101 protein-coding genes (2 of these 101 only partly in view) are annotated in these 115,343 nt (G+C 71.5%); 50 read left to right on the top strand and 51 right to left on the bottom strand.

Translation table 11 applies throughout. The features are described from left to right. A protein-coding gene (locus H4696_RS14730) for an RICIN domain-containing protein (protein ID WP_086857973.1) crosses the window boundary here: on the bottom strand, window positions 1-1,642 show its 5' portion. It extends 188 nt beyond the left edge of the window; 1,642 of the gene's 1,830 nt are visible here — the first part of the coding sequence; it begins with the start codon at window positions 1,640-1,642; its stop codon lies beyond the left edge, outside the window. Window positions 1,643-1,755: 113 nt separating this feature from the next. Further along, window positions 1,756-2,793: a LacI family DNA-binding transcriptional regulator gene (locus H4696_RS14735; protein WP_276328918.1), complete on the bottom strand. Its 1,038-nt coding sequence runs from the start codon at window positions 2,791-2,793 to the stop codon at window positions 1,756-1,758. A 144-nt stretch (window positions 2,794-2,937) separates the two neighbouring features. Between H4696_RS14735 and H4696_RS14740 the strand changes: the two genes are divergently transcribed. From H4696_RS14740 to H4696_RS14760, 5 genes are all read left to right on the top strand, one after another. After that, on the top strand, window positions 2,938-4,167 hold the full coding sequence (locus H4696_RS14740; protein WP_086857971.1) for a sugar ABC transporter substrate-binding protein: 1,230 nt from the start codon (window positions 2,938-2,940) through the stop codon (window positions 4,165-4,167). Window positions 4,168-4,174: 7 nt separating this feature from the next. Beyond that, window positions 4,175-5,062 carry a carbohydrate ABC transporter permease gene (locus H4696_RS14745; protein ID WP_086857970.1) on the top strand — a complete coding sequence of 296 codons (888 nt, stop codon included), beginning with the start codon at window positions 4,175-4,177 and terminating at the stop codon, window positions 5,060-5,062. A 47-nt stretch (window positions 5,063-5,109) separates the two neighbouring features. Then, a complete protein-coding gene (locus H4696_RS14750; protein ID WP_086857983.1) occupies window positions 5,110-5,871 on the top strand; it encodes a carbohydrate ABC transporter permease in 762 nt (253 codons plus the stop codon). Window positions 5,872-5,883: 12 nt separating this feature from the next. Beyond that, entirely contained in the window at window positions 5,884-7,611 is a 1,728-nt protein-coding gene (locus H4696_RS14755; protein WP_086857969.1) for an amylo-alpha-1,6-glucosidase, read from the top strand. Between the two features lie 98 nt (window positions 7,612-7,709). After that, window positions 7,710-9,341 carry a glycoside hydrolase family 44 protein gene (locus tag H4696_RS14760; RefSeq protein ID WP_192782315.1) on the top strand — a complete coding sequence of 544 codons (1,632 nt, stop codon included), beginning with the start codon at window positions 7,710-7,712 and terminating at the stop codon, window positions 9,339-9,341. A gap of 19 nt (window positions 9,342-9,360) precedes the next feature. On the opposite strand, the gene H4696_RS14765 is transcribed toward H4696_RS14760, so the two are convergent. Next, complete coding sequence (locus H4696_RS14765; protein ID WP_086864151.1) at window positions 9,361-10,518, bottom strand: mandelate racemase/muconate lactonizing enzyme family protein; 1,158 nt, start codon at window positions 10,516-10,518, stop codon at window positions 9,361-9,363. Window positions 10,519-10,591: 73 nt separating this feature from the next. On the opposite strand from H4696_RS14765, the gene H4696_RS14770 reads away from it, so the two are divergent. From H4696_RS14770 to H4696_RS14795, 6 genes are all read left to right on the top strand, one after another. Then, a complete protein-coding gene (locus H4696_RS14770) occupies window positions 10,592-11,338 on the top strand; it encodes a FadR/GntR family transcriptional regulator (protein WP_225955688.1) in 747 nt (248 codons plus the stop codon). A 48-nt stretch (window positions 11,339-11,386) separates the two neighbouring features. Then, window positions 11,387-12,535 (top strand): Gfo/Idh/MocA family protein, encoded by a 1,149-nt coding sequence (locus H4696_RS14775; RefSeq protein ID WP_086864153.1) that lies wholly within the window; start codon window positions 11,387-11,389, stop codon window positions 12,533-12,535. Between the two features lie 74 nt (window positions 12,536-12,609). Next, entirely contained in the window at window positions 12,610-14,046 is a 1,437-nt protein-coding gene (locus H4696_RS14780; RefSeq protein ID WP_086864154.1) for a twin-arginine translocation signal domain-containing protein, read from the top strand. Further along, window positions 14,043-16,061 (top strand): ABC transporter permease, encoded by a 2,019-nt coding sequence (locus H4696_RS14785; protein ID WP_192782316.1) that lies wholly within the window; start codon window positions 14,043-14,045, stop codon window positions 16,059-16,061. Before H4696_RS14780 ends, H4696_RS14785 begins: the two co-directional genes overlap by 4 nt. Beyond that, window positions 16,058-17,317, top strand: a complete 1,260-nt coding sequence (locus tag H4696_RS14790; RefSeq protein ID WP_086862009.1) for a mandelate racemase/muconate lactonizing enzyme family protein — start codon at window positions 16,058-16,060, stop codon at window positions 17,315-17,317. Before H4696_RS14785 ends, H4696_RS14790 begins: the two co-directional genes overlap by 4 nt. A gap of 61 nt (window positions 17,318-17,378) precedes the next feature. Beyond that, window positions 17,379-18,122 (top strand): SDR family oxidoreductase, encoded by a 744-nt coding sequence (locus H4696_RS14795; RefSeq protein ID WP_086862008.1) that lies wholly within the window; start codon window positions 17,379-17,381, stop codon window positions 18,120-18,122. 145 nt (window positions 18,123-18,267) lie between these two features. On the opposite strand, the gene H4696_RS14800 is transcribed toward H4696_RS14795, so the two are convergent. The 8 genes from H4696_RS14800 to H4696_RS14835 form a co-directional block, all read right to left on the bottom strand. Beyond that, window positions 18,268-19,008, bottom strand: coding sequence for a ribonuclease activity regulator RraA (locus H4696_RS14800; protein WP_086862007.1), 741 nt, complete (start codon window positions 19,006-19,008; stop codon window positions 18,268-18,270). Between the two features lie 70 nt (window positions 19,009-19,078). Then, window positions 19,079-20,596, bottom strand: coding sequence for a hydrogenase large subunit (locus tag H4696_RS14805; protein WP_086862006.1), 1,518 nt, complete (start codon window positions 20,594-20,596; stop codon window positions 19,079-19,081). Further along, a complete protein-coding gene (locus H4696_RS14810; protein WP_086862005.1) occupies window positions 20,593-22,074 on the bottom strand; it encodes a proton-conducting transporter transmembrane domain-containing protein in 1,482 nt (493 codons plus the stop codon). Before H4696_RS14810 ends, H4696_RS14805 begins: the two co-directional genes overlap by 4 nt. Further along, on the bottom strand, window positions 22,071-22,736 hold the full coding sequence (locus H4696_RS14815; RefSeq protein WP_086862004.1) for a hypothetical protein: 666 nt from the start codon (window positions 22,734-22,736) through the stop codon (window positions 22,071-22,073). Before H4696_RS14815 ends, H4696_RS14810 begins: the two co-directional genes overlap by 4 nt. Window positions 22,737-22,746: 10 nt before the next feature. Beyond that, window positions 22,747-23,694, bottom strand: coding sequence for an NADH-quinone oxidoreductase subunit H (locus H4696_RS14820; RefSeq protein WP_192782317.1), 948 nt, complete (start codon window positions 23,692-23,694; stop codon window positions 22,747-22,749). Further along, window positions 23,691-25,703: a proton-conducting transporter transmembrane domain-containing protein gene (locus tag H4696_RS14825; protein WP_192782318.1), complete on the bottom strand. Its 2,013-nt coding sequence runs from the start codon at window positions 25,701-25,703 to the stop codon at window positions 23,691-23,693. Before H4696_RS14825 ends, H4696_RS14820 begins: the two co-directional genes overlap by 4 nt. Next, window positions 25,700-26,191 (bottom strand): NADH-quinone oxidoreductase subunit B family protein, encoded by a 492-nt coding sequence (locus H4696_RS14830; protein WP_211299634.1) that lies wholly within the window; start codon window positions 26,189-26,191, stop codon window positions 25,700-25,702. The genes H4696_RS14825 and H4696_RS14830 overlap by 4 nt, the downstream gene beginning before the upstream one ends. 104 nt (window positions 26,192-26,295) lie before the next feature. Then, window positions 26,296-26,658 carry an ArsR/SmtB family transcription factor gene (locus tag H4696_RS14835; protein ID WP_086857695.1) on the bottom strand — a complete coding sequence of 121 codons (363 nt, stop codon included), beginning with the start codon at window positions 26,656-26,658 and terminating at the stop codon, window positions 26,296-26,298. Window positions 26,659-26,761: 103 nt separating this feature from the next. Here H4696_RS14835 and H4696_RS14840 point away from each other — a divergent pair, with 103 nt between their 5' ends. From H4696_RS14840 to H4696_RS14855, 4 genes are all read left to right on the top strand, one after another. Further along, complete coding sequence (locus H4696_RS14840; RefSeq protein WP_086857711.1) at window positions 26,762-27,145, top strand: DUF6153 family protein; 384 nt, start codon at window positions 26,762-26,764, stop codon at window positions 27,143-27,145. A 62-nt stretch (window positions 27,146-27,207) separates the two neighbouring features. Beyond that, window positions 27,208-27,810 carry a DUF305 domain-containing protein gene (locus H4696_RS14845; protein ID WP_086857696.1) on the top strand — a complete coding sequence of 201 codons (603 nt, stop codon included), beginning with the start codon at window positions 27,208-27,210 and terminating at the stop codon, window positions 27,808-27,810. A 72-nt stretch (window positions 27,811-27,882) separates the two neighbouring features. Continuing rightward, a complete protein-coding gene (locus H4696_RS14850; RefSeq protein WP_086857697.1) occupies window positions 27,883-28,245 on the top strand; it encodes a BlaI/MecI/CopY family transcriptional regulator in 363 nt (120 codons plus the stop codon). Further along, window positions 28,242-29,171 carry a M56 family metallopeptidase gene (locus tag H4696_RS14855; protein ID WP_086857698.1) on the top strand — a complete coding sequence of 310 codons (930 nt, stop codon included), beginning with the start codon at window positions 28,242-28,244 and terminating at the stop codon, window positions 29,169-29,171. The genes H4696_RS14850 and H4696_RS14855 overlap by 4 nt, the downstream gene beginning before the upstream one ends. Before the next feature lie 5 nt (window positions 29,172-29,176). Here H4696_RS14855 and H4696_RS14860 read toward each other — a convergent pair whose 3' ends face one another. The 4 genes from H4696_RS14860 to H4696_RS14875 are packed head-to-tail and all read right to left on the bottom strand — an operon-like array spanning window position 29,177 to window position 32,887. Then, window positions 29,177-31,429 (bottom strand): heavy metal translocating P-type ATPase, encoded by a 2,253-nt coding sequence (locus H4696_RS14860; RefSeq protein WP_086857699.1) that lies wholly within the window; start codon window positions 31,427-31,429, stop codon window positions 29,177-29,179. Window positions 31,430-31,448: 19 nt separating this feature from the next. After that, entirely contained in the window at window positions 31,449-32,336 is an 888-nt protein-coding gene (locus H4696_RS14865) for a hypothetical protein (RefSeq protein ID WP_086857700.1), read from the bottom strand. Between the two features lie 30 nt (window positions 32,337-32,366). Beyond that, a complete protein-coding gene (locus tag H4696_RS14870) occupies window positions 32,367-32,573 on the bottom strand; it encodes a heavy-metal-associated domain-containing protein (protein WP_086857701.1) in 207 nt (68 codons plus the stop codon). A gap of 32 nt (window positions 32,574-32,605) precedes the next feature. Next, entirely contained in the window at window positions 32,606-32,887 is a 282-nt protein-coding gene (locus H4696_RS14875; protein WP_086857702.1) for a metal-sensitive transcriptional regulator, read from the bottom strand. Window positions 32,888-33,265: 378 nt separating this feature from the next. Here H4696_RS14875 and H4696_RS14880 point away from each other — a divergent pair, with 378 nt between their 5' ends. After that, on the top strand, window positions 33,266-34,318 hold the full coding sequence (locus H4696_RS14880) for a C40 family peptidase (RefSeq protein WP_211299635.1): 1,053 nt from the start codon (window positions 33,266-33,268) through the stop codon (window positions 34,316-34,318). Between the two features lie 38 nt (window positions 34,319-34,356). Here the strand turns inward: H4696_RS14880 and H4696_RS14885 are convergent, their stop codons facing one another. The 3 genes from H4696_RS14885 to H4696_RS14895 all read right to left on the bottom strand — a co-directional run bounded on the left by H4696_RS14885 (window position 34,357) and on the right by H4696_RS14895 (window position 37,370). Next, window positions 34,357-34,743, bottom strand: a complete 387-nt coding sequence (locus H4696_RS14885; RefSeq protein ID WP_086857703.1) for a nitroreductase family deazaflavin-dependent oxidoreductase — start codon at window positions 34,741-34,743, stop codon at window positions 34,357-34,359. A gap of 76 nt (window positions 34,744-34,819) precedes the next feature. Then, a complete protein-coding gene (locus H4696_RS14890) occupies window positions 34,820-36,280 on the bottom strand; it encodes a multicopper oxidase family protein (RefSeq protein ID WP_086857704.1) in 1,461 nt (486 codons plus the stop codon). 193 nt (window positions 36,281-36,473) lie between these two features. After that, window positions 36,474-37,370 (bottom strand): alpha/beta fold hydrolase, encoded by an 897-nt coding sequence (locus H4696_RS14895; protein ID WP_086857705.1) that lies wholly within the window; start codon window positions 37,368-37,370, stop codon window positions 36,474-36,476. Window positions 37,371-37,458: 88 nt separating this feature from the next. On the opposite strand from H4696_RS14895, the gene H4696_RS14900 reads away from it, so the two are divergent. The 4 genes from H4696_RS14900 to H4696_RS14915 all read left to right on the top strand — a co-directional run bounded on the left by H4696_RS14900 (window position 37,459) and on the right by H4696_RS14915 (window position 41,622). Beyond that, window positions 37,459-38,049, top strand: a complete 591-nt coding sequence (locus H4696_RS14900; protein WP_086857706.1) for a TetR/AcrR family transcriptional regulator — start codon at window positions 37,459-37,461, stop codon at window positions 38,047-38,049. Between the two features lie 19 nt (window positions 38,050-38,068). Beyond that, window positions 38,069-38,581: a DinB family protein gene (locus tag H4696_RS14905; protein WP_086857707.1), complete on the top strand. Its 513-nt coding sequence runs from the start codon at window positions 38,069-38,071 to the stop codon at window positions 38,579-38,581. 220 nt (window positions 38,582-38,801) lie between these two features. Next, complete coding sequence (locus tag H4696_RS14910) at window positions 38,802-40,523, top strand: hydrogenase maturation protein (protein WP_225955689.1); 1,722 nt, start codon at window positions 38,802-38,804, stop codon at window positions 40,521-40,523. Between the two features lie 280 nt (window positions 40,524-40,803). Then, window positions 40,804-41,622: an IclR family transcriptional regulator gene (locus tag H4696_RS14915; RefSeq protein ID WP_086857708.1), complete on the top strand. Its 819-nt coding sequence runs from the start codon at window positions 40,804-40,806 to the stop codon at window positions 41,620-41,622. A 227-nt stretch (window positions 41,623-41,849) separates the two neighbouring features. On the opposite strand, the gene H4696_RS14920 is transcribed toward H4696_RS14915, so the two are convergent. From H4696_RS14920 to H4696_RS14960, 9 genes are read right to left on the bottom strand one after another with little or no spacing between them, the layout of a single operon-like run. Beyond that, window positions 41,850-43,319 (bottom strand): dihydroorotase, encoded by a 1,470-nt coding sequence (locus H4696_RS14920; protein ID WP_086857709.1) that lies wholly within the window; start codon window positions 43,317-43,319, stop codon window positions 41,850-41,852. 8 nt (window positions 43,320-43,327) lie between these two features. Then, window positions 43,328-44,707, bottom strand: coding sequence for an FAD-binding protein (locus H4696_RS14925; protein WP_192782319.1), 1,380 nt, complete (start codon window positions 44,705-44,707; stop codon window positions 43,328-43,330). Beyond that, entirely contained in the window at window positions 44,704-45,339 is a 636-nt protein-coding gene (locus H4696_RS14930; protein WP_192782320.1) for an aspartate/glutamate racemase family protein, read from the bottom strand. Before H4696_RS14930 ends, H4696_RS14925 begins: the two co-directional genes overlap by 4 nt. Next, entirely contained in the window at window positions 45,339-46,688 is a 1,350-nt protein-coding gene (locus H4696_RS51245) for an MmgE/PrpD family protein (protein ID WP_086864965.1), read from the bottom strand. The genes H4696_RS14930 and H4696_RS51245 overlap by 1 nt, the downstream gene beginning before the upstream one ends. Then, the gene (locus H4696_RS14940; RefSeq protein WP_086864966.1) at window positions 46,685-47,386 is read right to left on the bottom strand and encodes an ABC transporter ATP-binding protein; all 702 of its coding nucleotides are present in this window, start codon (window positions 47,384-47,386) and stop codon (window positions 46,685-46,687) included. Before H4696_RS14940 ends, H4696_RS51245 begins: the two co-directional genes overlap by 4 nt. After that, window positions 47,373-48,107: an ABC transporter ATP-binding protein gene (locus tag H4696_RS14945; RefSeq protein WP_225955690.1), complete on the bottom strand. Its 735-nt coding sequence runs from the start codon at window positions 48,105-48,107 to the stop codon at window positions 47,373-47,375. The genes H4696_RS14940 and H4696_RS14945 overlap by 14 nt, the downstream gene beginning before the upstream one ends. After that, complete coding sequence (locus H4696_RS14950; protein WP_086864968.1) at window positions 48,104-49,150, bottom strand: branched-chain amino acid ABC transporter permease; 1,047 nt, start codon at window positions 49,148-49,150, stop codon at window positions 48,104-48,106. The genes H4696_RS14945 and H4696_RS14950 overlap by 4 nt, the downstream gene beginning before the upstream one ends. After that, on the bottom strand, window positions 49,147-50,160 hold the full coding sequence (locus tag H4696_RS14955; RefSeq protein WP_211299829.1) for a branched-chain amino acid ABC transporter permease: 1,014 nt from the start codon (window positions 50,158-50,160) through the stop codon (window positions 49,147-49,149). Before H4696_RS14955 ends, H4696_RS14950 begins: the two co-directional genes overlap by 4 nt. Beyond that, window positions 50,157-51,401, bottom strand: a complete 1,245-nt coding sequence (locus H4696_RS14960) for an ABC transporter substrate-binding protein (RefSeq protein WP_192782321.1) — start codon at window positions 51,399-51,401, stop codon at window positions 50,157-50,159. The genes H4696_RS14955 and H4696_RS14960 overlap by 4 nt, the downstream gene beginning before the upstream one ends. A gap of 246 nt (window positions 51,402-51,647) precedes the next feature. Between H4696_RS14960 and H4696_RS14965 the strand changes: the two genes are divergently transcribed. The 4 genes from H4696_RS14965 to H4696_RS14980 are packed head-to-tail and all read left to right on the top strand — an operon-like array spanning window position 51,648 to window position 55,865. Further along, window positions 51,648-52,835, top strand: coding sequence for a CaiB/BaiF CoA transferase family protein (locus H4696_RS14965; protein ID WP_192782322.1), 1,188 nt, complete (start codon window positions 51,648-51,650; stop codon window positions 52,833-52,835). Then, the gene (locus tag H4696_RS14970) at window positions 52,832-53,647 is read left to right on the top strand and encodes an HpcH/HpaI aldolase/citrate lyase family protein (RefSeq protein ID WP_086863715.1); all 816 of its coding nucleotides are present in this window, start codon (window positions 52,832-52,834) and stop codon (window positions 53,645-53,647) included. Before H4696_RS14965 ends, H4696_RS14970 begins: the two co-directional genes overlap by 4 nt. Then, complete coding sequence (locus H4696_RS14975; protein WP_086863716.1) at window positions 53,644-54,465, top strand: cyclase family protein; 822 nt, start codon at window positions 53,644-53,646, stop codon at window positions 54,463-54,465. The genes H4696_RS14970 and H4696_RS14975 overlap by 4 nt, the downstream gene beginning before the upstream one ends. Beyond that, a complete protein-coding gene (locus H4696_RS14980) occupies window positions 54,462-55,865 on the top strand; it encodes an MmgE/PrpD family protein (protein WP_086863717.1) in 1,404 nt (467 codons plus the stop codon). Before H4696_RS14975 ends, H4696_RS14980 begins: the two co-directional genes overlap by 4 nt. A 63-nt stretch (window positions 55,866-55,928) precedes the next feature. Here H4696_RS14980 and H4696_RS14985 read toward each other — a convergent pair whose 3' ends face one another. Next, on the bottom strand, window positions 55,929-59,336 hold the full coding sequence (locus tag H4696_RS14985; protein WP_086863718.1) for a S8 family serine peptidase: 3,408 nt from the start codon (window positions 59,334-59,336) through the stop codon (window positions 55,929-55,931). 173 nt (window positions 59,337-59,509) lie between these two features. Between H4696_RS14985 and H4696_RS14990 the strand changes: the two genes are divergently transcribed. The 4 genes from H4696_RS14990 (at window position 59,510) to H4696_RS15005 (ending at window position 64,376) form a co-directional block, all read left to right on the top strand. Then, window positions 59,510-60,478, top strand: coding sequence for a helix-turn-helix transcriptional regulator (locus H4696_RS14990; RefSeq protein WP_086863719.1), 969 nt, complete (start codon window positions 59,510-59,512; stop codon window positions 60,476-60,478). 147 nt (window positions 60,479-60,625) lie between these two features. Next, window positions 60,626-62,254, top strand: coding sequence for a PQQ-dependent sugar dehydrogenase (locus H4696_RS14995; RefSeq protein WP_086863720.1), 1,629 nt, complete (start codon window positions 60,626-60,628; stop codon window positions 62,252-62,254). A gap of 26 nt (window positions 62,255-62,280) precedes the next feature. Continuing rightward, window positions 62,281-63,276: an SMP-30/gluconolactonase/LRE family protein gene (locus H4696_RS15000; RefSeq protein WP_086863721.1), complete on the top strand. Its 996-nt coding sequence runs from the start codon at window positions 62,281-62,283 to the stop codon at window positions 63,274-63,276. Window positions 63,277-63,416: 140 nt separating this feature from the next. After that, a complete protein-coding gene (locus H4696_RS15005) occupies window positions 63,417-64,376 on the top strand; it encodes an NADP-dependent oxidoreductase (protein WP_086863722.1) in 960 nt (319 codons plus the stop codon). A gap of 57 nt (window positions 64,377-64,433) precedes the next feature. Here H4696_RS15005 and H4696_RS15010 read toward each other — a convergent pair whose 3' ends face one another. Beyond that, a complete protein-coding gene (locus H4696_RS15010; protein WP_086863723.1) occupies window positions 64,434-65,303 on the bottom strand; it encodes a helix-turn-helix transcriptional regulator in 870 nt (289 codons plus the stop codon). A gap of 117 nt (window positions 65,304-65,420) precedes the next feature. Here H4696_RS15010 and H4696_RS15015 point away from each other — a divergent pair, with 117 nt between their 5' ends. Beyond that, window positions 65,421-66,326 (top strand): oxidoreductase, encoded by a 906-nt coding sequence (locus tag H4696_RS15015; RefSeq protein WP_086863724.1) that lies wholly within the window; start codon window positions 65,421-65,423, stop codon window positions 66,324-66,326. 9 nt (window positions 66,327-66,335) lie between these two features. Here H4696_RS15015 and H4696_RS15020 read toward each other — a convergent pair whose 3' ends face one another. Then, entirely contained in the window at window positions 66,336-67,280 is a 945-nt protein-coding gene (locus H4696_RS15020) for an NADP-dependent oxidoreductase (RefSeq protein WP_192783029.1), read from the bottom strand. Window positions 67,281-67,434: 154 nt separating this feature from the next. Between H4696_RS15020 and H4696_RS15025 the strand changes: the two genes are divergently transcribed. The 3 genes from H4696_RS15025 to H4696_RS15035 all read left to right on the top strand — a co-directional run bounded on the left by H4696_RS15025 (window position 67,435) and on the right by H4696_RS15035 (window position 70,096). After that, window positions 67,435-67,848: a winged helix-turn-helix transcriptional regulator gene (locus tag H4696_RS15025; RefSeq protein ID WP_086857162.1), complete on the top strand. Its 414-nt coding sequence runs from the start codon at window positions 67,435-67,437 to the stop codon at window positions 67,846-67,848. Between the two features lie 318 nt (window positions 67,849-68,166). Further along, on the top strand, window positions 68,167-69,042 hold the full coding sequence (locus H4696_RS15030) for an NmrA family NAD(P)-binding protein (protein WP_086857163.1): 876 nt from the start codon (window positions 68,167-68,169) through the stop codon (window positions 69,040-69,042). Between the two features lie 22 nt (window positions 69,043-69,064). Continuing rightward, complete coding sequence (locus H4696_RS15035; RefSeq protein WP_086857164.1) at window positions 69,065-70,096, top strand: amidohydrolase family protein; 1,032 nt, start codon at window positions 69,065-69,067, stop codon at window positions 70,094-70,096. A gap of 7 nt (window positions 70,097-70,103) precedes the next feature. Here H4696_RS15035 and H4696_RS15040 read toward each other — a convergent pair whose 3' ends face one another. Beyond that, window positions 70,104-70,991 carry a LysR family transcriptional regulator gene (locus H4696_RS15040; protein WP_338078675.1) on the bottom strand — a complete coding sequence of 296 codons (888 nt, stop codon included), beginning with the start codon at window positions 70,989-70,991 and terminating at the stop codon, window positions 70,104-70,106. Window positions 70,992-71,022: 31 nt separating this feature from the next. On the opposite strand from H4696_RS15040, the gene H4696_RS15045 reads away from it, so the two are divergent. Next, entirely contained in the window at window positions 71,023-71,910 is an 888-nt protein-coding gene (locus H4696_RS15045; protein WP_249026878.1) for an LLM class flavin-dependent oxidoreductase, read from the top strand. Between the two features lie 51 nt (window positions 71,911-71,961). Here the strand turns inward: H4696_RS15045 and H4696_RS15050 are convergent, their stop codons facing one another. From H4696_RS15050 to H4696_RS15060, 3 genes are all read right to left on the bottom strand, one after another. Beyond that, complete coding sequence (locus H4696_RS15050) at window positions 71,962-82,887, bottom strand: calcium-binding protein (RefSeq protein WP_086857167.1); 10,926 nt, start codon at window positions 82,885-82,887, stop codon at window positions 71,962-71,964. Between the two features lie 95 nt (window positions 82,888-82,982). Continuing rightward, complete coding sequence (locus H4696_RS15055; protein ID WP_086857168.1) at window positions 82,983-83,696, bottom strand: helix-turn-helix domain-containing protein; 714 nt, start codon at window positions 83,694-83,696, stop codon at window positions 82,983-82,985. 94 nt (window positions 83,697-83,790) lie between these two features. Then, window positions 83,791-84,843, bottom strand: a complete 1,053-nt coding sequence (locus H4696_RS15060) for an aldo/keto reductase (protein ID WP_086857169.1) — start codon at window positions 84,841-84,843, stop codon at window positions 83,791-83,793. Window positions 84,844-84,916: 73 nt separating this feature from the next. Here H4696_RS15060 and H4696_RS15065 point away from each other — a divergent pair, with 73 nt between their 5' ends. Further along, a complete protein-coding gene (locus H4696_RS15065; RefSeq protein ID WP_086857170.1) occupies window positions 84,917-85,453 on the top strand; it encodes a TetR/AcrR family transcriptional regulator in 537 nt (178 codons plus the stop codon). A 4-nt stretch (window positions 85,454-85,457) separates the two neighbouring features. On the opposite strand, the gene H4696_RS15070 is transcribed toward H4696_RS15065, so the two are convergent. Continuing rightward, window positions 85,458-86,063, bottom strand: coding sequence for a TetR/AcrR family transcriptional regulator (locus tag H4696_RS15070; RefSeq protein ID WP_086857171.1), 606 nt, complete (start codon window positions 86,061-86,063; stop codon window positions 85,458-85,460). A 140-nt stretch (window positions 86,064-86,203) separates the two neighbouring features. Here H4696_RS15070 and H4696_RS15075 point away from each other — a divergent pair, with 140 nt between their 5' ends. Then, entirely contained in the window at window positions 86,204-87,001 is a 798-nt protein-coding gene (locus H4696_RS15075) for an SDR family NAD(P)-dependent oxidoreductase (RefSeq protein WP_086857172.1), read from the top strand. 175 nt (window positions 87,002-87,176) lie between these two features. After that, window positions 87,177-87,983, top strand: a complete 807-nt coding sequence (locus tag H4696_RS15080) for an MBL fold metallo-hydrolase (protein WP_211299622.1) — start codon at window positions 87,177-87,179, stop codon at window positions 87,981-87,983. A gap of 7 nt (window positions 87,984-87,990) precedes the next feature. Here H4696_RS15080 and H4696_RS15085 read toward each other — a convergent pair whose 3' ends face one another. From H4696_RS15085 to H4696_RS15095, 3 genes are read right to left on the bottom strand one after another with little or no spacing between them, the layout of a single operon-like run. Next, entirely contained in the window at window positions 87,991-88,602 is a 612-nt protein-coding gene (locus H4696_RS15085) for a TetR/AcrR family transcriptional regulator (protein WP_086857173.1), read from the bottom strand. Beyond that, entirely contained in the window at window positions 88,595-89,458 is an 864-nt protein-coding gene (locus H4696_RS15090; protein WP_086857174.1) for an oxidoreductase, read from the bottom strand. Before H4696_RS15090 ends, H4696_RS15085 begins: the two co-directional genes overlap by 8 nt. A 10-nt stretch (window positions 89,459-89,468) precedes the next feature. Next, entirely contained in the window at window positions 89,469-90,560 is a 1,092-nt protein-coding gene (locus H4696_RS15095; protein ID WP_086857175.1) for an acyl-CoA dehydrogenase family protein, read from the bottom strand. Between the two features lie 89 nt (window positions 90,561-90,649). Between H4696_RS15095 and H4696_RS15100 the strand changes: the two genes are divergently transcribed. The 4 genes from H4696_RS15100 to trpA all read left to right on the top strand — a co-directional run bounded on the left by H4696_RS15100 (window position 90,650) and on the right by trpA (window position 93,881). Next, window positions 90,650-91,555, top strand: a complete 906-nt coding sequence (locus H4696_RS15100) for an AraC family transcriptional regulator (protein ID WP_086857176.1) — start codon at window positions 90,650-90,652, stop codon at window positions 91,553-91,555. A 51-nt stretch (window positions 91,556-91,606) separates the two neighbouring features. Further along, a complete protein-coding gene (trpM, locus tag H4696_RS15105; RefSeq protein WP_192782323.1) occupies window positions 91,607-91,783 on the top strand; it encodes a tryptophan biosynthesis modulator TrpM in 177 nt (58 codons plus the stop codon). Between the two features lie 80 nt (window positions 91,784-91,863). Next, a complete protein-coding gene (trpB, locus tag H4696_RS15110) occupies window positions 91,864-93,090 on the top strand; it encodes a tryptophan synthase subunit beta (protein ID WP_086857177.1) in 1,227 nt (408 codons plus the stop codon). 2 nt (window positions 93,091-93,092) lie between these two features. Then, a complete protein-coding gene (trpA, locus tag H4696_RS15115; RefSeq protein WP_211299623.1) occupies window positions 93,093-93,881 on the top strand; it encodes a tryptophan synthase subunit alpha in 789 nt (262 codons plus the stop codon). A 33-nt stretch (window positions 93,882-93,914) separates the two neighbouring features. On the opposite strand, the gene H4696_RS15120 is transcribed toward trpA, so the two are convergent. Further along, complete coding sequence (locus H4696_RS15120; RefSeq protein WP_086857179.1) at window positions 93,915-94,760, bottom strand: helix-turn-helix transcriptional regulator; 846 nt, start codon at window positions 94,758-94,760, stop codon at window positions 93,915-93,917. A 101-nt stretch (window positions 94,761-94,861) separates the two neighbouring features. Between H4696_RS15120 and H4696_RS15125 the strand changes: the two genes are divergently transcribed. Next, window positions 94,862-95,812, top strand: coding sequence for an alpha/beta hydrolase family protein (locus tag H4696_RS15125; protein ID WP_086857180.1), 951 nt, complete (start codon window positions 94,862-94,864; stop codon window positions 95,810-95,812). 113 nt (window positions 95,813-95,925) lie between these two features. Here H4696_RS15125 and H4696_RS15130 read toward each other — a convergent pair whose 3' ends face one another. Continuing rightward, window positions 95,926-96,318 (bottom strand): MarR family winged helix-turn-helix transcriptional regulator, encoded by a 393-nt coding sequence (locus tag H4696_RS15130; protein ID WP_086857182.1) that lies wholly within the window; start codon window positions 96,316-96,318, stop codon window positions 95,926-95,928. A gap of 107 nt (window positions 96,319-96,425) precedes the next feature. Here H4696_RS15130 and H4696_RS15135 point away from each other — a divergent pair, with 107 nt between their 5' ends. Beyond that, window positions 96,426-97,214 carry an alpha/beta fold hydrolase gene (locus tag H4696_RS15135; protein ID WP_192782324.1) on the top strand — a complete coding sequence of 263 codons (789 nt, stop codon included), beginning with the start codon at window positions 96,426-96,428 and terminating at the stop codon, window positions 97,212-97,214. Between the two features lie 11 nt (window positions 97,215-97,225). Continuing rightward, complete coding sequence (locus H4696_RS15140; protein ID WP_086862179.1) at window positions 97,226-97,981, top strand: MBL fold metallo-hydrolase; 756 nt, start codon at window positions 97,226-97,228, stop codon at window positions 97,979-97,981. 3 nt (window positions 97,982-97,984) lie between these two features. On the opposite strand, the gene H4696_RS15145 is transcribed toward H4696_RS15140, so the two are convergent. Beyond that, window positions 97,985-98,845: a helix-turn-helix transcriptional regulator gene (locus tag H4696_RS15145; RefSeq protein ID WP_086862180.1), complete on the bottom strand. Its 861-nt coding sequence runs from the start codon at window positions 98,843-98,845 to the stop codon at window positions 97,985-97,987. 107 nt (window positions 98,846-98,952) lie between these two features. Here H4696_RS15145 and H4696_RS15150 point away from each other — a divergent pair, with 107 nt between their 5' ends. Further along, window positions 98,953-99,159 carry a tautomerase family protein gene (locus tag H4696_RS15150; protein WP_086862181.1) on the top strand — a complete coding sequence of 69 codons (207 nt, stop codon included), beginning with the start codon at window positions 98,953-98,955 and terminating at the stop codon, window positions 99,157-99,159. Window position 99,160: 1 nt separating this feature from the next. Here the strand turns inward: H4696_RS15150 and H4696_RS15155 are convergent, their stop codons facing one another. Next, a complete protein-coding gene (locus H4696_RS15155; protein ID WP_086862182.1) occupies window positions 99,161-100,102 on the bottom strand; it encodes an SDR family NAD(P)-dependent oxidoreductase in 942 nt (313 codons plus the stop codon). A 64-nt stretch (window positions 100,103-100,166) separates the two neighbouring features. Between H4696_RS15155 and H4696_RS15160 the strand changes: the two genes are divergently transcribed. Then, on the top strand, window positions 100,167-100,709 hold the full coding sequence (locus H4696_RS15160; RefSeq protein ID WP_086862183.1) for a TetR/AcrR family transcriptional regulator: 543 nt from the start codon (window positions 100,167-100,169) through the stop codon (window positions 100,707-100,709). Between the two features lie 104 nt (window positions 100,710-100,813). Then, window positions 100,814-102,097: a cellulose binding domain-containing protein gene (locus H4696_RS15165; protein ID WP_086862184.1), complete on the top strand. Its 1,284-nt coding sequence runs from the start codon at window positions 100,814-100,816 to the stop codon at window positions 102,095-102,097. Window positions 102,098-102,100: 3 nt separating this feature from the next. On the opposite strand, the gene H4696_RS15170 is transcribed toward H4696_RS15165, so the two are convergent. Together H4696_RS15170 and H4696_RS15175 are read right to left on the bottom strand one after the other, a co-directional pair. Next, window positions 102,101-102,844, bottom strand: coding sequence for an alpha/beta fold hydrolase (locus H4696_RS15170; RefSeq protein WP_086862185.1), 744 nt, complete (start codon window positions 102,842-102,844; stop codon window positions 102,101-102,103). Then, window positions 102,844-103,212: a DUF1330 domain-containing protein gene (locus tag H4696_RS15175; RefSeq protein WP_086862196.1), complete on the bottom strand. Its 369-nt coding sequence runs from the start codon at window positions 103,210-103,212 to the stop codon at window positions 102,844-102,846. The genes H4696_RS15170 and H4696_RS15175 overlap by 1 nt, the downstream gene beginning before the upstream one ends. Window positions 103,213-103,284: 72 nt before the next feature. Here H4696_RS15175 and H4696_RS15180 point away from each other — a divergent pair, with 72 nt between their 5' ends. Both H4696_RS15180 and H4696_RS15185 read left to right on the top strand, forming a co-directional pair. After that, window positions 103,285-103,896: a TetR/AcrR family transcriptional regulator gene (locus tag H4696_RS15180; protein WP_086862186.1), complete on the top strand. Its 612-nt coding sequence runs from the start codon at window positions 103,285-103,287 to the stop codon at window positions 103,894-103,896. 120 nt (window positions 103,897-104,016) lie between these two features. Further along, window positions 104,017-107,151, top strand: coding sequence for a LamG-like jellyroll fold domain-containing protein (locus H4696_RS15185; RefSeq protein WP_086862187.1), 3,135 nt, complete (start codon window positions 104,017-104,019; stop codon window positions 107,149-107,151). A 64-nt stretch (window positions 107,152-107,215) separates the two neighbouring features. Here H4696_RS15185 and H4696_RS15190 read toward each other — a convergent pair whose 3' ends face one another. The 3 genes from H4696_RS15190 to H4696_RS15200 are packed head-to-tail and all read right to left on the bottom strand — an operon-like array spanning window position 107,216 to window position 109,712. After that, a complete protein-coding gene (locus H4696_RS15190) occupies window positions 107,216-107,962 on the bottom strand; it encodes an ABC transporter permease (RefSeq protein ID WP_086862188.1) in 747 nt (248 codons plus the stop codon). Then, complete coding sequence (locus H4696_RS15195; protein ID WP_086862189.1) at window positions 107,959-108,717, bottom strand: ABC transporter ATP-binding protein; 759 nt, start codon at window positions 108,715-108,717, stop codon at window positions 107,959-107,961. The genes H4696_RS15190 and H4696_RS15195 overlap by 4 nt, the downstream gene beginning before the upstream one ends. Further along, window positions 108,714-109,712, bottom strand: a complete 999-nt coding sequence (locus H4696_RS15200) for an ABC transporter substrate-binding protein (RefSeq protein WP_225955692.1) — start codon at window positions 109,710-109,712, stop codon at window positions 108,714-108,716. Before H4696_RS15200 ends, H4696_RS15195 begins: the two co-directional genes overlap by 4 nt. Window positions 109,713-109,791: 79 nt before the next feature. On the opposite strand from H4696_RS15200, the gene H4696_RS15205 reads away from it, so the two are divergent. Then, window positions 109,792-110,328, top strand: a complete 537-nt coding sequence (locus H4696_RS15205; RefSeq protein ID WP_158104354.1) for an ATP-binding protein — start codon at window positions 109,792-109,794, stop codon at window positions 110,326-110,328. Between the two features lie 59 nt (window positions 110,329-110,387). Here H4696_RS15205 and H4696_RS15210 read toward each other — a convergent pair whose 3' ends face one another. Continuing rightward, window positions 110,388-111,707 carry a hypothetical protein gene (locus tag H4696_RS15210; protein WP_143265197.1) on the bottom strand — a complete coding sequence of 440 codons (1,320 nt, stop codon included), beginning with the start codon at window positions 111,705-111,707 and terminating at the stop codon, window positions 110,388-110,390. A 217-nt stretch (window positions 111,708-111,924) separates the two neighbouring features. Between H4696_RS15210 and H4696_RS15215 the strand changes: the two genes are divergently transcribed. Continuing rightward, window positions 111,925-112,488, top strand: coding sequence for a hypothetical protein (locus tag H4696_RS15215; RefSeq protein ID WP_086862193.1), 564 nt, complete (start codon window positions 111,925-111,927; stop codon window positions 112,486-112,488). Between the two features lie 65 nt (window positions 112,489-112,553). Here H4696_RS15215 and H4696_RS15220 read toward each other — a convergent pair whose 3' ends face one another. From H4696_RS15220 to H4696_RS15230, 3 genes are all read right to left on the bottom strand, one after another. Continuing rightward, a complete protein-coding gene (locus tag H4696_RS15220) occupies window positions 112,554-113,699 on the bottom strand; it encodes a hypothetical protein (RefSeq protein ID WP_086862194.1) in 1,146 nt (381 codons plus the stop codon). A 177-nt stretch (window positions 113,700-113,876) separates the two neighbouring features. Beyond that, a complete protein-coding gene (locus tag H4696_RS15225; protein WP_192782325.1) occupies window positions 113,877-114,650 on the bottom strand; it encodes a class I SAM-dependent methyltransferase in 774 nt (257 codons plus the stop codon). An 18-nt stretch (window positions 114,651-114,668) separates the two neighbouring features. Next, window positions 114,669-115,343 carry the 3' portion of an ArsB/NhaD family transporter gene (locus tag H4696_RS15230; RefSeq protein ID WP_086856759.1) on the bottom strand. The gene runs 618 nt beyond the window's last position, so the window shows 675 of its 1,293 coding nt (coding positions 619-1,293); its start codon lies beyond the right edge, outside the window; its stop codon occupies window positions 114,669-114,671.

Below are 115,343 nucleotides of genomic sequence, written 5' to 3' on the forward strand. Positions count from 1 at the left end.
TCCGCAAGGTGAACTGCTGGTTCGCCGCACCGGAACCGCAGCTTCCCTGCTGGACGGCCGCACCATCGGCGGTCGACGCGCCGGCCACCTCGAGGCACTTGCCCGACTGCTGGTTGACGACGGTGAACGCGCCGGCGACCGGGCGGAAGTTCCACAGCTGCTGGTCGCCGCCCTCGCAGGGGAACTGCTGCTGGCGGTTGCCGTCGGCGGTGCTCAGGTCGGTGTTGTCCAGGCACTGCTGGGAATGCTGCGCGACAGCGACGGACTGGAACCCGGTCTCCGACGGCGGGAGCAGCGTGATGGTGAAGGTGTCGTCGGCGTTGGTGTGCGGGACGTTCACGGTCACGGCGTTGCCGGACAGCGTCAGCACCGAGTTCTGGACGGTGACCGGGCCGGCGACCGCGGCGCCGCCGTTGTACGGGATCCGCTGGACGAGCACCCGGACCTGGTTGCCCTGGACGATTCCGGTGGTGGCGTCCAGGCGCCGCAGGGCGACGGCGACGTTGCCGGTCGTGCCACCGCCACCGACCAGCACCTTCGCCGTCCCGATCGTCGCCGTGGCGAACGCGTCGTACGAACCACTGGGCGTGGTGGCCGCGATCCGGCCGGTCTGCGAGCCGTAGAACCGGTAGACCCACCACTCCCCCTTGGGCTGGTGCTGCCCCGCGGAATCATGGACGAGCAGGTTGCCGAGGTCGTTGTGGAGGTTTCCCCCGCTGGCCCAGTTGGCGCGCAGCCCGTCGGCGCCGGCCCGTTCGAGCCGGGTGATATACCACGAGCCGTCGCCGGGGTTCTGCTCGTTCGACGCGCCGTACTCGTTGATCTGGTAGGGCCGCGGGTGCGGGATGCCGCGCGCGTCGAGGGAAGCGTTGGCGGCGGCGACGTTCGCCACCGGATCGCCCGGCAGCGAGTGCCAGCTGACGATGTCCGGGACGACGTTCGCGGACCGGACGAAGTCGAGGTACTGCGTCCACCAGCCCGCCGAGGTCGACGGGACACCGGCGAGGCTCGGGCCGACGATCGGCTGGTCCGGGAACGCCGCCCGGATGCGTTGGTAGGCGCGTTGCCACATGGCGAAGTACTGGCTCTGCGGGCGGTTCCAGAAGAGCGAGATGTTCGGCTCGTTCCAGAGGTCCCACTCCACCGGGGCGCCGGTGGCGCGCACGTCGTTGATCAGGCGGGTGAGGAAGTTGTCGTAGTCGGTCCAGTCGCCGTTGTCGCCTGGGAAGCGGGAGATCGGGTAACCGTCCGCGCCCCACAGGTCGTGCACCAGCAGGACGAACTTGCCGCCGAGCGCGCGGGTGCGCAGCAGCTGGGCGCGGGTGGCGTTCCAGCGGCGGTCGTACCGGCCCGAGACCCAGCCGCCCGGGCTGTCCAGCTGCGCGCCGCCCGCGCGCATGGCCTGGAACTTCACGTCCCGGTAGAAGTGGTCGGCCGGCGCCGAGGCGGTTTCGGTCATGCCGTAGATCCAGCCGGATGCCCGGTAGGACGGCGTGCCGCCCCCGGCGGAGAAGTCGACGGCGATCGACTCGTCGGCGGCTCGGGCGGGCTCCGCGAGAGCCACGGCGGACGCGCCGGTGAGGGTGGCGGTGAGGAGGAAGGCGGCAAGGCCACGGCGGGCGCGCTCGCGCGAGATGTCCACGTGCGACTCCTTCGGGGCACGGACGACGAGGGTTGGTCGAACCGGTTCGACCAAGCAGTGAAGCTACGCCGTCGGGGAATCGCCAACAAGCGGCCAAATGGCGTCGAACCGGTTCACTTCTGCAGGCGGCGAGCCCCGGTACTGGACCGCAACGTCACTCCCGGCTGAAGCAAAGCGTGCCGCGGCTCGGCCGACCGGTCACCGATCTGCTCCAGCAGCAGCTCCACAGCCAGCCGCGCCATCTCCCCCGCCGGCACGTCCGCCGCGGTCAGCGGCGGATGGAAGTCCTCGGCCAGCCGATCGGCCAGCACCCCGGTGAGCGAGAAGTCCCGCGGAACGTCCAAGCCAGCCCGGTCGAGGGCCCGCTGCACCCCGGGCAGAGCGGCTTCGTTGATCGTCACCGCGGCGGTCACCTCAGGCCACCGCGCCCGGATCCGCTCGAAGCACTCCAGCCCGGCGGCCGGTTCGTCGGCGCAGCACAAGGTGTGCCCGGTGATCCCGCACTCCCCCGCCGCGCCGAGGAAGCCGGCCGTGGCGCGGACCGCCGGGCCGTAGCCCGCGGCGACCAGGTACTCGGAGCGGTTGATCAGCACCACGTGTTCGTGGCCGAGATCCGCGAGGTGGCGCACGCACCGCCCGATCAACGTCGCGTAGTCGACGTCGACCCACCACGACGCGCCGGGGTGCTCGACGTGCCCGATCGCGACGAACGGCAGCCCGGCGCCGGTCAGCCGGTCGACGCGGGCGTCCTCGAGCAGGATCTCCATGAGGATCACGCCGTCGACCCGGCGCCCGGTCACGATGCGCTCGAACGAGCGGTCGTGGTCGCCGCCGCTGGGCGAGAGCAGCACGTCGTGGTCGTGCGCCGCCGCGGCCTCCACGACGCTCGCCACGAACCCCAGCTGCGCGTCGGTGAGGCGCGCGCTCGCCGGCGGGATCACCAGGCCGATGGTCCGGGTCTTCCCCTCGGCCAGCGCCCGCGCGCTGGCGTTCGGCCGGTAGCCCAGCTCGGCGATGACGTCGTTGATCCGCCGCACCGTCCGCGCCGACACCGGCCGCTTGCCGCTCAGCGCGTAGGACACCGTGCTGCGGGACACCCCGGCCCGCTTGGCGATCTCGCCGATGTTCATGTCCGCCTCCCGTCCCCGGATCCGTCGGCGGCAACCGGTTCGACCATCTTGCCATCCCGGAACGCCGCCTCTTGCGGACGGGCCGAGCCTCGGTCTACGTTGTCCCCGCTCCCCTCATCGAACCGGTTCGATAACTGTCGTCGCCGTAGCCGCCAGGAGGACCCCATGCCGTACCCCCCGCGCTCCCGCCCGATCCCGGCCGCGCTGGCGGCGGTCGCCCTCGCCGCGACGCTGGCGGCCTGCTCGTCGTCCCCGGACACCGGCAGCACCGGCACGCTCTCGATCTGGGACCCGTACCCGCAGTTCACGGCCGGCTCCGCGTGGGCGAAGGTGATCGACGAGTGCGCGGCCGGAGCCGGGGTGAAGATCCAGCGCCAGGCCTACGACACGACCGACCTCACCGGCAAGGTGCTGCTCGCCGCCCAGCAGCACACCGCGCCCAGCGTGCTCGTGCTGGACAACCCGGTCGTTTCCACCATGGTCGAAGCGGGCGTGCTCAAGGCGAACGACGAGGTCGGGCTGGACGCTTCGCCTGCCTCGCCGAACCTGGTGGCCGCCGGCACCGTGCAGGGCCGGACGTACGGCGTACCGCTGGGTGCCAACACCCTCGCGCTGTACTACAACAAGGACGTCCTGGCCGCCGCGGGCGTCGACCCCGCCTCCGTCAAGGACTGGGCGTCGCTCGAAACGGCCCTGGGCAAGGTGAAGGCCGCCGGGAAGAAGGGCATCACGTTCTCCGCGATCGGCACCGAGGAAGGCAGCTTCCAGTTCCTGCCGTGGTTCTGGGGGTCGGGCGCGACGCTGACCGACCTGTCCGCTCCCCCGGCCGTCGCGGCGCTGACCCAGTGGAAGTCCTGGCTCGACCGCGGCTACGCCCCCAACTCGGTCATCAACAACACCCAGACGACCAGCTGGCAGGAGTTCGCCACCGGCCAGTACGCCTTCGCCGAGAACGGCACCTGGCAGCTGGAGAACGCGAAGAAGGCCGGTTTCCCGTACGGCGTGATCCCGATCCCGGGCCGCACCGGCGGCACCGCGCCCGCGCCGACCGGCGGCGAGTTCGTCACCGTCCCCGCACAGGACAACCCGGACACCGAGCGCACGGCAGGCAAGATCGCGGCCTGCCTCACCGCCCCGGACAAGGTGCTGACCTCGGACACGGCGCTGACCTACGTCTCGGCGGTGCCGTCGGTCCAGCAGCAGCAGGTGACGCAGAAGCCCGAACTCGCGGTGTGGGTCGACGCGGTGAAGAACGCCAAGGGCCGGACCGGGGACAACCTCGGCACGCGGTACCCCCGGATCTCGCAGCCGCTGTGGAACGCCGTCCAGGGCGCCCTCACCGGCTCGAAGACGCCGGACGCCGCGCTCAAGGACGCCCAGACGGCGGCGAAGTAGCCGCCCGGTGCGACTCGACAAGAAGCGGCTCGCCGGCTGGGCGTTCCTCGTTCCGCTGGTGGCCTACCTGCTCGCCTGCTACGGCTACCCGCTCTACACCACCGTCGACCTGAGCCTGCGCGACTACACCGTCCGGACCTTCGTCCGCGGCGGGGCGCCCTTCACCGGGTTCGCCAACTACGCCACCGTGTTCGCCGACCCGCGGTTCACGACCGCCTTGGTGAACACGCTCGTCTTCACGGCCGCGTCCCTGGTCTTCCAGTACGCGATCGGCCTGGCGATGGCGGTGTTCTTCACCCGCCGCTTCCGGTTGTCGGCGACGCTGCGGGCACTGTTCCTGGTGCCGTGGCTGCTGCCGCTGATCGTGTCGGGGTCGACCTGGGCCTGGCTGCTCAACAGCGAGTCCGGGCTGGTCAACGCCTTTCTCCACGGGCTCGGGCTGGCCCCGGTCGACTGGCTGACCTCGCCGTCCTGGTCGCTGGTGTCGGTCACGATCGCCAACATCTGGATCGGCATCCCGTTCAACCTCGTCGTGCTCCACAGTGGACTGCGGAACATCCCCGCCGAGGTGTACGAAGCGTCCGCTTTGGACGGTGCGACCGGCTGGCAGACGTTCCGCCACGTCACGTTCCCCGTCCTGCGGCCGGTTTCGGCGATCACCCTGCTGCTCGGCCTGGTCTACACGCTGAAGGTGTTCGACATCATCTGGATCATGACCAGGGGCGGGCCCAGCGGCTCGTCGAGCACGCTCGCCACCTGGTCCTACGAACTGGGGTTCGGCTCCATGCTGCCGAAGTTCGGGCCCGGCGCGGCCGTCGGCAACGTGCTCATCCTGCTCGCGTTCGCGGCCGGGCTGGTCTACATCCGCCTGCAGCGCCACCAGGAACAAGCGTGAAGCGCCCGGCGTGGCTGACCGCGATCGGCGTCCTGCTCACCGCGGCGATGCTCTTCCCGGTCTACTGGATGATCGCCGTCTCGCTCACCCCGGCCGGCGATCTCCGGAAGTCACCGCCGGACTTGTTCCCGGCCTCGCCCACCTTCGCGGGCTATGAGCAGGTCCTGCGCGAACAGCTGCCGTACTTCGGGACCAGCCTGCTCGTCGCGCTGGGCACCGTCGCGCTCACCCTGGTCATCGCCGCCCCGGCGGCGTACGCGCTGGCGAAGCTCCGCCCGCCGGGCCGGCGCGTGCTCGGGTTCGTGCTGCTGGTGGCGCAGATGATCCCGGGCATCATCATGGCGCTGGGCTTCTACGGGATCTACGTCAAGCTCGGCCTCACCAACTCGGTGGGCGGCCTGGTCGTCGCCGACTCCACCATCGCGGTGCCGTTCGCCGTGCTGATCCTCACCTCCTTCATGGCGACCGTGCCCGACGAACTGCTGCAGGCGGCCCGCATCGACGGCGCGGGGCCGTGGCGGACGTTCGCGTCGGTCGTACTCCCCGCCAGCCGCAACGGCGTCGTCACCGCGGCGCTGTTCTCGTTCCTGTGGGCGTGGTCGGACTTCGTGTTCGCCACCACCCTCGACGCCGGGGGCCGGCTGCGCCCGCTCACCCTGGGCATCTACCACTACATCGGCAACAACAACCAGGAGTGGAACGCGATCATGGCCACCGCCGTGGTCGCGTCCGTTCCCGCCACCGTGCTGCTCGTGCTCGCCCAGCGCTACGTCGCGGCCGGTGTCACCGCCGGCGCCGTCAAGGACTGAAGGGATCACCCTGTGACCGCCGAGTTCTCCGTCGGGGACATCCCGTTCAGCCGCGCCGGATCCTGGCTCGGCCTGTCCCCCGTGCTCAGCGCGACGCGGCGTGCCGACGACGTGCACGTGGTGTCCCACCGGCACGGCCTGCACCCGGTGCTGACGCTCGTGCCCGAGCGGGACGGCCACCGCGCCGCCACCGACGTCTCGGCCGATCCCGCCGTGCTCACCTGGAGCTCGCCCGACGGCCGGATCACCGCGGCCTTCCCGGACGCCGGAACGCTCCGGATCACCGGCACCGGCCTGGGCATGAGCATCGTCGCCACGGAGCCGGTCCTCACGCCGTTCACCGGACCGTACTTCTTCGCCGATCCGGCCGGGGCGGCCGTGTTCACCTTCTACGAGACGGGAAACCGCCTCCGGCTGACGCTGTTGTCCGGCCAGTGGACGTATCTCGGCGAGCAGGAACTCGGCTCGGCACGGCGCGGCGTCACTGTGGGTGCCGACGGCGGCCCGTGGGAGGTCGCGCTGGAGGAGATCACCACCGGCGCGCCGGCGTACGCGTCCACTGTGGACTTCCCGGGAGCCGCCGCCTCGGCGCGCGACGACTTCACCGCCTTCGCCGACGCGGTCGCCCCGTGGCGGGACAGCTCGACCCCCGCCGCCGAACTCGCCTGCTACGTGCTCTGGTCCGCCACGGTCGCACCCGCCGGGTTCCTCGCCCGCCCGGCCGTGCTGATGTCCAAGCACTGGATGAACAAGGTGTGGAGCTGGGACCACTGCTTCACCGCGCTGGCACTGGCCCCGGGTGCGCCGGAGCTGGCGTGGAACCAGTACCAGCTGCCCTTCGACCACCAGGACGGCCAGGGCGCGCTGCCGGACTCGGTCACCCACGCCGAGGTGCTCCGCAACTTCGTCAAGCCCCCGATCCACGGCTGGGCGCTCGCGCACCTGCGCGGCCGGCTCCCGGATGGGCTGCCCGATCCCGCACTGGCCTACCGGCAGCTCGCGGCCTGGACGTCGTTCTGGCTCGACCACCGCCGCGCCCCCGGGCAACGGCTCCCCTACTACGAACACGGCAACGACAGCGGCTGGGACAACGCCACGGTGTTCGCCGGCGAGCGGCTGGTCGTCACCGCGGACCTCGCGGCCTTTCTCGTCCTGCAGCTGAAGGAACTCGCCGCGCTGGCCCCCGCCGTCGGCGACACCCCCACCGACTGGGAGCGGCGCGCCGACACCCTGCTGGCCGCGCTGCTCGCCGAACTCTGGGACGGCTCGGCCTTCCGCAGCCGCACCGTGCGCACCGGAACGTCCCAAGGCGGCTCGAGCCTGCTCGACCTCATGCCGATCGTGCTCGGCGAGCACCTGCCCCGCGCCGTCTTCGAGCGGCTGTGCGCCCGCGTGGCCGAGCACCTCACGCCGATCGGGCTCGCCACGGAACTGCCGTCCTCGCCGTACTACGAACCCGACGGGTACTGGCGCGGCCCGGTCTGGGCCCCGGTCACGGTCCTCGTCGAGGACGGCCTCCGCCGCGGGGGCGCCACCGACCTCGCCGACGAGGTGAGCAGCCGGTTCCGCAGGACCTGCGAAGAACACGGCTTCGCCGAGAACTTCGACGCGTTCACCGGAGCGGGCCTGCGCGACCACGCCTACACCTGGACCGCCGGCGCCTACCTCCTGCTGAGCGAGGCGGCGCAGCAGCGGGAGGGCACGCGGAAAGCCGCCTGCGGGCCTGCCGCGCCCCGGTGAGCCGGAGCAGGGCGGCACCGCCGATCGTCCGATTGACGACCGGCAGCCGTTCGCTACCGTATGGGAGCGCTCCCAGGAATCGACGGCAGGAGTTTCCGATGGTTGCTCAGCGACGAGTTCGCCTACGCCCGGGCCCGGCGAGCGGTTGTGTCCTGGCCGCACTGCTGGCCGCGCAAGCCGTCGCGGCACCGCCGGCTTCCGCCGCCGAACTGACCCTGGCCGTGGACCTGTCCGCGGCCCGGCACCCGATCAGTCCCGACATCTACGGGATGAACGGCGGTGACCCGGCGCTCCTCGCGGAGCTCGGCACCCCGGTGTCGCGCTGGGGCGGCAACGCGAGCAGCCGCTACAACTTCGAGAACCACACCTACAACACCGGCAGCGACTGGTACTTCGAGAACATCGTGGCGGGGCCGGACGACACCCTCGAGGCGTACGTCCAGCGGAACCGGGACCGCGGGATCAAGCAGGTGGTCACCCTGCCGATGTCCGGCTGGGTCGCGAAAGACTCGCCCAGCTCGCCGCACGCCTGCGGTTTCCCGGCCACCCGCTTCCCCGCCCAGGATTCGTTCGACCAGTGGGACGCCAACTGCGGCAACGGCCGGCTGAACAACGCGGAGCTCACCGGAGCCGTCCCCACCGACACCTCCGTTCCGGCGGACGCCTCCTTCGCGGGCAAGACGGTCTCACACCTGGTGAGCCAGTTCGGCCCGGCAGCCCGCGGTGGCGTGCCGATCTACGAACTCGACAACGAACCGGTGCTGTGGAGCTCCACGCACCGCGACGTGCACCCCCAGCCCGTGACCGACGACGAGCTGGGCACCAAGAGCACGGCGACCGCCGCGGCCGTCAAGACCGCCGATCCGCGGGCGGCGGTCCTCGGCCCGTCCGGCTGGGGCTACTGCGAATGGATCGCCTCCGGGCTGGACGGGTGCGCGCCGGGCGCGGACGCCGCCGCGCACGGCGGGCTCAACCTGTCCCAGTGGTTCCTGAAGAACATGAAAGACGCGAGCACCACCGCCGGCAAGCGGCTCCTCGACTACTTCGACCAGCACTACTACCCCCAGATCAGCGGCGACAAGACCCCCGAAGCCAACGCGCTGCGGCTGCGGTCGACCCGCTCGCTGTGGGATCCCGCCTACGTCGAGGAATCCTGGATCGGGCCGAGCGGGGTCAACGCACCGCCGCTGCAGTTCATCCGCACGATGAAGCAGTGGGTCTCCCAGTACAACCCGGGCACCAGGACCGCCATCACCGAATACAACTGGGGCGCCTTGGACGACATCAACGGCGCCCTCGCCGAAGCCGACGTCCTCGGCATCTTCGGCCGTGAAGGACTCGACCTGGCCACCATCTGGGGCGAGCCGAAACCGGCGGACCCGGCCGCGTACGCGTTCCGGATGTACCGCAACTACGACGGCGCCGGAAGCCGGTTCGGCGAAGTGAGCGTGTCGGCGGCCAGCAGCGACCAGGGGCAGCTCGCGATCTATGGCGCGCAACGCCGCTGCGACGGCGCCGTGACCCTCATGGTGGTCAACAAGACCGGCACGGACCTCACTTCCCCGCTGTCGATCGCGGGCGCTCCCGGCACCGGCAAGGCACAGCGTTTCACCTACGGGCCGGCCGATCTCTCGTCGATCGTGCGGGGTCCGGACCTCGCCGTGGACCACGGCCACGTCACCACGACGTACCCGGCGAACTCCATCACCCTGCTGGTCCTGCCGCGTTAGCCCTGAATACCGGCCACCGCTACTCGAACACCCCGTAACCCTCGACGGCGTGGGCCCGGACGCCGTCCATGTCGAGCTCCACGCCGATGCCGGGCGTGTCGGGCAGCGTGATGTAGCCGTCCTTCACGATCGAGCCGCTCCCGTCGGGGGCGTGGACGTAGCTGTCCCACACCGCGCGCTCTTCGAGGGCGTGCCATTCCTGGACGAGGAAGTTGGGGATCGCGCCACACTGGTGCGACGTGGCCATCGTGCCCAGCGGCGTCGACACCAGGTGCGGGGCGAACGGGATGTAGTGCAGCTCCGCGAGGTTGGCGATCTTCTTGGCCTCCGCGAGGCCCCCGCACTTCGGTACGTCCGGTTCGATGACGTCGACGGCGCCGCGTTCGAGCAGCTCGCGGAAACCCCAGCGCAGGTAAAGGTTTTCTCCGGCGCAGATCGGGGTGCGGGTCTGTTCGCGCACCCGCACCAGCGCGTCGACGTTCTCCGCCGGCAGCGGCTCCTCCAGCCACATCAGGTGGAACGGCTCCAGCTCCCACGCGATCCGGCACGCGCTCGGCACGTCGTAGCGGGCGTGCAGGTCGATGGCCAGGTCGACGTCCGGTCCGATCGCTTCGCGGACGGCGGCCACGCGCTCGACCATCGAGCGCAGCTCGGCGGCGTTGATCGTGTGGTTGAAGGCGTCGAACTTGGCCGGGTGGTGCAGGTCGTCGATGTCGAACTTGATGGCGGTGAAGCCTTCCGCGACCATCCGCTGGGCCCGGTCGACGCACCCGGCGACCGAACCGGCGGGGTCGTCGCCGTCGCCGCAGTCGGCGTAGAGGCGGATCCGGTCGCGGAACTTCCCGCCGAGCAGGCGGTACACCGGCTGGCCCGCCGCCTTGCCCGCGAGGTCCCACAGCGCGATCTCGATACCGGACAGGGCGATCACGAACACCCCGCTCTGCGCGCCCGCGAAAACCTTGCTGCGGCGCAGTTTTTCCCAGCACCGCTCGACGTTGCGCGGGTCCTCGCCGATCAGCAGTGGCTTCAAGGAGTCGATCATCCCCACGACGGCACCCGCGCCGGCGTCGGGATTGGCCTCGCCGAACCCGCTGAGGCCTTCGTCGGTGTCGATCCGCACCAGCGTGGCTTGACCGTGGTAGGCCACCACCGCCGTCGTCACGTTCACGATCCGCATTGGTCTCCTGCCGCAGGGTAGTGCCGAAGAACGGGACTGTCGCGATGTCTAACTTGTCCTATAAGCTGATGACATGCCAAGGAGACAAGAGTCTCCGGACGCTGTCAAGGTCCGGACTCTTCCGGTGCAGGTGGCGGCCCACCTGACCCGGCGCATCGTCAGCGGCGAAATCGAGGACGGCCGGGCGCCGTCGGAACTCGAGATCTCGAACGAGTTCGGCGTTTCCCGTGTCGTGGCGCGGGAAACGCTCAAGATCCTCGCCTCGCTCGACATCGTCGACGTCGCCCAGGGCCGCCGGGTCGTCGTGCGCCCCCGCGCGGAATGGGACTACCTCAACCCGTTGCTGATCGAGTGGCTGCCCACGGAGATCGTCGACGAGCTCTTGCAGGAACTGCACCAGATGCGCACACTGCTCGAACCCGAACTGGCCGCGATGGCCGCGGCCAGCATCACCAACGAGACGCTGGCCCGGCTCGGCGACGAGATCGGCCGCATGGCGGCGCTCGAAGCGGATCCCGAGGCTTACCTCGAGGTCGACCACGAATTCCACATGGAGATCTGCCGGGCGGCCGACAACCGCATCCTCGACCGGATCATGTACTCCGCCCGCTGGCTCGGCACGGCCAGCCGGCGCGTCACCAACGAGGCGCCGGCCGGGCTGCACCGCGCCACCGCCCAGCACACGGAGATCTACGAAGCGCTCGTGGCGCGTGACCCGGCCGGGGCCCGCGAGGCGATGCGCAAGCACCTGAGCAACAACTTTTCCACGCTCCTCGCGGAGAAGGGGCAGCGAAGCAAGCGGGCCGCCAAGCGGCGTTGACACCCTGCAGGACCTGGTTCCGGAACCGATGACGAGGACGGACGAGGCATGGCGGCACCGGCGATCCCACCGATCCGGCTGGGGCTGATCGGCACCGGTCTCGCGGTCGAGAAGCTGCACTGGCCGGCGTTGCGCGCGCTCGCCGACCGCTTCACGGTCACCGCGTACACCGACGCCTCTGCGGAGCAGCGCAGGCGGTTCGCCGCCTACAGCGGGATCGACCCGGCCCGGGCCGTCGCCGGCCGGGCCGCGTTGCTGGCCCGCGACGACGTGGACGCCGTGCTGATCGCGGTGCCGATCCCGCACTTGTACGAGGTGGCGCGGGAAGCGCTCGCGGCGGGCAAGGACGTGCTCTGCGAGAAGCCGGCCGGTGCCGACGCGGAGCAGGCCGCGGCCTTCCTGGCCCTGGCGGCCGGGTACCCGGATCGCACCTTCGTGGTGGGCGAGAACTACTTCTACCGCGACGACCTGCGCTACGCCCGCACCCTGCTCGACAGCGGCGTGATCGGCCGCCCGCACCTGATGGCGTGGCGGCACGCCGGCCAGTCGGTGCCCCGGCCGGGCGGGTTCACCAGCACGCCGTGGCGGCACCGGCCGCAGTACCGCGGCGGCGTGCACCTCGACTTCGGTGTGCACCACATCGCCCAGATCCGGTTGCTCTGCGGCGACATCGCGTGGGTGCACGGTGCCGTGCAGGCGGCCAACAGCACCATCGACGCACCGTCGGACCTCACGCTCAACCTCGTCTTCACCGGAGGCGCCATCGGCAACTACACCGCGTCCTTCCCCGAAATCCCGGTGCCGCCCGAACCCAACGAAATGCGGCTGTACGGCACCGAGGGCGTGCTCGTGCTCGCCGGATCCGATGTGGAGCGCCGCGTGACCCGCAGCAGCGCCGACGCCACCACCCGCACGACCGTCTTCCGCGGTATCGACAACGGCTACCGGGCGGAGCTCGTCGACTTCGCCGACGCCGTGCAGTTCGGGGTGCGGCCGGTCGGCAGCGTCGCGCAGAGCGTGGCCAACGCGATGGTCGTCCAGCGGGCGTTCGACTCCGCGGAACGGGCGGCCGCTCTGGCGCTCGACCCCGTGCCCGGCGCGGGCCCGGTACCGCTGTGGCGGCCCCGTGGTTCGACGGGGCTGTTCGACGGGCTGCCCGGACAACGCATCAGCAGTACGGCGTCCTTCGCCGCGTGAACGACCCGCAGCGCGGCACTCGCCCCGCTGTCCCCGCCGGTTGCACCGTCGCCCCGTCGGTATGAGGAGTTGTCATGGAAGAGAAAACGGACCTGTCGAGGCGCACCTTCCTCGGGATGAGCGCGGGGATGAGCGCGCTGGGCGTGCTCGGCCTCGCCGGGTGCGGGAGCGGCCCCGCCCCCGCGCCGCAGGTCGACGTCCAGGTGCCCCAGGCGCTGCTCGACCAGGCAGCCGCGCTCCGCGGCGGGTCGGTGGGGATGCTCTCGCAGAAGCTGTATTCGGAAGCCGCCAACAAAGCGCTGGACAAGTCGCTGCAGGTCTTCGCGCAGGCCACCGGCACCACCATCCACAACGACCTCGTCTCCGGCGACGCCGGCGACATGGTCGCGAAGATGGACGCCGAGGTGAAGGCGGGCACCAACCGCGACCTGGCCTTCATGAGCGACCGCCGGTTCGTCGGCCAGCTCCACAACCTCGGCGCCCTCACCGACGTCACCGACGTGGTCACGGAAATGAAAGCTCTTTACGGGGAGCCCGCGACCGAGGCGAACGACTACTGCGTGTTCGGCGGGCGCTGGTTCGCGATCCCCTACCACTTCATCGCGACCGGGATGTACCTGCGCAAGGACTGGTACCAGGAGAAAGGCCTCCCGCTCAAGCCCTACTACTCGTGGGAAGAGCTGCGCGACAACGCGTTGGCGGTCTCCGACCCGGCGAAGCGGCGCTACGGCTGGGGCCTCACGGTGAACCGCTCCGGCGACGCCAACGGCTTCATCGCGAACGTCATCAACACCTACGGCGGGGCGATCGCGGACAACACCGGCACGAAGGTGGTGTTCAACTCGCCGGAGACCGTCGCCGCCGTTTCGTTCATCGGCGACATCTACACGAACCCGAAGTACAAGCCGATGCTGCCGCCCGGGATCGGCAGCTGGACCGACTCGAGCAACAACGAGAACTGGCTGGCCCAGATCCTGGGCCTGACGCTCAACCAATTCAGCGTCTACGCCGACTCGAAGAGCAAGAAGAACCCGGTCTACGGCAACACGCACGTGTTCAACGGCGCCACCGGGCCGGCGCTCGACCGGCCGCTCGCGTTCGGCGAGTCCAACTCGTTCGTCGTGTTCAAGGGCGCGAAGAACCCCGCGCTGGCCAAGCTGGTGGCGAAGTTCATGGTCGGCGGGACCGCGCTGCTCGGCGTCGCGAAGGAAGCGCCCTGCCTGGTCAACCCGTCGTGGAGCAAGGTGTGGGACTCCGACCCGTACTACACGAACGGTGACCCGGCCTTCGCCGCGTTGCGGGAGCAGACCCGCGCGAAGCTCCCGGTGACCACCAAGACCGGCTACGCGTTCCCCCAGGCCCCGAGCCCCGGCGAGCAGGCCGCCACCGCCGCGTACCTGCTGACCGACATGATGCAGTCGGTCATCCAGGGCACCCGGCCGGCCGACGCCGTCGCCACGACCCACGGCCGGATCGTCCAGATCTTCGAGCAGCAGGGCTACCGCCAATGACCGTCGTTCGTCCGAAGAGGACACTGCCGGCGCCGGCCCGCCCGGCGCCGGCCACGTCGTCCTCGCTCTCCCGGTCGCAGCGGCTGCTCGGACGTGACTGGCGCCTCGCCGCCGTGTTCGTCGGGCCGACGCTGGTGCTGGTCGCCGGGCTGATCCTGGTCCCGATCGTCAGCTCGGTCTTCACCAGCGTCACCGAACGCCACGGCGCGGAAACGGTTTTCGTCGGCCTGGACAACTACACCGCCCTCGCCGGCGACGGCTTGTTCCACCAGGGCGTGCTCAACTCGTTCGTCTTCACCGCCTACGCCGAGATCTTCAAGGTGACCTTCGGTCTCATCGCGGCGCTGATGCTGCACCACATGCGCCGCGGCAAGGCGATCATCGCCGGGGTGATCCTGCTGCCGTGGGTGATCCCGACGGTCGTCACGGCCTTCACCTGGCGGTCCCTGCTCGACCCGATCTTCGGCAGCGTCAACGTCCTGCTCACCGAATCCGGGATCGGGCCCGGCCTCGCCGCGATCGGGCTCGTCGACAAGTGGCCAGCGGAGTGGCTGTCCGATCCCGCGCTCGCGATGCCGGCGGTCATCCTGGTCAACGTCTGGAAGGGCATCCCGTTCTTCACGGTGACGTTCCTCGCCGGGCTCAAGGCCATCGACAGCGGTCTCCACGAGGCGGCGATGGTGGACGGCGCCTCGCCGTGGCAGCGCTTCGTACACATCACGCTGCCGGGGCTGCGTCCCGTCATGATCGTGACGGTGCTGCTGTCGTCGATCTGGACGTTCAACAACTTCGACCTGATCTGGCTGATGACCCAGGGCGGGCCGGGGGACGCCACCGCCCCGTACGTGATGGTGGCCTACTCGAAGGCGATCCAGCAGCTGCAGCTCGGCGCGGGCGCCGCGGTGACGCTGGTGATGCTGCCGGTCATCGCGATCCTCGTGGTGATCCTCGTGCGGATGATGCGCCGCAGCGACCTGCCCGGCGCCGCCGACCTCGGGCACCGGCGGCTCAGTCCCGCTCAGCGCCGGGCGCTGCCCTGGGTGATCGTCGTGGCCTCGGTGCTGGTGCTGGTCTGGGCGTCGCCGCACATAGTCTGGAAAGCCGCGCTCGTGCTGGGCGTCTTCGTGCTGCTCGCGGCCGTCGTCGGCCGGATCGTCTCCGCGCTCGCCGCGCGGAGCAAACGGCTGGCCGCCCGCCTGGTCGGCGGCACCAGCTCGGGGGTGGCGCTCGTCGCCCTGCTGGGCTTCGTGCTCGCCCCGCTCTACTGGATGACGGTCACGGCCTTCAAGTCCGACGACCAGATCGTCGCGCGCACCGACGACCTCTGGCCGACCCCGTGGACCACCCAGCAGTTCACCAACCTGTTCTCCGGCCGGGCGTTCGGCACCTGGTACGTCAACACGATCCTGGTGTCGGTGGCGTCCACGGTGATCGCCCTGATCTGCGCGGCGCTGGCCGGCTACGCGCTGGCGCGGCTGAAGTTCCGGGGTTCGGAGAGCTTCACGGTGACGATCCTGCTCACCTACGTGATGCCGGGCGCGCTGCTGTTCATCCCGCTGTACCAGCTGATGAGCGGGATCGGGCTCAACGACTCGTTGTGGTCGCTCGTGCTCGCCTACCCGACGTTCACCCTGCCGTTCGCGACGTGGCTGCTCGTCGGCTACTTCAAGTCGATCCCGGCCGACCTCGAGGAGGCCGCGCTGGTCGACGGCTGCACGCGGTTCGGGGCGTTCCGGCGGATCGTGCTGCCACTGGCCAAGCCGGGCCTGCTCGCGGTCGCGCTGTTCACGCTCACCAACGCGTGGAACGAGTTCCTGTTCGCCTTCGTGTTCATCACCAAGGACGACTACAAGACGCTGCCGGTCGGCATGCAGTCGATGATCTTCGGCGACGTCGTCCCGCAGGGCCAGCTGGCCGCGGCGTCGCTGCTGATCAGCATCCCGGTCGTGCTGATGTACGGCTTCGGGCAGCGGTTCCTGACCGAGGGACTCACCGCGGGGGCCGTGAAGGGATGAGCGCGATCACCGAGGAGCACGTCGCGACCTCGTCACGGCCGAGCGACCTGCGCATCACCGACCTGCGGGTGGCCAACGTGACCGGCGTGCCGTTCCGCTCGTCGATCATCCGGATCGACACGAACCAGGGACTGTCCGGCTACGGCGAGGTGCGCGACCAGGCCAGCGCCACCTACGCGCTCGTGCTGAAGAGCAGGCTCCTCGGGGAAAACCCGTGCAACCTCGACAAGATCTTCCGCAAGATCAAGCAGTTCGGGTACCACGGCCGCCAGGGCGGCGGGGTCTCCGGCGTCGAGATGGCGCTGATGGACCTGGCCGGCAAGGCGTACGGCGTACCCGCGTACGCGTTGATCGGGGGCCGGTTCCGGGACGAGATCCGCTGCTACGCGGACACGCCGTCGCTGCCGGACCCGCACGCGATGGGCGCCCGGCTGCTGGAACGCAAGCGGCGCGGGTTCACGATGCTGAAGATGGACGTGGGCGTCGACCTGCTGTGGGACGTGCCGGGAGCGCTGATCGCGCCGCCGGGCGCCCGCGCGGACGACACGACGATGCACCCCTTCACCGGCATCCAGGTCACCGCTCGCGGCGTCGAGCACTTGGTGTCCTATGTGGACATCGTCCGGTCGGTCGTCGGCTACGACGTCGCGCTCGCCGCCGACCACTTCGGCCACATCGCCCTGGACTCGTGCATCCGGATCGGCCGCGCGCTGGAGCCGTTCACCCTGGCGTGGATCGAAGACCTGCTCCCGTGGCAGCTGACCGACCAGTGGCGCCAGCTCACCACGTCCGTCGCCGTCCCGACGTGCACTGGCGAGGACATCTACCTGCTCGACGGCTTCCGGCCGTTGCTGGACGCCGGCGCCATCCGCGTCGTCCACCCCGACCCGGCGACGTCGGGCGGCATCGCGGAGACCAAGCGGCTCGGCGACTACGCGCAGGAGCGCGGGATCGCGATGGCCCTGCACCTGGCGGCGTCGCCGATCGCGACGATGGCGTGCGTGCACCTGGCCGCCGCCACGGAGAACTTCCTCGCCCTCGAACACCACGCGGCCGACGTGGAGTTCTGGAGCGACCTCGTCACCGGCCCGCTGATCCGGGACGGCCACATCGCGGTCCCGGACACGCCGGGCCTGGGCTTCGGCGACCTCAACGAGGACCTGCTGCGCCGCCACCTCGACCCGCGCGATCCGGTGTTCTTCGCGGAAACGACGCACTGGGACGCGGAGTCGAGCCACGACCGGCTGTGGAGCTAGTCCCGACTGTGAGCTCGTTCACATGTGGTCACAGCCGAGCGGAACGCGGTGTCTGGTGGGCATGACGAACGAAGAACAGACCTCGGTGCTGATCACCGGTGGCAACAAGGGACTCGGTTTCGAAGCGGCCCGGCGGCTCGGGGAGCGGGGCTGGACGATCTTCCTCGGCTCACGGGACGAAGGCCGGGGCCAGGCGGCCGCCGACAAGCTGGCCGCCGGTGGCGCGAACGTGGTCATGGTCCCGCTGGACGTGACCTCGGACGAGTCGGTGGCCGACGCCGTACGGCTCGTGCGCAAGCACACCGACCGGCTGGACGTGCTGATCAACAACGCCGGCGCACCGGGAAACGCTGTCCCACCCGCGGAGGCTACGGCCGACGAGATCCATTCCGTCTACGACACCAACGTGTACGGGCCGGTCAGGGTCACGCACGCGTTCCTACCCCTGCTGACCGCGGCGGACCACCCACGGGTGGTGATGGTGTCCAGCGGGGGCGGTTCCTTCGCGGTCATGGCCGATCCGACGCAGGCCGTCTCGAAAATGCACGAACTCGCCTACAGCTCGTCGAAAGCGGCGCTGAACATGATCACCGTCCGGTACGCCCAGGCGCTCCCCAACATCAAGTTCAACGCCATCACCCCCGGCGAGGTCGCCAACCACAAGTACACCGCCACCGACATGAACAACCACACCGGACAGCTGACGGTCACCGAGGGCACCGACCCGATCATCGAACTCGCGACGCTCGACGCCGACGGACCGACCGGGATCTTCATCGATCGCCTCGGCCCCGTCGGCTGGTAACCGCGAACCGTAGAGGGTGCGGGGCTCGGGCCGGCGGGGTCAGCAGCGGCGCGCCAGCGTCTTGAATGAGTCATTCAGGACCTCCGAAGACCTGAATGAGTCATTCAAGACGTGGGGCGAGCGGGTCACCGGCGGCGGAGTGGCCCTAGGCACGGCCCTGTTCGGCCCGCCACCGTTCGTACTCGGGCCGGGCCTCGTCCGAAAGCGGGTAGTACCGCCGCAAATCGCCGCCCTCGGACAGGCGGATGCGGGAGAACTCCTCCCACTCCGCGTGGTCCTGGGCGTGGGCCACCAGCGCGGGCGCGAGCTTGACCGGCACGACGACCGCCCCGTCGTCGTCGGCTACCACGATGTCGCCCGGCTCGACGAGCGTGCCGCCGCACGCCACCGGGACGTTGACGGCGGCCGGGACGATGCCGGTCTGCGCGTGGAAGTTCGGGGTGGCGCCCCGGATCCACAGCCCCAGACCGAGCTGCTTGGCCTCGCCGGTGTCGCGCAGGCACCCGTCGACCACCACGCCGACGCCGCCGCGGCCTTTGAAGTAGGTCAGCATCATCTCGCCGAACACGCCGCTGCTCATGTCGCCGCGCGCGTCGACGACGATCATGTCGCCGGGCTGCGCGTGGTACATGACGTGGCGGTGCAACTGTTTTTCCGGTTCTTCGTACTCGTCGACCGGGTAGAGGTCCTCGCGCTTCGGCAGGAATTGCAGCGTCAGCGCCGGACCGGCCACGCGCAGGCCGGGCGTCACCGAGACCGGTCCGCGGATGAACGCGCTGCGGATCCCCATGCGGCTGAGCTCGCCGCTGGCCGTGGCACTGCCGATGGCCGCGAGGGCCGCACTGAGTTCGGCGGGCGGGCGGACGATGTCGTGCGTCTCGACCAAGTCGGTAGCTCCCTCGGATCCGCGCTGACCGTGGCTTTCGGAGAAGTTCGAGCCTCCACTCGAGGGTAGCTCACAGATCATTGCCGGCGTAGGAAAGATTGAAGCTCTTGTTGGTCAACGGGAAATCGGGGACGATCGTGTCGGCCAGCGCCACCGGCAGCGCGGGCCAGTTGAAGAAGCTGGGGTCGGCGATCTTGACCCGGCTGAGCGTGCCGTCCGAAGCGACTTCGACGCGGTGCACGATGGTGCCGCGCCAGCCTTCGACGATGCCGACCCCCGACCGCACGACTCCCGGCGGCCCGGGCACCGGCGCACCCACCGAGCCGGGACTCGAACCTTCGGTCAGGGAGGTGATCAGGGCGATCGAGTGGGCGATTTCCTCCGCCCGCACGACAAAACGGGACAACACATCACCGTCGGTGCGCGTGTGGACGGTCCGGTCGATCACGTCCGGGAGCAACGCGTGGTCGTGGCGGGCATCGGCGAGCACGCCGCTGGCACGGGCGACGTAGCCGAGGGTGCCCAGATCGGTGGCCTGGGCGCGGGTGAGGACGGCGGTCCCGGTGAACCGGTCGGCGACCACGGTGTTGGCCAGGGCCAGCCCGGCGATCTCGGCGACGTCGGTGCCGAGCGCCGCCAGCGCCGCCGGGTCCGGGACGTGCGCCAGCCGGGTGGCGCCGGGGCGGATGGCGCCGCGCAGGAGCCGGTGCCCGGTCACGTGGTCGTTGAGGCGCAGCAGTTGTTCGCGGACCCGCTGGAACTGGTTGTTGAGGATGCCGTACCCGACGTCGTTGCAGAGCGCGCCGAGATCGGTGACGTGGTTGTAAAGCCGTTCCAGTTCCAGCAGGATCGCGCGCATCCGATGCGCGTCCTCGGGCACCGGGATGCCGCACGCGTCCTCGACGGCCTGGCAGAACGCGAGGGTGTGGCCGACGGCGGTGTCGCCGCTGACGCGTTCGGCCAGTTCGAGCGCGTCGCCGGGACGGCGGCCCTGGAACAGCTTCTCGATTCCCTTGTGGACGAACCAGAGCCGGGCCTTGAGGTTGAGGATCGTCTCGCCGACGACGGAGAACCGGAAGTGCCCCGGTTCGATCATCCCGGCGTGCACCGGGCCGACCGGGATCTCGTACACACCGTCGCCCTCGACCGTCCGGAACGGGTACGGGCCGTCGACGGGACCGAACGCCGGCGGATCACCGGCGCCGGCCAGCATCGGGTACCAGCCCCGGGGCCAGTGGAAGTGCCGCACCAGCCGCCGCGGCAGCGGGTGTCCGGCCGGGACGATGCCGAACAGGTCCCGCAGCTCGCGTTCGAACCGGCCGGCCGGGAACGACAGCCCGGCCAGGCTGGGCACCGCCGGCCGGGCGGGGTCCAGGGGGACGTGCAGTTCGACGCGCCGGTCGGGACCGGCGGCGGTGAACAGGTACACCGCGCGCAGCGCGTCGCCGTCGTCGTGCCCGGCGATCAGGGTGACGCGGTAGCCGTGCGCGAGCAGCGCCCGCGCCCGCTCCGGCAGCTCCGCCGGGGCGATGGTGCGGGCGGAGCGGCGGAAGCCGACCTCGTCGCTGAACGAATCCGGAACGGTCATGACGCCCCCGTGAGCGTGTCGGCGGCCAGGTGCACCAGGGAACTCAGCGGCCCCGCGGCGACCCCGAGCGCCGCGCTGCCCACCAGCCCCGTGACCAGGACGAGAGCCAACGTCCGCGGCAGCCGGACCGGTGCGGTGGCCGCGCCGGGTCCTTCGGGCGCGGGGCCGAGCAGCATGCGGCTGGTGTGCGTGACGAGGGCGGCGGCGATCACGGCCACGAGGGCCAGCGCGGCGGTCGTGGCCCAGCCGAGGCCGGCGGCGAAGCCGGTGCGGGCGATCCCGAGCTCGCTGGCGAACACGCTGAACGGCGGCAGCCCGATCAGCGCCAGCACGCCGGACCCGAGACACCCGGCCAGCAGCGGCTGGCGGGCCGCGAGGCCGCGGACGCCGTCGATGCGGCTGGTGCGCTCGGTCTGCAGGACGCGCCCCGCGGCCAGGAACAGCACGCCCTTGACCAGGCCGTGCCCCAGGACGTGCAGCAGGGCCGCGGCGAGCGCGAGCGGCGTGCCGACGGCGGCCCCGAATGCGACCAGGCCGAGGTGTTCGATGCTGGAGTAGGCCAGCATCCGCTTGTAGTCGCGCTGGGCCAGCAGCAGCGACGCCGCCAGCAACAGGGACGCCAGTGCCATGACGATCAGCAGGGAGCGGGCGAAGCCGGTCCCGAGTGCGGCGTCGGCGACGACCTTGACCCGCAGGATGGCGTAGAGGGCGACCGAGAGCAGCACCCCGGACATCAGCGCGGACACCGGGGCCGGCGCCTGGGAATGCGCGTCGGGCAGCCACGCGTGCAGCGGCGCCAGCCCGGCTTTGGTGCCGAACCCGATGATCAGCAGCGCCACCGCGATCCGGGTGACGCCGGGGTCGAGCCCGGCCGCGGCGTGCGTGAGCGCGGCCAGGTCCAGTCCCGGGCCGCCGGGGGCGTGCCGGGCGGCGTAGTTGAGCAGGAAGGTTCCCAGCAGCGCGAGCGCGATTCCCGCCGAGCAGATGACCACGTACTTCCAGGCGGCTTCCACGGCCTGGCGGGTGCGCCGCTGCCCGACCAGGAACGCGGTGACGATGGTGGTGGCCTCGATCGCGACCCACAGCACGCCGAGGTTGCCCGCGACGACGGCCAGTGCCATGGCGGCGAGGAACAGCTGCACCAGCACGCTGTGCCGGGCCGCGGTGCGCGCGGTGGCCCGCCCGGCACCGATCTCGGCGCGCAGGAACGCCGGCGTCGCCGCGGTGGCGAGGCACCCGACCACGCCGATCACGATCAGCATGAACGCCGACAGCGCGTCGGCCCGCGCCAGCCCGCCGAGCGCAGCCCGGGGACCGGACGCGACGACGTCGACGGCGAGCGCGACCGCGGCGGCCAGCGTGACCACCGCGCTCCCGGTACTGACCCAGCGCGTCGCGGGGCGCCAGCCGGCCACCAGGTACAGCCCGGCACCGAGGAGCGGCACGGCGACCGGGGCGAGCAAGAGGACAGTGGTCATGAGTCGCGCAGCTCCCGCAGCTCGTCGAGGTCGGCCTCGCCGAAGGTCTCCCGCATCCGGGTGGTGAGGATCTGCAGCACCAGCACGACCAGCAGGACGTCCAGCGACACGCCGAGCTCGACCACGAGCCCGGCCCCGCCGGTGGTCAGGAACCCGACCGCGGTGATCCCGTTGTCCAGCAACAGGAAGCCGACCAGCTGCGACAGCGCCCGCCGCCGGGTCACCAGCGTGAAGAACCCGATGAGGACGACGGTCAGCCCGACCGGGATCGCCTGCGTGGCCGGCGACGGCGCGAGCGCGACCAGCGGCTGGGACACCGCGTAGGCGAGCAGGGTCAGCGCGGCGGCGGCCAGCAACGAGGACGCCACGTTGACCAGCGGCCGGGTCTCGCGCCGCACCGCCGTACTCCGGGCCAGTGCGCGGCGCAGCAGGTACGGCAGCACCCCGGCGCGCAGCACGGCGATCCCGGCGGCGGCCACGCCGAGTTCGGCCGACCCCTCGCGCGCGGCCAGCACCGCCACCAGCACGGTCAAGGCCAGGCCCTGCAACGCGAAGACCCGGATGATCACGGCGAGTTCGCGGCGCCACAGGATCAGCACCGCGGTCAGCAACAGCGCCCCGCAGGCCAGATCCAGCAGCTGCACGTAGGTCGTCTCGCTCACGGCAGTCCTTTCAGGCCAGGAAGAACGACGCGGCGACCGCGAGCAGCGCCAGCAGGAACGACCCGGCGAGCAGCTCGGGCACCCGGAACAGCCGCAGCTTGGCCAGGAACACCTCACCCGCCGCCAGCACCGCCCCGAGCAGCACGACCTTGACCAGCCACGCGCCCACGCCGATCGCGATCGCCATCGGGGCCGCGGACGTGGCGATCCCCCACGGCAGGAACAGGTTCGCCAGCAACCCGAGGAACACCGACAGCCGCATCGCCGAGGCCAGCTCCACCAGCGCCAGATCGGGACCGGCGTACTCGAGGATCATGGCTTCGTGCACCATGGTCAGCTCCAGGTGCGTCGACGGGTTGTCCACCGGCAGCCGCCCGGTTTCGGCGACGATCACCACGACGAGCGCGACCGCGGCGAGCAGGCTCACCGGGGAGATCACCCGCGCCGGGTCGTGCAGCGTCGAGGTGACGATCGAGGCGAGGTTGGTCGACCCGACCCGCACCGACAGCGCGAAGATCGCGACCAGCAGTGTCGGCTCGACCAGCGCGATGATCGTCATCTCGCGGCTGGCACCCATCCCGCCGAACGCCGTCCCGGTGTCCAGCCCGGCCAGCGCGAGCGCCACCGTGCCCACCGCGAGCAGCGCGACCACCGCGAACAGGTCGGCCACCGGCCCGATCGCCGAGTCGGTGGTGGCGAACGGCGTCACCACGGCCACCACGAGCGTGGTCGCGACCAGGACCAGCGGCGCGAACCGGAAGACCTCGCTGGTGCCGCGCGGCGCGATCGGCTCCTTGCGCAGCAGCTTGCGCAGATCCCGCCACGGCTGCCCCACCCCGGCGCCCGCCCGCCCTTCCAGCCGGGCCCGCACCTGCCGCATCACCCCGACCAGCAGCGGCGACGCGCCGACGACCACGACCGGCTGCACGAACCCGCCGATCAGCCCCAGCGCGGTCACCGGGTCACCGCCAGCAGGAGCAGCAGCCCGCACAGCGTGGAGAAGCCGTAGCCGAGGTAGCGGTGCACGCTGCCGTTGGCCAGCCGCCGTCCCGCGCTCCCCCACGCCCGCACCGCGGCCAGCACCGGCTCGTACAACCGGCGCTCGACGCGATCGGGCACCCGGGTCCGGTAAGCCACCGCTCGCACGAGGTAGTCCGACTCCTCGTGGTGGGTGACGTCGACGTCGGTTTCGGGCCGCACCACGTCGTCGAACACCCGCTGCAGCGGCTCGGCGAACGACGTCGCCGTGTATTCCATCCGCGCCGACATCGGCCCGCCGCCGCAGTCCCACAGCCGGGCCGCACGCCGGGCGCGCCGCACCGCCACCAGCCGCACCCCGGCGACCGCCACGATCGCCGCGCCCAGCAGTGCGAGAGTCAACATCAGTGGCGACAGCGCACCGGCGACTCCGGCCAGCCGGACGGTCACCGCCTCCGCGACGACCGGATCGGCCGCCCCGGTGACGTTCGCGGCGACCCGGCCGATGGCGGGCAGGACCAGTCCGGGCAGGACCGCGAGCACCGCGCACACCAGCGCGGCCAAGCCCATCCCGGCGAGCATGCTCGGCGGGCTCTCGTGGGCCTTCCCGGCGGCGGCGCTGCGCGGGCGGGCCAGGAAGCCCACGCCGAACGCCTTCACGAAGGTCGCGACCGCCAAGCCGGCGGTCAGCGCCACGGCGGCCACGGCCAGCGGCATCGCGACCGCGGTGGCCACGCCGGCCGCCGGCAGGCCGTGGATCAACGCCTGCAGCAGCAGCCACTCGGACACGAACGCCGTCCCCGGCGGCAGCGCCGACGCCGCCAGCGCGCCCCACCCGAACAACGCCGTCGTCACCGGCATCCGGGCGCGCAAGCCGCCGAGCGCGTCCAGGTCACGGGTTCCGGTGCCGTGCACCACCGACCCGGCCCCGAGGAACAGCAAGGTCTTGAAGGCCGCGTGCCCGGCCACGTGCAGCAGCGCCGCCGCGAGCGCGAGACCGGCGAGGTCGCGGCGGCCGGAGGAGGCGAACAAGCCGGCCGCGCCGATCCCGGTCAGGACCAGGCCCATGTTCTCGGTCGTGGAGTAGCCGAGCAGCCGTTTCAGGTCGGTGCCCATGGCCGCTTGCAGGATCCCGTACACCGCCGAAACGGCGCCGAGGGCCAGGACGAGCAGCCACCACCAGCGGGGTCCGCCGCCGAGCAGGTCGAACCCGACCCGCACGATCCCGTACACGCCGAGGTTGACCATCGCCGCCGACATCAGCGCCGACACGTGGCTCGGCGCCTCCGGATGCGCCCGCGGCAGCCACGCGTGCAGCGGCAGGATCCCCGCCTTCGAGGCGAACCCGGCCAGCGTCACCACGAACACGACGTTCGCGGTGCCGGCCGGGAGGTGCGCGGCCCGCAGCGTCGCGAAGCCGTCGTCGGCCGTGTTCGCGACCGCCAGGAGCAGTCCGATGAGGACGGAGAGCAGCCCGAGGTGGGTCATCACCGCGTACCACCGGCCCGCGCTCGCCACCTCGGGCCGCCGCCGGTGCTCGGCCAGCACCAGCAGCAGCGACGCCAGCGCCATCAGTTCCCAGCACACCAGGAACGTGCCCACGCTCGCCGCGGCCGGCACCAGCAGCATCGCCACCACGAAAACGGGGAAGGCGGCCTGGACACCCCGCGAATCGAGGCCGTGCCGGGTGTAGGAGATCCCGTAGATCCCCGTCACGACCGCGACGCCGCCGGTCACGGCGACGAACAGCCCGCCGAGCGCGTCGAGGGTGAACGACACCCCCGACAGCGGCAGAATGGCAGGCAGGGCAAGGGAAAACGTCTGACCGGACAGGGCCGCGCCACCCGCCGCGACCCCGGCGGCTCCGGCGAGCGCGGTGCCCACACCGGCCACAGTGGACCGTGCCCCGTCGGGCACGAGGACCGCCGCGACAGCGCTGAGCACACCCAGGGCCACCGCCGCGGCGAAACCGTACTGCACGAGGGTCATCGACCGGTCATCTTCCGCAGCCCCTCGACGATCGCCTCCGGCCGCGGCGGGCACCCGGGGATCTCCAGGTCCACCGGCACGACGTCCGACACCGCGCCGGCCACCCCGTAGGCACCGGCGAACACCCCGCAGTCGCGGGCGCAGTCCCCGACCGCGACCACCAGCCGCGGTGCCGGCGTCGCGTCGTACGTGCGCCGGAGGGGCTCGGCCATGTTGCGGGTCACCGGCCCGGTCACCAGCAGCGCGTCGGCGTGCCGGGGCGAGGCCACCAGCCGGGCGCCGTAGCGGTCGGCGTCGTACACCGGCCCGAACGCCGAACCGATCTCCACCTCGCACCCGTTGCACGACCCGGCGTCGACGTGCCGCACCTGCACCGAGCCGGCCAGCCCGGCCGAGGCCCCGGCCCCGAGCGGCGGGCCCGCCGGCCGCGGCGGCGCGGGCTCGGCCACCCGCCCGGTCCGGCGGATCTTGCGCCACAGACTCAGCACACTCGCTCCCGATCAACCACGCAGGCTAAATATTCAGCAGTTGCGAAGTTTAGCAAGTCTGAAACAGCGCGGGGCGGCGCCCCGCAAAGGGGGTTGACCGGGGCTTATCGCCGGCGCGTGCCCTTCCGCCCGGCGGTGGCCGCCGGCGCACGCAGGTCGTCGAGCAACTCGACCTGGCCGGTGAGCACGCCGGTCAGGATCTGCCGCGCGACCTTTAGCAGCTCCGCCACGTGCGGGCTGGTCAGGGAGTAGTGGACGGTCGAGCCTTCCTTGCGGGTCACCACGAGACCGGCGCGGCGGAGGACGGCCAGCTGCTGGGACAGGTTCGCCGGCTCGATCCCGACCTCCGGCAGCAGCTCCGCGACCGCGTGCTCGCGCTCGCTCAGCAGCTCCAGCACCCGGATCCGCGCGGGGTGCCCCAGCGTCTTGAAGAACTCGGCCTTCGCCTGGTAGAGGGGCCTGCTCATCGACACTCCTCGCCGTTGTGACCAGTTGCCAACCTTAGCAACTGGTGAATCGCTCGCCGTGACACCGGGCGGCGGCATCGGGCGCCGTTGGTACGGTGAAGGCGTGACGGCGGACCGGCTCGGCAAGGTGCGGCAGGTCATCCTGCTGTGCGCGCTGGCCGTGTGCGTCGCCGCGATGCACCACGTCGGCATGAGCTCCGGCATGCCGGAAGCCCCCGGGATCACGGCGCACGCCGTGTCCGCCCCCGGGCCGGCGACCGGCGCCGGTGACCACGATCCGGGCATGCCGGGCGGCATGCACGACATCCTCCACCTCTGCCTGGCCGTGCTGTACGCGTTCCTGCTGGTCGTCGCCTTCCTCGGGGTTTCCCGGTGGACCACGGCGTTCTCGCGGGTCGCGAAGCTCCGTGGCCCGCCAGGCCGTGGTCGCCCGCCCGACAGACGTGGCCGCGGCATCCTGACTTCTCTGTGCGTCCTGCGCGTGTGATCGACCCGGGCTCCAGACGGTCCCGTCGATTTCATTCCCAGTAGTACAGCGAAGGATTTGTCATGCGCAAAACCGTCATCTTCAGCGGCCTCGCCCTGGTCTCCGCCGTCGTCCTCGGCGGCTGCAGCAGCAGCGATTCACCGTCGTCCGGAATGGACCACAGCTCGCCGTCGGCTTCGCCCGTCCAGCCGGCGAGTGAGCACAACGCCGACGACGTCACGTTCGCCCAGCAGATGATCCCGCACCACAGCCAGGCGCTCGACATGGCGAAGCTCGTGCCGTCGCGCAGCACCAACCCGAAGGTGCTCGACCTCGCGAGCCGGATCGAGAAGGCCCAGGACCCCGAGATCCAGCAGATGCACGGCTGGCTCACCACCTGGAACGCCGGGATGCCGAGCATGCCGGGGATGACCGGCGGTGCGATGCCGGGCATGAGCGGCATGATGTCCGAGGCCGACCTGGGGAAGCTCGGGGCCGCCAAGGGCGCCGAGTTCGACCGGATGTGGCTGGACATGATGATCGAGCACCACCAGGGCGCGATCGACATGGCCAAGACCGAGCTGACCAAGGGCGGCAGCGCCGACGCCAAGGCTCTCGCCCGGAAGATCATCGACGCCCAGCAGGCCGAGATCACCGAAATGCAGGGCCTGCTCACCCAGAGCTGACCAGCGGTGGCCGGGGCGGCGGACCGCCGTCCCGGCCACGGCACGGGAAGTATCCTGGCCCGCGGAGGTGTCATGCTGGGCTTGGGCGAGCTTGAAGCGTCGGTGATGGACGTGCTCTGGGACGCGACCGGACCGATGCGGGTCCGTCAGGTGCTCGACGAGCTCAACCGGAGCCGGAAGCTCGCCTACACCACAGTCATGACGGTGCTGGACAACCTGCACCGGAAGGGCCGGGTCGTCCGCGAGCTGGAAAACCGCGCCTACCACTACCGCGCCGTCACCACCCGCGAAGAAGCCACCGCGCAGAGCCTGCGGGAAGTGCTCGACTCGGTCGACGACCGCGAGTCGGTGCTGCTGCACTTCGTCAGCACGGCCAGCGAGGAAGAGTCCGACGTCCTCCGCAAGGCGCTGCGCCGGAAGCCGAGGAAGCGGTGATCCTCGCGGCGGCCCTGCTGCTCGGCAGCGTCGCGGTCGGCTGGTGGTCACCGCGGCCGCTGAGCCGGCTGGCCGCGGCGAGGATCGATCCGGGCACGGTGCTCGCCTGGTGGCTCCTGACCGCTGTCGGCGTCGCCGCCGGAGCTGTCGCCGGGGTGCTGTTCCTCGTCCTGCCCGGGCACGGCCCCGCCGACGCGCTCGTCCGCCTGCTCCACGACTGCTGGTCGGCGCTCGACCACGACGGCCTGCCCGCCCTCGACCCGATCGCCGGGACCGTCTCGGGCACGGTCCTGGCCGCCGTGATCGGCCAGCTCGCTCTGGCGTCGCTCCGCCGACGGCGCCGACGCAACGTCCTGCACCGGCGCCACCTGACGGCGCTGCGGCTCACCGGCGCCCGCGACACCCGGCCGGTCCCCACCCTGTGGCTGCCGGAAGCGCGGCCGATCGCCTACAGCCTGGGCGGGCGACGGCCACTGGTGGTCGCCAGCGACGGGCTCGCGGCCCGGCTGACGGACCGCGAGCTGGGGGCGGTGCTCGCGCACGAGCGAGCCCACGTGCGCCGGCACCACCACCTGCTCACCGCCTGGTCGGAGGTGCTCGGCCGGACGCTGAGGTTCGTGCCGCTGATGCGGGAGCTGCCGGTGGCGGTGCGGCTGCTCGTCGAACTGGCGGCCGACCAGGCGGCAGCCGCCCAGTGTGGCTCCGAGCCGCTCCGCTCGGCCCTCTTGTCGATCAGGGCGGTGAACGGCCCGCCCCGCGCCCTCGCACTGGCGGGCGGCGACACGGCCATCCGGCTGAGTCGCCTCGGCAACGGCTCACCGACATCCGCGGCGGCGACCATCACCGGCTGCGTCACGGCCCTCCTCGCCCCAGCGGCGGTCGCCGTGCTGCTCGTGGTGGGCGGCAGTCTTCTCCTCTGCCCTTAGGTCGATCAAACCGTCGCGCGCGACCTGAAGCCACGCAGCCGCAGGCTGTTTCCCACCACGAACACCGAGCTGAACGCCATCGCCGCGCCCGCGATCATCGGGTTCAGCAGTCCCGCCGCGGCCAGGGGCAGTGCCGCCAGGTTGTACGCGAACGCCCAGAACAGGTTGCCCTTGATCGTCCGCAGCGTCCGCCGGGACAACCGGATCGCGTCGGCCACCGCCCGCAGGTCGCCGCGGACCAGCGTGATGTCGCTCGCCTCGATCGCGACGTCCGTGCCGGTGCCCATGGCCAGCCCGAGGTCGGCCTGCGCCAGCGCCGGCGCGTCGTTCACCCCGTCCCCGACCATCGCGACGACCCGGCCCTCGTCCTGCAGCCGCTTGACGACGTCGAGTTTGTCCGCGGGCAGCACCTCGGCGATCACCTCGTCGATCCCGACCTCCGCCGCGACCGCCTCGGCCACCGCCGCGTTGTCGCCGGTGAGCAGCACCGGGGTCAGCCCGAGCGAACGTAGCTGGGCGATCGCTTCGGCCGACGTCGGCTTGACCGTGTCGGCGACCACCAGGACGCCGCGGGCCGCGCCGTCCCAGGCCACCGCCACCGCGGTGTGGCCCCGCGATTCGGCCTCGGCCTTCGCCGCGGCGAGGTCCGCCGGCAACGGCTGGCTCCAGTCCTCCAGCAACGCCGTGCGGCCCACGAGCACCGCGTGCCCGTCGACGATCCCTTGCACGCCAAGGCCTTCCACGTTCACGAAGTCCTCGACGGCGGGCAACTCGCCGCGCTCCCGGGCGGCGCGGGCGATCGCCGCGGCGATCGGGTGCTCCGACGCGTCCTCGAGGGCGCCGGCCAGCCGCAACAGCTCGGTCTCGTCGGCCCCCGCCGCCGCGTGGACGCCGGTGAGCGTCATCCGCCCGGCGGTGACCGTGCCGGTCTTGTCGAGCACGACGGTGTCGACGCGGCGGGTCGACTCCAGCACCTCCGGCCCCTTGATCAGCACCCCGAGCTGGGCGCCGCGGCCGGTGCCGACGAGCAGCGCCGTCGGCGTCGCCAGCCCGAGCGCGCACGGGCAGGCGATGATCAGCACCGCGACCGCCGCGGTGAACGCGGCCGCCGTCCCGGCACCGCTGCCGAGCCAGAAGCCGAGCGTCGCCACGGCCAGCCCGATCACGATCGGCACGAAGACCCCGGACACCCGGTCGGCCAGGCGCTGCACCTCGGCCTTGCCGCTCTGGGCGTCCTCGACCAGCTTGGCCATCTGCGCCAGCTGCGTGTCCGCCCCGACCCGGGTGGCCCGCACGACCAGCCGCCCGCCCGCGTTGACCGTCGCACCGGTCACCGCGTCGCCCTCGGCGACCTCGACGGGCACCGACTCGCCGGTGAGCATCGACGCGTCGACCGCCGACTTGCCTTCTTCGACGACGCCGTCGGTGGCGATCTTCTCGCCCGGCCGCACGACGAACCGGTCCCCCACCGCCAGTTCGGCCGTCGGGATGCGGACCTCGGCACCGTTGCGCAGCACGGCGACTTCCTTCGCGCCCAGCTCCAGCAGCGCCCGCAGCGCGGCACCGGCGCGGCGCTTGGACCGCGCCTCGAAGTACCGGCCGGCCAGGATGAACGTCGTGACGCCCGCGGCGACCTCGAGGTAGATGGCGCCCGCCCCGTCCGACGGCGCGATCGTCAGCTCGAACGGGTGCACCATCCCCGGGGTGCCCGCGGTGCCGAACAGCAAGGCCCACAACGACCACGCGAACGCGGCCAGCACGCCCATCGACACCAGCGTGTCCATGGTCGCGGCGCCGTGGCGCAGGTTCGTCCACGCCGCCCGGTGGAACGGCCACGCGCCCCAGGTGACCACCGGCGCGGCCAGCGTCAGCGAAATCCACTGCCAGTACGTGAACTGCAGCGCGGGCACCATCGCCAGGAGGATCACCGGCACGGCGAGCACCGCGCTGGTGATCAGCCGCTGCCGCAGCGGCCGCGTGGGGTCGTCCTCGGCTTCGTCGTCGTGTTCGGGCTTCTCCGGTTGCGGCAGCGTCGCGTGGTATCCGGCGGCCTCGACGGTGTCGACCAGGGTCGCCGGGTCGACGCCGTCGGGCGCGTGGACGCGCGCTTTCTCGGTGGCGTAGTTGACCGAAGCGGTGACGCCGTCGAGCTTGTTGAGCTTGCGCTCGATGCGGTTGGCGCAGGACGCGCAGGTCATGCCGCCGATCGCGAGTTCGATCTCGGTCACCGGGCCCACTGAGGCCGTGGTGCTGGTCATGATCGTCTCCCTTCGCGGTTCAGTGGCCGTGGCCGGTCGTGACGGTGAACTCGGCCGTCCGCACGACCCCGCCGTGCTGGAAGTCGAGGAACAGCCGGTAGGTCCCCGCGCTGGGCACCTCGGCGGCGAACCGCACCTGCGGCCCGGCGGCTGTCTTGCCGTCGCCGGGTGCGCCGTCGGGGTGGACGTGCAGGTACGCGAGGTCGCCTTCGCGCAGCGCGACCAGGTGCCCGTAGGCGCCCAGGTACGGCTGCAGGTCGGTGACCGGCACGCCGTCGCGGCTGACCGTCAGCGTCAGCGGCGACGTCTTCCCGGCCGTCAGGTCCCCGGCGAGCTCGACGGTGTAGCCGTCGACCTGGGCGGTGCGGCTCGGCGCGTAGGTCGCGGGCTGGTAGTTCCCGGCGACCGACAGGTCGACCCCGAGCGTCATCGGCTTCCCGCCGGTGGGCGCGAAGTCGGCGAACGCCCGGTACGAACCCGCGTCGGGCAGCGTGAGCGGGACGCTCCACGTGCCGTCCGGCGCCAGTTCGGGGTGGACGTGCCGGAAGCCCGCGGTGTCGCGGCGGACCACGATCAGGTGCAGCTTCTTCTCGTGCTCGACGTCGAACGCGGTGACGGCCTTCCCGTCCGGCCCGGTGATCGTGAACGAGAACCGGCCGGGTTCCGGGACGGGGTCGGCGACGGTGAAGGTGTAGCCGTCCTTGCTCGAGGCGAGCCCGCCCGGCAGGTCGCCGGCCGCGGCCATGCCGGCGTTGTCGGGCATGGCGCTGTCATGACCTTCGCCGTGGTCGGCGGTTTCGCTGGGCGCGGCCGAAACCGGGCCGGCCGCGGTCCCCACAGCGAAACCGCCGGCCGCGAGGAGGACGAGTGCGCCGCCGAAGACGGCGAGCCGTGCTGGGGTGTTCATGGTGGACTTCCCTCGGTCGAGGGCCGGCGGTCAGCCGGCGAGCTGGTAACCGGCCTCCTCGACGGCCGCGCGGACCCGCGCGCCGTCGATCGGCTCGGCACTGGTGACGGTGACGGCCCCGGTGGGCAGGTCGACGGCGACGTCGGTGACGCCGTCGAGCGCGCCGACCTCCTCGCTGACCGAGGCCACGCAGTGCGCGCAGGTCATGCCGGTGACGGTGAACGTGGTCTGGCTCATGGCGATCTCCTCGAAGCGGTTCGGGTGGTGGATCAGGACTTGACCAGGCGCGCGATGGCCGCGCTCGCTTCGGCGACCTTGGTGGCGGCGACGTCGCCGCCTTGCGCCGCGGCGTCGGCCACACAGTGCCGCAGGTGGTCGTCGAGCAGCCCCAGTGCGACGGCTTCCAGCGCCTTCGTCGCCGCCGACACCTGCGTCAGCACGTCGATGCAGTACTTGTCGTCCTCGATCATCTTGGCGATGCCGCGGACCTGCCCCTCGACCCGGCGCATGCGCTGGAGGAAGGCGTCCTTGTCGCCGCTGTAGCCGTTCATGCCCTCAACGTACCCCTAGGGGGTATGGGTTTCAAGTGAGCTGCGTCTCGGCGGCGAAAGACGGTCTACTACCGCTGATAGCAGCCAGTACTATGCGACATAGCAGAACGTGACAGGTTTCTTGCGCCGCAAGGTAGACGCGGCCGAAGTCTTTTCGTAGCCTGGCCGAGATCTCGCGGCGGCTGCCGTCGACCGGACGGCGACGCGGGATCGCGCCGGCCGGCTTCGTCGCCGAAGCCGCGGATCGGAACCGCCCCGCGAACGCCATCCTCTCGCGGGAGAACGCGGCCCGGTGCGCGGCGGACAGCGAGCAGGGGTCCCCCGGCCTCTTCGCCCGTTCCGGCCGGCGGACAACGAGCAAAGGAGAAACGCGCGACCGTGCAGTCGCAGCCCATCAGGCGGATGGTTTCGGGCATCCTCGCGGCGACCTCGGTGATCCTCGTGGTCGCCGTCGCCCAGCCCCCGGCCACCGCCGCCCCGGTCCCCTTCCGGCAAGCGCCGCCCTCCGGGTCGGACGCACTGGCCAAGTACCGCGACCTCGCGGCACAGGCCGAAAAGCTCAACGAAGACCTCCTCAACGCGCAGAACGACCTGACGGCCAAGCAAGGCGAGCTCGACAAGGCCACCGGCGATGTCAACGCGGCGAAGGAGCAAGGCGCCAAGGCCTCGGAGAACCAGAAGAAATACCAGGCCGAGGTCGACAAGTTCGCCGGCGCGTCGTTCACCAGCGGCGTCCAGCTGAACAAGCTGTCGGCACTGCTGTCGGGAACGTCCACTCAGGACTTCCTGGACCGCTCGTCGGCGCTCGAAGTGCTGGCCACGGACAAGAACTCCGCGATGAACAACCTCACCGCGGCCGTCCGGCAGGCCGACGACGCCACCAGCAAGGCCGCCGACGCCGCGAAACGGGCTCAGGACGCCCGCGACGCCGCGGCCAAGCTGACCGAGGACATCAAGGCCAAGCAGAAGACGCTCAACGACCAGATCGAACAGGTCAAAGCCGCCGACAAGACCCTGAGCGCCGCCGACAAGGCCGCGCAGCGGGACACCGGCGGCAAGGCTCCCACCGTCAAGGCACCGACGGCGGCGGCCCAGACCGCGGTCAACGCGGCGCTGAGCAAGCTCGGCAGCCCCTACGTCTGGGGCGCGACCGGGCCGAGCACGTTCGACTGCTCGGGCCTGATGCTCTGGGCGTACGCGAAGGCAGGCATCACGCTGCCCCGCAACTCCGCGGCACAGGCCCGGTTCGGCACCCCGGTGCCGCGCGACCAGCTGCAGCCCGGTGACCTCGTGGCCTACTACTCGCCGGTCTCCCACATCGGGATGTACCTCGGCGACGGCAAGATGGTCCACGCACCGACCAGCGGCGACGTCGTGAAGATTTCGCCGTTGCAGAGCCAGTACGCCGGAGCGACCCGGCCCACGGCCTGAGCACCGGGGCGGTGTCGCGGACCGCGGCGCCGCCCCGGTCACGACCGACGTTCGGCGAGCACGGGCAGCTCGACGCATTCCGCGGTGTGGACGATGTGCCGCAGCGCGAAGCGGAACGGCCATGGCATGGCCTTCGTCCCCTGCTCGACGGGCACGAGTTCCGGTGCGCCGAGCGTGAGTTCCCTGCCGCCGAGGCGAATCCGGCACGTGCCGGCCGCCTCGATGTTGCGGTACCAATCCGACCGGCGGCCGAAGTTCAGCCCGATGACCACGGTGTCCCGGTTGCGGAAGGCACGTACCGGCGTGTGGCGGGTGCGGCCGGACCTGCGTCCCACGTGCTCCAGGTCGGCGAACGCGAGATGCCCCGCCATGCGCAGCATCACCTTGTTCGCCGCACGGCTCGCCAACGCGCGGGGGAACACCATGGCTCGACCCTGCCGTGGGCCCGGCCCGGTCACCAGGAACGAAGGTCGCCGGTTGCGGGGCCGAAAGTCCACCCCCTCACCTCCGGTAGCCGAGGACGGTCGCCATGCCGGATTCGGCGTGGTAGGTGTTGTGGCAGTGGATCATCCACTGGCCGGGGTTGCCGGCGTCGAAGTCGCACGCGACGGTCCGGCCGGGCAGCACGATCGCGGTGTCCTTCCGGGGACCGGCGGCGCCGAGCTGGAACGTGTGGCCGTGCAGGTGCATCGGGTGCCACATCATGGTGCCGTTGCGGAAGACGAGCCGGACCCGTTGGCCTTCCCGGACGAGCAGGCGCCGGTTCATGTCGAGCGGTGTGCCGTTGATGCCCCAGTCGTAGCCCATCATCCCGCCGGTGAGGTCGAGGGTGTGCGTGACGTCCGGGGCCTTGGCGGGGAGTCGCACGCCGGTGGCGGCGGCGAGCCGGTCGTAGCCCGCCAGATCACCCTCGAGTTCGGCCGGCCGGATCGTGGCCGGTGGCGGTGTTCCGGCTCCCGTGCGGATCAGGGCGAGTGCGGTGGCGTCCTTGCCTTCGGCGAGGGCGACGAGGGGGAAGACGCCGTCGCCGAGGGTGGTGAGCACGTCATAGCGCTCCCCCATGGCGATCAGCAGCGTGTCGGTCTCCACGGGCTCGACCGGGTAGCCGTCGGTGTGGGTGATCCGGAGCCGGTGCCCGCCGAGCGCGACCCGGAACGCGGTGTCGGAGCCGGCGTTGACGATCCGGATGCGGGCGCGTTGCCCGGGGCGGGCGGTGAACGTCGCCGGCGCGGCCGGGACGCGACCGTTGATCAGGTAGTGCGGGTAACGCAGGTCTCCCGCGTCGCCGCCGAGCAGCGCGCTGCTGCCGCCAGTGCCGGACATCGAGCCCATCATGCCGCCCGTGCCCTGGCGGAGCGTGGCGAGGACGTCGTCGGGGGTCTGGCCGGTCCCGTCGATCCAGTCGTCGAGCACGATGACCCAGTCGTGGTCGTAGCCGCCGGGCTCGGCCGGGTCTTCGACGATCAGGGGCGCGTAGAGGCCGCGGTCGAGCTGAGTACCGGAGTGCGGGTGGAACCAGTAGGTGCCGGGGTTTTCGGCGACGAACCGGTACGTGAACGTGCTGCCGGTGGCGATGGCGGCCTGGGTGAGGTCGGGGGCGCCGTCCATGTCGTTGCGCAGGGCCAGTCCGTGCCAGTGGACAGAGGTCTCGGCGGGCAGCCGGTTGGTCAGCTCCGCCCGGATCGTGTCGCCGGCGCGGACGCGGATTTCCTTGCCCGGCAGGACACCGTCGTAGGTCCAGGTGGTGACCTCGGGGCCGCCGAGGTCGACGGTTCCGTTCTGCGCGGTCAGCCGGACGGTCCGGACCTGGCCGGTCGCGCGCCGCCGGGCCTCGGACCCGGCCACGCGGGGATCGCCCGGCAGCACGAGGTTCGCATTTTCGGGGGTGCACGCGGACAGCACTGCCGCGCCGGCGGCCAGAAGCCCGGCGCGCAGAACGCTGCGGCGGCTGAGCGCGGTCATCGTGCCGTCTCCTGGAGCTGCCCGGTTTCCGTCGGCAGCGGTTCGACGACGACGTCGACACCCGGCATGGTCAGCTCCTCGACGGCGGAACGGGTCAAGCGGCAGCGTCGTCCACTGTTCGCGCGCACAGCCGTCGGAGGTAGGGACCTTCGGCATCCCTTACGAGGACCGCCGTCCTCAGCCGGGACAGCGGTTACCGGTGCTCGATGAACGCGGTCACCGCGTCGACGACCGCGCCGGGTTGCTCGTCGGGGATGAAGTGCCCGGCTCGGGGAATGACGACACCGCGGGTGTCGGCCGCCCACGGGCTCAGGGATGCGGCCATGTCCGGGATCGAGCCGTGCGAACCCGAGATCCCCAAGACCCGAACGGTCAACGCGCCCCGGGCGAGCGCGTCGTGGTTCTTGCGTCCCGATTCCGCCGCGTCGCGGTAGTAGGCGAGCAACGCGCGCAGCCCGTCCTCGGCGGCCACGGCGGCGGCGTAGTGGTCGATTTCGGCGTCGTCGAAGGTGTCGGGGGACAGTGCTTTGGCCTTCAAGAACCAAGCCACGTAGTCGCGCTCGCGGCCGGCGAGCAGCACCTCGGGCAGGTCGGGCACCGCGTGGAACGCGAAGTGCCAGGTCTTCCAGGCCCGGCCGGGGTCCGTCGGAACGGACTCCGGGAGGGTGATCCCGGGAATGCCGGCGTCCAGCAGCGCGACACCGTGCAGCCGCGGTTCGTGGTTCAGCGCCAGCGAGAAGGCCACCCAGGCCCCGACGTCGTGGGCCACCAGCCAGTACTTCCCCACGCCGAGCCCGGCGACGGCGGCCTGGACGTGCGCCGCGACGGTGTGCGTGTCGTAGCTGCCGCGCGGCCGGTCGGAGTGGCCTTGGCCGGGCAGGTCGAGCGCGATGACCCGGAACCGCCGGGCCAGGTCCGGCATCACCTTGCGCCACGCCCACCAGGTTTGCGGGAAGCCGGCGAGCAGGACGACCACCGGGCCGTCCGGTCGGCCGCCGTCCACGGCGTGCAGGCGGACGCCGTCCACGTCGGTCCAGCGGTGGGTGAAGCCCGCGAGGTCGGGCAGGGGCAGTCGGGAGATGTCGTGCATGTCTCGACACTAACCCATCTTGAACTGTTCAGTTCAAGATAGGATGAGGGAGATCACTCGCCCCGGCACGAAACGAGGTAGCGGCGAAATGGCCGGAAGGAAGCAGTTCGAGGTGGACGTCGCGCTCGACGCGGCGATGGTCCAGTTCTGGCGGGCCGGCTACGCCAGCACGTCCGTGGACGACCTGTCCCGGGCGACCGGGCTGAACCGCAGCTCCCTCTACTCTTCGTTCGGCGACAAGGATGCGCTGTACCTGCGCTGCCTGGACCGCTACGCCACGCGGTACGGCGACCGGTACGACCAAGCTCTGTCCGGGGCGTCCGGAGAACTGGTGCGGGCCGTACGCGCCTTCTTCGACGTCACTTTGCGGCGCATCGCCGACCCCGACGTGCCCGACGGCTGCCTGATCGCCCAGACCGCGATGGCGATACCGGCACTGAGCCCCGCCATCGCCGCGCGCGCGGTCCAGGCCCTCGACGCCCAGCAAGCGCGCCTGCGAGCCGCCCTGACCGCCGGGAAGCTGCCCGCCCGCGACGCCCGCGACTTCGCTGTCCACTTCGCCGCGGTCAACCAGTCGGTGGCCGTGATGAGCCGGGCCGGCGCGAGCGGGCCGCAGCTCCGCACGATCGTCGACGTCAGCCTGGGCGCGCTCTCGCAAACCGTGCGCTCTCTCAGCTGACCGGGCGCATACTGATGAAGTGGACAAACAAGCCGTTCACGACGAGCTGGACCGGGCGCGCCGGGACTTCCACGAGCTGCTGACCGGCGCGGGCGCCGCCGCGTTGCGCGCGCCGAGCGACGGCACGCGGTGGACCAACCGGCAGCTGCTGTTCCACATGCTGCTCGGCTACCTCATCATCCGCGCGCTGTCGAACCTGGTCCGGCTGTTCGGCCGGCTCCCCGACCCCGTCAGCCGCCGCTACGCCCAGGTGCTCAACGCCGCGACCAAGCCGTTCGACGCGGTCAACTTCGCCGGCTCCTGGCTCGGCGGGACGCTCCTGCCCCAGCGGTGGATGCTTGCCCTGTTCGACCACACGATCGCGGCGCTGCACCGCCGTCTCGACCGGGAGACCGACACCGACCTCGCCCGCGGCATGCACTACCCGACGCGCTGGGACCCGTTCTTCCGGGACTACATGACGCTGGCCGACGTCTACCGCTTCCCCACCCGGCACTTCGACTTCCACCGCCGCCAGCTCACCCTCCACTGACGAACGGAAAACCAACGGCAAAAGTTTGTTTCCCATCGGAACCGAAAATCGTCAAGGGAAATCGGGTGCGCTGAGTATCCGCGCCGCCCCGGACGGTCGAATCCGCAGACACCATTGGCAGCGTCGCGCAGCGAGGTCGTTCAGGTACCGTCGGACGGTCCTCCTGTCGCCTAGCGGATATTCGGTGCTGCCGGTTCGAACCACCGTTCCGGACGGCTGGATGAGCGGAGACGAGTTGAAGATCCTGTTGCTGTGCACCGCATTCAACGGACTGAGTCAGCGCGCGTGGGCCGAACTGCGCGCCAACGGCCACCGCGTCACCGTGCGGACGGCACACGACCCGAAGGAAATGGCCGCCGCCGTGGCGGAAACCGATCCCGAATTGATCATCTGCCCATTCCTGAAGCACCGGGTGCCCGAAACCGTCTGGCGGCGCCACCGCACGATCATCATCCACCCCGGGCCGCCCGGTGACCGCGGGCCGTCCGCGCTGGACTGGGCGATCATGGACGCCGAGCCCACCTGGGGCGTGACGGCCCTGCAGGCGACCGGGGACATGGACGCGGGGCCGATCTGGGGGTCGCGGCTGTTCCCGATGCCGTCCGACCCGCCGCGCAAGAGCACCCTCTACAACACCCAGGTGGCCGACGCGGCGATGAGCCTGATCGCCGAAGTGGCCGGCAAGGCGGAAAGCCCGGGGTTCACCCCGCAGCCCCTGAACCGCCACCGGCCCGGTGCCACCGTGCGGTCCCGGCCCGCGGTGCGCCAGGCCGACCGGCGCTTTTCGTGGCACGAGCCGTCCGCGCACATCCTCCGCCGCATCCGCGCCGCCGACGGCAGGCCCGGGGTGCGCACCACGCTGGCCGGGGTGCCGGTCGCCGTCTTCGACGCGCATCCCGGCACCGCCTCCCCCGGTGAGCCCGGCACGATCGCGGCGCACAGCCACGGCGCCGTGCTGGTCCGCACCGGGGACGGCGCGCTCTGGGTGGGACACGCCCAGCGGCCGGCCGCCGCACCCGGCATCCCGGTCAAGCTGCCGGCGGTGCTCGCCCTCGCGGGCGTTCCCGAACTGCCGGAAGCCGAGGAACCGCCGGGCTTCCGGGAGATCGGTTACCGGCGGACGGGCGACGTCGGGGTGGTGAGCTTCGACTTCTACAACGGCGCGATGTCCACCACGCACTGCCGGCGGCTGCTCTCGGCCCTGCGCCACGCGGTGGCCCAGGACACCAAGGTCGTGGTCCTGGCCGGCGGCGAAGTGTTTTCCAACGGCCTGCACCTGGGAGTCATCGAAGCCCACCCGAACCCCGCGGTGGAAGCGTGGCGCAACATCACCGCGATCGACGACCTGTGCCGGGAAATCATCACCTGCACCGACCAGATCGTGGTGTCGGCGCTGTCCGGCGGCGCGGGTGCCGGCGGAGTGATGCTGGCGCTGGGCGCGGACAAGGTGATCGCCCGGGACGGCGTGATGCTGAACCCGCACTACCGGACCATGGGTCTCTACGGCTCCGAGTACTGGACCTACGTGCTGCCCCGCCGGGTCGGCGAGGCACAGGCGCGGCAGCTGACCACGCGCTGCGAGCCGATCAGCGCGGCCGAAGCGGCCGGGCTCGGCCTGGTCGACCGGCTCGCCGCGAGCGACCGGGAAGCGTTCACCGCGGCCGCGCTCGAGTACGCCGCCGAACTGGCCGACGGTCCGCGTGCTCGCGCGCTCCTCGCCCGCAAGCGCTCCGCCCGGGCGGCCGACGAGCAGCACCGGCCGCTGGAAACCTACCGCGTGCGCGAACTCGCCGAGATGAGCGGCGACATCTTCGACGACCACCGCGGTTTCGCCGGTGCCCGGCGCGCGTTCCTGGCCAACCAGCCGGTCCCCGGCACGCCATCGAAATCGCCCGCCGTACCCGCTCCGCGGCAGCCGGGCCTGAGCCCGGTGTCCCGGTAACGGACCCGCCGGCCCGGGGCAGGGCTCCGGCAAGTCGCACGGCCAGGCCACTCCGGCGCCGGCGGCCGCTCGCCGAACGTCTTGAATGACTCATTCAGGTCTTCGGAGGTCCTGAACGACTCATTCAAGACGTTTGCCGGAACGCTGCGGACTGCGCCGACGCACCGTCAGATCCACGTCGTATCGCCCACCGGAACGAATGATCCAAGAAACACGCCGGAAGTGCTACAATTTCGGCGAAACGTTCCCGCCAGCGAAACGAATTCCGAGGACCACGAGGTTGGCCGTCAACAGTACCGCCGGGCGCAAGCCCGCCAGCGCGCCGGACAATGCCGGCACCGAGGCCGCCGCCCGGGTGGCCGACGTGCTGCTGCTCTTCACCGGTGGCCCCCGGCACCTCGGGGTCAGCACGATCAGCCGCGAGCTCGACCTCTCGAAGGCGGTCGTCTACCGGATCCTGCAGTCGCTCGTCTCGCGCGAGATGCTGGCCACCGACCCCGGCGTCTCCGGCTACCGGCTCGGCCCCGCGGCCGTCGCGCTCGGGGCGAGCGCCCTGCGCCGGTTCGACGCCCGGATCGCCGCCACGCCCGTCCTGCGGCGGCTACGGGAGGAAACCGGGGAGACGACGACGCTTTCCGGCCTGGTCGGCGACGAACGCGTGTACCTCGACCAGTTCGAGAGCCCTCGCGAGATCAAGATGACCGTCGAGCTCGGCCGCCGGTTCCCGCTGCACGCCGGGTCTTCCGGCAAGGTCATCCTGGCGTCGCTGCCCGAGGACCGCCGGGAAGCCGTGCTGCACCGGGAACTCCCCGCGCTGACCGAGCACACGATCACCACCGCCGAGGAGCTGCGCGAGGTCCTCGCCGAGGTAGCCCGCGACGGGGTCGCCGTCTCGCTCGGCGAACGGCAGCCCGGCGCCGGGTCCGTCGCCGCTCCTCTGTTCGGGCCGGACGGCGACGTCCACGGCTCCATCAGCATCTGCGGCCCGCAGTACCGCTTCACGCCCGAAGCCGTCAGCCGCTACCGCGATCTCGTGCGGGAGGCGGCGGCCGAGATCCGGCAGAGCTGGGCCTGGCTGCAGGAGCCGGACGGCCGGTAGGGCGCGGCCCGGTGTCCTGAATGAGTCATTCAGGACATCCGAAGACCTGAATGAGTCATTCAAGACGCCGACGAAGCCACCGCAGAGCGAGCTGCCGCGACTTTCCCGCACGCACCCAATGTGGCGTTGGGTGCATCCAACGCACCGAACGCCACATTGGGGCGCATCCGGCCTGACTTTGCCGGAGCTCTGACCGCCGAAGATCCGAATGAGTCGTCCAAGACCTGTCAGCGGCCGCGCTTGAGGTAGCGGCCCACCGGGTCGCCGGCGATCTTGCCGTCGGCGAACACGTGGTTCCCGCGCACGAACGTGTCGGTCACCTTCGCCGTCATGTCGAAGCCCTCGAACGGCGTGTACTCCTGCGTCGACTCGGACTCGGCCGCGCGTACGGTCCACCGGACGTCCGGGTCGACCAGCGCGAAGTCGGCGTCGAAGCCCTCGGCGATCGTGCCCTTCTTGAGCAAGCCGTAGCGGCGCGCCGGGTTCTGCGACGTCAGCTGCGCGATCCGTTGCAGCGAAAGGCCCCGCTTCACGCCTTCGCCGACCAGCCCGGGCAGCAGGTACTCGGCGCCGCCGAAACCGGACTTCGCCAGGAAGACGTCGTCGCGGTCCGAACCGAACTTCAGCTCGTCGCGGCAGCAGGCGTGGTCGCTGACCACCCAGTCGACGTCGCCGGCGAGCACGTGCCGCCACAACGCCTCGACGTCTTCGCGCTCGCGCAGCGGCGGGTTGACCTTGCCGCCGATGCCCGACGCGGTGTCCACATCGGCCAGCAGGTGCCCGATCGTCACTTCGCGCCGGAAGTCGATGTGCGGGAACGCCTTCCCCATCGTCAACGCGGCCGACAGGGCCTTCTCCGACGACAGGTGCAGCAGGTTGATGTTCGGTAGCCCGGTCTCGTGCGCCAGGTAGGACGCGATGGTGACGGCCAGCCCTTCGGAGTGCGGCGGCCGCGACGCGCTGTAGGCCCGCAGGCCCGACAGCGAGCCGTCCTGCTCGACCAGCTTGGTGTAGGCGGTCATGATCTCGGCCGTTTCGCAGTGCAGCGACAGCGAAAGGTGCGGCGCGTATTCGGTCAGCACCTCGCGGGCGTGCTGCACCCCGCGCATGACGAACTCGAAGTGCGCGATGTCGTAGCGCTCGTCCGGCGGGATCATCAGGAAGTCGCTCTGGCTGGTCGAGCGCCCGTGCAGGCCGTGGCTGCCGTAGAACATGAAGATCTTGAACGACGTGACGCCGAATTCCTCGACCAGGTAAGGGATTTCGGAGATGTGCTGCGAGCTCATCGGCGCGAGGTGGAAGGCGTAGTCGACGTAGGCGTTGCCCTCGGACGCGCTCAGCACCTCGGGGAAGAAGTCGCGGTAGCTGCCGCCCTTGTTGAGGTAGTACTGGCCGGTGCGCATGTACGTCAGCGACGTCGTGACGCCGCCCTGCGCGCTCGCGCGGCTCTCGGTGCGGGTGTCCGTGGCCAGCTCGTTGTAGATGCCCCAGTGCTGGTGCGCGTCGACCACGCCGGGGAAGGCGAGCAGCCCGCGGCCGTCGACGACCCGCGCGGCGTCGTCCGCCGGCAGGTCCGGCGCCACACGGACGATGGTGCCGTCGTTCACGGCGATGTCCAGCAGTTCGGGCTCGGATCCCTCGGCGTCGTCGGGGCGGACGACCCGGACGTTCTTCACGAGCAGTTCCGTGGTGGCCATTTCTCTCCTCAGCTTGCGGTGTTCGAAGTCAGGCGCCGGGCGACGGCGCCGGCGGCCAGGTAGGCCAGCCCGAAGGCGGGCAGGAGCCCGTTGCCGGGCAGGTAGCCGGCGGCGCCGTGGCCGGAGATGCTCGCCGCGGCGCCACCCGCGGCGTACAGCCCGGGGATCGGGCGGTCGTCGTGGTCGACGACGGCGGCGTGCTCGTCGACCAGCAGCCCGCCCTGGGTGTGGAAGAGCGCGGGCACCACGCGGACCGCGGCGAGCCGGCCCGAAAGTGGGCGTTCCCAGTGGGTGCGGCCGTGCTCGTCCGCACGCTCACCGCGGGCGATCGCGGCCGCGGTGGCGATTTCCGCCTCCAGGGCGTCCGGGGGCAGGCCGGTCGCCGAAGCGAGCCCACGAGCGTCGTCGGCCCAGACGAGCGCACCTGCCGAGACGACGTCCCGGAAGTCCTGGAACGGCTGGCACTGCTCGAAGATCGCCTCGTCGAGCACGATCCAGCCCGTGGAACCGGGCCGTGCGGCCAGCTCGGCGGCGTACTCGGAGTAGCCGCGGGTCTCGTTGCCGAAGCGGCGGCCGTCGAGGCCGACGAGGAACCCGCCGTGGATGATCGTCGCCCAGCCGACCAGCGTGCCCGCGGCGGCGGAAACCGCGCCGTGGCCCTGGTAGGCGTCGAGGAACCCGGTGGCGGCGCCCAGTTTCTCGCCGATGCGCAGCGCGTCGCCGAGCGACTGGTCACTCCCCTGGTACAGCGCCCCGGAGATCTCCGGCAGGTGCTGCGCGACGAGGTCCGCGTCGGCACCGAACCCGTTGGTGGCCAGCAGGACCGCCCGGGTCGGGATCTCCTCCTCGGTCCCGTCCGGGTACCGGACCACGACCCCGCACACACCGTCCACATCGGACAGGACGTCGACGAGCCGGGCGGGCGCGAGCAGCTCGATGTTCTCGTGCTCGGTCACGCGGCGGGCGAGGTGGTCGATGACGCCGGAGCCGTGCCGCCCCGGGATCGTGTGGCAGCGGGGCACGGAGTGGCCGGGGTAGTTGAAGTCCGTCACCAGGGACAGCGGCAGCCCGACGGAGTCGGCGAGCCACTCGACCAGCGGCGCGCTGACCTCGGCCAGGGTGCGAGCCAGGCGCGGGTCGGCCTGCCCGTGCGTCTTGGCCATGATGTCCGCGACGAACTTCTCGGGCGAGTCGTCGACGCCCTCGTCGGTCTGCCAACGGGAACCCGCGCCGGGGAACATCGCCGTCGACATCGAGGTGTTGTTGCCGCGCCGGAAGTGCTCGCTCGCCTCGACCACCAGGACGGAGAGTCCCAGCTCGGCGGCCCGCAGGGCCCCGGCGAGCCCGCCGCCCGCCCCGGCGACGACGAGGTCGGGTCCGTCGCTCACGAAACCCCCTCCACGGTCAGCAGCCGCAGCGCCAGCTCGGTGGGATCGACGATCCGCGCGGGCAGGTCGGCGGGCTCGACGTCGACCGCCGAGCAGCCGTTGATGACCGCCACCGCACCGAGCGCGGCGAGTTCGTTTACCGCCGTGCCGAGCGCGGCGTTCCACGTTTCGGTCTCGGCGATCGCGGAAAACGGCAGATCCAGCACCCGGACGCCGGCGAAGTACTCGGTCAGCCGGTAGGCGGCGATGCGCTTGGCGAATTCCTCGGCGATGGCCTCGTTGCGCACGACCGCGCCGAACCGGACTCCCTTCGCGGCGAGGTAAGTCGCCGACAGCTTGAGCAGGCCGTGCACCGGCAACGGCGGCTCCGCGACGGCGTCGGGCACCGCCGGGTCCAGCACGCAGTCCGGGAAGGCCAGGTCCCAGCCATCGCCCGCCGCCGCGAGCACGGCCGCGACCTCACGCTCCGAGGCACGTACGGCGTCGCCGGTGTCCAGGGTGGCCGGGGCCGCCGGGCCGACGTCCCGCAGCTCGATCTCCAGGCCCGGCGGTGCGAGCCGGTCGTAGCGCTCCTGCCGCCGCCGGATCTCCTCGGGCGGCAGGTGGATGGGCGTCACCGCGAGGGCACGCATCAGTTCGGCTCCTTCTCTGGAGTTCCGGCCAGCTCGCGCAGCGCCGCGCCGACGCGGGGCAGCCCGGGCAGGGCACGGCCCAGTGCGGCGGCGCGGTCGACGACGGCCGCGGGCAGCCACGTCTCGAGCACGCCGACCAGGCCGGGTTCGGTCAGCGGGTGGTGGTCGGCGTCGCCGACCGGGTTGGGGACTTCGCGGGTGAGCGACGTACCGTCGTCGAACGCGACGGTCACGCGGGCGGCTCGCTCGTCCGGCAGGCGCGCGGTGAGGTCGGCGGCCTCGACGAGCCGCACCCGGCTCGCCAGGGCCCGCACGCCCGCGTCGTCGAGGAGGCTTTCCGGCCCGACCTCGCCGGTCAGCGCGGCGGTGGCGACGACAAACGGCGTCGAGAACATCGCCGAAAGCCGGTTCGACCAGTCCACATCGGACAGACCGGCTCCGAGGACGTGGGTCTCGACCAGGATGTGGGTGATCCCGTCGAGCCGGAACGCCGGGTGCGCGCGCAGGTCGAGCACGGCGTCGGCGGCCGGGTGGGTGAAGGAGCAGGACGCGTGCCGCTTGAAGTACCCGCGGGTGATGTCCCACCGGGTGCCCAGGTCGGCGGTCAGCTCCCCCGCGTCGAACTCGCCGAGCAGGGTGCCGAGCGAGAGCGCGGCCGTGCCGGTCGTGCGGGCCATCCCGGCGGCCGCCATCCGCGCGGCGGCGAGCCCGGACGTCGCCGATGCGCCCAGCCACGCGTTGCGCACCGGGTTACCCTGGGTCGCCGAGTCGAAGTGCCCGGCGACCGCCAGCCCGGCCGCGGTGTCGATCGCGGCCGCCACCGCCCCGGGCGGGAGCCCGAGCAGCCGCGCGCAGCCCGCCGCCGCGCCGGGGACGCCCCAGCTGCCATGCGGGTGCGCACCCGCGCGCAATGTGGTCGCGCGGCCGAACCGCGCCGCCACCTCGTAGGCGGCCAGCAGCGCCGCCGCTGTGTCCGCGCCCGTGCTGTCCAGCTCGGCCGCCAGCGCCAGCACCGCGGGGAACCCGTGTGCGGCCGGGTGGCCCTTGGCGTACTTGTGGCCCTCGTCCAGCTCCAGCGAGACGAGCGCGACGCCGTTGAGCCAGGCCGCCGCGTCGGTCGTGACCAGGCGGCCGCCGCCGATCAGCGGCGCCGGACCGGCCGGCGCGCGCCAGGCATCGACCAGGGACCGCTGCTCCGGCAGCGAAGCACCCAATGCGGTGACGCCGACGATGTCGAGCAGGACGAGGGACAGCCGGTCGAGCACCGCGTCCGGCACGCTCGCGACGTCCAGTTCGGCCACCCAAGCTCCGAGTGATGCGGTCGCCGAAGCGGCTTGTTCGCGTTTCACAGTCCCAAGTACGCCTTCCTGACGCGCTGGTCGCCGGCCAGTTCGGCCCCGGTGCCCTGCAGCACCGTCGAGCCGCTCTCCAGCACGTACGCCCGGTCGGCGATGGCCAGCGCCTGCTTCGCGTTCTGCTCGACCAGCAGCACCGCCACCCCGCTGTCCCGGATCCGCTGGACCGCCTCCAGCACCGTCCAGGTCAGTTTCGGGGACAGCCCGGTCGACGGCTCGTCGAGCATCAGCAGCCGCGGCCCGGCCATCAGCGCCCGGCCGATCGCGAGCATCTGCTGCTGGCCGCCGCTGAACGTCTGCGCGATCTGCGTCCGGCGCTCGGCGAGCACCGGGAACAGGTCGTAGACCTCCTTCAGCGACTTCGCGGCCTGCGCGGGGGTGCGGGTCCAAGCACCCATCCGCAGGTTCTCCTCGACGGTGAGCGTGCCGAACAGCGCCCGGTCCTCGGGCACGTGCACCAGGCCGTCGCGCACCAGCTGGTCGGGACGGCGGCCCGCGGTCAGCTCGCCGTCGAGCGTGACGCGGCCCGACAGTGGCTTGAGCTGCCCGCAGATGCTGCGCAGGGTCGTAGTCTTGCCCGCGCCGTTGGCGCCGACGAGCGCGACGATCTCGCCGGCGCCGAGGTGCAGGTCGACGTCGTGCAGGATCCGCATCCGCCCGTACCCGGCGCACACCTTCTCAAGCGTCAGCATGGGTCGGCTCCTCACCGAGGTAGGCGTCGATGACTCGCGGGTCGCTGGTGACGGCTTCGGGCGAGCCCACAGCCAGCACGCGGCCCTGGTCGAGGACGAGGACGCGGTCGGCCAGCCGCATCACCGCGGCCATGATGTGCTCGATGAACACCAGCGTGACGCCTTCCTGCTCGCGCAGGCCGGCGAGCAGGTCGAGCACCGGCTCGCGCTCGGCCGGGACGAGCCCGGCCAGCACCTCGTCGAGCAGCAGCACCTTCGGCCGGGTCGCCAGCGCCCGGGCCAGCTCGAGGCGCTTGAGCCCGGCGGTCGGCAGGTCGGTCGCGTTGCGGTGGGCCCACGGCCCGAGCCCGACCCGGTCGACGACGTCGAGCGCGTGCTCCCGCAGGGCCTTGGCGCTCAGCCGGTGGTGCTGGGCGGCGAGGCTGACGTTCTGCGCCACCGTCATGCTCGCGAAGGGCCGCATGAGCTGGAACGTGCGGACCATCCCGGCTCGCGCGATCCGGTCGGGCGCGCGGCCGGTGACGTCGTCGCCCGCCAGCCGCACCCGGCCGGTGTCCGGGGTGAGCGCCCCGGAGATGACGTTGAACAGCGTGGTCTTGCCCGCGCCGTTCGGCCCGATGACGCCGAGGATCTCGCCCTCGGCGACGGTCAGGTCCACATCGGACAGGGCGTGCACGCCGCGGAACGCCTTGCCGACGCCGCTCACCTCGACGATGCTCATCGACGCCACCTCGCAGCGAGAGTTCCGACGATCCCCTTGGGCAGCAGCCGGACGATCAGGATCACCAGCACCGCGTACAGCACGACGTCCAACCCGCTGCGGCCCTGCAGGAAGCCCAGGAACTCCGGTGGGGTGCGCAGGAGCGTCGCCGTGACGTCGGTGAGCGAGCCGATGATGATCGCGCCGACCACCGGGCCCCACACCGTGCCGATGCCGCCGATCACGACGGGCACGATGGCCTGGATCGAGATGGCCGAGCCGAACCCGAGATCGGGGTTCACGAACAGGTAGTACTGCGTGTAGAAGGCGCCGGCCACGGCGGTGATCGCCGCGGACAGCGCCACCGTGAGCAGCTTGTGCCGCAGCACCGGGGCGCCGAGCGACGCCGCCGCCAGCTCGTCGTCGCGGATCGCCGTGACGTACCGGCCGGCGCGGGAGTGCAGGAAGACGATGCTGATCGCGACCGCCGCCCCGGCCAGGACGAGCGCCACCCAGAAGTACGCGGGCGAGTCGGCCGGGAACTGGATCAGCCACAGCGACGAGTCCTGGATCAGCGGCACGCTGAACCCGACCGCCTTGTTCGCGAACGCGCTGCTGGTGACGATCAGCCGCAGCATCTCCGCGAAGGCGAACGTCGCCAGCGCGAAGTACGCGCCTTGGAGCTTGTAGCGGAAGGAGAAGTAGCCGATGATCACGGCGACCGCGGCGGCCACCGCCATCCCGGCCAGCATCCCGATCCACGGCGACACGTTGTGCTTCACCAGCAGGTACGCACTCGTGTAGGCGCCAAGCCCGAAGTAGGCGGCGTGGCCGAAGCTGAACATCCCGCCGAAGCCGCTCATGATGTTCCAGCCGACGGCCATCAGCAGGAAGATCAGGATCCGGACGGCGACCGCGCCCTGGGCGGCGGGGAGGATCAGCGGCAGCGGGATCGCGACCAGCACGAGGACCGCGAGGATCGCGAGCTGCTTGTTCTGCGGCCGCAGCGGCGGTGCCTTGACGGCCTCCGCGGAACCGGCGGGCGCTTCGATGGTGATGCTCATGCGCGCCTCCCGAACAGGCCCTGCGGACGGAGGAACAGCACCAGCAGGAACACCACGAACACGCCCAGCAGGGAGCTCTGGCCGCCGAGGTAGATCGTGGTGAGCTGCTCGACCAGGCCGATCAGCAGCCCGCCGACGAGCGCGCCGACGACGTTGCCCATCCCGCCGAGCACCACGACCACGAACGCCGTGATGTTGAACTGCTCCCCCAGCGTCGGGGTCACCGTGACGAGCGGGCCGGCGAGCACCGCCGCCGCGCCCGCGCACGCCGTGCCGATGGCGAAGGTCAGCGTGTGCATCCGGCGGACGTTGATGCCGACCAGCGCCGCGCCCGGCGCGTTCGCGGCGACCGCGCGGATCGCCGTGCCCAGCCGGGTGCGCCGCAGCAGCCAGTACAGGAGGCCGCCGAGCACGATCGCGCCGAGGAACGCATACAGCCGCGAGCCCGCGACGACGGCGCCCAGCAGCGGGAACTGGAAGTCGCCGGGCAGGTCGATCGTCTTGGGCTCGGCGCCGAAGAACATCAACAGCCCGTTCTCCAACAGCAGCGACAGGCCGAGAGTGATCAGCAGCTGGTTCTCCAGCGACCCGCCGCCCGCCCCGGACAGCAGCCCGCGGTGCACGGCCGCGCCGAGCAGGAACAGCGCCGGCACCGCGACCACGAGCGTCAGGTACGGGTGCAGCCCGGTCGCCTGGATCATCCCGAAAGACAAGAACATCGCGACCGTGAGGAACGCGCCGTGGGCGAAGTTGACGATGTCGAGCACGCCGAAGATCAGCGTCAGGCCCATCGCGATCAGGCCGTAGAGGCCGCCGGTCAGGATGCCGGTGACCACCGACTGCCAGACCACCAGCCCGCTGCCGGACTGCAGCAGCGCGACCACGATCGCGACGACCAGGACGGCGGCCACGATGCCGGCGCGGCCGAGGAAACCCTTGTCCGCCTTGGCTTTCTTGTCGGGTGGTGCGGTTTCGGGGACGACGGGCGCCCCGGTGTCGAGTTCGGTCATGGACGCCACGCCACCCTGTAGTCGGGCCGGGATTCGGCTTTTTCGGGGGGATAGACCTGCTGGACGCGCCCGTCCAAGACCTGCATCAGGACGGGGAAGGCGTTGCTGTTGTCGCCGTTCGGCGCGAACCGGATCGGCCCGCGGCCCACGGTCAGGGGTGCGACCTGGGACGCGGCGATCGCGTCCCGCACCTTCCGCGGGTCGGTGCTCGCCGCCTGCTCCACGGCGTGCGCGATCACCTGGACCGCGTCGTAGGACAGCACCGCGCCAGTGCGCATCGGGTCGCCGTAGAGCTTCTGGTACTTCTCGCGCAGCGCGACGGTTTCGGGGTTCGTCGCGTCGTAGTGGTAGTTGGTGCTGAAGTAGAGGTTGCCGACCGCGGCCGCGTCGGCGACGAACTTCGGCTGGTCGTACGCGCCGTTCGAGACGCCCCAGACCGCGCTGAGGTCCGGCTTCACCGAAGCGATCGCCTTCGCCGCCAGCAGGCTGTCGCGGTAGTAGCCGGCGACCGCCAGCACGTCCGCGCCCGACGCCTTGACCTGCGTGACCTGAGCAGTGAGGTCGCTGACGGTCGCGGCGTCGTAGCTGATGTTCGGGCCGATCCCGATGCCGAGCTGCTTGGCCGCCGCGGTGAAGGCGTCGGCGGCGCCGCTGCCGAAGTCGCTCTGCTCGTGCAGGAACGCCACCTTGCGGACCGGCTTGCCCGCCTGTTCCGACACTGCCTTCAGGTACTGCGCGGCGGCCGTCGCGATCGCCTTGCTGCCCGGCTGCACCCGGAACGAGTACTGGTAGCCGTGGGCGAAGATGGCGTCGGAGGCGGTCACGTCCATCACGAACGGGACCCGGTTGCGTTCGGCCACGACGGCGACGTTGGTGCTCACCGCGCTCTGGTAGGTACCCACCAGGCTGACCGCGCCGGCCGAGATCAGCCGCTGGGCCTCGCTCTGGCCGATGTCGGCCTTGCCCTGCGTGTCCCCCGTGACCAGTTCGACCTTGCGGCCGCCGAGCGACTTGATGCCGCCGGCCGCGTTGATCGCGTCGACCGCCAGCTGCGCCCCCCGGCGCATCTGCAGGCCGTCGACCGCGTTCGAGCCGCTGACCGGGTGCAAGGCGCCGATCTTGACCGGGCCTTCGTCCCGCCCCGCAGCGGCTCCCCCGGCCCCCATCGGAGCCGATCCCCCGCACCCGGTCACGAGCAGGGCCACCGCCCCGAGCCCCGCGACGAGCATTCGTGCGGACATGTCACCTCTTCCCCTTCGGCAGGGCTGTCGTTCCGCTTAGCGAAACGACAGATTTGTTGCCGGTCATCGTGACACCCGCCCCAACGTCAGGTCAACATCTGCGCACAACTTGACGGATGAGCGTGATCAGTGCGAACTTGGAAAACACCGAACGACGTCGCTACGAAACTCGACGTTCACAAGTGTTCCTCTCGGCGAAACGGCGGTCCGCCCCGGCTCGCCGGACGTGAAAGGCAGGTAAGCCCCATGACGGGCGCTTTGTCCGGGATCCGGGTGCTCGACACCGCCACCCTGTTCGCCGGCCCCCTCGCCGCGACCCTGCTGGGCGACTTCGGCGCCGAGGTGATCAAGATCGAGCACCCGAACGGCGACCCCGTCCGCAGCCACGGCGCGCAGCGCGACGGCGTCGGCCTCTGGTGGAAGATGCTCGGCCGCGGCAAGAAGGCGATCACCCTCTACCTCGGCTCCCCCGAGGGCCAGGAGATCTTCAAGAAGCTGGTGGCGGACGCCGACGTCGTCGTGGAGAACTTCCGCCCCGGCACGCTGGAGCGCTGGGGCCTCGGTTACGACGAGCTGCGCGAGATCAACCCCGGCCTGGTGCTCACGCGGGTCACGGGGTTCGGGCAGATCGGCCCCTACGCCAAGCGACCCGGCTTCGGCACGCTCGCCGAGGCGATGAGCGGGTTCGCCGCGATCACCGGCGAGCCCGACGGCCCGCCGACGCTGCCGCCGTTCGGCCTGGCCGACGGGATCGCCGCGCTGACCACCGCCTACGCCGTGATGACCGCCCTGCGGGCCCGCGAGCAGACCGGGCGCGGGCAGGTCGTCGACCTCGCCATCATCGAGCCGATCCTGACCCTGCTCGGCCCGCAGATCATCGCCTACGACCAGCTCGGCACGCTGCAGCCGCGCACCGGCAACCGGTCCACGAACAACGCGCCGCGCAACACCTACCGCACCCGCGACGGCAGCTGGGTGGCCATCTCCACCAGTGCCCAGTCGATCGCCGAACGCGTGATGCGGCTGGTCGGGCGCCCCGAGCTGATCGACGAGCCGTGGTTCGCCAGCGGCGCCGAGCGCGCCCAGCACGCCGACCTGCTCGACGACGCCGTCGGCTCGTGGATCGCCGACCGCGACCGCGACGAGGTCGTCAAGGCGTTCGAGGAGGCCCAGGCCGCCGTCGCGCCGATCTACACCGCCGCCGACGTCATGACCGACCCGCAGTTCGCGGCGCTGGGCAGCATCACGACGGTCGACGACGCGGAACTCGGGCCGGTGAAGATGCAGAACGTGCTGTTCCGGCTGTCGGAGACCCCCGGCGGGATCACGTCGACCGGGGCGCCGCTCGGTGCGCACACCGCAGAAGTGCTCGGCGGCCTCGGTCTCGGCGAACCGGAACTGGCGGCCCTGCGCGAAAAAGGCGTGATCAAGTGAACGGCGTCCCGCGCAGCTGGCTCTACGTCCCCGGCGACCGGCCGGACCGGATCACGAAGGCGCTGAACGGCCCGGCGGACGCGGTCATCATCGACCTCGAGGACGCCGTCGCCGCGGCCGCGAAGAACGAAGCGCGGCGGAACGCGGTGTCCGCTTTGGACGGTGGCGCTAAGGCGTACGTCCGGATCAACGCGCCGGGCACCCCCGCCGGGGAAGCCGACATCAAGGCACTGCGCGGGGCCGCCGGCGTCCGCGTACCCAAGTGCGAGGACCCCGGCGAGGTGCGCCGGGTCGCCGACGCACTCGGCGTGCCGGTGTACCCGGTGCTGGAATCCGCGCTGGGCGTGGAAAACGCGCTCGCGATCGCCACCGCGCACCCGCTCGTCGCCGGGATCTCGCTCGGCGAGGCCGACCTCGCCGCGGACCTGCGCGTCGCGGGCGGGGACGCGCTGACCTGGCCGCGGTCGCGGGTGGTCGTCGCGGCACGGGCGGCCGGGCTGCCGAGCCCGGTGCAGAGCGTCTGGACTGCCGTGCGCGACCTCGACGGCCTGCGCGCGAGCACCGAAGCCGGGCGCGCGGCCGGGTTCTTCGGCCGGTCGGTGATCCACCCCGCGCAGATCTCCGTGGTGCACGAGGTGTGCGCGCCCGACCCCGCGGAAACCGCCTGGGCGAGCGACCTGCTCGACCACCTGGAAACGACCGGGTCGGCGGCCTGGATCGACCACCACGGACAGTTCGTCGACGCCGCGATCGTGGCGCGCGCCCGCTGGGTGCTCGCGATCGCGGGGGAAAAGGAGGGCCAGCACTCATGACACGTCCCCAGGATCCGCTGCTGTCGGCGGTCGCCGGCGGGGTCCGGCTGATCGAGCTCGGGCAGCCGTTCTTCACCGGCATGCCGTGCTCGCCGAACCACCCCGGGTTCCGGATGACCCTGATTCGCCGCCACGGCGACATGCGGCGCCCGGACGGCGGGTCGGCCGCCAACGAGATCATCGTGACCGGCGGGCACGTCGGCACCCACATCGACGCGCTCTCGCACGTCAGCCACGACGGCAAGCTGCACGGCGACATCGACGCCGCCGAGGCCCAGCAGGGTGGCGTGTTCCGCACGCACGGCGCGGAGAACCTGCCCGGTCTGCTGCGGCGCGCGGTCCTGCTGGACGTCGCCGCCGTCCACGGCGTCCCCACGCTGGAGCCAGGCTACGGCGTCACGGCCGAAGACCTCGACGCGGCGGCGAAACTCGCGGGCACCGAGCCCGGCGCCGGTGACGTCGCCCTGATCCGCACCGGCTGGGCGCGGAACTTCGCCGACGCTGTTTCCTATATGGGCAAGGAAACCGGCGTTCCCGGCGCGACGACGTCGGCGGCGGAATGGCTGGCGGCGCGGGGTGTCGTCGCGACCGGCGCGGACACCACGGCCTACGAGCAGATCCCGGCCGGCGCCGGGCACGCCGTGCTGCCGGTGCACCGGATCCTGCTGGTCGAGTCGGGCATCTTCATCATGGAGCACCTGAACCTGGAAGCGGTGGCCGAGGAAGGCGTGCACGAGTTCGTGTTCGTGCTGGCGCCGCTGCGGATCGTCGGCGGCACCGGCTCCCCCGTGCGTCCCCTCGCGGCGGTGAGCGCATGACCGCGACGATCGTCCAGCAGTTGGCCGCGTTCGCCGCGTCGGTGCGGGCCAACGGCCTGCCGCCGGAGCTGCGGGACGACGCCGCCCGGCGCGTCCTGGACGTGCTCGGAAACAGCCTGGCCGCTACGGGCGAGCGGCCCGCCGCGGCGGTCGGCGCCCTGGTCCGGGAGTGGGGCGGCACCGGCCGCGCGACGGCCATCGGCACCGGCGACCGGCTGCCCGAGCCGAGCGCGGCGCTGCTCAACGGCACCCTCGCGCACTCGCTCGACTTCGACGACACGCACCTGCCCTCGGTGCTGCACCCCTCGGCGTCCGTGGTCCCGGCGGCGCTCGCCGTCGCGGAGTCCCGCGGCGCGACGGGCGCCCAGCTGCTGGACGCGATCGGCGTCGGCGTGGAGATCACGGTCCGGCTCGGCATGGCGGGCTACGACGAGGAACTCGGCAACTCCGTGTTCTTCGAGCGCGGCCTGCACGCGACGGCGATCTGCGGCGCCCTCGGCGCGGCGGCGGCCGCGGCCATGCTGTCCGATGTGGACGAATCGGGCATCGCCGACGCGCTGGGCATCGCGGCCAGCATGGGTTCGGGCCTGCTCGAGGCCAACCGCACGGGCGGCACGGTGAAGCGCATCCACTGCGGCTGGGCGGCGCACGCGGCGGTGACGGCGGCGGGCATGGCCCGGCACGGCATCACGGGACCGCCCACGGTGCTGGAAGGCCGCTTCGGCCTGCTGCAGGCGTTCTGCGGCGACCAGTCCGATGTGGACGCTATCGTCGACGGCCTCGGCGAGCGCTGGGAACTGCCCGGGATCTTCTTCAAGCCCTACCCCTGCAACCACTTCACCCACGCGGGCATCGACGCGGCCCGCCGCCTGCGCGCCCGCGGCGTCGACCCGGCGGAGATCTCGGAGATCGAGCTGGGCGCTCCGACGGCGGTGCTGCGCACGATCGCCGAGCCGCGCGAAGCCAAGATCCGGCCTCAGTCGGGTTACCACGCGGCGTTCTCGGGCCCGTACACGGTGGCGACGGGCTTGCTGGGCGGCGGCGGGCTCGGCGTGTTCCACGACGACTTCACCGACTCGGCGGCGGCCGATCCGGCCCGCCTGGCGCTGGCGGCGAAGGTCCGGTGCGTCCCGGACGCCCGGTGCGACGAGATCTTCCCCCACCAGTTCCCGGCGGTCCTGCGGGTGCGGCTGCGTGACGGCCGCGAGCTGGAGGAAAGGGTCGACGCCAACCGCGGCGGCCCGCAGAACCCGCTCTCGGCGGAAGAGCTGGCGACGAAGTTCCGTCTGAACGCGTCGCGGGTGCTGCCGGCCGAGGTCAGCGAGCGGATCACGAAGCTGGCCTACGGGCTCGCGGGGCTGGAAGACATCACCGAGCTGACAGGGTTGCTCCGCACCTGACCGCCGACCGCGAATCGTCCGGAAGCGGGCCCGCCGGGGAAATCCCGGCGGGCCCGTCCTGTCTCACCGGCCTACGGTCACCGACCCGGTGAGCGGCCCGAGCCGCACCGTGTGGGTTCCGCGCGGTAGATCCCGCACCTCGAACGACACCCCGGTCGTCTGGTCCTTCCGCACGAACACCGCCCGCTCGCCGGCGATCGCGCCGTCGATCCACAGCAGTGCCTGGTACGTGCCCGCGACCTCGCCGACGTCCTTCACCGACGCGGTGATCCGCACCGGCGCCCGGCCGTGGCCGCCGTCGGTGCGCAGGTCCGCCACCGCGAAGCGCGGCTCGGGGCCGGGTGCCCGGTCGTGGACGAAGATGTCCGAGTAGCCGTTCGTGTCGTCCTCGACGAGGTTGGTCGCCGCGCTTTCGAACGCGACGTACTTGCCGTCGGTGCTGATCGACGGGAAGTCGCTGTAGGCGTCGCCGAGCCGGCCGCCCACCCCGCCGGACACCTTGGCCGTCGTCCGCGCCCGCAGGTCGCGCACGAACACGTCCGACATGCCGTCGTCGCCGGGCACGAGGTTGGCGGCGAAGCTGAAGAACGCGACGAAGTTCCCGTCGCCGCTGATCCTCGGGCTCGCCGTGTACGCGTCCGCGCCGCCGGTCCCGCTCGCCGCCTGCGACACCAGCGTGCTCGCGCGGGTTTGCCGGTCGTACACCGAAACCTGCGGCGGCGCGTCGGGGCCGCTGCTCACGTAGGCCACCAGCCGGCCGTCCGCGCTGATCGACGGCTGGGTCGCCTCCACCCCGGCCGCCACCGGGATGATCTCCGTCGTCCCGGTCCGCCGGTCACGCACGAAGACGTCGCGGTGGTCGTTGGCCGCACCGGGCACCAGGTTCTCCGCGCCGCTCTCGAACGCGACGAACCGGCCGTCGGCGCTGACGCTCGGCTCCAGCGAGTCGCCGTCCGCCTGCACCCCGCCGGCACCCACCGAGACGCGCTCGGTCGTCCCGGCCACCCGGTCGCGCAGGAAGACGTCCTGCTTGCCGTTCGTGTCCCCCGGCACCAGGTTCGTGGCCTGGCTGAGGAACACCGCGTACCGGCCGTCGGTGCTGAAGACCGGCTGGCCGGACAGCCCGTCGGCCTGCCGCTCGTCGGACGACACCGAGATCAGCTCGTTCGCGCCCGTCCGCCGGTCGTGCGCGAAGGAGTCGGGCACGCCGTTGACGTCGCCGGGCACGAGGTTGGTCGCGCCGCTGAGGAAGCCGACGTACCGGCCGTCCGGGCTGATCGTCGGGCTGATCGCCCACGCGTCCGCCCCGGTGCCGTCCGCCGCGGCCGAGATCCGTTCGATCACGCCGGTGCGGGTGTCCCTGGCGAAGATGTCCATGTCGTCGTTCGCCTCGCCGGGCGCGATCTCCGAGGCCATGCTGGCGAACGCGATCACCCCGCCGTCGCCGCTCATGGCGGGCCAGAAGGTCTCGGCGTGGATCTGCCCGCCGTCGCGGGTCACCGAGACCCGCTGCGTCGCCGGTGGCCGCGGCAACGCGAAGTCGGCCGTGGCGGACCGGATCGGGCGCACGGTGACCTGGCGCGGGTTCGCCGTCGAGATCCCGGCCGCCGAGGCGGTCACCCGGTAAGCGCCTTCCGGCACGTCCTTGATGGTGTAGCGGCCGGTTCCGTCCGAGACGGCGGTGAGCTCGTCGAGCACGTCCGCCACCCGGACCGTCGCGCCGGGCACCGTCGAACCCGTCGGCCCGTAGGTGACGCGGCCGGTGATGACGCCCCGCGGCGTCGGCTTCAGCGCGACTCGCAGATCGGTCAGCTTCCCGCCGGACACGACGACCCGCACGCGCTGGTCGTGGTAGCCGAAGCGGGACAGCGTCAGGTCGTAGGTGCCCGCGGGCACGCGGATCTTGAAGTGGCCCTCGGCGTCGCTCGGGTACGACCGGCCGGTCGACGCCACGGTGATCGTCGTGCCCCGCAACGGATCCCGGGACTTGTCCGCGGTCACCGTCCCGGTGATGCCGCTGGTGAGACGCGCCTCGGCGACGGCGGCGGCCGCGTCGATCCGGCCCGCGCCGAAGCGGGTGTTCGGCCGCGCGCCGTAGCGGTTGTCGAAGAACGCCGTTCCGGTCAGGATGTCCAGCGTCTCGTCGGGGGTCAGGCGCGGGTTCGCCTGCAGCATCAGCGCGACGGTGCCCGAGACGTGCGGGGTCGCCATCGACGTGCCGCTCAGCAGACCGTACTCACCGCCGGGCAGCGACGACAGGACGTCTACGCCGGGCGCGGACAGGTCCGGCACGACGTAGCTGTCCGGCCAGTTCGCCGGGGCGTCGGCCCAGTCCTTCTTCCGCACGACGCCGCCGCAGGAGAAGTCCGGCACGTTGTCGTCGACGTCGGTCGCGCCGACGCCGGTCGCTTCGAAGACGTTGCCGGGCGCCGCCGAACCGCCCGCGACGCACTCGTTGCCGATGGCGAAGGCCGGGAACGCGCCCGCCAGGTAGATGTTGCGCGCGGGCTCGACCATTTCGCTGCTGTAGCCCTCTTCGCCGAGCGACATGCTCACGACGTCCGCGGGCTTGCCCGCCGGCTTGCCGTCGGCGTCGTAGGGCGCGATCGCCCACTGCATCCCGGCGATCACCTGGGTCAGGGTGCCGGTGCCGCCTGGGATGACGAGCCCCGCCATCAGCTCCGCGCCGGGCGCGACGCCGATCTGTGTGCCCGAGCTGTGCCCGCCCGCGATGGTGCCCGCCACGTGGGTGCCGTGGTAGGAGCTGTCGTGCGGGGTGGAGTGGACCGGGGAGCCGTCGGCGGCGAACTCGAGCCAGCCACCGGGGTGCTCCGGGTTCGCCGGGTCGGCGCTGACGAGCTTGCCCGCGAGGTCGGGGTGCTCGGTGTCGATGCCGGTGTCGAGGATCGCCACCCGCACCCCGGCGCCGGTGCCCCCGTCCCGCTGGACCTGGTCGGCGCCGATCTTCTGCACGCCCCAGGCCACCGCGGGTTCCGCCGCCGCCTGCTGCGTCTTGCGGGGCTCGGTCGGCGAGTGCAGCGTGAAGTTGGGGATGACGCGGTCGACCAGCGGCAGCGCGGCGACCGCGTCGAGGGTGCCCGGGGTGGCGCGGACGAGCACCATGTTCTTGAGCCAGAACGTCTTCACGACCTGGTCCCGGCGGGCCCCGACGAGGTCGACGACCGGCGCCTGCATGGCCGTCGCCGAGTCGGTGAGCGCCTTGCGCGCGGCCGCGGGAGCCGACGGCCGCAGACCGCGGTCCTTCAGGACGACGACCGCCTCGAACTTCGCGTCCGGGCCGGATCGGGCACCGGCCATCCGGTCGAGCAGTTCCTTGGCGATCTTCGAGTGGGCGGCCGCGGTCGGCGGGGCGGCGGCGGCCACCGCCGGCCCGGCACCGAGGGACCCGGCGGTGACGAGCACCGCGAGCACCAGGTGCCGGCCTCGGGTCCGCAAGGCGGACAGGGACATGGGGAGACTCCTTCGTTCCGTCAGGTCGCGGCGGACAAGCGAGACGGCGCGCCCCGTGTGAGGTTGCGCGCCGTCGACTTCCAAACGGTGCAGGAATGATCACCGCGTGACAAGCTCACGAAGGCGGCGGATTCCGGTCAGGTGTCGGAAACCCGACACGAAGGAGGACGACGGTGCTGGAGCCGATCGGGGTGAGCGGTGCGGACGAAGCCACCTACAACGCCCTCGTCCGGCGGACGCAGGCGACCGCCCCCGAACTCGCCCAGGACACGCACCGCTCGTTGCCCGCGACCCGCCGGGCGCTGCAGGCGCTCGTCGAGGCCGGCCTGGCGACGCGGTCCGCCGGACGTCCGACCCGGTACGTGGTCGTCCCGCCCGACCGGGCCATCGAGGCGGTCCTGCGCGAACGCGAGGCCGCGCTGCGCGACACGCGCCGCCACATCGGCACGCTGATGGAGACCTACCGCGCGAGCACGCGGTTCGCGCACCCGGGCGAGCTGGTCGAGGTGATCTCCGGGCGGGACGAGGTCAACGACCGCTGGACGCGGATGCAGCAGGACATCCGGGTGCAGATGCGCGGCTTCGACCGGCCGCCGTACGCGGCCCCGCAAGGGCACGGCGAGCCCAACCACGTGGAGCTCGCGCTGCTGGAACGCGGGGTCAAATACCGGGTGGTCTACGACAAGAGCGCGGTCGAGCTGCCGGGGCTGCTCGACGACATCGAACTGGGGGTGCGGCACGGCGAGCAGGCCAGGATCGCCGGCGACGTCCCGATGAAGCTGGCGATCGCCGACGACCGGCTCGCGATCATGCCGCTGATGCGCCCGGGCGACCCCGCGCTCACGGCGTCCTACCTCATCCACCCGTCCCCGCTGCTGGACGCGCTGATCGCGTTGTTCGAGTCGGTGTGGACGCGCAGCGTGCCGGTCCGGTTCGGCGCCGACGATCCCGGCGAGCTGTCCGCGGACGAGTCGAAGCTGCTGGCACTGCTGGCTTCCGGGGTGACCGACAAGGCCGTGGGGCGGGCGCTGGGCTGGAGTGAACGGACGGTGCAGCGCCACGTCACCAAGCTGATGCAGCGGACCGGGGCCCGGACGCGGTTCCAGATCGCGATGGAGGCCACCCGGCGCGGCTGGATCTGAGCGCGGTTGGAAACCCGCTCACCGGTCTTGTCGGCGGCAAACCCTTTGCGCTACGGTCCCCGGGAGCGCTCCCAGTGGCTTCGCATCCCCTGAGAGAGGAACACCATGCGAGCTACTCCGAGAAGGAACCGCACGGGCCTCCGGGCGGTGACCACCGTGGTGCTGCTGGGCTTGGGTGTCGTGCTCCCGTCCCCCGTGGTGTCGGCCGCGGACGGCGACACCACGCCACCGACCGCGCCGGCCGATCCCCGCACCTCGGACCTTTCGTGCACCGGCGTGACGTTCTCGTGGTCGGCGTCGTCCGACGACGTCGGGGTGGCCTTCTACGACGTCTACCACGATGGCCAGCTGATGACCTCGGTGCCGGGCACAGCGCTGTCGGCGCAGCTGACCGTCGTGCCCGGGGCCACCTGGGGCCTGTACGTCAACGCCCGCGACGCCGCGGGCAACGTCTCCCAGGCCAGCCCGACGGTCCCCGTCACCGTGCCGCAGTGCCAGGCCGACACCGAGCCGCCCAGCACCCCGGCCGGCGTGACGGCGACCGCGGCGGGCACCACGGTCACCGTGCGCTGGTCGCCGGCCACCGACAACGTCGGCGTCACGGGCTACGAGGTGCTCCGCGACGGCACCCAGGCCGGCTCGACCAGCGGCGCCACGACTTCGTTCACCGACAGCGGCCTGGCCGCGAACACCCGCTACCGGTACCAGGTGCGGGCGCGTGACGCCCAGGCCAACCGCTCGGCCCCGAGCCCGGCGATCGCCGTGACCACCGGCACTTCCTGCGCCACGGCCATCTGCTCGGTCACCCGGGTCGCCACCGAAACCGACCTGCCGTGGGGCCTGACCACCCTCCCCGACGGACAGGTGCTCTACGGCCGCCGCGACGCGTTCGAGATCGTCCGCCTCGATCCCGCCACCGGCACGCAAACCGTGGCCGGGCGGATTCCCGACGTGGTGGGAACCGACGGCGAGGGCGGGGTTCTGGGGCTTGCGGTGGCCGCCGACTTCGCGGCCGATCCGTGGCTGTACGTCATGCACACCAGCGCGACCGACAACAGGGTGGTGCGCGTGCGCTACAGCGGCGGCGTGCTCACCGGCACCCCGGAGGTGCTGCTGACCGGCATCCCGCGCAACAAGTACCACAACGGCGGCCGGTTGCGCTTCGGCCCCGACGGCAAGCTCTACATCTCCACCGGCGACGGCCAGAACGGCGACTGGGCCCAGGATCTAACCGTCCTCGCGGGCAAAGTCCTGCGCATCAACCCCGACGGCACCATTCCGTCGGACAACCCCTTCGGCACCCCGGTGTGGAGCTACGGCCACCGCAACCCGCAGGGCCTGGCCTTCGACGCCCAAGGCAGGTTGTGGGAACAGGAATTCGGCAACAACGTCATGGACGAGACCAACCTGATCGTCCGCGGCGGCAACTACGGCTGGCCCGGCTGCGAGGGCACCACGGGCAGCTGCGGCGAACCCGGCTTCATCGCGCCCAAGCACACCTACCACGTCGCCGAGGGCTCGTGCAGCGGCATCGCCGTGGTCCGCACCGGCCTCTACATCGCCTGCGAGCGCGGGACGCGGCTGTACCGGGCCGAAATCTCCGGCGACAGCCTGACCGACGTCCAGCCGTACCTCACCGGCACGTACGGGCGGCTGCGCACGGTGGAACCGTCCGCCGACGGCGGCTTGTGGCTGACCACCAGCAACTACGGCGACAAGGACAGCATCCCGAACAACAGCAACGAAAGCATCCTCAAGGTCGAGCTCGGACGGTGAAACCCTCTTACGGAAGGAGAGCCGTCATGGCTCATCGAAAGAAGCTTCGTCGCATGTGGACGGTGACGACGGCGATCGTCGCCGCGGGTGTGGTGCCGCCCGCGGCGTCCGCCACCATCGCCTCACCGTGCGCACCGGACGGGACCTACGGTCCGCCGTTGCCGAGCCAGTCGGTGGCGGCCCAGCTCATCCGCGGCGGGTTCAACTTCCTCGAAGGGCCCACGTGGGACCAGCGCACCGGCACGCTGCTGCTGTCGAACATGCAGAACCCCACCGGCCCCCAGGGCGTGCAGCCGTCGGCGATATTCCGCTACACGCCGCCGGCCACCTTCGAGACGTTCATCGCCGACTCGGGCAGCAACGGCCTGGCGATCACCGCCGACGGCACGCGGGTGCTCGCCGCCACCCACGACAACCGCACGGTGTCGTCCTACAACCTGGCCGACCGCAGCCGGACGACCGTCGCGGCGAACTACCTCGGCCACGCGTTCAACTCCCCGAACGACCTGACCACCGGCCGGGACGGCACCACCTACTTCAGCGACCCGAACTACCAGCGCGGCAACCGCGCCGACGAGCAAGGCGGCCGCACCAGCGTGTTCCGCGTCCGCGACGGCGTGGTCGGCCTCGTCGACGACACGCTGCCGCAGCCGAACGGCGTCGTCCTGTCCCCCGACGGCAAGACGCTCTACGTGGGAGCGACCGGTGCGAACGCGATCATGAAGTACACCGTCTTCCCCGACGGCACCACCGGCAACCGCACGACGTTCGCGAACATGCGGACGCCCGACGGCGCGACCATCGACTGCGCGGGCAACGTCTATTGGGCTTCCTTCGACGAAGGGCTCGTCCGCGTCTTCTCGCCGTCAGGCGTCCAGCTCGGCACGATTTCCGCCGGCCGCAACATCACCAACGCGGCATTCGGCGGCCCGGACGGCCGGACCCTGTACCTCACGTCCGGCGTTTCCGGCGCGTTCGGCCTCTATCAAGTGCGGCTCAACGTGCCCGGCAACCCGTACTGAGCGCCTCCCGCCATGCAGCTCACCGCCGACCGCTGAGACAGACGAAACGGATCACGCTCCACTTGTGCTACGGTCGATCACGTAAACGAAGCACGTTCCGTTTACGTGGCTGCACGAGACGCTCCAGGAGACAAGTGAGCATGAACGAAACCAGCGTCACCACGAGCCGGGCGGTGCGGTTCGAGTCGTTCGGTGGGCCAGAGGCCTTGCGCCTCCACGAGGTCCCCGTGCCGCAGGCCGGGTCCGGGCAGATCCGCGTGCGGGTCACCGCGGCCGGCCTGAACCCGATGGACTGGTTCATGACCTCCGACGCGGAGACCGCCGCGCGCTTCGGCTTGAGCCTGCCGTGCGGGTTCGGCACCGACTACGCCGGCGTGGTGGACCAGGTCGGCGCCGGCGTGACCGGGTTCGCGGTCGGCGACCGGGTGTTCGGCGGCGCCCTGTCGCGGGCGGTCGCCGACCACGTCGTAGTGGCCGAAGCGGGGACCATCGCGGCGGGCGGCGACGCGCACCGCACCCCGGACGGCGTCGACGACCGCACCGCCGCCACCCTCGCCATCGCGGGCTGCACGGCGGCCGCGGCGCTGGCCGTGGTCGCCCCGGGTCCGAGCGACACGGTGCTGATCGGCGGCGCGGGCGGCGGGGTCGGCGTGTTCGCCGTCCAGCTCGCGCGTCTCGCGGGCGCGCGGGTGATCGGAACGGGGTCGGCGACCTCGGCCGAGGCCCTGCGCGCACTGGGGGCCGAGCCGGTCACCTACGGCGACGGCCTGGTCGACCGGGTCCGCGCGCTGGCGCCCGACGGCGTCACCGCGGCCATGGACCTGCACGGCACGGACACGGCGCTGGCGGCCCGCGAACTCGGCGTGCCGGACGAGCGCATCACCCTGATCGCCGCGCAGGTCGACGGGATCACGTCGGCGAACGGCGCCAACGCGGCCCCGGGCGCCATCGAGGAAATTGCCGGACTGGTCGCGGCGGGCCGGCTCCGGGTGCCGATCGCGGCGAGCTACCCGGTCGAGCAGATCCGTGAGGCGGTCGAACTCCAGGCGGGGCGGCACGTGCACGGCAAGGTCGTCATCGACCTCGGGGAGCATCGATGACCAAGGCGGTCAACTCACCGCGCACCACCATGTCGATCACGCGCCAACCGTAATGGCTCACCTTGATCGGGAAGCGCGGGACGCGTGCAACGACGCCAAAAGCCGCAGCCGGTCCGCGTCGGGGCTGCCCGGCTCGGCCGTGTACACCAGCATCACCGGTCCCGGGTTGCCGGGCAGCGGATAGGTGTCCCAGTCCAGGCGGATGTCGCCCACCTCGGGAACGTGGAAGATCTTGGTGCCGCGCACCGACTCGCGGACGTCGTGGCGGGCCCACAACCGCCGGAACTCGGCGCTGCGGATGCTCAGCTCGCCGACGATCGCGGCGGCGCGGGGGTGGGCGGGGTCGGTGGCGACGGCGGCGCGCAGCATGCCGATGTAGTCCAGCGCCTGCTTCTCCCAGTCCGGGCAGGTCCGCCGGCCGGTCCGCTCGTCGTCGAACAGCAGCAGGAGCATGTTGAGCCGGTCCGGCGGGAGACCCTGCGGGTCGCCGAGCAGCGCCTCGGCCATCGGGTTCCAGTCGAGCAGGTCGAGGTGCCTGCCGAGGACGAGCGCCGGGGTGTCGGTCACCCGCAGCAGCCGCCGGGTGCCCTCCGGCACCCGCTCCGGCCCGCGACCCACCGGGGCGGGCACCGGCCGGCGGGCGGCGCGGCCCAGTGCGAACAGGTGCCGGCGTTCCTCGTCGCCGAGGCCGAGCGCGCCGGCGAGCGCCGCCAGGACGTCGTCGGACGGGCGGACCTCGCGGCCCTGCTCGATCCGCTGGTAGTAGTCGGTGCTCAGCCCGGCCAGCAGCGCCAGTTCCTCGCGCCGCAGCCCGGTGACCTTGCGCCGCCCGCCCGGCTCCAGGCCGACGTCGTGCGGACGCAGCCGGGTGCGCCGGGCACGCAGGAATTCCCCGAGCTCGCGGGCGTAGGGATGCGGACTGCTCATGCCACCAGTGTGTCTGTTCCGCAGGTGCCCAAGGTAGGTCTGGCAGACCCACCGAGATCGCCCGGACCACTCCTAACGTCGTCGGCAGAACGCACCGACGACCTCCAGGAGCAGCAGATGACCGGCTGGACCGCCGACCGCATCCCCGACCAGCACGGCCGCGTCGCCGTCGTGACCGGCGCGAACTCGGGCCTCGGCCTGGTCACCGCCACCGAACTGGCCCGCCGCGGCGCCCACGTCGTCCTCGCCGTCCGCGACACCGCCGCCGGCGAGCGGGCCGCCCGCCGGATCGACGGCGGCACCGAGGTCCGCGAGCTGGACCTGGCTTCCCTCGACTCGGTGCGCGCGTTCGCCGCCAAGCTGGCCGTCGACCACCCGGCGATCGACCTGCTGGTCAACAACGCCGGCGTGGTCCTGCTCGGCCCGCGCCGCACCTCGGCCGACGGCTTCGAGCTGCAGTTCGCCACCAACGTGCTGGGCCACTTCGCCCTGACCGGCCTGCTGCTCGAAAACCTCGCCGCGGCGCGGGAAGCCCGGGTGGTCAGCCTCAGCTCGATCACCCACAAGAACGCGCACCTCGACTTCGACGACCTGATGTTCGAACACGGCTACCGGGCCGCCACCGCCTACGGCCGGTCCAAGCTCGCCACCACGATCTTCGGCCTCGAGCTGGACCGCCGCCTGCGGTCCGCCGGATCACCCGTCCTCAGCGTGCTGGCCCATCCCGGGATCACCCGGACCAACCTGACCCCGCGCGCCTGGGAACACCGCGGCCGGCCGGGAAAGATGATCGCGCGGATCGGCCTGCTGGCCACCCAGCCGGTCGAACAGGGTGCGCTGCCGCAGTTGTACGCCGCGACGGCGGCCGGCGTGCGGGGTGGCCAGTTCTTCGGGCCGGCCGGGCTCGGCGAGACACGCGGCCGCGTCACGGAGGCCCGCCTCAGCCGGGACGCGGCCGACCCCGGCATCGGCAGGCAGCTCTGGGCAGCGGCCGAGCGGCTGACCGGCCTCAGCTATCTCTGAAGCTGCCGTTCAGGACGCGACGCGCAGGACGAGCTTGCCGCGGGTGCGGTTGGACTCACCACGCACGTGGGCCGCGGCGGCCTGCTCGAGCGGGAACACCTCTTCGACCTCCACCGCCACCTCGCCGGAGTCGATCAGCCCGCCGATGGTGGTGAGCGCGGGGCCGTCCGGCTCGACCAGGAACGGCGTCACCCGCATGCCCTTCGCCTCGGCCGCGGCGGCCAGCTCGGGCGACACACCGGACGGCACGGCGACCAGCAACCCATCCGGGCGCAGCACGTCCAGCGACCGCGTACCGGTGTCGCCGCCGACCAGGTCGAGCACGACGTCGACGTCGGAGGCCGCGTCCTCGAAGCGGACCGCCGTGTAGTCGATCAGCTCGTCCGCGCCGAGCTTGGTGAGCCAGTCGTGGCGGGCGGCCCGGGCGGTCCCGAGCACGTGGGCGCCGAGGTGCTTGGCGAACTGGACCGCCAGGTGCCCGACGCCGCCGGCCGCGGCGTGGATCAGGACCCGCTGTCCGGCCTGGACGTGTGCGGTGTCCACCAGGGCCTGCCACGCGGTGAGCGCGGCCAGCGGCACCGCCGCGGCCTGCTCGTGGCTGATGTTCGACGGCTTGCGGGCGAACTGCCGCGCCGGGGCGGTGACGTACTCGGCGTAGCCGCCGGCCGCCCGCGGGAACCACGGCATGCCGTAGACCTCGTCGCCTTCCCGCAACGTCGTGACACCGAAGCCGACCTTCTCGACCACACCCGAGACGTCCCAGCCCAGGACGAACGGCGGCTCGCCGACGACGCCGGCCATGCCGGTCCCGGCCCGGGTCTTCCAGTCCACCGGGTTGATCCCGGCGGCGTGCACCTTGACCCGGACCTCGGTCGGCAGCGGTTCGGGGCGGGGCACGCGCTCCACCGAAAGCACGCCGGGACCGCCGAAGGTGTGCTGGACGACGGCGCGCATCGAGGCGTCGGACACGGGTTCTCTCCTTGGATCTGCTTCTTGGGAAAGGCCGGAAGGTGGTCTTTCCCGGGACTCCGGCAACGTATCCCCGGGGATATAGTTACCCGCAAGGGATAGAACTTCCCATCGGGAAGTATCGAGGTGAGAGGCTCGCATGACCACCGTTTGCCTGACCGGACAGCACTCCGACCACGACGTCTACGCCGCGCAGTGCCCGTGCCGGGCGATGCTGGACCTGCTGGCGAACAAGTGGTCCGCGCTGGCCATCGGCGCACTCGAGGACGGTCCGCGGCGGTTCGGCGAGCTGCAGCGGCACCTGCAGGGCGTCAGCCCGAAGGTACTGACCCAGACTTTGCGGCGCCTGGCGGAGTTCGGCCTGGTCGATCGCACGGTCTACCCCGCGGTCCCCCTGCACGTCGAGTACTCGCTCACCCCGCTCGGAAAGAGCGCGGCCGTGCCGCTGCGGATGCTGCGCAGCTGGGTCGAGGACAACATCGACAACGCCGGAACGTCGGCCGCTTCCTGCGAAAGCGAAAGCGAGCCGTCCGCCGCGGAAGCCGGCGAATAGCCGGCGGGTGGTCCGCCGACGTCTTGAATGACTCATTCAGGTCCTCGGAGGTCCTGAATGAGTCATTCAAGACCTTTGACCTGGCGAACACGGCGGCAGCGCGGCGGGCGGGGCGTGGACGGTCTGCCGAAATCCGGGATCACGCTCACGGCAATCCTGCGCCTAGGAGACGGGGCCACGGTCGCCGAACGGCTCTGAACGATTTCGATACAGGCACTAGCCGGGTGTAGCGGCTTCCCGGTTCAGCACCGGCAGCACCCAGAAGTATACGGTACAGTTGAGTTTACTTCTGAACCCCGCTGACAGGAGCCGTCATCCATGATCACGATCACCGCCCCCACCGGGCAGATCGGCAGCAAGCTCGTCGCCGCCCTGCTACGCCGGCCAGAACCGGTCCGCCTCGTCGTCCGCGACCCCGCCAAGCTGCCCGCCGAAGTGCGGGAGCGAGCCGAGATCGTCGCCGGGTCGCACCGCGACCCCGACGTCTTGGACCGCGCCCTCGACGGCGCCGACGCGCTGTTCTGGCTCATGCCGGCGGCCGGGACGGCGAGCAGTCCCTACGAGGCGTACGTGACCGCCTCCATCCCGGGCGCCGACGCCGTCGTCCGCCACGCCGTGCCGCGCATCGTGGTCGTCTCCGCGCTCGGGCGCGGCTCGCAGATCTACGCCGGCCACATCTCCGCGTCCCACGCGATGGAGGACCTGTTCCGCAGCACCGGCGCGCACGTGCGCGCGCTCGCCCTGCCCACGTTCATGGACAACATCCTCCGGCAGACGGCCACGATCAAGGACGGCGTCATTTCGGGCACCCTCCCCGCCGGGTTCCGGATGCCCTGGATCGCCACGAAGGACATCGCCGCGCTCGCCGCCGAATACCTCCTCGACCGCACCTGGACCGGGCAGGACTCGGTCGAGACCCTCGGCGGCGAGGACCTCTCCCACCACGACGTCGCCGAAATCCTCACCGACGTCCTCGCCACGCCCATCCGGTACCAGCCGGCCGAACGCGCTGCCCTCAAAGGGTTTCTCACCGGCCGCGGCGTCTCCGAAGCCATGGCACAGTCCATGATGGACATGGACGTCGCCGGCGAACGCGGCATCAACAACGCCATCCCGCGCACCCCCGGGAACACCACGCCCACCACGTTCCGTGAATTCGCCGAGGAAACCGTCAAGCCGGCCGTGGCCGAATAACTGGCACACAGAGGAATCAGCCATGACCTTGATCTGTATCGAAGAGCACGCGATCGACCCTCCGATCGCCGAAGCGGCCCGCCCGGTCCTGGACCGGGAAGCGCCCTACCTGCGCATGCAGAGCTCCAGTTCTTCCCCCGTGCGGCCGGGTCCCGGCCGGCACCCCGCCGTCGACATCCACGAAGCGATCCGGCTCGGGACCGACCTGGGGCCGGACCGCGTCCGGCGGATGGACGAGCACGGCATCGACACGCAGATCGTTTCCTGGACCAGCCCGATCCAGCTGGTCCCCGACGACCAGGCGCTCGCCCTGTGCCGGTCGGCCAACGACCGGCTCGCCAAGGCGGTCGCCGAGCACCCCGATCGGCTCCAGGGGCTCGCGGCGCTGCCGTGGCAGCAGCCGGCCGCCGCCGCGGACGAACTCGATCGCGCCGTGGGCCTCGGCCTGCGCGGGGTGCTGATCCTGGGGCGGCCCGGTGCCGGGTTCCTCGACGATCCCGCCTACCTGCCCGTCCTCGACCGCATCGCCGCGCGAGGGGTGCCGCTCTACGTGCACCCGTTCCACCCGGTCCCGCAGGTCCAGCAGGCCTACTACGCGGGGTTCAGCGAAAAGGTGACCGCGGAGCTCTCGCTGAGCGCGTGGGGCTGGCACCACGAAGCCGGGATCCACGTCCTGCGGCTCATCCTCGCCGGCGTCTTCGAACGCCTCCCCGGCCTGCAGGTCATCAGCGGCCACTGGGGTGAGATGGTGCCCTTCTACCTCAGCCGTCTGGACGACGTCCTTTCGCCGGGCGACACCGGGCTGTCGCGGACGATCACCGAGGTCTACCGCTCGAACGTCTGGGTCACCCCGAGCGGGATGTTCCACCGCCCCCAGTTCGACTTCGTCCGTGCCGTGGTGGGGCTCGACCGGGTGATCTGGTCGACCGACTACCCGTTCCTGCACCTCGACGGCACGCGGGAGTTCCTCGCCGGACTCGACCTGACGGCCGAGGAACGGGAGAACATCACCCACCGCAACGCGGAACGTCTCTTCCGGCTGAACGGCGCGTAAGCGCCCGTCACGGCTCCGGGGTGTCCGCCAACGCCCGGACGAACGAGGACACGCAGACGTCCGGAGTCCGCAGCGAAGCGACGATGTTCCCGTCGATGCTCAGCGGCGGGTCGAGCGGCAGCGCCCGGACCCGGCGCGCGGCGAACCCGGTCAGCTGGTCCGCGGTCAGCAGCGTCCAGGCGCCGTGCCCGCCGCCGACCTCGATGAGGACGGTGAGGACCGAGCCGGCCGAGCGGCCGGTCGATCCGCGGCCGGCCTGGTGCAACGCCGAGGTCACCGCGTCGTGCCACGGCGGGTCCTCCGCCCGCGCGGGCAACCGGAGGGCGGCGCGGTCCAGGTCGGCCGGGCGGGCCACCGGCCGTCCGGCCACCGGGTGCTCGTCGGACACCACGGCCAGCAGCGGCTCGGACCACGCGCGCACCACGCGGACGCCGTCCGGCTCCACCGGGCCGCGGACCAGCGCCAGGTCCAGCTCGCCGCCCCGGACCGCCGCGAGCCGCGCGGGAACCGGCAGGTCCACCAGCGAAACCTGGGCGGGCTGGTCCTGGTCGAGCAGGAGCTGCGCGGCGCGCTCCAGCCGCGCGGTCAGGCCGGGGGCGACCCCGATCCGCACGTGCGAAGCGGGCTCCCCCGCGACCACGCGCACGCGGGCCGCCGCGGCGAGCGTCTCCTGGGCCGCCGCCAGCACGCGCTCCCCCGCGGGCGTGAGCCGGACGTGCCGCGGGGAACGGTCGAACAGCCGGGTGCCGAGGTCCCGTTCGAGCCGCGCGATCTGGTGGCTGACGGCCGGCTGCACGATGTTGAGCCGCTCCGCGGCCCGGCCGAAGTGCAGTTCCTCGGCGACGGTCACGAAGTACTTCAGCGCGCGCAGTTCCACGGTTCCTCCGGACAGCACGATGACAAAAAGTGATCGCTGAGCAGTCCAAGTGGATCTGGTTCCGCGGTATTCCGGCGACTGGGATGAAGGCATGCACATCGGCACCGGTTTGATCAGTCCCCCGTCCCCGGCCGAGGTGGTGGCCGCCGCGGCCGACGCCGCCGACCGCGGCCTCGCCGCCTTCTGGACCAACCAGAACCCCGGCGGCTGGGACCCGCTCACCCTGCTGGCCGCCCTCCGCGAACGGCCGGCCGAGGTCGGGACGGCGATCGTCGCCACCTACCCGCGCCACCCCGTCACCACGGCGACCGAAGCACTCACCCTCCAAGCCGCCGCCGGCGGTCTCACCCTGGGCGTCGGCCCCAGCCACGCCTGGTACGTCAAGGACCAGCTCGGCCTGCCCTACACTTCCCCGCTGCGGCACACCCGCGAGTACCTGACCGTGTTGCGTCCCCTGCTGGCCGGCCAAGCCGTCCGGTTCGACGGCGAGTTCTTCACCGTCGACACCCGGCTCGACATCACCGCCCCGGCGCCCAGCCTCCTGCTGTCGGCGCTCGGGCCCCGCATGCTCGAACTGGCCCACGACCTCGCCGACGGGGTGGCCGCCGCCTGGGTCACGCCGGACATGGTGGCCGGGCACATCGCCCCGCGCACCGCCCCCGGCGCGCGCATCGTCGCTCAGGCCGTCACCTTGCTGAGCCCGGACCCCGACCGGGCCCGCGCCGAATTCGCCGAGCAGCTCACGGCCGTCGGGCAGCTGCCCGCCTACCGCGCCTCACTCGACCGCGCGGGGCTGGCCGGCCCCGCCGACACGCTCGTCATCGGCGACGAGACCACCGTGACGGACGCGGTGAAGCGCTACGAAGACGCCGGCGTAACCGACCTGATCGTCGTACCCCTCAACGAACGGAGCCGCACCCTCGACCTGCTCACGTAAAACACGAGCGGGCGCCCGGATTCCGGGCGCCCGCTCGTGGTCGGCCTCCGCTCAGGGTGCGCAGGCGTTCGGGTTGTCGAAGTGACCCGGCGTGGTCGGGAACGCCGGTCCGGACCCGTGGTCCTGCAGGTCCGCCTGGTACACCAGCGCCAGCTCGTCGAACGCCGACGTGCCCGCCGTCGTCACGTCCGCCGCGCCCTGGCCGGCGCCCAGGGAGTATGCCCACCGCTGCAGGAAGTCCTGCTGCGTCGGGCTCCACTGCCGGACGTCGTTGTACCCGCCGTACGCCGCATTGCAGTGCGTGTACAGGTTGTACGCCCCGCCCCAGTCGAGCAGGCGGTCGCCGAGGTTGGGGCCGTTGTCGGCCACGTCGGCCTGCAGTACGTCCCGGTCCCAGCCGCCGTAGATCCAGTCGATGCCCTGGTGGTGCTGGTTGTCCGCGACGTCGGCGTTGTCGAGGTTCGTCATTTCGAACCACGAGCACGGGTCCACCGTGACCGCGGTCTTGCCGTTGCCGAACGTCTGCGGCCACGGGTTCGCCGAGCACGTCGACGATCCCGGTGCGCCGTACGTGCCGCGCGGGCGCCAGTCGATGATGTCCGAACCCAGCGCGCCGGTGTTCGGGTCGACCGACGGGCCGGTCGTCGCGCCCTTGCCGCCGAGCACGTAGTCGACGAGCGAGTCGCCTGTGCCGCGGTCGTTCGGGTTGGCCGCGTCGGTGCCGCCCTTGCCGCCCCACAGCACGTCCGCGCCGTCGTCACCGAAGACGTTGTCCCCGCCCGAATCTCCGTTGGCCAGGTCGTCGCCGAAGCCGCCGTGGATCGAGTCGTGGTCGTCGCCGCCGCGGATGCGGTCGGTGCCGCCTTCGAGGTCGCCGCGGTGCGGCATCGCCGGAGCGGTGCCGGGTGCGGCGAACGCGTCGCCGTTGACGTCGTGCTGCAGGTCGACCTGCCGCGTGACCGAGCCGGCCAGGAAGCCCTCGTAGTGGATCGCGGGCACCTGGGTGTTGTCGATGACGAACTTGTTCGACCCGTTCTGGTACACGTCGACGATGCCGCCGCGGTCGCCGACCATGGCGTCGTCGCCGCCGGTGCCCCACATCCGGTCGTCGCCGAGCTCGCCGTACATGTCGTCGGCGCCGTCACCCGGAGCCGTCGCCGTGCCGGTGTCGCCGTACATCAGGTCGTTGCCGTCCTGGCCGTACAGCGTGTCCTCCCCGGCGTCGCCCCACAGGTTGTCCCCGCCGGAAGCGCCGGGCGCCTCGCACGTGGCCTGCGTGGTGGTGCAGAAGCGGGTCGGAGCCCCGTTCGCGCCGTGGCGGACGAACGCCGCACCGGTCGGCGGGGTCGCCGGGTAACGCTTGGCGTAGATCCGGTTGGTCAGCGGCAGCGAGACCTTCGACAGGTCGTCGCCGAGTGCCACCGGCTTCCCGGTCTGGTCCACGATGTCCCGCACCGCGGTGCCGCCGTCGCCGAGGATGAAGTCGGCGGCGCCGTCGCCGTGTACGTCGTCGGCCGTGTCGCGGAAGACCGCCAGCGAGCTGCCGCCGAGCAGGTCGTCCTGCCCGTTCGGCGCGGAGACGTCGCCGAGGTCGCCCGACGCCGTGCCCGGCCACGCCGGGTTCGGCGGCGTGATCGGGATCCCGGCTTCGGCCAGGGTCCGGTCGCCGAACATCGTGTCGTGCCCGCCGTTGCCCTCGGCGTAGTCGTCGTTCGCACCGCCGGAGATCTGGTCGTCGCCGTCCTGGCCGAACACGACGTCGACGCCGCCACCACCGGAGAGCTGGTCCCCGCCTGCCACCGGACGCGTCGGCGCACCGAGGAACCCGTTGCTCCACGAGAGATCCAGCAGCCGCAGCGAACGTTGCGTCTCGAACGTCCCGTTGCTGCCGACGCGGAGCAGGTACGGCGACGGCGGCGCGATCCGGTCGGTGATCGCGTTGTCGCCGAGCACCACGTCGTCACCCGTGCCACCGAAGACGGCGTCCCCGGCGTCCGGCTGGCCCTGCGTGGTCAGCGCGGTGTCGGTCCCGAAGATGACCGAGCTGCCGCCGACGAGGTCGTCGTCGCCGCCGTTGCCCTCGAGCCAGTCCCGGCCGGGCCCGCCTTCGGCGTAGTCGCCGTCGGCGTTGCCCTTGATCCGGTCGTTGCCGGACTGGCCGAGGATCGCGTCGCAGCCGTTGTCCCCGGTGATGTCGTCACCGCCCGAAGTGTTCGGCACCGGTCCGTCGCCCAGGTCGTACAGCTGGAGGCTGCGCTGGACCATTCCCGGTGCGCCCTGCGCGTCGGAATCGAAGCGGCCCTGCGTGATCGGGCTCTTCGGCAGGCCCGCGTCCCGGGTGAGCAGGGCGTTGTCGCCGGTGATCAGGTCGGCGTCGTCGCCACCGGAAATGGTGTCCCCGGTGTCGAGCTGGCCCGCGGTGCCCTGGCCGGTGCCTGATTCGACGTACGAGGAGCCGCCGACGAGGTCGTCCTGCCCGGCCTCGCCGAACAGCTTGTCCGCGTCCTGGTCGCCTTCCGCGTAGTCGTCCCCGGCGTCGCCGTGCACGGTGTCCGTGCCGCCCTGGGCGTAGATGACGTCCGCGGCCTCGCCGCCATAGATGGAGTCTCCACCGGACGTGCCCGCCGCCGGCGTGTAGCCGAGGTCGAACAGCACCACGTGCCGTCCGGCCGACAGCCCGCGGCCCCGGGTGACCGGGTCGCCGGTGTCGCCGCCGCCCGTGCCGGTGATCGTCGCGTTGTCGCCGGTGATCACGTCGTCGGCGTCGCCGCCGGAGATCGTGTCGCCCGCGTCGGGGTAACCGGCCGCGTTCTTGACCGCCGGGTCGCCCGGCGTCTGGTGGCTGCCGCCGATGATGTCGTCGGCGTCCGCCTCGCCGTTCAGCTTGTCGGCGCCCGGGTTGCCTTCGATGCGATCGGGGTCCTTCCCGCCGAAGACCGTGTCGTTCTCCAGCCCGCCGAACAGGGCGTCGTTGTCGAACCCGCCGGAGATCGTGTCGCCGCCGCCCAGCGCCGGGTCGGTACTGGCCAGGTCGAACACCGGCCCGCCTGCCACCAGCGGATCACCGTTGTCGCCGATGATCGTGTCGGGGCCGCTGTCGCCGAACAGCTGGTCGGCGTCGTCGGGCTGCCCGGCCGCCCGGGTGCCGCCGACGATCGTGTCGCCGGCCAGGCCACCGGAGACCCAGTCCGTCCCGTCGTTGCCCTCGATCGTGTCGGGGTCGTCGCCGCCGAACATCGTGTCGACGCCGTCGTTGCCGTAGAGGGTGTCCGCCCCGGAGTCACCGTAGACGGCGTCGTCGCCCGAGCCGCCCCAGACCTGGTCCGCGTCGCGGCCGCCGTGCAGCGCGTCCTTGCCCTTCTCGCCGCACACCAGGTCGTCCGCCGCTTCGGCGTCGACGTTGTCGTCCCCGCCGCCCGCGCGCACGTTCTCCACGCCGGCGCCGCCGATGATCCGGTCGTTGCCGTCGAGCGGGTCGTCCACCGACTCGTCGACCGGGGTCGACGGGATCGGCGCACCCGCCTTGCACGGCGTCGTCTGCTTGTCGCCGTAGACGTCGGCGCCGCCGTCACCGCCGATGACGTGGTCGAAGCCGAGGCCGCCGACCAGTGTCTTGTGCGACGGGGTCACCCCCGACGGCAGCGGGGTGTGCGTGACGACGTAGAAGGGCCCGAAGCCGTCGGTCGTCCCCGGGTTCGGGAAGTCCAGAGTGGACGGTTCGGCGATGACGTAGTCGTCGTCCGGCCCGCCGTAGAGCGTGTCGGGCCCGTACCCGCCGAACAGGATGTCGTTGCCGCCGCCACCGCGGAAGTCGTCGTGCTGGTCCTTGGTGGAGTGGCCGGTGACGCGGTCCTGGCCCTTGCCGCCGTACACCGTGTCGTTGCCGCTGCCGGTGTCGACGGTGTTGATCGGCCCGCCCACCGGGCCGCCGGTGGTGTTGGCGTCGTCGGAGCCGTAGCCGTCGACACCGGGGTCGACCTGGCCGGCCGGGTAGATCTTGTCCGGCCCGGTGCCACCGGCGAACCGGTCGCTGCCGTCCCCGCCGACGAGCGTCGCGCCTTGCGAGACGAACAGCGCCTGCGGGTAGGTGGGCACATCCTTCAGCGGATCGTCGGCGGTGACGCCGAGCGTGTCGTCGCCGCCGTTGCCGAACGCCGTCGACTTCGCGAGCCCGACCTTGATCGTGTCGCCGCCGTCGCCGGTCCCGGTGCCGCCAGCCGGGTCGGGCAGGAGCGCCCAGTTCGGCACGGTGACGGTCGGCCCACCCGTGCCGTCGGCGAGGGGATCGCCGCCGTCGCGGCCGTCGTTCGGCAGCTCCTTGAGCCCGATCGACGTCACCGGGGGCGCGCCGAGGCTCGAGTCGCCCGCGACGACGTCCACGCCGTTGCCGACCGTGATGCTGTCGACGCCGGGGCCACCCGCGACGCGGGCCTTCGCGTCGTCGCGGGCGTAGCTCGTCTTGTTCGCGGCGAGCACGGTCCGGTCGCCGGTGACGATGGTGTCGTCCCCGGCCCCGCCGTCGACCCAGGAGTTGCCGATGCCGGTCTTGATCTGGTCGTTCACCTTGCCGCCGAAGACGATCGCGTCGCGGTCGAACTGCGCGGTCGGCGGCGGTGGGCCGGTCTTGGTGGTGTCGGCCTTGGCGTCCCCGATGAACGTGACGCTCATCGGCTTGCCGTAGTTTCGGCCGTCGACGACGACCCGCTCGATGTTCGGGTTCCGGAACTCGCGCCGGATGCCGAGCATGTCCACGGCCACGCCGGTGAACGCCGGGTTCGCCGGGTTGGCGTAGTCGTGCAGCGAGGTGATCTTGACGGTCTCCTTCTCCTGCTTGTCCGACTCGTACGGGTCACCCGTGCCGCCGCCGCGTTGCGCGGTGTGGCCGAGCGCGCCCGCGTACACGACCAAGGTCTTCCCGTCGCCGCTCAGCCCGCCGAGCTTCGGTGGTGGTGGCGTGCAGTTCGGTGTCGCGGTGAAGTCGAGCAGCGTGACGTCGACGATCGTGAAGCTGAACGACACCGAGAACGGGCCGAACCCGACCGTCACGTACAGCTTGAGGAAGACGTAGAGCCGCCCGGACACGGTGAACAGGCAGATCGGGTTGTTCAACGCGGTTTGCAGGAACTCGGTTATCCGGAACTTCCCGTCGTGGTTGGGGTCGTTCCACAGGAAGGACACGGTGAGCCCGAGCCCGCCCTCGATGCCGACCGTGATGATCACGGCCGTGACGGCGGCGCCGGCCGCGATCTCGCCCGTGAAGGACACGACCGGGATCGGCTTGCCGTTTTCCGTGGTGTAGAAGAACAAGCTCTGCAGGAACGCGTTGCCGATGGTGCCGAGGTCGAGGTTGCCCGCGCGGGCCGCCTCGAACGCCTTGCGGATGCCGTAGGTGTCGAAGCCGGCGACGATCCGCAGCGACACCGTCGCCGAGCCGTGCAGGGTGATCACCACCGGCGGCGGCGCGTACACCGGCCCGAACTGCTGGCGCCAGTCGAAGCCGAGGCGCAGCGGCCCGGAGTCGAACTTGACCAGGTCGACGTCGCCGCCGAGCAGCACGTTGAACAGCGAGGCGGGCTTCTCGAACACCGGGAAGCTGAACCCGGCCGCCGACGCCTGGGTGGTCATCGGGTTGACCGACTTCGCGTTGGAGTTCTTGCCGTTGATCGTGTCGAGCAGCGGCGCGAAAGTGGTGCCGCCCCCGGCGTCCTTCTTGCTGCTGATCAGGCTTTCGGTGTTGTCGGGTGTCGCGGTGGTGTCCAGGGCCTGCTGGCCGCCCAGTTCGAACGACCCGAGCGGGATGAGGCACTTGGTCGTGCACGTCGGGAAGTTGTTGATGAAGTTGACGATCCCGGCGATCGTGTCGACGAACTTCAGGTCCGGGCCACCGGCGATCGTGGTGAACGCCTTGCCGAGGGAGACGAGCGTGACGTCGCCGCCGCCGGCCAGGTGCGACAGGTCCGACAGCACCGGGATCGGCGCGTACAGCGTCTTGATCACCGGGTCGAGCGGGCCGGTCACCTGCTTGACCTTGTTCACGATCGGGCCGAGGATCTTGCCGAAGATCTCCCCGCTGTCGATGGCGACCTTGTCGAAGGCCAGCGTCAGCGGGTTGTTGCCGGCGTCGGCCGAGTTGGTGCCCGGCTTGACGTTGTTCCACGCCCAGTGCAGCCGGAAGTTCGCCTGGATGCCCGGGAACCCGGCGTCGTCGCCCGGCCGCGCCTTGAGCAGCCAGTTGATGTCCGCGCTCGCGTGCAGCTTGACGTCGGCGAGCCGGTCCAGCCCGGCGTTCTGCAGGTCGGTCAGGTGCAGCCGGCCGTTGGTCGGGTCGTCCGGGGCGATCAGGTCGATCTTGAACGCGCCGCCGAACAGCGGCAGGACGCCGTTGGCCGGGGGCGCGGCCGCCCCGTTGCAGTCGTCCGCGCTCAGGTCCTTGGTGCAGTTCTCCGCGGTGATGTTGATGAACGCCAGCTGCGCGTTGATCTTCTGCGGCAGGGTGACGTTCAGCCCGACCGCGAACTCCGGCTGCGCGGAATCCTTGGTGTTGACGAAGAACCCTTCGCTGCGGCTGATGCCCATGGCCAGGTGCAGCCGCCAGCCGAGCTGGACCTCGGGGCCCGCTCCGCCGTCGGCCTTGAGCGAGAACCCGGGGATGCCCAGGTCCAGCGGCACGGACTTCTTCAGGCATTCGTGGCCCGCCGGCAGCCCGGCGCAGTTGAGCAGGTCGCCGCTGAAGTCGCCTTGGCTGACGTTGAGGCTGATGGTCACGGCGTCGAGGTCGTTATACGCGCAGTCGTGCGGCTGCGGGTTCTCGGCCGGGTTCTCCGGTGCCCCGCCGATGGCGGCGGCACCGGTGTCGGTGGTCTTGGTGTCGGTGACGTCGGCGATGAGCTTGAAGACGCCGCCTTCCTCACGGAACACCAGGTACCCCGAAGCGCTGTCGACCGGTTCCCACGAGATGTCGAGGGAGTCCGTTGTGGACAGTGCGGCCGGACCGTTCGTGATCGAGCCCGGGTCGCTCGCCTTGGCCTGCTTCTTCTCCCCGTTGATCGTCGCGTAGGAGGCGACGACGTACCGGTAGGTCTTGTCCGCCGCGGTGGCGCCGTCGTGCAGCTTGACCGTCGGGGCGCCGACGGTGCCCAGCCGCGTCTTGCACAAGGTGTCGACGGTGACGGTGTCCGGGTTCAGGCCCGCGGCGGCGAGCTTGGCGGCGAGCTGGTCGTTCACCCAGCCGCGCACCGCGGCCATGTCGGTGAAGTGGCCGTCCGCGGGCAGCTGGGCCAGTGCGGTGTGGATCGCCGTGCGCAGCTTGCCGATGAAGTCCGCGCCCTGCTGGAGGTCGTCGCCGAGCAGCGGCAGCTTGCCGCCGAAGCTGGCGGTGTTGAGCGCCTGCTCCGCCAGGTTGAGGTAGCTGTCGAGGCCGTCGAGCCGGCCGAAGTCGATGAGCCGCTTGGCCAGCTCCTGGCCCAGCAACGTCGGATCCGGCGTTTCCAGCCGTGGATGGCCGTCGATGGCAGCGCCGCCGAGGTTGAAGTAGTCGTCCGGCGTCGTCGACTTGGGCAGGCGCAACGCGAAGTCGTTCGCCTTGGTCTCGTCGGTGATCACCTTGGTGTAGGTCGCGCCGCCGTCTTCGCTGATGTACAGCGGCAATTTGGCGCACAGGGCCAGTGGCGTGCTGCCGTCGAGGCCGCAGTTCACCGCCGTGCTCGCGGCGTTGATCGACGGCCCGACCGCCCCGGCGAACTCGGCGAACGTGACCGGCGCGCCGGTGCCGCCGCTCTTGGCCAGGTCGAGCGAGTAGGACGCCTTCGCGGTCGCCTTGTCCGCGGACTTCGGGTCGCCGAGCGAGACGGTCAGCGGGCCGAGGGTGGTGGCGATAGTGGCGTTCTCGACGGCGGCGTCGAGCTTGACGCCGATCGACGAGTCGTCGAGCACGCGCAACGCGTTCGCGTCGGCCGGGCCGGGCCCGGGCGCCAGCGGGACGACCAGGCCCATCTTGACCTCGCCGCCGACCCCGAGCGACACGGAGCCGTCGCCCTGCACGCCGGCGACGCGCTGGTTGCCCGCGGGCAGGCTGAAGTCGAACTGCACCGGCGTGCTGGTGTGGTAGGCGCGTTTCCAGTCCAGCCGGATGATCAGCGACGGCGTTCCGGCGGGCTCGGCGTACTCGAACTGCACCGGCACGCTGCCCTTGAACCGCTCGTTGACCGTCTGCACCAGCCGCTGCAGGTTGTCCGACGGGGCGGCTTCCAGCATCGAGATGACGTCGTCCAGTTCGGACCGGATCACGTACGCCGTCGAGGGTGCCGGCTGACTGGCCCACGGCCCGGCCAGCACGAGGGTGTCCGCCGTGACGCTGCCGACGATGCCGACCTGGGTCCCGGCGACGACGGTGCGCCCGACGAGGGTCTGCGGGAACGCGTTGCCCTTTTCGACGCTGCGCGCGGCGTCCTTCACGGAGTTGGCGCCGTAGGTCACCTTCGGGCCGGAGCCGGCTTCGTCGGCCCGCAGCAGGTCCCGCAGCGAGCGGCCGACCAGCGGGATCTTCGTGCCGAACACCGCGGCCCCCGCCGGGGAGGCGTCGCTGATCGACGCGTTGAGCGTCTGGAGCGTCTTGAGGATGATCGAGAACAGCGCCTTCGGGTTGGCCGGGTCGAAGTCGAAGTTCGCCAGCTCGGAAAGGTCGCTCGTGCTGAACTGCGGGCCGTCGGGCCCGGTGGGCTTGGTCAGGTCGTTCCAGGTGAACCCGGCGTGCGCGGTGGCGCCCTTGAGGAAGTCGGCCGTGCCCGGCGCGCTCGCGTCGACGCCGCCCGCGCCGCGGACGTGCACCTGGAAGTCCAGCAGCGAGCCGGGGTCGTGCAGCAACTTGTCGACGACGCCGCCGAAGGTCAGGTCGCCCTGGTCCTTGAGCTTCACCTGGAGCATGTGGTCGTCGGCGGCGGGGGTCCCGGCGCAGTCGGCGCCCGCGTCCGGGTGGCAGACGTGTGCCGTGCCCTTCAGCTCGACCTGCAGGAACCCGGCGTTGGCGAACAGGTCGATGCCCGCGTCCATCGGGAAGTCCGCGGTGAACAGCGACGGGCTGCCGGACGTGCGCAGCAGCACCCGGTCCGGCCCGGTCGGCGTCGCGCCGACCAGGATCGTGCTGCCGTCCGGGTTCTTCTGCTCGATCGGCGGGGTGTGCACGGTCGGGTTCTGCAGGTCGAGCACGAGCGTGACGGCGGCGTCGTAGGACGGCCGGACCTTCGCGGTGGCGTTGACCGCGTTGGCCTCGCCCACGCCGCGGCCGCCGGTCTTGAGGTCGTTGCCGAGCTGGACGACGCCGACGTCGCCCTGCATCCCGGAAATCGTGTAGGGCGCGCCGGCCACCGGGATCACCGGTGTCCAGCCGGGCGCCTGGAGGAAGAGCGTGTGCTCGTCGTTGTTCTCGACCGTCGCCCCGGCCGCGCCGGCGACGACGTGCCGTCCCGCGAACTCCCCCGGCTTCCACTTCTGGTTGTCGTCCTTGAGGGTGGTCTGCGTGTAGGTCGTCTTCGCCGGGCTGCCCGCCGGGCCGGACGCCGCCGCCGCGGCCGCGTTGAGGTCGATCGCCGTCGCGGGTGCCTGGCGGGACAACGTGATCTTGAAGTCGAGCTTGGTCGTGCCGGCCGGGAAGTGGACGTCGGAGATGCCGATCTTGCCGCCGCCGGGCAGGTCCGTCGCGGTGTTGAGCTTGTCGAGCAGTTCCTGCAGGGAAACGAACTTCGGTTCACCCGCCTGCGCCGGGTCCGCCGCGGTCTTGGTGTTGTCCTGCAGGAACTTCTTGATCGACTCGTTGAGCTGGATCGCGTCGGCCAGCGAGCCCTTGAGGAACGGCAGGTCGAGGTTGCCGATCGGGCTGGCGGTGTCGCCCCACTTGGCGCGCTGGATCGACGTCAGCGTCGTGGCCAGCTGGGCCAGGCCGGTGGCGAGGTCGCGCGGGGTCATGTTCAGGAACGGGCCGACCGTGGAAATGCCCTGCGGCGTGATCTGCGGGGTGCCGGTGGCGAGGTCGGGCCAGCTGATGCCGATCTTCGCGTCCACCGCGGGCAGGTCGAGGGAGAACGAGCTCGCGGGTGCCGCGGCCAGGTGCAGCGAACCGGTCAGCGAGCCGGCCGGGCTGGCGAAGCCGAAGCTGACCAGGCCGGCCAGGGAACCGTTCTGGGCGAGTTCTCCCGCGGTGCCGTCGAAGTTGGTGAAGGCCAGCCTGCCGTCGTTGTCGGGATCGTTGACGGTGGCGGCGAAGTGCGCCTTGAGGTCCACTGTGGAATCGGACTCGAGCTTCACCCCCAGGATGCCGACCGCAGCTTTGACGGCCTTGATCGCGTCGGCGTCGGGGAAGTTCGCCGCGGCGTCGACGGTCAGCGCCGGGGTCGTGCCGTCGTCGACGAAGTAGGCCTTGTCGTGTGCCTTGTCCCAGACCAGGGTCAGCTTCAGCGTGGTGGTGACGGTGAGCCGCACCCCGCCGAGGGAGGAGAACGCCGACTGCGGGGCGTTGGTGCCGTCGCCGATCGGGATCGGGACGCTCAGGGCCTGGTCGTTCAGGACCCGGGAGATCGTCAGGCTCAGGTCGAGCTTCTTGTCCTCGCCGACGGTGCTCAGCGTCGTCTTCAGGGTTCCGGCGCGGTCGGCGGACAGGGTGATCGGCTGGTCGATGTCGAGGTCGGCGTCGTCGACGGCGTCGGCGAGCTTCTTGGTGCCGGTGTGGAAGGCCTCCTGCGCCAGGGTGTCGAACCCGAGCGCGGCACCCGGGCTGGTCTGTACGGCGGGCAGCGGCTTGGCGAGCTGCCCGAGGGTGCCCAGCCCCTTCGACCACGCGGCGAAGCTGTTCGCCGGGGCGGCGAGCGCGTTCACCAGCGTGCCGACGCCGGGGCTCGCGGCGTGCGCCGGAGCGGCGGTTACGACGCTGCCGCCGAGTGCCAGCGCGAACACCGTGATCAGTCCGAGCCACCTTCTCGAGCCCATGGCCACCCTCCACGTTCGCGGGCACCCGGAAGCCGGGCGCCGCCACGGGGCGAGAGTGACAAAGAGGACAGAACCTCGGGAAGGCCCGGTTCCGCTCAGTGGACCCGCGGGAAACCGGTCAGCTCGCGCGCGGCTTCGGCCGCGGCGAGCACGACCAGGCGCCGCAGCCGCGCCAGCTCACCGGGGCACGAGTTCAGCACCCCGAGCGCGGCGACGACCCGGCCGTCGGGTGCGTGGATCGGGGCCGCGGCACAGCTCAGCCCCGCCGTTTGGGCGGATCCCTCCGCGGCATCGGCGCCGTTGTGCAGGACTTCGACGAGCGGCGTCGGCGACGCCAGAACCGTGCCGGGCCGGATCACCGGCAGCCGGGCCGAGTGCCCGGCGAAGGTCGCGACGACGAGCACCTCGGAGCCGGACGACACCCCGACGACGACGTCGGACCGCGACAGCTTGGCCAGCCGCACCGCGGGCCGCCCGACAACGGCGCGGATCCAGGCGTGGGTGCGGCCGCGGCCTTCGCACAGCCGGCCGAACATCGGCCCGACGCCGTAGCCGTGGATCCGGTGCTCCACCGCGCCCATCCCGCACAGCTGCTCGAGCAGCCGGTGCGAGGTCGACTTGGGCAGCCCGGCCCGCCGCGCGGCCTCGGTGAGACCGAGCTCCGCTTCGGCGTCGGCGAGCACTTCCAGCAGGGCGAAAGCCCCGGCGAGCACACTCCGGCCCCGCGCCCGCCCGGCGTCCCCTTCGGACACGGCGTCGGCTTCGGCGTCGGCTTCGGTCAAGCGCAGGTCAGACCCGTCCGTGAGCATCCGCGCCTCCCGTATTGGGCCGGATGGCCCCGCCGGGGTGACAGTCGCACGACGCCACGAGGACGTTACGAGGCGGAAACCGCGCGGGTGAAAGTCACTGCACGGGAACGAGTGGAGCGTCCAGGAGGCTCCGGTCCCCGTCGTAGCCGCCGGCCAGCGCGGCCGCCGTGTCTTCGTGGGGCGGGCCCAGCCGGACGGCGCTGACCTCGTCCAGCAGCCGGTAGTGCTCGTCGGCGAGTTCGACGTCCAGCGCGTCGAGATAGCCCTGCAAGTGAGCCGGGGTACGGGGTCCCACGATGGGGATCATCGAGGTCTTGGCCCGAAGAGCACGCTCACGCAGCCACGCCAGGGCGACCTGGACCGGCCCCGTCCCGGTCTTCTCGGCGACGGAGAGGACCGCGTCGAGCACTGCGGTGCGGTGCCCGCCACCTTCGATGTCCGTCGTCCCGGCCCGGGCGCTGAGCCGGCCTTGCTCGCCGTTGCGGTACTTGCCGGTCAGCAGGCCGCCCGCCAGCGGGGAGTACAGGACGACGCCCAAGCCGTGGGCTTCGGCCATCGGGATCAGCTCCCGCTCCGCGGCGCGTTCGGCCAGGCTGTACTCGGTCTGGAGGCCGGCCAGCAGTGCCCGCCCGCCCGGCTCCGAGCGGACCGCGGCGCCCGCGACCCGCCAGGCCGGGAAGTTCGACAGGCCGCCGTGCCGGATCTTGCCCGCGCGGATCAGGTCCTCGAACCCGGCCAGGATCTCCGGCATCGGGGTGACGCCGTCGGGGAAGTGCGGCATGAAGACGTCGACGTAGTCGGTCTTCAACCGCCGCAGGCTCTCCTCCAGGGAACGGATCATGGTTTTGCGGCTGTTGCCGGTGGTGCCCGGCCGGACGTCCGCCTGCCGGGTCCCGCTGTACTTGGTGATCACCACGAAGGCGTCGCGTTCGCGGCCGAGGAGGTCGCCGAGCACGGTCTCGGCTTCGCCGTTCTGGTAGATGTTCGAGACGTCGAACGTGGTGCCGCCGGCGGCGGTGAACGCGTCGAAGATCGCCTTGGCGCCCGCCACGCCCGTGGCGGACGGCGCCGAGCCGAAGCCGGCCGTGCCGAGTACGTACTCCGAGACCCGCAAGCCGCTCTGCCGTCCGAATGTCTGATAGCGCAAGGGATCTCCTCGTGGCACGAACCTCGGGGGTAGGCTTCGGACGCTACCACAAAAAACGAATGGTCGTTCTTTTATGCCGAGAGTCACCCAAGCGCACCTCGATGCGCGCCGTCAGCAGATCCTCGACGCGGCCCGCGCCCGCTTCGCCACGCACGGCTTCGCCCGGACGTCGATGACCGACCTCGTCGAGGCTTCGGGCCTGTCCGTCGGCGCGATCTACCGGTACTTCAAGGGCAAGGACGAGATCGTCACCGCCATCTGCGAGCAGGTCGGGCACTCGCTCCCCGCCGAGCTGACCGCCGCGTCCGTGCACGAGTTCCTCGAGCACATCCGCACCGCCGCCCGCGAGGACGACCACGCCCGCCTGGTCGCCCAGATCTACGCCGAGGCCGCCGTGTCCCCGCCCCTCGCCGCCCTCGTCCGGCGGCAGCTCGACGACCTGCGCACCGCGGTCGCCGCGCTCCTGCCCGACCGCGAGCCCGCGGACGCGGAGCGGATCGCCGAAGCGTGCGTCAGCCTCTGCATGGGCTACAACCAGCAGCTCGCCGTCCGCGGCGACGTCGACCCGGCGCCCTTCACCGCGGCCCTGGTGGCGATCATCGGGTCGTGACGGCTCAGAAGGCGGGCGGCGCACCACCGAGCGCCCGCAGGACCGTCGTGACCATCAGGTTGGTGCGGGCCGTCACGTCGTCGGCACCGGCGAGCTCCGGGGCGCCGGCCGGGGTGTGGTGCACCGCGTCGAAGATCGCCAGGTAGAGGCGCAGGCACCAGGACGGGTTCTCCGCCGTGATCGCACCGGCGGCGTGCAGGCGGGCGAACAGCAGCTCGGCGCGCTCCTGAACCTCGGCGCTCAGGTGGGAATCGCGGCCGGGCAGCGCGGAGACCACGGCGTCCAGCACGGAGCGGTTGCCGAGCTTGAGCTCCATGACGCGCTCGGTGACGCGGTACAGGGCGACGAGCGGCGGCGCCGTGTCGACCTTCGCCTCCTGGAGCGCGCGCAGGTACTGGTCGTCGAGCTGGGCGCACAGGGTCTCGAGCAGGGTCTTCCGGGACGCGAACCGGCGGTGGACGGTGGCGCGGCCCACGCCCGCTTCGTCCGCGATGCGTTCCATGGACGCGGTCGGGTCCTCGGCGAGGACGACCCGGGCGGCTTCCAGGATGCGCGCGACGCTCCGTTCGGCGTCCGCTCGGACCGGGCGGGACGGGACGGGCGTGCTCATCTGACCTCCTCGGGATCACCCAGCCTAACGAACAGCATAGTCGAGAACTAGCACTTTCATTTGTTGACAGAAGTGAGACTTTGCTGTTTCGTTTGTGAGGTCAACGGCTACTTAGCCGTCCACCACAGGAGGCAGGGAACATGGATCTTCAGCTCGCCGGGAAGCGCGTCCTCGTAACCGGGGCCAGCAAGGGCATCGGCCTGGCCATCGTGCGTTCCTTCGTCGCGGAAGGCGCGTCCGTGACCGCCGTGGCGCGGCGCAGCACGCCCGAACTCGAAGCGACCGGCGCGACGTTCGTGGCCGCCGACCTGGCCGATCCCGATGGGCCCCGGCGCGTGGTCGAGCAGGTCCTCGCGGCCGACCCCCGGCTCGACGTGCTGGTGAACAACGCCGGCGGCGGCGACCTGCCGGACGGGGTCCTCGGCACCGTCTTCGAGGGCGGCGACGACATCTGGCTGGACGTCTTCGCGCTGAACCTCCACTCCGCCGTGCGCGTCACCCGGGCCGCGCTGCCGGCGTTGCTCGAAGCGCGGGGCGCCATCGTGAACATCACCTCCGACAGCGCGCGGCGCATCGGCGCTCCCGGCAGCACTCCCCTGCCGTACGCGGTGTCCAAGGCGGCGCTGAGGTCGTTCTCGCGCGGGCTCGCCGAGCGCGTGGGTCCGGAAGGGGTGCGGGTCAACACCGTCTCGCCGTCCGCGACGCGGACTCACCTGATCGCGGGCGAAGGCGGCTACCTGTCGCAAGTGGCGGACGCGATCGGCGTCGAGCACTCCGCCGTGCTGGCGGGGTTGCCGAAGGACGTGGGCATGCTGACCGGCCGCCTGATCGAGCCGGACGAGATCGCCCGTGCCGTCCTGCTGCTGTCCTCGCCGAGCATGCCGAGCGTGATCGGCGCGGACTGGGCCGTGGACGCCGGTTCCGTCAAGGTCGCTTAGACGCCCTGGCCCGAAGTCGGCAGCGGTGCGCCAGCGTCTTGAATGAGTCATTCAGGACCTCCGAAGACCTGAATGACTCATTCAAGACGTGGGGCGAGCGGGTCACCGGCGGCGGAGCGCCCTGGCTCGGGCACCATCGGAGGAGCCGCGGGAGCCCGCCCCGGGAAGGAGACCGATGCAGATCGGCGACATCACCATCCACCCGTTCAGCGACGGCACGTTCCGGGCGTCGCCCGCCTACTTCGGCGAGCACGTCCGGCCCGAGGGGCACGAGCACCTGTTCCAGCCGCGCGACGGGATGGCGTGGCTGCCCATCGGCTGCTTCCTCGTCCGCACCGGGGACCGGACCGTGCTCGTCGACGCGGGCATGGGTCCGGTGCTGGACGACGGCGGGCCGCCCCGGCTCCTCGTCGGCGGGCAGTTGCCGGCCGGTCTCCGCGCGGCCGGGGTCTCCCCCGCCGACGTCACCGACGTCGTGTGCACCCACCTGCACGTCGACCACTGCGGCTGGCTCTACGACACGAACGCCGAGCCGGTGTTCCCCCGGGCCACGATCCGGTTCGGCACCGGCGACTGGGACCACTTCGTCGTGGGGAAGGCGAAACTGGCCGACCACATCCGCCGGGGCTTGCTTGCCGACCGCGAGCGCGACCGCGTCCAGCTCGTGGACCGGGACACCACGATCGCGCCCGGCCTCTCGCTGGTGCTGACGCCCGGGCACACGCCGGGGCACCTCTGCCTCGTCGCCTCCTCGGCGGGTCGGCGGGCCCTGCTGCTCGGCGACGCGATCACCTGCCCGGTCCAGCTCGACGAGCCCAGCTGGCAGTCGATGGCCGACGTCGATCCCGCCCTCGCGCGGCAGGTCCGCGACCGCCTCTTCCGCGAACTGGAGGACGAAGCCACCACCGGCGTCGGCGCGCACTTCCCGGAACTGGCCTTCGGCCGGGTGCTCACCGGGCAGGGACGGAGCTGGCACACCTGACGACCACTCAGGACGGCCCGATCCCCGCCGCCCGCAGCCACACCACCTCGCAGGTCTCGGCGGCCTGGTCGAGTGCTTCGAGCGAAACCGCCGACGCGTGGTAGAACGTCCGCTCGATCATCCAGCACACCGCGCCCGCGAGGGCCGGGGCACCGTCGGGCCCGTCGTGGGACGGCACGCCGGCCCGGACCAGGATCGCCGCGATCGCGGCGATGAAGATGTCCGCGGTCTCCGTCCACAACGCGCCGATCTCGGGGATGGTCGAAGCCTGGTCGATCGCGACGCGCATGATCAGGCCGTGCTCGCGCCAGTGGTCGCGGGTGCGGCGCATGGCCGTCGCGATCGCGTCGCGCGGTGCCGCCGGGTCGTCGGCCGCCGCGCGGGACTTTTCGCGCAGTGCCTCGATCATCCTGGCGAAGAGCGCGACCAGGGCCTCCTGCTTGGAGCTGAAGTAGAAGTACATCGACGCGCGGGAGAGCCCGGCGCGCTCGGCGATGTCGCCGGCCGTGAGCGCGTCGAAGCTCTTGACCGCCAGCAGGTCCTCGAGGACTTCGAGGAGCTTCGCCTCGCGGATGTCCCCTTTGGACGGTGCGGCGCGCCGGCGCCGGAGTTCAGGCATCGTTCGCCGCGATCTGGTGCCCGTCCGGGAAGTCCGTGGACCGCGACAGCTCTTCCCACGCCTCGATGTCCGCGGCCACCGCGGCCCGGCCGCTCGCGACAAGCCGCAGCGCGTCCGACCCGAGCACGAGGTGCACCGGCGGCTTCTCCGCCTCGACCACGGCCAGCACGGCTTCGGCGGCCTTGGCGGGGTTGCCGAGCTGGTTTCCGCTGGCGGCCTGCCGGGCCGCGCGGACCGGCTCGAACAGCTCGTCGTAGTCCGCGATCGACCGCTCGCTGCGGACCATCGAACGGCCCGCCCAGTCCGTGCGGAACGAGCCGGGCTCGAGGATGGTCACGCGCACCCCGAACCCCGCGACCTCCTTGGACAGGGTCTCCAGCATGCCCTCCACCGCGTACTTGCTGCCGCAGTAGTACGCCAGCCCGGGCACGGTCATCAGCCCGCCCATCGAGCTGACGGCGACGATGTGCCCCGAGCGCCGCTTCCGCATGCCCGGCAGGACCGCGTGGACGGTGGCCGCCACGCCGAAGACGTTGACGTCGAACTGCCTGCGCAGTTCGGTCATCGGGGACTCCTCGAACACGCCTTCGTGCCCGTAGCCGGCGTTGGCGATCAGCACGTCGATCGGGCCGACCGTGCGCTCGACCTCGCCGACCACGGCGAACACCGCCTCGTCGTCGGTCACGTCGAGCTGCCGGGCGTGGGCGCGGCCGGGCGCGAGCGCCTCGAACTTCGCCAGGTCTCCGGGCTTGCGCACGGTGCCGACGACGGTGTGCCCGGCCGCCAGCGCGCCTTCGGCGAAGGCGCGGCCGAGGCCGCTGCTCGCGCCGGTGATCAGGAAGGTTCGCTTCGTCATGCCCTCGACTCTACGCCTGGTCGAGAAAATTCGACACTGTGTCGACTCTCTCGTTCAGTGCCGTGCCCAGGTTTTCCACCGCGAGGTAGGGGTTGAGGTGCGGGTGCCTGCTGCCGACGGCGACGTCCCGCCAGAACCGCTGCAGCACGTTCGACGTCGCGAAACCGCTCGAACCGTGCAGGTCGAGCATCCGCTCGACGGCGGCCCGGCAGTCCCGCCCGGCGTCGGCGAGGGCCATGCGCAGCCGCGGACCGTCCACAGGGGACAACTCGGCGGAACTCGCCTCACGGGCGACCTCGAGCATCGTCTTCTCGGCACGCTCCACGAGGTAGGTGGCCTCCGCCAGCCACTGGCGGGCCCCCGCCGACTCGCCCATGCGCGAGTACGCGGTCATGAACGGCTTGCGGTCCGAGGCGAACATCGCGGTGACGGCGTCGAGCGCCCCTTGGGCGGCGCCCACGACCGGGCCGAGCACCGTGGTGGCGTACAGCATCGCGTCTCCCAGGGGGAAGGGCGACGCCGCCGCGATCCGGCCGGACGGCACGAGGACGCCGTCGGCGACCAGGGTGTGGCTGCCGGTGCCGCGCATGCCCGCCATGTCCCACGTCCGCTCGACGACGAGGTCGGCCGTCGGCACCAGCGCGAAGGAGAACTCGCCGTCGACCATGACCGCGAGCGTGGCCCAGACCGCGTCTTCGCAGCCCGAGACGTTCGGCCAGCGGCCGGTTACGCGCACCCCGTCCGGCACCCGCTCGCCCCGCGCGCCGGGCACCCCCGAACCGCAGAAGAGCGTGTCCGGATCGGCGAAGAAGTCCGGCGTCGCGGCGCCGGGGAAGGTGCGGGCGGCGAGGTTCTTCGATGTCACGCAGGTCCCGGCGATCCACGCGGTGGACGGGCAGGCCCGGCCGAGACCGGTCAGCCGGCGCGCGACGGTCTCCGCGTCCGCCCATTCCCCGCCGTGCTCCCGCGGGGTCCGCCAGGCGAAGACGCCGTCCTCGCGCAGTGCGGCCAAGCCTTCACCGGCCGGCCGGTCGTTCTGCTCGGTTTTTCCGGCGTGGGTGCGCAGGACGTCAACGGTCCCGGCGTTCGCGTATTCGATCACTCCACCGACTCAAGCACCGGCCGCGCGCGGCGTGCCATGCGCGAGCGGCACCGGTTCATACGCGGCTGTGCGCCGGTAGCATCGCCGGCATGGACCTGATCAGCGAGGTGATCCGCACCGTGCGGGTCGGGAGCGCCGGCGCTCGCCTGATCAGGCAGACCTCTCCGGCGGGCCTGCGGTTCGCCGCGTTCGACGGCAGCGGGTTCCACATCATCACGCGCGGCACCTGCTGGCTGATCGGCCACGACGAGCCCGTCGCCCTGCGGCCGGGCGACATCGTGCTCACCTCGTCCGGCGCCGAGCACGGGCTCAGCGAGGAACCTCGCGCACTGGCGGACATCCCGCTCTTCGAGCTGGGCGCGGACCTGCCGGGCGCGGGGCCGGCGTCGTTCGAATTCCTGTGCGGGGCCTACCGGCTCGACCACGGCCAGGCGCCCCAGTACCTGCGCGCGCTGCCCGACCTCATCACGCTGTCGCCGGACCACGACCGCCACCCGGAGCTGCGGTCCCTGATCGACCTCCTCGTCGCCGACGTCTCCGTGGCCGGGCCCGGCTCCGGCGCGACGCGGCGGGCGCTGCTGGACCTGATCCTCGTCCAGGTCCTGCGCCAGTGGCACGAGCGCGACGGCGCGGCCGGGTGGCCGGAGGTCGCCCACCCGGGGATCGCGGCCGCGCTGCGCGAGATCCACGAAAACCCGCACCGGCCGTGGACGGTGGGCCGGCTGAGCGAGGTCGCGGGCCTGCCCCGCACGGCCTTCTCCCGGCTGTTCACCACCGCGGTGGGCCGGCCGCCGATGACCTACCTGACCGGCTGGCGGCTGGCCCGCGCCGCGCAGCTGCTCCGGGAAACCGACGCCGCGCTGGCGAGCATCGCCCCGAAGGTGGGCTACTCGACCGAGTTCGCGTTCTCGGCGGCCTTCCGCCGCGAGTACGGCGTGTCACCGGGGCGGTTCCGCAGTGCCCGGCCGACCCTCACCGCCGCCGACGCTCACTGATCGTTCAGGAGCTGAGCGACGTGCTCGGCGAGCACGAGGTAGGCTCGCACCGTGCCCCTCACCGTCCGTTTCGCCCGTGGCCGCCGGCCGCGTGGCTGCCAGGCGCCCGCGCGGCGCGTGCGCGGACGCCGGGTGCGGTACGCGATCGGCTCCGAAGCGGGCCAGGTCGACGGGATGCGATGGCACCGTGCGCCGCACGTCGCGAGGGATCACCGGCTGACCTGGTGAGCCCGCGTGTTCGTGCGCTCCGGTGATCCCCGACCAGCCACGAACCACCCGGGACTCCCCCGGGTCAGGAGCACATCGCCATGCCAGAATTCTTCTTCCCGGCCGCGCCGGGAACCCTTCCCGACTCCGCGGGCTACTTCGGCGCCTTCGGCGGGCAGTACGTCCCCCAAGCGCTCGTCGCCGCCATCGACCAGGTCGCCGCCGAATACGAGCGGGCGAAAGACGATCCCGCCTTCGTCGCCCGGTTCGAGGATCTGCTCGCCCACTACGTCGGCCGTCCCAGCGCGCTCACCGAGGTCCCGCGCTTCGCCGCGCACGCCGGTGGCGCGCGGGTCTTCCTCAAGCGCGAAGACCTCAACCACACCGGCTCGCACAAGGTGAACAACGCGCTCGGCCAGGCCCTGCTGGCGCAGCGCATGGGCAAAACCCGCGTCATCGCCGAGACCGGCGCGGGCTCGCACGGCGTCGCGACCGCCACCGCGTGCGCGCTGACCGGCCTCGCCTGCACCGTCTACATGGGAGAGACGGACATCCGGCGCCAAGCGGTCAACGTGGCGCGGATGGAGCTGCTGGGCGCCGAAGTCGTCCCGGTGACCTCCGGGTCGCGCACCCTCAAGGACGCCATCAACGAGACCTTCCGCGACTGGGTCGCCCGCGTCGAGGACACGCACTACCTGTTCGGGACGGTCGCCGGGCCGCACCCGTTCCCGGCCATGATCCGCGACTTCCAGCGCGTCATCGGCGTCGAAGCCCGCCGCCAGCTCCTCGAGCGGACCGGACGGCTGCCCGACGCCGCGATCGCTTGTGTGGGCGGCGGATCCAACGCGATCGGCCTGTTCCACACCTTCCTCGACGACCCCGGCGTCCGGCTGATCGGCTGCGAAGCCGCCGGGCACGGCGTGGACAGCGGGGAGCACGCGGCGTCGCTGTCGGCGGGCGATCCGGGGTTCCTGCACGGCTCCCGCTCCTACGTCCTGCAGGACGACGAAGGCCAGATCCTCGAAGCCTGGTCGATTTCGGCCGGGCTCGACTACCCCGGCGTCGGCCCCGAACACGCGCACCTGCACGACTCCGGCCGCGCCGAGTACCGCCCGGTCACCGACGACGAGGCGATGCACGCGTTCCGGCTGCTCGCCGCGACCGAGGGCATCGTCCCGGCGATCGAGAGCGCGCATGCACTGGCAGGCGCGCTCCGGGTCGGCGCCGAACTCGGCCCGGACGCCGTCCTCCTGGTGAACCTTTCCGGGCGCGGCGACAAGGACCTCGACACGGCCGCCGTCCACTTCGGACTGGAGGGCGCGCGATGAGCCTGCGGTCGCTCACCGAGACCCTCGCCCGGACGAAGGCGGCCGGGCGGGCCGCCCTCATCGCCTACCTGCCCGCCGGGTTCCCCACCGTCGACGCGGGGATCGCCGCCATCCGGGCGACCCTCGACGCCGGGGCCGACATCGTCGAAGTCGGCCTGCCGCACAGCGATCCGGTGCTGGACGGCCCGGTCATCCAGACCGCCGACGACATCGCGCTGCGCGGCGGGCTCCGGATCGCGGACGTCCTGCGCACGGTCCGCGAAGTCCACGCCGCCACGGGCAAGCCGGTGCTGGTGATGTCCTACTGGAACCCGGTGGCCCGCTACGGCGTCGAGCGGTTCGCGCGCGAGCTGGCCGCCGCCGGTGGTTCGGGCTGCGTGCTGCCGGATCTGCCGGTGGCCGAGTCGGCGGAGTGGCGGCGGCACGCGGCGGCGCACGACCTGGCGACGGTGTTCGTGGTCGCGCCGAGCAGCACGGACTCGCAGCTGGCGGAGACGGCCGCGGCCGGCACCGGGTTCGTCTACGCGTCGGCGCTGATGGGCGTCACCGGGACGCGCGAGTCGGTGGACGAGGCCGCCGCCGTGCTGGCGCACCGGCTCCGCGCGGTCACCGACCTGCCGGTCTGCGTCGGCATGGGTGTCGCGGACGCGCGCCAGGCCGCCGAAGTGGCCGCGTTCGCCGACGGCGTGATCGTCGGGTCGGCCCTGGTCGAGACGCTCCTCGGCGCGCACGAGGGCACGGCCGCGCTCGAACGGCTCACCGCACGGCTCGCGGCGGGCGTGCGCGCCTGACCCGGGTGGCCGGGCTCGCCGCGGCGGGCCCGGTCACTCGGCCTCGAGGAACTGCTGGGTGCCGATCACGCGGAGCAGCTCGAGCTTCTCCGCGGCGTCCGTGCCCTCCAGCGGCAGGAGGATCCGGATCCGCAACCCCGCTTCGGGCAGCTGGAGCAGCCGGCACCGCAACCGGATCACTCCCACTGCGGGGTGCTGGACGTCCTTGAGGTCGGCGTGCCGGACGGCGACGTCGTGCCGCTCCCACAGCGTGCGGAACTCCTCGCTCCGCGCGGTGAGGTCGTCGACCAGCCGCGTGATCTCGTCGTCCTCGCCGCGGCGGGAGTACGTGGCGCGAAGGTCGCTGACGTGCGCGGCCGACAGGCGCGCCCGATCGGCCTCCGGAACGTGCGCACGGGACTCCTCGCGGGTGAACCAGAGCCGGTAGACGTTGTTTTCCCCGTCCGGGCGCTGCTCGGTCCGGCACGCCACGGCGTCGTCGAGCGCGTTGGTGTGGAGCACGTCGCCGACCTCGTTGTAGACGCACGTCGGCAGGTCGTCGAGGTGCGCGACGAGCTGACGCAGGCCGGGGTCGAGCCGCCGTCCGACCTGGCGCGGCGGCGTGGGCACACCGGCGAGCCGGAACAGGTGGTCCTTCTCGTCGGGGGTACACCGCAGCGCGCGGGCGAGGGCGGCCACCACCTGCTCCGAGGGATTGGAGCCGCGGGCCTGTTCCAGCCGGGCGTAGAAGTCGCTCGACAACCCCGCCAGCACCGCGACCTCCTCGCGCCGCAAGCCAGGCGTCCGGCGGCGTCGGGTGGCCGGCAGGCCGACTTCCGACGGCGAGAGCCCTTCCCGCCGCCGGCGCAGGAATTCGGCGAGCCCGGTCCGGTCGATCACGGCTCCAGCATGCGCGCGGGGCCGCGGCCGCGTCCAGGACCAGGTCGGTCCTGGATGGACCGGCCCTGCCCGGCCCCGGTTTCCGGCCACAGGCTGGGCCCATGGAAAACAATTACGTCCGGCTGGCCCGGCGCATCCCGGTTCCCGACGCGGTCCCGGCCGTCGCGGTCAACCCGGTCACCCTGCCCGCGCCCGGCCGCGGCCTCCCGCTGGAGCTGCGGGTCACGGCGCCCCTGCGGGGTGACGCGCTGCCGATCGTGCTCCTGTCCCACGGCGGCGGCAGCTCGCAGTACCTGAAGTCGAAAGACGGCTACGCGCCGCTCACCGACTTCTACGCGAGCCACGGGTTCGCCGTGCTCCAGCCGACCCACCTCAGCTCGCCCAACGGCGGGCTCGGCCTCGACGAAACGGCACCGGGCCACCCGCTGTTCTGGCGCTCGCGGATCGACGACTTCGTGCTGATCCTCGACCACCTGGCCGCCATCGAGGCCCAGGCCCCGGTCCTCGCCGGCCGCCTCGACCCGGCGCGCGTCGCCGCCGTCGGGCACTCCGCGGGCGGCAACACCGTCAGCGCGCTGCTCGGCGCACGGACCGGCGTCGACCTGCGTGACCCGCGCATCAAGGCCGGGGTACTGCTCACCCCGACCGGCAGCGCCGAGGGCATGACCGAAACCATGCGCGCGCGGTACCCCGAGCTGGACGCCGACTTCTCGCACCTGACCACGCGGACCTTGGTCGTCCACGGCGACGAGGACGGGAACCCCGCCGCCACCACGCGGGGCGCCGCCTGGCACGCCGAGCCGTACCACCTCAGCCCCGGCGCGGACGCGCTGCTGGTCCTGCCGGGCGCGAAGCACTACCTGGGCGGCATCATGGGCTACAGCCTCGCCGAAACGGACGATGAGGACCCCGAGCGGCTGGCGGTCACCCAGCGGATGACGTGGGCGTACCTGTGGTCCGCGCTGCACGAGGGAGATCCGGCGTGGCAGCGGGCGATCGAGGCGATCGGTACCGACCCTTCGCTCGGGCGGGTCCAGACCAAGCACCCGTGACGCGGTTGTCCACAGTGGACCTCAGCGTCGCGCGCCAAAGGTCTTGAATGAGTCATTCAGGGCGCCGGAGGTCCTGAATGACTCATTCAAGACATCCGAGCGGGGCCCTGAGGTCAGCGGCGTGGTCCGGCCTGGGCGGCCTTGATCAGGAGCCCGTGCAAGACACCTCGCTCGGCTTCGGTCAGCGTGCCGATCGACTCCGCCAAGACCTCCTCGAGGATGACCGACCCGGCCTCGTAGGCGCGCCGGCCGTCCTCGGTCAGCTCGTGCCGCGTGGCCCGGCCGGGGCCGTCCGCGCGCTTCAGCAGCCCCCGGTCGATCATCCGCTTGGCGAGGGTGCCCATCGACTGGTCGGTCTGGAAAGTCAGCTCCGCCAGCGTGTGCAGCGTGGCGTCCGGCTGCTCGTTCAGGTGCCGCAGGACGTCCCACTGCACCAGGGAAAGCCCCGCGTGCGCGGACAACCGGCGGTTGCCCTCGCGGTGGTGCCGCCATTGCAGGCGCTTCACCGCGAGCCCGACTTCTTTAAGCGACGGCGACACTGACGCAGCGTATCCCACCACCGGCGTTCTCCTCACACTTGGCAAACTAAGGATGTTTATATAAGCTTGTTTACATGACTACTCCAGTTCCCGCAGGCAGCCTCCGGCCCACCCGCATCGTGCAGGCCCCGTTCGGCACGGTCACCGTCGAGGACCGCGATCACACCCGCCCCTTCCTCCTGCTGCACGGCGGCGGGGGCCCGGCGACGATGACCGGGTTCGCGGACCTGCTCGCCCAGCGCACGCACTCCCGCGTGCTGACCCCGACCCACCCCGGCTTCGCGGGCACCCCGCGGGTGCCGGGCGTGGACTCCACCCGCGCCCTCGCCGCGGCCTACGTCGGCATGCTCGACGAGCTGGGCCTCAGCGACGTCACCGTGATCGGCAACTCCTTCGGCGGCTGGCTGGCCGCGGAGATCGCGCTGCTCGGCAGCCCGCGGGTCAGCGGCGCGGTGATCGTCGACGGCATCGGGATCGAGGTCGAGGGGCACCCGGTGACCAGCGTCGCCGGCCTCGCACCCGCCGACCTGCAGAAGCTGTCCTTCCACGACCCGCGCAAGGCACCCGCGCCCCCGGCGGCGGGCGGGACCGGACCGAGCCCGGACGTCCTGGCCCTGATCTCCTACACCGGCCCGGCCATGTCCGACCCGACCCTGCTGGACCGGCTCGCCACCCTGGGGCACTTCCCCGTGCACGTCGTGTGGGGCGAAAGCGACGGGATCGTCAGCCCGGAGTACGGCAAGGCGTACGCCGCGGCGATCCCGACGTCGCAGTTCACCCTGCTCCCCCGCTCCGGCCACCTGCCCCAGGTCGAGACGCCCGAGGAACTCCTCGGCGCCCTCCTCGACCTCGGCACCAACTGACGGGGGCGGGCATGGACACCACCCTGGCGGTCACCCGGATCGCCCACGCGTGCCAGCTGATCGAGCTCGGCGACCTGCGCGTCCTCACCGACCCGTGGTTCACCCAGAGCGCCGTCTACTACCAAGGCGAGCGGCTCGCGGCGCCGCTGTCCACTTTGGACCACCTGGACGCCGTGGTGATCAGCCACGAGCACTACGACCACTGCGACCTCGACGCCCTGCTGGCGGGCGGGCTCGACCCGGACACCCCGCTCGTCGGGCCGGGCACCGTCACCACCATCGCGAAGGAAAAGGGCTTCACCCGGCTGCACACCATCGAAGCGTGGGAGTCCACCCGGATCGGGGACCTCACGGTCACCGCCACGCCGGGCGAGCACGGCGTCCACGAGGTGACGTTCGTGCTCCAGGCAGGCGGCCGCACCGTGTTCTTCGGCGGCGATTCGCTGCGGGTACCCGAACTCGACCGGATCCCCGACCGGCTCGGGCCGATCGACCTCACGATCCTGCCCACCAACGGCCTCTGCATCCGACCGGCGAACCTGGCCCAAGTGGTGATGGACGCCGAAGAAGCCGCGGAGCTGACCGCCGTGCTGCGGCCGAAGCTCGCCATCCCCCACCACTACGCGTTCCACAGCGGCTGGCTCGGCGACCGGATGATCACCAAGGGCGACCAGGACCCGCGCCACTACGCCGACGCCGTCGCCCGCCTCGCCCCCGACCTCGACGTGCGCATCGTCCTGCCCGGAGTCCGGGTGACCGTCCCGTAGACGTCACGTCAAGTCGCCGGTCAGGTTCTGGGAGCCCAGCACCGCCAGCATGTCGAGGGCGTCGGCGCTGTCGGTGCCCAGCGCCGGGGTGAACCACAGCAGGCGCTGACGGCCGTCCTCACTGAACAGCGTGAGGCAGTTGACCTCGACCGTGCCCAGTCCCGGGTGGACGATGCGCTTGCGGTCGTCACGTCGGAAGGCGACGGCGTGCTCGGACCACAGTCCGGCGAACTCGGGCGAGGTCGTCAGCAGCTCCTGGATCATCGACGCGGCTTCGGTGTCGCGGGGACCGCGGGCCGCGGCGGCCGCTCGCAGGTCGGCCGTGAACGCGCGCGACTGGGCGTCGTGGTCCGCCTCCGGGTAGAGGCTCCGCGCCGCGGGATCGGTGAACCACCGGTAGGCGAAGCTCGCGCGCTTGCCGCGGAAGCCCGACTGGTCGCCCAGCAGCGCGACGGCGAGGGGGTTCTGCACCAGTGTGACGTGCAGGTCGGTGATGACCTGGGCGGGCGTCGAGGGCAGGCGGCCGAGCAGGTCGAGCATCCCGGGGTGGACGTGCGCGGCGGGGCCGGTTTCGGCGGGCACCGGGCGGGCGGCGAGGTGGAAGAGGTAGTCGCGCTCGTCGCGGGTCAGCCTCAGCGCGCGGGCGAGCGCGGCGAGCATCTGCTCCGACGGCTGCGAGCCGGCGCCCCGCTCGAGCTCGTTGTAGTAGTCGACGGACGCGCCAGCGAGCTGCGCGACCTCGTCGCGGCGCAACCCCGGGACCCGCCGCCGGGGGCCGGCGACGAACCCGACGTCGCCGGGGCGGATCCGCTCGCGCCGGGAGCGCAGGAACGCCCCCAGCTCGCTGTACCTCGCGGGACTCATGGCTCCAGTCTGCCCGTGCGGTGCCCGGGACACAGGGGATGACGTCCCCTGGCTCCGGGCCGCGCGCGGGCCGATCGTGGAGGGCACATCGGAGAGAGGAACCACCCATGCCCTTCGCCAACCTCAAGGTGCCGGCCGGAACGCTGACGCCGGAGTCCAAGAAGAAGCTCCAGGACTCCGTCACGGACGCGTTCGCCGACGTCTACGGGGAACGCGCCCGCCCGACCACGCTGGTGATCGTCGAGGAGGTCACCGAGAACGGCTGGAGCCTCGGCGGCACGATCCTCAACGAGGAGGTGCTGGGCCGCAGCTGACTCAAGCACCCGTCAGCTCCGCCGACACCCGCCAGAGCCGCTCCGCCGCGGCCGGGTCGAGGGCCCACGCCTTCACCCCGTGCGGGTGCTCGGCGAGTTCGGCGTCGTCCGGCACCGGATAGGCCTCCTGACAGTCATCGAGGTAGTGGCCGCCGGTGCGCGCGAACTGCGGTGCGACGGCCGCGACGACGCTCGTCGCCGCGCCCTGCCCGACGGTCTTGTAGGTGAAGACGCCCGCGGCTTCGGCCTCGGCGAGGGATTTCCGTTGCGCCGGCGTGAAGTTGCGCTGCAGCCCCGTCGCCACCCCGCCCGGGTTGACGGCGTTCGCGAAGATCCCGTCCGCCGCCCACCGGCGGGTCGCTTCCACCGCGAACAGCGAGTTGGCCGTTTTCGACTGCGCGTAAGCGATTTGGGGGTCGTACGCGCGGCGGGCGAAGTGCAGGTCGGCGAAGTCGACGCCGGCGCGCATGTGCGCCGTCGAGCTGACCGAGACGATCCGCGCCTCGCCGCGGTCGGCCGCGCCGCGGGCGAGGGCCGTGTGCAGGCCGGCGGCCAGCGCGAAGTGGCCGAGGTGGTTGGTCGCGAACTGCAGTTCCCAGCCTTCGGCGGTGTGGGCCGGGCCGCCGGTGACGATGCCCGCGTTGTTCACCAGGAGGTGCAGGGGCCCGGTCCACTCGCGCGTGAACCGGTGGACGGACGCCAGGTCGGCGAGGTCGAGCCGGGCGACCCGCGACCGGGGTCCCGCGGGCACCGCGGCCGGGTTCCGGACGGCGAGTGTCACCTCGGCCCCCGCGGAGGCCAGCGCGCGGGCGGTTTCCGCGCCGATCCCGGACGACGCACCGGTGACGATCGCGCGGACGCCGTCGAGGTCGATACCCGCCAGCACTTCGTCCGCGGTACTGGCGGCGGTGAACGGGGTGGAGATCAGCTCTCGGGCGGTCATGCCGCCGACTATACAGTTTGAACAGAAGTTGTATAGTTGGTTCAGTCGCCGTAGCATCGGCGCCATGGCCGTTACCGAAGACGCCGCCGAGCCAGGCCGCCGCGACGCGGTGCTCGAGTCGGCGCTGCTGACGTTCGCCCGGCACGGCTACCGCAAGACCTCGATGGCCGAGGTCGCGCACGCGGCCCGGATTTCCCGGCCGGGCCTGTACTTCCTGTTCGCGTCCAAAGAGGACTTGTTCCGAGCCGCGGTCACCCGGGCGCTCGAGCAGGACCTCGCCGCGGCCGAGGAGATTCTCGCCGACGCCGGAAAACCGTTGCCGGAGCGGCTGCTCGGCGCGTTCGACGGGTGGGCCGGCCGCTACGTCGGGCCGATGAGCCGCGACGTCCCGGCGGTCATCGAGCAGAACCCGGACCTGCTCGGGCCCATCACCCGCACCGCGCCCGAGCGGTTCGAAGAACTCGTCGTCACCGCGGTGGGCGATCCGGCGGTGGCCCAGACCTTGATCAGCGCGTCGGTCGGGCTCAAGCACCAGGTCGGCACCCGGGAGGCCTACCTCGCCCGGATGGCCACCGCGATCGGGCTCCTCGTGCCGGCACCGGCGTGACGATTGACAAAGGGCGGGCGCGCGGGGACTCTGGGAGCGCTTCCAGAGAACGCCGCCGGGGACGTTTTCCGCCTGCCGCGGCACCGAAGGCGGAAGGAGTGTCCATGGGATCCGCCTCCCGCCGGCCGGGCGTGCTCGCCGCGATCGCCATGCTCGTCGTAGGTGTTTCCGTGCTGTGGCCGTGGCCGTCGGGCGCCGCGCCGGCGACGCCGATCACCGGCAACGCGACCCACTTCGACGCACTGGGTGCGCCCTACGGCGGCTGCGGCCTGCCGCAGGACGTGCTCGATTCGCCGGACTTCGTCGCCCTCAACGTCTACAACACGCCCGGCGACTACAGCTTCTACCCGCGGCCGATCCCGCCGTCCCAGGCCGCCAAGATCGGCCTGTGGGACAACGGCCGCAACTGCGGGCGGTTCGTGCAGGTCACCATCGGCGACTACTGCACCGGCGTCAACGACGGCGCACCGGGACAACCGTTCTGCCGCAACGGTTCCTGGGTGACCGACGGGTACGCCGGCGCCCGGCTGACCATGGTCGTGGCGGACAGCTGCGGCGACGCGAACGCCTGGTGCCGCGACGATCCCGGCCACCTCGACCTCTCGACCGCGTCGCTCAACCGGTTCGTGAAGGACGGTGTCCCGGTCGGGGACATGAACCCCGCGCACTGGAACAACCGGCAGGTCTCCTGGTCGTACGTGCCCGCCCCGGGCTACACCGGCGACCTCAAGCTCGGCTTTCTCCAAGGCGCGCAACGGTACTGGACGGCCATCGCCGTGTCGCACCTGCCCAACGGCGTCCACGGCGTGGAGTTCCTCGGCGCGGACGGCAGCTGGCAGCAGGCGCAACCGGACAGCGACCTCGGGGAGGCGTTCATCATCGGCCCGACCGCCACGGCGGGCACCGCGTACGCGATCCGGGTCCGCGACGCGGACGACGCGCTCGTCAACGACGGCCGCGTCTACCGCTTCACGTTGCCGGACCAGTGCCTTTCGGGGTGCGCGGCCGCCTACACCCCGATCGGCTACACGACCGGGACCGGCACGACCACGACGACCACGCCCACCACGACGACCAGCCCGGCCGGGGCGTCGTGCGCGGTGACCTCGGCGGTCACGTCGTCGTGGAACGGCGGGCACCAGCTGGAGTTCACGGTGAAGAACACCGGCTCGGCCGCCTTGACCGGCTGGACCACGGAGTTCTCGTTCGCGGGCAGCCAGCAGGTGACCAATTCGTGGAACGCCGTGCCCACCCAGACGGGCCGCCAGGTGCGGGCGGCGAACCAGACCTACAACGGGACACTGGCGGCCGGCGCGACGACGACGTGGGGTGCCGTCGCGACCGGCGCGGCCGAGCCGCTGGCCGGGCTGGCCTGCACCGCGAGCTGAGCCTCAGCCGAGGGTGGCCCAGAACCCGGTCAGCACCGCGGCGGCGCGGGCCGGGTCGTGGGTCATCCACCAGTGCCCCATTCCTGCGAGGACGGCGACCCTCGCCCCGGCGCGGGCGGCCGCCCGGCGGCGTTGCGCTTCGCTCCCGACCACGTCGTCGGCCGTGGCCAAGATAGCCAGCCCCGGCCGAACCGCCGCCCGTTCCAGCGGCAAGCCCAGGCCTGGCTCGCCGGCAGACCGGTACACCGAGAGCACCGCTCGCCCCATCACCTCGTCCTGCCCAGCCGCGACACGAGCCGCGACAGCCTCGCCCATCCCCCGCTCCACCAGCACCGCCGTCCGCGCCTCGGCTGTGCCGCCGAACCGCTGCGCGACGTCGGCCTCGCCCACCCCGGGTGTCCGCCAGCGGCGGGCGAGTTCGTGCCACTCGTAGCCCGGGTCGAACATCCCCAGCCCGTCGCTGACCCAGCTGCGGACCAGGTCCGGGCGGCTCAGCACGACGTTGACGACGTGCCCGCCGCCGAGGTCGTGACCCACGAGGTCCACCGGCTCGCCGAACGCTTCCAGTTCGCCGATCAGCCAGTCGCGGTACTCCACGCGGGTGGCGCCGAACCCGGCGGGCAGCGGCGCGCCGAAACCGGGCGGCGACAGGCAGACCAGGTCCGGCCGCACCGGGGCGAGTTCCGCCAGCAGCAGGTCCCAGACCGCCGCCGTCTCCGGGTTGCCGTGGACGAACACCGCGGGCATCAGGCCGCCACCGGTGTCGTCGGCTGCAGGACCGATTCCACCAGCGCCTCGGCGCGCAGGTGGGCGATCGCCTGGTATTCGGGGTCGCGGACCATGGCCGCGAACGCCTTCCGGTCCGGGTAGCGGACCAGCACCACCATGTCCCACGCCTGCCCGTCCTCCGCGACGAGCGCCGGGCCGCCGGTCCCGAGGTACTCGACCTTCAGGCCGTAACGCGGGTTGAGCTCGCGGCGCAGGGCTTCGGCGTAGCGCTGGTAGCTCTCCCGGCCGCCGTCCGGGCGGAACCGCAGCAGGTTGAGCATCACGACCGGGCCGCCGGGGTCGTCGGCGAGCAGGGCGTCGAGGGCGTGTTCTTCGATTTCGATCATCAGGACCTCCTGGACCGCCACTGTACACATACTTGTTGAACAACACGCAAGTTAGTTTGCTAGGCTCGGCTCATGCCTCCCACCCGACGCACCCAGCAGGAACGCCGCGACCAGGCCGAAGCCGCGATCCTGGCCGCCGCCGCCGAACTCGTCGTCGAGCAGGGTGTGCGTTCGCTGACGCTCGCCCGCGTCGGGGAACGCGCCGGGTACAGCCGCGGCATCGTCACCCACCACTTCGGCGGGAAGCAGGCGCTGGTCGAACGGCTGGCGCGCGCCACGCAGGCCGGGTTCGTCCCGGGCCTCGAGGACCTGCCGCCGGGCCTCGACCGGCTGCTGCGGCTGATCGACGGCTACCTCGGCGAGCTCGGCCGGATCAGCGTGTTCAACCAGGCTTTCCTGCTGCTGTGGGCGGAAGCCGCCACCCAGCCCGACCTGGCCCCGATCTTCCGCGAACGGGACGCCGCCTTCCGGGCGGACCTGCGCGAAGACGTCGAGGCCGGCATCGCGGACGGCAGCATCGCCGCCGACGCGGGCGCGGACGAAGTCGCGACCGCCGTCGTCGGGCAGCTGCGCGGGATCGCGCTGCAGCGGCTGCTCGATCCGGGGAGCGTCGACACCGAGGCGCTGCGCCGGACCGTCACCGGCCAGTGGCGCCGCGCCCTGTCCCCCGGACTCGGCGTCTGACGGGAACCTCGGCAGTCGGCCGTTCAGATACCGACATTTGGCGGTATCTGGGAGTCCAACTTGTCTGATTGGATCGCCCAGAGCGTTTTACAACGTTGTAAAAGTGAAGGGTCCTCGCCGATGAGAAGAGCCGCTTCCGTCCTCCTCGCCCTCCTGGTGGCGCTGGGCGTGGCGTCGGGCACGCCGCCCGCCGGCGCCGCCGAGCCCGTGCACGGCTTGAAAGCCGAATACTTCACGATGTCGGCGCCGGGAGCGCGCGACTTCGCGAACCTGGCCGGTACCGCGCTCGACGGGGAGGTCGATCACGCGGACCTGACCTCGGTCTTCGGGCTGGTCGCCGGGCGCACCGAAAACACGACCGCCCGATGGTCCGGGCAGCTCGCCGTGCCGCAGACCGGCGACTACACGTTCTACGCCATCGGTGACAACGGGTTCCGCCTGTTCATCGACGGCGCGCCGGTGATCGACCACTGGGTCGGGGACTGGGACACCGAGCAGACCAGCGCGCCGGTCACGCTGACCGCGGGCAAGCAGTACGACTTCAAGCTGGAGATGTTCCAGGACACCGGCGGCGCCAACATGTTCCTGCGCTGGTCGAGCGCGGCGATCACGAAGCGGATCGTGCCGCTGTCGGCGTTCACGCCGCCCGCCGACTACGCGGTCGTGCCGCGCTCGGCGGACGTGTCCAAGGACGGCCGCACCCTCACCGCCGACTTCGACGGCCGGGTTTCGGGGACGAGCGACCTGAAGGACCACCTGCGCATCGAGGTCGACGCGACGCCGATGCCGATCGCGTTCATCACGACGTCCCGCACCCGCGCCACGATCCAGCTGGCCGAAGAAGTGTTGAAGGGCCAGCGGGTCACGCTCTACTACGACGGCGCGGGCGCGCTCGCGGTGAACGGCGCGAAGGTCGGCAAGGCCGGGCGCCTCGTCGCGAACGCCTCGACCGAACGCCTCCGGACGCCGTGGGGCGAGAACGTCGACACGCGCCACCCGTTGCCGGAGTACCCGCGGCCGCAGCTCGAGCGCGACAAGTGGGTCAACCTCAACGGCCCGTGGGAGTTCTCGGCCGCCACCGAGGGCCAGCAGCCGACGTTCGGCAAGCGGCTGCCCGAAAAGGTCGTCGTCCCCTACCCGATCGAGTCGCAGCTCTCCGGGCTCGAACGGCACGAGGACCACATGTTCTACCGCCGCACGGTCACCGTCCCGCGCGACTGGAAGATCGGTGGCGGGCAGCGCCTCAAGCTCAACTTCGGCGCGGTCGACTACCAGGCCAAGGTCTGGGTGAACGGCAAGCTCGTCGCGGAGCACACCGGCGGCTACACGGCGTTCGGCGCCGACATCACCGACGCGCTCAAGCGCGGCGACGAGCAGGAGATCGTCGTCGCCGTCACCGACACGACCGGCCCGTACCAGCCCAAGGGCAAGCAGTCCGCCAACCCCGGCGGCATCTTCTACACCCCGTCGTCGGGCATCTGGCAGACGGTGTGGCTGGAACCCGTGGCGGACAAGGGCATCGACGAGATCAAGACGACGCCGGACCTCACCACGAATTCGCTCGCGCTCACCGTCAAGTCCGCGGGCAACGCCACCGTCACGGCGGTCGCCAAGGACGCGCGCGGCCGGCAGGTCGGCACGGTCAGCGGACCGGCGAACGCGAACCTGAAGCTGGCGGTGCCGAACCCGCACCTCTGGACGCCGGACGACCCGTACCTGTACCAGCTGGAGGTCAAGCTGGGCGGGGACAAGGTCAAGAGCTACTTCGGCATGCGGTCCACCGGCATCACGAACGTCGGCGGCACGCCGAAGCTGACGCTCAACGGCAAGCCGTTCTTCTCGCTGATGCAGCTGGACCAGGGCTTCTACCCGGACGGCCTGAACACCGCGCCGAGCGACGAAGCTCTCGTCTTCGACCTGAAGGCGCAGAAGGACCTCGGCTTCAACGCGGTCCGCAAGCACATCAAGGTCGAGCCCGCCCGCTGGTACTACCACGCGGACCAGCTCGGACTGCTGGTGTGGCAGGACTTCGTGTCCGTCGAGGACGGCAACAACCCCGCGGCGCAGCAGGCGTGGCTCAGCCAGGGCCTGGAAGAGATGCACCAGCTGCAGAACCACCCGTCGGTCTACGCCTGGATCGTGTTCAACGAGGGCTGGGGCGAGTGGGACAAGGCGGCCACCGGCCGGATCACCGAGCAGGTCAAGGCCACCGACCCGAGCCGGATCGTCAACGCCCACAGCGGGGTGAACTGCTGCGCCTCCAAGGGTGACTCGGGCGCGGGCGACGTCATCGACCACCACGACTACAACAACACCGACCCGGCCCGCTCCGACGGCAAGCGGGTCGCGATGGACGGCGAGCACGGCGGCTTCACGCTGCGCACGCCGGGTCACCAGTGGCCGGGTGCGCCGATCGCGATCTACAGCGGTGTGCAGGACAAGGCGGCGCTGACGGCGAAGTACGTCGACAACACCCGCACGTTCTACCTCGGGCAGGCCAGGGCCGAGCTGTCGGCGTCGGTCTACACGCAGGTCACCGACCTCGAAGGCGAGCTCAACGGGCTCTGGACCTACGACCGCAAGCGCATCAAGGTCGACCCGGGTCCGGTCCGCGAAATCAACCGGCGCGTGATCGAGGCCGGTGCCAACGCCGGCAAGCCCTACCCGTACGCGGGAAAGGGTGAGTGGAACCTCGACGAGCGCGGAGGAACGACCGCGAAGGACTCGAGCGGCGGCAACAACCCGCTGACGCTCACCCCGACCGGCGCGGCCTTCAAGGACGGCGCACTGCAGTTCTCCGGTGGCTCGGCCGACACCTACGGCCCGGTCGTCGACACGACCGGCGACTACACCGTGTCCGCGAAGGTGCGGCTCGACGAGCTGCCCGGCAACTACGCGACCGCGGTGAGCCAGGACGGCCGGGAGCGGGAAAGCCCGTTCTACCTGCAGTACGGGCAGGGCGCGTTCGCGTTCAGCACCCCCGGCGGCAACCGGGCCCGGTACGAGGTCGTGCCGGAGCTCGGCCGCTGGTACGAGCTGACGGGTGTGCGGTCCGGCACCGAGATCCGGCTCTACGTGGACGGCGTGAAGGTCGCGACGGCCCCGGCCGGACCGGCACTGGTCAGCACCGGCGCGTTCACGGTCGGACGGGCCAAGTACGACGGCCGCAACGTCGACTTCTGGCCCGGCGCGGTCGACGAAGTCGGCGTGGTCGGCAAGGCGCTGACGGACGCGGAGGTCGCCCAGCTCTCCTGATGCCCTCCCGCGACGCGGGTGCTGCGCTGCGAAGCGCGGCACCCGCGTCGTCTTTGTCGGCTACTCACCGGTACTCCTCAGCCCACGGCACCAGCTTCCGCTCCAGGTATGCCAGTCCATGGAACAACGCGATGCTCATGAGCGCCAGCAGGGTCATCGCGGCGAAGGCCAGCGATGTGTCGGCACTGGCGCCGGACTGCACGATGACGAAACCGAGCCCGGCGTCGGCGCCGACGAACTCCGCGATCACCGCGCCGATGACCGCCAGGGAGATCGCCACCTTGAGACCGACGAAGATCTGCGGCAGGGCGTGGCGGAACCGCAGCTTGAAGAACTCCTGGCGGCGGGAGGAATCCCACGAGCGGAGCAGCTCGACGAGCTCGTGCGGCGTGGACTTCATCCCGGACGCGGTCGAGATGACCACCGGGAAGACGCACACCAGCACGACCAGGACCACCTTCGGGCCCTGGCCGAAGCCGAACCACACCACCAGGATCGGGGCGATGGCGATCTTGGGCACCGCGTTCACGGCGAGCAGGATCGGGTAGAACATCCGTTCCAGGAGCGGGGAACGGACGATCAGCATCGCGAGCGGCACACCGACCACTATGGACAGTGCGAACCCTTCGACGGTCTCGAGCAGGGTGACCAGGCTTTGCGCGAGCAGGTACCCCGGCAGCTCGAGGAACGCCGCGACCACGTCGGCCGGGCTGGGCACGAGGAAGCGCTCGATCGAAAAGACGATCGTCACCAGCCACCAGAGGCCGACGAGCACCAGCACCCCCACGACGGGCAGCACGCGGCCCCTCACGCCACTCCCCCGTCGACCGGTTCGGTGAGCAGATCGCGCAGCTCACGACCGGCCTGATCGACGTCGGGCCGCCCGGGCACGCGTGGCCGCGGGAGGGCGAGGTCGACAGTCTTGCGAAGCCGGCCCGGCCGCGGGGTGAGCACCGCCACCCGGTCGGCGAGCACGACGGCCTCCTCGATGGAGTGCGTCACGAACACGACCGTCCGGGGCCGCTCCAGCTGGATGCGTTGCAGTTCCCCGGAAAGCTCCGTGCGGGTCAGCGCGTCCAACGCGGAGAACGGTTCGTCCATGAGCATGACCGCCGGCGCGTGGATCAACGACCGGCACAGCGAAACCCGTTGCTGCATCCCGCCGGAAAGCTCGTGCGGCAACCGCTTCTCGAAGCCGCGCAAGCCGACCAGCTCCAGCAGCTCGTGCGCCCGGTCGCGGTAGGACTTCCGCTCCAGGCCGAAGATCTCGATCGGCAGCATGACGTTCGACAGCACCGACCGCCACGGCAGCAGCGCCGGGCGCTGGAACATGACCGAGACGTCGCGACGCGGCTTCGTCACCGGCTCGCCGCCGATGGAGATCCGGCCACGGGTCGGCGGCAGCAGCCCGGCGATGAGCCGCAGCAACGTCGACTTGCCGCACCCGGACCGGCCGGTGACCGCGACGAACTCGTTCGCCCCCACCTCGAGGTCGATCCCGGCGATCGCCTCGACCGGCCCGGCCCGGCCGTCGAAGACCTGCGCCACACCGTCCACGACGATCACGGCTGGGGTACCAGCCCGAAGGAGACGAGGTCGGCTGGGGTGAGCGCGCCGGCCGGGACCGCGCCGGCGTCGGTGAGGGTGCCGATGATCTTCCGCACCCGCTCCTCGGCGACCTGGCCGAGCGGGCCGCTGAACCCGGCGGGCCGGACGTAGGGCGCCATCAACCCGATCTCGGCGCCCGCCACGCCCGCGTCCTGGGCCGGCTGGTACTTCTTGAGGATCGCGCCGAGCTCATCGGGGTGTTCGATCGCGTAGCCGAGCCCCTTGAGCAGCGCCGTGGTGAACCGCTTCACCAGCGCGGGATTCCGGGCGGCGAGCTCCTTCGACGTGACGACCACGTTGCCGTACAGGTCGGGCACCAGGTCACCGTAGGGCAGCACGACGGCCTTCTTGCCCCGCGCCGCCGCTTCGATGAGGGGCCGGCCCACGACGAACTGCCCGATCCCGTCCACCTGGCCGCTCGCCAGCAGCTGCGGGAGGGCGGGCGGCGTGGCCGGCACGAACCGCACCGAGGCCGGGTCGACGCCGGCGGCCTTGGCGTAGACGGGGAACATCACCTGGTTCGTCGAGCCGGCCTGATCGGCGATCTTCTTCCCGGCCAGGTCCGCCGGCTTGGTGATGCCGCGGCCTTCGAGCGAGACGATGGCGGCGAGGGACCGCTGGTGCACCGCCGCGACGGCGGTCACCGGCAGCTTCTCCTTCGCCACGGTGATCGCGGTCGCGGTGAAGTCCGCCGTTCCGACGTCCGCCCGGCCCGCGGCGACCAGCTTGAGCACGTCCACCGTGCCGCTGCCCGGCGTGATCGTGACATCGATGCCGGCTTCGGCGAAGAAGCCTTTCTCCTGGGCCACGTAGGCGTAGGCGTCCCGGCCGAAGGTGCCGAACGACGTCAGGTAGCCGATCTTGTCCCGACTGCCGGAGGACGTGTCGCCGGATCCGCCGCACGCCGTGGCGACCAGCGCTACCGCGAGCACAACACCCAGACCAGGCCTCATGACGCCCTCCCCGACGAACGTGACGGTCTTGTCCCAGCAGCTTCGACCTTCTTCGCGATCACGGACAACCGCTACTCGCATGAACGGCGCCGTGGTCGCCCTCGGCGCCCCCGGAATCGGCAAGTCGACACTCGTCGCCGGCGCGGGCCACGGGGTCCGGGTGTTCATGGCGGTGGGCGTGGAGTCCGAGGAGGACGTCGCCTGCGCCGGCCTGCACCAGCTGGTCCACCAACTGCGAGACGGGATCGACGACCTGCCCGGACCGCAACGAGCCGCGCTGCGGGCGGCCATCGGGCTCGCCGACGAGGCCGTGGCCGACCTCTACGTCGTCGGGCTGGCCGCGCTGACCCTGCTGTCGGACGCGGCGGTGAAGGCACCGCTGCTGGTGGTCCTCGAGGACGCCCACTGGATGGACCGGGCCAGTCTCGACGTGCTCGGGTTCGTCGCGCGGCGGATCGAGTCCGACCCCCTCGCCCTGGTCGTCGTCACCCGTGGCCTGGACGACCGGCTCGGCGGTGCCGGGCTGCCCGTGCTGACCCTGGACCCGCTGCCGGACGAGGTGTCGGGTGAGCCGCTGAACGCGGTGGCGCCCGGAACCTCACGTGTCCCATGCTGAAATCGCCACCGACCTACAGCTCGACTTAATCACGCCAGATTGACGAACTCGCCGACAAATCAGTCAGGAGCAGTGGTGTCGACCACCGCGGACTGTACCTCGGTCACAGTCTGACGCTCGTCGTCAGACTTCGCCAACTGGTCGTTACCCTTTTTCGCCCGTTGAGTTTCCTGGATTGTACGTTGAAGGCTGCCGACAGCAGTTTCGAGCTTGTCGATCTGCTCGCCGACCACTTTGAGTTCCGGCACAGTCGTCGGCAGGTGATGGAGCAGCTCGGCGGCACCTTTCAGTGTTTCCGCGTTGCCATCCAAGATCACCAGCTTGTCAGCGGCTCCGTTGAGGCGCTCCGCGGTGGCAGGCAGATACTGCAATCCGGTAGCGACGTCTTGGAGACGATCCGCGCTTGAGTCGAGATTGCCCAGTTCTCCCACTAGTCTCTGCACGGTTTCAACGATGGCGGCGAGCCGAGACGTTGTCCCGTCCAGGCTTGCAAGCTCGCGCGCGGTGGCGCCTAGTGCGTCCGCACTATCGGGAAGGTGCGACAGTTGCTTGGCTGTTTCGTGCAGCATCTCAACGGCATCGACGTTGAGCACCGAGGAACTCCTCACCGCATTCAGTTCCTCCAGGAGCGCATTCATCAGGTCCGCAGCCTCGGAATCCCTCTGCTCCAGACGCCCAATGATGACTTTGACGTCAACATCGCGCAACTTGATCGCTTCGTTTACCAGCTCGGCCAGCCGGCTCTCCGTGAGACCCTGGAGACCCTTCAGCCTCTCGATACCGCCCCGTTCACGTTTATGCTTCCAGCTCTTCAGCAGCTCGACCGAATACTCCGCTCCCGCACCACCTTCGTCGACCACCTGGTGATGCAAACGGCACAGGACGATCAGATTCTCGAAGGAGTTGCGCTCGTCATCGGACATCTCCGGGTCGAAGCGCTCGCCGGTCTCGTTCAGTGCGCAGATGTGTGCGATGTCGAGCGTGACCTTGAAGGTGCCCGCAGCACGTTCGACGATCGGCTTCTGGCACCCAGGCCAGTAGCATGTTCCAGCACTGAAAGCGATCAGAGCAGCACGGTCACCTCTGCTGTAATTTCGACCACCGCTCAAGACACCCCTCCACCGTCGAGCCTGACTTGCCACCTTAGCCTGCGGCATGGTTTGCGTACTTGACAGAACATCGACAGAACGCAGCCAGAAGACTGACCCCTTACGCGCGGATCCGGGCAGAACGACGTTGGACACTCGCCGCACCGACGGTCTCGCGTCGGAACCCAGCTGCAGACCGCTTCGGACCGAGTCCATCCGCTCTTCGGTATGAGCGCGTGTCCTGCCGAAGGACCGATCAGCGGCATGGACGGATATCTTCTTGTCGTGCATCCGTGAAAGGCTCACGTGATGCCTCTGGAGAAGGGCAACCGGTCCAAGGGCGAATCGACGATCCTGTTGGTCGCTTACCGGATCCCGATCCGGCCCTGCTGCCCAGCGGTGACACGCTGGGGGTCGCGATCCTCGGCATACTGTCGCCGGACACCTCGGTCGCCGCCGCGCTCGGCCACCGGAAGCGGTGCGGTTCCGAGTGAACGGAGGGGCGGACATGGCGTCGTCGGAGGCGTTGCTGGTGAAACCGTCGATCAGGGGCCAGCTGCCGGTGCTCGGTGTACTGGCCGGGTTCCTGGTGTTGGAAGTCGTCGTCGCGGTGCGGGGTCTACTGGAACCGTGGCTGGCGATCGCGTGCCCCGCGGTGTTCGTCGTGGTGCTGGCGGTCGGGGTCGTGTCACTGGTGCGGTCGCGCGGGAAGCCGTGGCAGCTGCGCTGCGGGCCGCACGGTGTCGAGGCGCGCGGGTTCGAGGCGGTGCCCTGGTCGGCGCTCGCGCAGGTGCGGATCAGCCTGCTTCGGCCGCGCTGGCTGCACTTCGCGACGCCGAGCCACTACCGGGTGGTGGCGTTCGTGCCCCGTCCCGGGGTGAACGTGCCCGCGGTCGCGGTCTTCGATCCGCTGTCCCGGCGCGGGGCGTCCTCGAGCCGGGCCGCGCGGTGGCAGACGAAACACTACGGCAGTCCCTTCGTCGTGTTCACCCACACCGTGGACGCGACTGCCGAAGAGATCGCCGAGGCGATCCGGAAGCTGACCGACGTTCCGGTCGTCGCGAACCGGTAGCCCCACGGGAAAGCGGGCCGTCCCCTTCGGTTCGAGGGAGACGGCCCGCCGTCGGGAATCGGCGGTCAGCCGTGCGCGGCCGCCAGTGCGGCCGTGGCCGGCTGGTCGGCGGGCGGCATCAGCTTCGGGTACTCCTTCTGGAACTTGTCGATCATCGTCGCGGACGGGATGATCCGGTTCGGGTTGCCCTGGCTCGTCGCCTGCTTCTCGCCCCACGCGCCCGCGGCCTTGCGCTGGTCAGGGGTCCCGTGGCTGTGGTAGCAGTCGCCGATGGAAGCGTCCAGGTACGTGACTTCCTGCTGGGTGCGGGCGTTCCACGCGTAGCCCTTGGCGTGGGCGACGAAATAGCCGCCGTAGGCGTCGGGGCCCATTTCGGACGACTCGTTGGGCGGGTAGTTCTCGTGGGCGAAGTCGACCTGGTGGCCGTATTCGTGGCCGACCACGGATTCCACCGAGACGTCGTCGAACCCGAGGACGTTGACCGTGTCGAGCAGGCCGTCGCCGAGGGCCACGCGCTTGCCGCCGAGGCTGTCGGCCGGGGCGGAAAACGCGTTCAGGGTGAGCAGCGGGTGGCGGCCGCCCTGCAGGGTCGGCACTTCGTAGAGCACCTTGGTGGCGAGCGCGGCGGCGGCCTTCACCTTCGCCGGTGCCAGGCCGAGGCTGAAGGTCTGCGCCATCTTCGCCTGGCTGCCGAGGTCGGTGCCCTTCCAGGCGACGAGCTGGATGTTCCAGCTTTCGATGTCCCAGAAGCCGCGCAGCTTGTCGATCGAGTCGGTGGCGCGCGAGGTGTACTGGCCGTCGGTGCCGAAGACCTGCGGGGTCTTGTCGGACGCGACGCCCTGGACGTAGAGCTGGCTGAGCCCCGACAGCGCGTTGAACGCCTGGTTCTCGAGCGGGGTGAGCTGTGCCGCGAGCTTGTTGGCGTAGGTCAGCAGCGATCCCTCGGTACAGCCCGGGATCGGGCCCGCCGCCGCCCGGCTCCGGGGGCCCATTCGCGGGATGGGCGAGTCGATGAGCCGGTCGACGCCGCGCAACGCGTTCGCGGGCAGGCCGTTGTAGAGATCGACCACGTCCTGGTACAGCTGCGCGACGTCCTGCTCCACGGTGGAAGCCGGCGCCGCGTTCGCGGGAACGGCCGTGGCGAGCACGAGCGCCGCCGCGGTGCCCGCCGCCGCGAATGTCTTGCCGAGGAATCTGGTCCGGTTGGTCAAGGTGGTTCCCCTCTTCGGTTCCGGTTCAAGATCACGAAGCACCGCCACAGTAGGGAGATGCTTGGCGGCGAAACCGGCGCGGGGGCAATATCCCCGGAATGGCTCACGCCTTTCGGAGGGTTTTCGCCGTGCGGACATCGGCCGAAAGTACTAGGTGTGACCGCGGAGAAAGATCTGTCACGTCGCCGATTTGTCCAATCGCTTGACGCGCAATACCCCCGTCAGCATCGGGAGGACGAACTCGCCGCCGGCGGTTTCCGGCGTGCTCGCGAGAAAGGCGCGGATCCGGCCGAGCGTGGCCGCTCGTTCCGGTTCCGGCATGACCAGCACACCCGCGCGCGTGGCGATCGTCGCGACCAAAGTGTCGGCGGTGCGCACCTGCCCGTGCGGGAACTCGGCCTGCTCCGGTGCGCCGAACCGGGTGGCCAGATCGGCGGTCGCGGCGCGCCAGCCGCTGAACGTGTCGCGCGGGCCGATGGCCGCGGTGCCGCCGATCCGCTCGAGCCCGGCGACCCAGCCCACCCGATCGTCCACGACGTTCCAGAGACCGGCCACGACGCCGCCGGGCCTGAGCACCCGTGCTATCTCCGGCCCGGCCACGGCCATATCGAACCAATGCAGAGCGTTCCCGGCCAGGACGGCGTCGACCGACGCGTCCGGTAAGGGGATCGCCTCGGCACTGCCCGGCCGGGCATCGACACCGGGCAGTGCCCGGCGCAGTTCGGTCAGCATCGCCGGATCGGGTTCGACCGCGGTGACGTCGGCACCCAGGGCGACCAGCGTGCCGGTCAGCTTCCCGGTACCGGCCCCGAGATCCAGCACGCGCGGGCCGGCCGCGGCTTCCAGCGCCCAGCGCACCGCGGCCGACGCGTAATCCGGGCGGTGCTCGGCGTAGGCGGTCGCCGCCGCGCCGAAGGACGAGGCGTGCCGGAGCCGCGTTTCCGGGTGCATCGAATCACCCTAACTCGCTCAGGCGAAAACGAAGTAGCGCAGCCACAGGTACGGCGCGGCCACGAGAACGGTGATCACGGTGACGACGGCGCCCTTCTTGGTGAACTCCCAGAAGGAGATGGGTGCTCCGGACCGGGCGGCGATGCCGAGCATGACGACGTTGGCGCTGGCTCCGACGGCGGTCATGTTGCCGCCGAAGTCGGCGCCGATCGCCAGCGACCACCACAGCGCTTCCGAGTGCGCCGGGTCCGGGATGTCGTTGGTCAGCGCGAGCACCAGCGGGCTCATCGTGGCGACGTAGGGGATGTTGTCGATGACGCCGGACAACAACGCCGAGACGACGAGGATCAGCATGACCGCGAGCAGCGCGTTGCCACCCGTGGCGTCGGCGGCCAGCCGGGCGAGCGTCTCGATGACGCCGGTCTTCACGAGGGCGCCGATCATGATGAACAGCCCGGCGAAGAACAGCAGCGTCTCCCATTCGACCCCCGCGAGGTACTGCTTCGGCTCGGTTCCGGAGAGCAGCACGAGGACGCCGGCGCCGAGCAGGGCCACGATCGACGGCTCGATGTGGATCACCGAGTGCAGCACGAACGCCGCGAAGACCGCCAGCAGCACGACCCCGCATTTGATCAGCAGCCGCGGTTTCTGGATGGCCTCGCGCTCGTTGAGCGCCAGCACGTCGGCGACCCG

It is taken from the genome of Amycolatopsis lexingtonensis, assembly GCF_014873755.1.
Lineage (GTDB): Bacteria > Actinomycetota > Actinomycetes > Mycobacteriales > Pseudonocardiaceae > Amycolatopsis > Amycolatopsis lexingtonensis.

Coding starts and splice junctions, on each gene's coding strand:
- H4696_RS14740 (WP_086857971.1), top strand. CDS start 2,938: ATGCCGTACCCCCCGCGCTCCCGCCCGATCCCGGCCGCGCTGGCGGCG.
- H4696_RS14750 (WP_086857983.1), top strand. CDS start 5,110: ATGCTCTTCCCGGTCTACTGGATGATCGCCGTCTCGCTCACCCCGGCC.
- H4696_RS14760 (WP_192782315.1), top strand. CDS start 7,710: ATGGTTGCTCAGCGACGAGTTCGCCTACGCCCGGGCCCGGCGAGCGGT.
- H4696_RS14765 (WP_086864151.1), bottom strand. CDS start 10,518: ATGCGGATCGTGAACGTGACGACGGCGGTGGTGGCCTACCACGGTCAA.
- H4696_RS14770 (WP_225955688.1), top strand. CDS start 10,592: ATGCCAAGGAGACAAGAGTCTCCGGACGCTGTCAAGGTCCGGACTCTT.
- H4696_RS14775 (WP_086864153.1), top strand. CDS start 11,387: ATGGCGGCACCGGCGATCCCACCGATCCGGCTGGGGCTGATCGGCACC.
- H4696_RS14780 (WP_086864154.1), top strand. CDS start 12,610: ATGGAAGAGAAAACGGACCTGTCGAGGCGCACCTTCCTCGGGATGAGC.
- H4696_RS14785 (WP_192782316.1), top strand. CDS start 14,043: ATGACCGTCGTTCGTCCGAAGAGGACACTGCCGGCGCCGGCCCGCCCG.
- H4696_RS14790 (WP_086862009.1), top strand. CDS start 16,058: ATGAGCGCGATCACCGAGGAGCACGTCGCGACCTCGTCACGGCCGAGC.
- H4696_RS14795 (WP_086862008.1), top strand. CDS start 17,379: ATGACGAACGAAGAACAGACCTCGGTGCTGATCACCGGTGGCAACAAG.
- H4696_RS14805 (WP_086862006.1), bottom strand. CDS start 20,596: ATGACCGTTCCGGATTCGTTCAGCGACGAGGTCGGCTTCCGCCGCTCC.
- H4696_RS14810 (WP_086862005.1), bottom strand. CDS start 22,074: ATGACCACTGTCCTCTTGCTCGCCCCGGTCGCCGTGCCGCTCCTCGGT.
- H4696_RS14825 (WP_192782318.1), bottom strand. CDS start 25,703: ATGACCCTCGTGCAGTACGGTTTCGCCGCGGCGGTGGCCCTGGGTGTG.
- H4696_RS14835 (WP_086857695.1), bottom strand. CDS start 26,658: ATGAGCAGGCCCCTCTACCAGGCGAAGGCCGAGTTCTTCAAGACGCTG.
- H4696_RS14845 (WP_086857696.1), top strand. CDS start 27,208: ATGCGCAAAACCGTCATCTTCAGCGGCCTCGCCCTGGTCTCCGCCGTC.
- H4696_RS14850 (WP_086857697.1), top strand. CDS start 27,883: ATGCTGGGCTTGGGCGAGCTTGAAGCGTCGGTGATGGACGTGCTCTGG.
- H4696_RS14860 (WP_086857699.1), bottom strand. CDS start 31,429: ATGACCAGCACCACGGCCTCAGTGGGCCCGGTGACCGAGATCGAACTC.
- H4696_RS14865 (WP_086857700.1), bottom strand. CDS start 32,336: ATGAACACCCCAGCACGGCTCGCCGTCTTCGGCGGCGCACTCGTCCTC.
- H4696_RS14870 (WP_086857701.1), bottom strand. CDS start 32,573: ATGAGCCAGACCACGTTCACCGTCACCGGCATGACCTGCGCGCACTGC.
- H4696_RS14875 (WP_086857702.1), bottom strand. CDS start 32,887: ATGAACGGCTACAGCGGCGACAAGGACGCCTTCCTCCAGCGCATGCGC.
- H4696_RS14885 (WP_086857703.1), bottom strand. CDS start 34,743: ATGGTGTTCCCCCGCGCGTTGGCGAGCCGTGCGGCGAACAAGGTGATG.
- H4696_RS14890 (WP_086857704.1), bottom strand. CDS start 36,280: ATGACCGCGCTCAGCCGCCGCAGCGTTCTGCGCGCCGGGCTTCTGGCC.
- H4696_RS14895 (WP_086857705.1), bottom strand. CDS start 37,370: ATGCACGACATCTCCCGACTGCCCCTGCCCGACCTCGCGGGCTTCACC.
- H4696_RS14900 (WP_086857706.1), top strand. CDS start 37,459: ATGGCCGGAAGGAAGCAGTTCGAGGTGGACGTCGCGCTCGACGCGGCG.
- H4696_RS14910 (WP_225955689.1), top strand. CDS start 38,802: ATGAGCGGAGACGAGTTGAAGATCCTGTTGCTGTGCACCGCATTCAAC.
- H4696_RS14920 (WP_086857709.1), bottom strand. CDS start 43,319: ATGGCCACCACGGAACTGCTCGTGAAGAACGTCCGGGTCGTCCGCCCC.
- H4696_RS14930 (WP_192782320.1), bottom strand. CDS start 45,339: ATGCGTGCCCTCGCGGTGACGCCCATCCACCTGCCGCCCGAGGAGATC.
- H4696_RS14940 (WP_086864966.1), bottom strand. CDS start 47,386: ATGCTGACGCTTGAGAAGGTGTGCGCCGGGTACGGGCGGATGCGGATC.
- H4696_RS14945 (WP_225955690.1), bottom strand. CDS start 48,107: ATGAGCATCGTCGAGGTGAGCGGCGTCGGCAAGGCGTTCCGCGGCGTG.
- H4696_RS14950 (WP_086864968.1), bottom strand. CDS start 49,150: ATGAGCATCACCATCGAAGCGCCCGCCGGTTCCGCGGAGGCCGTCAAG.
- H4696_RS14955 (WP_211299829.1), bottom strand. CDS start 50,160: ATGACCGAACTCGACACCGGGGCGCCCGTCGTCCCCGAAACCGCACCA.
- H4696_RS14960 (WP_192782321.1), bottom strand. CDS start 51,401: ATGTCCGCACGAATGCTCGTCGCGGGGCTCGGGGCGGTGGCCCTGCTC.
- H4696_RS14965 (WP_192782322.1), top strand. CDS start 51,648: ATGACGGGCGCTTTGTCCGGGATCCGGGTGCTCGACACCGCCACCCTG.
- H4696_RS14975 (WP_086863716.1), top strand. CDS start 53,644: ATGACACGTCCCCAGGATCCGCTGCTGTCGGCGGTCGCCGGCGGGGTC.
- H4696_RS14980 (WP_086863717.1), top strand. CDS start 54,462: ATGACCGCGACGATCGTCCAGCAGTTGGCCGCGTTCGCCGCGTCGGTG.
- H4696_RS14985 (WP_086863718.1), bottom strand. CDS start 59,336: ATGTCCCTGTCCGCCTTGCGGACCCGAGGCCGGCACCTGGTGCTCGCG.
- H4696_RS15000 (WP_086863721.1), top strand. CDS start 62,281: ATGGCTCATCGAAAGAAGCTTCGTCGCATGTGGACGGTGACGACGGCG.
- H4696_RS15005 (WP_086863722.1), top strand. CDS start 63,417: ATGAACGAAACCAGCGTCACCACGAGCCGGGCGGTGCGGTTCGAGTCG.
- H4696_RS15010 (WP_086863723.1), bottom strand. CDS start 65,303: ATGAGCAGTCCGCATCCCTACGCCCGCGAGCTCGGGGAATTCCTGCGT.
- H4696_RS15015 (WP_086863724.1), top strand. CDS start 65,421: ATGACCGGCTGGACCGCCGACCGCATCCCCGACCAGCACGGCCGCGTC.
- H4696_RS15020 (WP_192783029.1), bottom strand. CDS start 67,280: ATGCGCGCCGTCGTCCAGCACACCTTCGGCGGTCCCGGCGTGCTTTCG.
- H4696_RS15025 (WP_086857162.1), top strand. CDS start 67,435: ATGACCACCGTTTGCCTGACCGGACAGCACTCCGACCACGACGTCTAC.
- H4696_RS15030 (WP_086857163.1), top strand. CDS start 68,167: ATGATCACGATCACCGCCCCCACCGGGCAGATCGGCAGCAAGCTCGTC.
- H4696_RS15035 (WP_086857164.1), top strand. CDS start 69,065: ATGACCTTGATCTGTATCGAAGAGCACGCGATCGACCCTCCGATCGCC.
- H4696_RS15050 (WP_086857167.1), bottom strand. CDS start 82,887: ATGGGCTCGAGAAGGTGGCTCGGACTGATCACGGTGTTCGCGCTGGCA.
- H4696_RS15055 (WP_086857168.1), bottom strand. CDS start 83,696: ATGCTCACGGACGGGTCTGACCTGCGCTTGACCGAAGCCGACGCCGAA.
- H4696_RS15065 (WP_086857170.1), top strand. CDS start 84,917: ATGCCGAGAGTCACCCAAGCGCACCTCGATGCGCGCCGTCAGCAGATC.
- H4696_RS15070 (WP_086857171.1), bottom strand. CDS start 86,063: ATGAGCACGCCCGTCCCGTCCCGCCCGGTCCGAGCGGACGCCGAACGG.
- H4696_RS15075 (WP_086857172.1), top strand. CDS start 86,204: ATGGATCTTCAGCTCGCCGGGAAGCGCGTCCTCGTAACCGGGGCCAGC.
- H4696_RS15080 (WP_211299622.1), top strand. CDS start 87,177: ATGCAGATCGGCGACATCACCATCCACCCGTTCAGCGACGGCACGTTC.
- H4696_RS15085 (WP_086857173.1), bottom strand. CDS start 88,602: ATGCCTGAACTCCGGCGCCGGCGCGCCGCACCGTCCAAAGGGGACATC.
- H4696_RS15090 (WP_086857174.1), bottom strand. CDS start 89,458: ATGACGAAGCGAACCTTCCTGATCACCGGCGCGAGCAGCGGCCTCGGC.
- H4696_RS15100 (WP_086857176.1), top strand. CDS start 90,650: ATGGACCTGATCAGCGAGGTGATCCGCACCGTGCGGGTCGGGAGCGCC.
- trpB (WP_086857177.1), top strand. CDS start 91,864: ATGCCAGAATTCTTCTTCCCGGCCGCGCCGGGAACCCTTCCCGACTCC.
- H4696_RS15125 (WP_086857180.1), top strand. CDS start 94,862: ATGGAAAACAATTACGTCCGGCTGGCCCGGCGCATCCCGGTTCCCGAC.
- H4696_RS15135 (WP_192782324.1), top strand. CDS start 96,426: ATGACTACTCCAGTTCCCGCAGGCAGCCTCCGGCCCACCCGCATCGTG.
- H4696_RS15140 (WP_086862179.1), top strand. CDS start 97,226: ATGGACACCACCCTGGCGGTCACCCGGATCGCCCACGCGTGCCAGCTG.
- H4696_RS15145 (WP_086862180.1), bottom strand. CDS start 98,845: ATGAGTCCCGCGAGGTACAGCGAGCTGGGGGCGTTCCTGCGCTCCCGG.
- H4696_RS15150 (WP_086862181.1), top strand. CDS start 98,953: ATGCCCTTCGCCAACCTCAAGGTGCCGGCCGGAACGCTGACGCCGGAG.
- H4696_RS15155 (WP_086862182.1), bottom strand. CDS start 100,102: ATGACCGCCCGAGAGCTGATCTCCACCCCGTTCACCGCCGCCAGTACC.
- H4696_RS15160 (WP_086862183.1), top strand. CDS start 100,167: ATGGCCGTTACCGAAGACGCCGCCGAGCCAGGCCGCCGCGACGCGGTG.
- H4696_RS15165 (WP_086862184.1), top strand. CDS start 100,814: ATGGGATCCGCCTCCCGCCGGCCGGGCGTGCTCGCCGCGATCGCCATG.
- H4696_RS15170 (WP_086862185.1), bottom strand. CDS start 102,844: ATGCCCGCGGTGTTCGTCCACGGCAACCCGGAGACGGCGGCGGTCTGG.
- H4696_RS15175 (WP_086862196.1), bottom strand. CDS start 103,212: ATGATCGAAATCGAAGAACACGCCCTCGACGCCCTGCTCGCCGACGAC.
- H4696_RS15180 (WP_086862186.1), top strand. CDS start 103,285: ATGCCTCCCACCCGACGCACCCAGCAGGAACGCCGCGACCAGGCCGAA.
- H4696_RS15185 (WP_086862187.1), top strand. CDS start 104,017: ATGAGAAGAGCCGCTTCCGTCCTCCTCGCCCTCCTGGTGGCGCTGGGC.
- H4696_RS15200 (WP_225955692.1), bottom strand. CDS start 109,712: ATGAGGCCTGGTCTGGGTGTTGTGCTCGCGGTAGCGCTGGTCGCCACG.
- H4696_RS15205 (WP_158104354.1), top strand. CDS start 109,792: ATGAACGGCGCCGTGGTCGCCCTCGGCGCCCCCGGAATCGGCAAGTCG.
- H4696_RS15210 (WP_143265197.1), bottom strand. CDS start 111,707: ATGCACGACAAGAAGATATCCGTCCATGCCGCTGATCGGTCCTTCGGC.
- H4696_RS15215 (WP_086862193.1), top strand. CDS start 111,925: ATGGCGTCGTCGGAGGCGTTGCTGGTGAAACCGTCGATCAGGGGCCAG.
- H4696_RS15225 (WP_192782325.1), bottom strand. CDS start 114,650: ATGCACCCGGAAACGCGGCTCCGGCACGCCTCGTCCTTCGGCGCGGCG.